The sequence below is a fragment of the Cryobacterium sp. TMS1-20-1 genome (genome assembly GCF_004402355.1).
GTDB classification, from domain to species: domain Bacteria; phylum Actinomycetota; class Actinomycetes; order Actinomycetales; family Microbacteriaceae; genus Cryobacterium; species Cryobacterium levicorallinum.
Map to the genome: position 1 here is coordinate 1 of NZ_SOGF01000033.1, position 115,343 is coordinate 115,343.

The following is a 115,343-nucleotide window of genomic DNA, read 5'->3' on the forward strand; positions in this document are numbered from 1 at the left end:
AAACGCAAGGTCTCGAAATGGCCCGCCAAACGCTTCCACCACGCCCACTGGCCACAACCCGGTCACGAGCCAGAAATCACCATTCAAGTGCTTAACTGAACGGTATTGATGCTAAGAGTGGACGCTGTGCGATACCGCTAATTTTGGCGGAACGGCCAGTGTCTGGAAGACGACGCAATAGCGTTCCGTCAAACGGATAAGGGTGGCGATCTGCTCCTCATCCGCCTCGGATGTTAACTCGAACCGCATCCTGATGTCCTGAAAGCCGACCGCCGTCTGCTTGTCGACGGCGAGCGTGCCGCGAAAATCGAGGTCTCCCTCGGCGTGCACCACACCGGTGACGTCGATGCCAAGCGAGGAAGCGACTGCAGCCAGAGTCACCCCCGCGCAGGCAACGAGTGCCTGGAGGAGCATATCGCCTGAGCACACGGAGAGACCGTCGCCTCCGGTGGCGGGGTGCAAACCAGCCTCCACCAGGGCCTGCCCGGTCTGCACCGAACAGCTGATACCCGCGCCCAATTCACCGTTCGCCCGAAGCGTCACCAGGGCGGCGTCGGGGTCGTCGCGGTACTGCTGCTTCAGAGGAGCTTGCACCGTGCGCAGGTCACTGATAGTCACTGGTCATCATCTCCAAGTAATTTCGAAGCGTGCGGTCGGCGACGCTTCCTCCTTTACAGTATCCGCCGGCAACTGGAGCTACCGCAGATTGCTCCCATTGTTACCGTGCATGTCCACGCAAAGTTGCCGGGGAGCACGTTCCGGTAGCGTGAAGGAATGGCAAACCACGACCGCACAGACAGGGAGTGGGGTTTTCGCACCCGTTCCATCCACGCAGGAAATGTTCCGGATGCGGTGACCGGCGCCCGAGCCATTCCCATCTACCAGACCACCGCCTTCGTGTTCGATGACACCGCTGATGCTGCGGCCCGGTTCGCCCTACAAAAGTACGGCAATATCTACTCCCGCCTCGCCAACCCGACGGTCGCCGCATTCGAGGAGCGTGTGGCAAGCCTTGAGGGTGGGCTGGGCGCTGTCGCCACCTCGAGCGGCCTGTCGGGGCAGTACATTACCTTCGCTTCGCTCGTGGGTTCCGGCGACCACATCGTCGCAGCTGCGAGCCTCTATGGCGGTTCCCTCACGCAGCTCGACATCACGCTGCGTCGGTTCGGAGTTGAGACCACTTTTGTACCGGGCACGGATGCGGCTGACTATGCCGCAGCGATTACTGACAAGACCAGACTGATCTTCGCCGAGTCCATCTCCAACCCGTCCGGCGAGATCGCCGACCTCGAGGGTCTGGCCGACGTCGCCCACGCCGCGGGTATTCCGCTCATCATCGACTCGACCTTTGCCACCCCCTACCTGAACCGGCCAATGGAATGGGGAGCAGACGTGGTCATCCACTCGGCGACGAAATTTCTCGGCGGCCACGGGACCACTCTGGGTGGTGTCGTGGTGGAGTCCGGTCGGTTCGACTGGAACAGCGGCAAGTTCCCCCTGTTCGATATTCCAGTGCCGGCGTACGGCGACCTCAATTGGTCGGGCAACTTCGGCGAGTATGCCTTTCTCACCCGTCTGCGTGCCGAGCAGCTGCGGGATATCGGACCTGTCCTGGCCCCACACTCCGCGTTCCTCCTCGCCCAAGGCGTCGAAACCCTGGCCTTTCGGATGGAAGCGCACGTCGCCAATGCCAGGATCGTCGCGGAGTGGCTCGAAGCCGATCCCCGAATTGAATTCGTCAATTGGGCCGGGCTCCCCTCGCACACGCACTTTGACCGCGCCAAGAAATACCTGCCGAAGGGACCGAGCTCGATCTTCAGCTTCGGCGTTAGGGGCGGCAGGGATGCCGGGCGCACTTTCATCGAGTCAGTGACCCTGGCCAGCCACCTCGCCAATGTCGGCGACGCGAAGACACTGGTTATTCATCCGGCGTCCACCACTCACGCGCAGCTCACCGAGCAGCAGCTTGTTGACGCGAAGGTGTTGCCGGGCCTTGTCCGCATTAGCGTGGGGATCGAAGATCCAGACGACATTATTTACGACCTCGACCAGGCGCTGAGCCTGGCAACCGGAGGCAAGTGATGAGCACGGAAGCAGTACCCTCCCCATTGGCCAACGGGCCCGCCTGCGAACTGCCGGTGAGCGTGGCCGGCGCGAACCGAGTGAAGTCCCCGCGAACCTGGATCGGTCCCAGCGCCAAGGAACGCCTCAAGATTCTGCAGAGTGCCAGGTCGGTCGCCATCGTGGGCGCATCGCCCAACGCGGCGCGGGCAAGCTACTTCGTGGGGACCTACCTGCTGCAGTCCAGCAGCTACCGGGTGTATTTCGTCAACCCGAACGCCGACGAAATTCTCGGCCACAAGACCTACCCCTCCCTTGCCGCACTGCCCGAGGTGCCCGACATCGTCGACGTGTTCCGCCGGGAAAGCGAAATCTCCTCGGTTGTCGATGACGCCGTCGCCATCGAAGCTCCGACCGTCTGGATGCAGCTTGGCATTTGGAACCAGGATGCGGCGACCTACGCGCAGAGCCAGGGTCTGACGGTAATCATGGACCGCTGCCTCAAGATTGAGCACGCCCGCTTCAACGGCGGCCTCTATCTCCTCGGCTTCAACACCGGCGTGATCTCGGCACGAAAGACGGCCCGCTGAGAGCCGACACTGCCCTCGTCATTTCACCGTGCGACGCCGCCCAGCGGCTCTCTGATCACTCGAGAGCCGCTAACCGACTGGCCGTGACCTAAGCGGATCGCACCCGGTAGGTCGCCCCCTTGTGCTCGTCGGGAAGACGGCCGCCCCGTCCGTGCAACTTATTGCGCAGCGTGCCCTCGACGTACTCCTTCGGGTAGGCACCACGAGCCTGCAGCTCGGGGATTACATAGGTGACGACATCCTCAAACGTTCCGGGGGTGATGGCATAGGCCAGGTTAAAACCGTCCACATCCGTCTCCTCCACCCACTCCTGCAGGGTGTCGGCAATCTCCGCGCCTGAACCAACGATGAACGGGCCGAGGCCGCCGATAGCCGCCAGTCTGGCTATATCGCGTACCTTCCATTCGCTGCCGTCTGCATTCGCCTCCTGATAGTTGGCCACTACGGACTGAATCGCGTTGCTCTTGACGTTACCGATGGGCTCGTCGAGGTCGTACTGCGAGAGGTCGATGCCCATCCAGCCGGACATGAAGACGAGCGCGCCCTCCTCGCTGGCATACGAGAGGTAGTCCTGGTACTTGTCCGTCGCCTTCTCCGACGTCTCGTCGGTGATGATCGTGAGGAGGGTGTAGATGCGCGCGGAATAGCGGCTGCGGCCTGCTTTTTCGAGGGCATCCCGAATTTTCGTGACGGTGGCCTTCAGCCCAGCCTTGGTCGATGACGCAACGAAGATCGCCTCTGCATTACCGGCAGCGAAGTCGATGCCGCGGGAGGATGCCCCCGCCTGGTAGATCACCGGTGTACGCTGCAGCGACGGCTCAGAGAGGTGGATACCCGGGACCGTGAAGTGCTTGCCGTGGTGGCCGATCTCGTGAACCTTGCTCGGGTCGGTGAACACCCCGGATTCGCGGTCACGGATGACGGCGTCGTCCTCCCATGATCCTTCCCACAACTTGTACAACACCTCGAGGTACTCGTCCGCGTGGTCATAACGCGCGTCGTGCTCGAGCTGGTCTTCTTGACCCATGTTTCGTGCGGCGGATGGTAGGTATCCGGTGACCACGTTCCAGCCAACCCGCCCATTGGTCAGATGGTCAAGGGTGGACATCCGTCGTGCAAACGGATACGGATGCTCGTACGCCGTACCAGCGGTCACCCCGAACCCCAGATGATCTGTCACGAGTGCCATCGCCGAGATCAGCAGCACGGGGTCATTCACGGGAACCTGCGCACCATGCCGGATCGCGGCCTCATTCGAGCCGCCGTACACGTCGTAGGTGCCCAGAACGTCAGCGATGAAGATTCCGTCGAATTTTCCGCGCTCCAATAGTTTTGCGAGCTCGGTCCAGTAGTGCAGGTCTTTGTACCGCCAGGACTGGTCATCCGGGTGCCGCCACATTCCAGAGGACTGGTGGGCGACACAGTTCATGTCAAAGGCGTTGAATCGAATCTGTCTGGGCATCTATCTATCGTGACTGTTGAGACTCGAACCGCGGCTTATGACGCAACATGGCGTCACACTACGACAGACATTCACGCTCAAAGCTCCCGACAGGGGACCCTTGATTCTGTCTCTGATTATTTTGCGAACGGAACCCGATGAGAACTCAAGAACAGGCCGCACTCGCCGGGCCGTGGCCGACCGACGGTAAGCAGGGTGCGAAACATCTCGGTGGGCTGCATCCGGACGAGTTCAAGCTGGCGTTTCGCAATCACGCCGCCGGCGTCGCGGTGATCACCGCCGATGCCGGCGACGGCCCGGTCGGCCTGACCGCCACCTCGGTGTTCTCGGTGAGTGCCGAGCCACCGCTGCTGGTGTTCTCCCTCTCGGATCACGCCTCCAGCGCTCCGACCATCCGCCGCGCCGACACTGTCGTCGTGCATCTCCTCGGAGCTGAGCAATTGAACATTGCAAAGCTCTGCGCCACCAGCGGCGTCAACCGTTTCGCCGATACTGAAATTTGGGCCAGGCTCGCTACCGGTGAACCGTATTTCCCCAGCGCACACGCCTGGATTCGTGGGCGCATCATCAACCGGATGGCCGCGGGCAGTTCCACGATCATTGCCGTGCACGCCCTCGAAGCCACGGTCGCCACCGATCAAGGCGGATCCGACCCGCTGGTATACCACAACCGCACGTGGCACAGCCTCGACGAGCACTCGGCGCTGCGGAGCGTACCGGGAGCGTGAGGAGCGCCTACATTACGCCGCCTTACCGGCTCGTGTGCGCCCCCCGGCGCGGCGCGGTAGCGTCAAAGCGATGACCCTTCCCCTCGAGACCGCTGCAGCCAACGACAGCCTCTACTATCCGCCTGCTGGCCTCGTCGACTCCGCCAACGTGGGAGCCGGCGCATGGCCCACCGCCGCCACTGACCCCGTCGCATTCTGGGAGCGGCAGGCCGACCGCCTCGACTGGGCGGAACGCTGGCACACCGCACACACGTGGGAGCCGGCCCTCGCCGACGCCAGCGGCGCGCTCGAATCGGACGGGCATCCGTTGCTTTCGATCCCCCGTGCCCAGTGGTTTCTCGGCGGTCGGTTGAACGTGGCAGTCAATTGCGTCGACCGCCACGTCGATGCCGGCCACGGCGATCGGGTCGCCATCAACTTCGAGGGAGAGCGCGGCGACCGTGAGGTGATCACCTATGCAGATCTCCAGCGCAGGGTTGCGCAGGCCGCGAACGCCCTCATCGCTTTGGGAATCGTGGCGGGCGACCGCGTGGTCGTCTACCTCCCGGTCATACCGGAGACCATTGTCATCACCCTCGCCATTGCCCGGCTCGGCGCGGTGCATTCCCTGGTGTTCGGGGGCTTCTCGGCCGCGGCGCTGCGATTTCGCCTTGAGGACACCGGGGCCAAACTGCTCGTCACCTCGGACGGCCAGTTTCGCCGCGGGGCCGCCGTAGCGGTGAAAGAGCAGGCGGATGTCGCTGTTGCGGGCATCGACGCGGTCGAACACGTGCTCGTCGTGCGGCGCACCGGAGACCTGACCCCCAACGTGCCCTGGACCGCCGGCCGGGATGTCTGGTGGCACGACGTCGTCGACACCGCCGAAAACACCCACGACGCCGAGTTCTTCGACGCCGAAACGCCCCTCTTCATTATCTACACCTCGGGTACCACGGGCACCCCCAAGGGGCTCGTGCACACGTCGGGAGGCTATCTCACCCAAGCGTCGTGGAGCCACTGGGCAATCTTCGATGCAAAAGACTCCGACGTGTACTGGTGCACGGCCGACCTCGCGTGGGTCACGGCCCACACCTACGTGCTCTACGGCCCGTTCTCCAACGGCGCGACCTCCGTCATTTACGAGGGAACCCCAAACATTCCGCACCCTGGGCGCCATTTCGAGATCATCGAACGCTACGCCGTGACAACCTATTACACCGCTCCGACCCTCGTGCGCACCCTCATGACCTGGTTCCCAGACGGCGTGCCCGCCACCTTTGACCTCTCCAGCATCCGCCTCCTCGGCTCGGTTGGCGAGGCGATAAATCCGCACGCCTGGCTGTGGTTTCGAGAGAATATCGGCGCCGGCACGGCCCCCATCGTCGACACCTGGTGGCAGTCCGAGACTGGAGCGGCAATCGTGGCCCCGCTACCCGGGGTCACGGCCCTGAAGCCGGGGTCAGCTACCCACGCGCTGCCGGGACTCACCGTGCGCGTGGTCGACGATCAGGGCACGGATACCGAGCCCGGGTCGAGCGGATCCCTCGTGGTCGACGGCACGTGGCCGGCTATCGCCCGCACTGTGTGGGGCAACCCCGAACGGTACCGCGACGCATATTGGAAGAAGTACGCCGAGCAAGGCTACTTTCTTGCCGGCGACAGCGCGAAGATCGACGCCGACGGCTACCTGTGGCTGCTCGGACGCATCGACGACGTCATCAACGTGTCCGGACACCGGCTGTCGACCATCGAGATCGAGTCGGCACTGGTCGCGCATCCCGCCGTCGGCGAGGCCGGGGTTGTTGGCGTTCATGACGAGACCACCGGGCAGGCCATCACCGCCTTCGTGATCCCCACTCGGTCGCTCTCCGCTGCGGAGGCCGCCGATCCCCGATTCTGGCGTGCCCTCGAAGCGGAACTCTCGCCGGCGCTCCGCTCCCAGGTCACCGTTCAGGTCGGAGCGATCGCTAAGCCGAGGGAGATCGTGGTGGTACCCGACCTGCCGAAGACTCGATCGGGCAAGATCATGCGTCGCCTACTCGGCGATCTCATGGACGGACGCGAACTGGGCGATACAACGTCGCTGCAGGATGACACGGTGCCGCTCCAGATCAGACAGATCCTAGACGCCAGGCGCTCACCGGGCTAACCGCGTCAACACCCGATACAGCGTCAACGGTGCGCTCAGCAACGTGCCTTTTCAGCGCGGGAAATATGCGCAGGAATCGATTGGTCAGGAACGGCACCAGCGCGGGATTTCTGTGCCGACTAGTTGCGATGAGGTAGCCACTGAAGGCAAAAATACGTAGCGACCACGACTATGAATCGGGATCCCGAGGACTCGGGGTGCTGCAGCGATGCCGGTCAACGTGAACGAGTGGCCCACCATCACAGCCAGAGCGGAGACGAGACGCAACCAGATTATTCGTCGGCTTGATGATCGCTCCCCACAATTCGCCCAAGAGGCGACGGTGCCTCTGAACGAAGTATTGCAATGAGAATGCGCTACCCGTAAGTAGACGGACTCACGACGCGAACCGGCAACGGTCTTCTGTAAGTTCACCCTGCGGGGCTGGGGGCCAGCTGAAGTTCACCAGGTGGCGAGGGCGAAGACGGTGAACGCGACGGCCGCGACCAGAGCGAGCAGGGTGCTCGCAATTATCACGACCAGAGTGATCTGACGTCGACGACGGATGCCCGCCGCGGCTCGCTGACGGATCTCGGCCGCCGCCTCGGCGAGGGCGATCCGGGCCGGATCGGGCGCGATCGGCGGCGACCCGGGTGTGGGTTGGGTTGGCGCGACGATGATTGGGACCGGTCGGGCCTGGTAGCGCACGCTCGCGCCGCTCTGCACCTGCGGCGGCTGGTAGCGACGCTGCAGATCGTCGACGACCGGGATGCGCGCCGGCGGGGTCGCCCGTCGACTGCTCAGGAGAGTGTCGCTCGCCGCGCTGCCACGGGGCGAGCGCACGGTTGCTTCGCCGTCGTCTTCAGGGTCGGCGGCGGGGTCGACGAGCGGGTCGACGGCTGGGTCGACCACTGCGTCGACAGCTGGCTCGACGGCTGGGTCGACAGCCTCGGGTCGGGCGTGCCGGGCGCGTGCCACGATGCGGGTGCGTTCGTCTGTGGCTCGCTGCACGATTACCGTGTCGTCGTTGTCCGTGCGCTGCACGATTACCGTGTCGTCGTCATCGTCACCGGTGTCGGTGTCGGTGTCGGCCCCATCGCGTGGATCAGCGGGCGGCATTGCGGGCCACTCGTTGAACCGGGCGGGTGTCATCGGTTTGAGTGTCGATGGTCTCGGCGTGGTCTTCCTCAATCGCGACACCGTGCCAGGAGCTGACCCCGCCGGCGACGACGTCGATGACAATCACCGAGACGTTGTCGCGCCCGCCGTGCTCGAGAGCGCCGGCGAGCAGCAGGTCCGCGGTCTGCTGGGTGCTGCCGCCGAGCGTGAGCCCGGCCTTGATGCTCTCCTCGGAGAGCTCGCCGTGGAGTCCGTCGGAGCAGACCAGCAGCCGTTCGCCGGTCACCACCGGGCGCAGCCAGTAGTCGGTCGGGCTGTTGTCGGCGCCCATGGCCCGGGTGATCACATTCTTGCGGGCGAAGGTGGCGACATCCGCTTGCAGCAGTATCCCCTCGTCGATGAGTTCCTGCGCGAGGGAATGGTCGACGGTGAGCTGGCTGAGTTCGCCGCCGTACAACCGGTAGACCCGGGAGTCGCCGACGTTCACGATGAGCCATTGCGGGGCATCATCGTGGTCGATCAGGACGAGGCCGGTGAGGGTGCTGCCGGCGCCGCGCCCGGTCGCGTCCGACACCACGCGCACCGCCGCGTGGGCGCGTTCAACGGCGGCCACGACGTCCTCGGCCAGCAGCCCGGGGCGCGCGACGCAGCTCTGGAATTCGTCGATGACGGCGGAACTGGCTCGATGGCCGGCTTCGAGGCCGCCCATGCCGTCGGCGACGATGAACACCGGGGATGCGGCCAGCAGCGAGTCTTCGTTCTGCTGACGCTTGCGACCGACATCGGAGCGAAAGCCGCACTGCAATGAGACCTGGGCACTGGTTGGCTGGAGGTGGGTCATCTTCAGGCCTCCAGGTAGATGCGGGCCGCGAGCTCCCCCAGCAAAAACCGCTCGGTCAGCGACGCGCCCGCGCCCGCATCGAGCTCGCTCTCGTCGCCGGCGCCATCGATGAGCACGATGCCGTTGGTCGATTGCAGGTCGCGAATGCCCCAGGCCCCGTCAACGAAATCGAGGCGGGCGTGGGTCTTCGACACGGTCTTGCCGGGGTCCTGCAGCAAAACCAATTGCGCATCCGGATGTGCGCTGCCACGCGCAGGGTTGCGTCCGAGCAGCACGACCGGTTTGGTGAGCGAGACTTTCAGGCCGTGCTCGGTTTCGAGGGTCCATGGTTTCATACGGCGCACGACGATCATGGTCTCGTCGAGGTCGTCGTCGTCGAGCTCGATCTCGGTCGCGGTCTCGGCGCGGTCAGCGGCGCTCACGGCGGGGAAGGGGGCTGGGACCGAGGCCGGGATTGGGGCCGGGATTGGGGCGGGCGGGGCTTCCGGTGCGGGGGCGACCGGTATCGTCGGGGCCGCCTGGACGACCGGTGCCGGCCGGGCCCACGCGTTCGTCGCGGCGGCGACGGGAGCCGGCGGGGCAGCGAGCGGCGGGGCAGCGAGGGGCGGGGCATCCGTATCGGCCGGTTGCGCGGGCGCGTTGGGGACGGCCGGCGGCGCTGAGAGAGGTGCGGACGGTGCCGGAGACGCAGCGAGTGGTGCAGCCGCTGCAAATGGAGCTGGCGGAGCAACCGGGGCCGACGGAGCCGTGGGTGCAGCGGCGACCGGGGGCTCGACCGGCGACTCGACCCGGGGCTCGACGGGGGGCTCGACGGGGGACGAAACCGGCGACCGCACGTAAAACGGCGGCGGGCCCGTGGGCAGGCCACGCACGACCGGCGGCGCGGGCGTCGTGGTCGACGGAGCAGGCAGCACGCTCGGCAGGTCCACGGCTGCGGGCGCGGCCGGCACGGAGGGTGCCGGGGGCATCGGCGGTACGGCCAGCGGCGCGGGCACCGGAACGGGAAACCCCGTCACGGCCGGGCTGGACGGTGCTGCGGGCTGGCGAACGGGTTCCGGCGCCCAAGGCGGAGCGGCCGTCACGGGCGGCACCGGTTGCACCGGCAGCACGGGTAGCACTGCGGGCACCGCGGCAGCGGGAGCCGCGGCAGACGCGGCGGGAACGGGCACCGCCGGAACCGGCATCGCATTCGGTGCGGCCGGGCCCGTCAGCGGCGGCACCGGGGTGAACGGCACATACCCGGTTGCGGCCGGTACCGGCAGCCAGCCGGTGTTGGCGGACTTGCCGAATCCGAGCACGCCGGCCCAAATGGGGAAGGCGACCAGGTAGAGCAGGGTGAATCCGCCGCCGTGGCCGAGCCGTCGGTTGACGTTGTTGACCGCCAGGATGAAGACGATCAGGGCACCGATATCGACGACCGGGATGAACAACCCCACGACCCACAGGGCCGGATACCGACCGAGCTCAAACAGGGTGATGGTGTTGACGATCGGCACCCACGCCTTCCAAGCCTGTTCGCCGAGCTTGACGAAGACCTTGCCAAGTGCGATCGACGAAAACACATACAGGCCGAGGCCGAGTAGCACGGGCACCACGACGACGGCCATGACCGCTCCAGATGAATCATCCATTTACGATTTGCGGCCGCTGGTGCGCGGTCGCTCCCCCATTCTGCTGCTGGAGCGCCGGTTTGGGCGCACTGTGGTGACGTCTAGTCGAACTGTGCCGGGGCTGTGGTGTCGAAATCTGTGGTGTTGAAAACTGCGCGATCGGCCGGCATCCGCCAGTCGAGAGAAGGAGCGCAGCGAGAGGGCGGCACGCCAGCGGTCGCGCCTGGTGCCGCTCGCGGCCAGCCCGGCGCGCTCAGCGGTGACGAGCGCCCAGAAAGCGTCACTGTCGCTGGCAACCGGGGGCACTTCGCCGAACACGGCCTGATCGGCCAGCGCCGCGAGCATCTTGCCGCCGGCCGACTGGTAGTGCCGGGCGATCTCGACCCGGGTCATGCTGCCCTGGTCGGCGAAGCCGCGGTCGACGGCGGCGTCGACGTATTCGTCCCAGCCGCCGGCGAACCGTGCCGACACGTCCGGTGCCCGCGCCCGGTCCCGGCGTCGCTTGAGCTTGGCGCCCAGAATGACCAGGAACGGTGTGCTCACCACGAGCAGGGCGGCGAGGCTGATGCCGCCGATCTTCAGGGCCGCGAACAGCCAGGCCAGGTCGGTGCGGGTGACCGGTTCTTCTTCCTGCTGGTCTTCGCCGCTGGTCGGGTTGGCCTCGGGGGCCCGCTGTTCGGTAGCTCCCTCGGGTAGCACCTCGGTGTTGTACTGCGGGTCGCGGGTGGCATCGTCGATTGGTGAGAGCGGGTTCTGAAACTGCGGGGTCGCGTCCACGGTGATCCAACTGCCGTCGACTCCCGCCACTTCGACCCAGGCCGCAAGGTTCTGGCCCGAGCAGACACCCTCGACGCAGGCCCCGGGTGCGCCAGTTACCGCGTCGGCCGCCGCGAGGCTGAATCCCAGCACCACACGGGATTCAAACCCGAGGTGCTGGGCCAGCAGCGCGGTCGCCACGGCGAACTGTTCGTCATCGCCGACGGCGGCGACCAGCTGGGAGTTCTCGGTCGAGGTGGTGTTGTTCTGCTTCTCCAGCAGGGCGGTGAACAGGGCGTCGATGCGCGCGACCGAGTGGCCGGACAGGCTCGGCGAAAACTGGTAATCACCGAGGTCAGCGGTCCAGGACTGTGCCGTTGGAGTGGTCAGTGCGTGGCTGAGATAGCCGCGCTCCCGCAGCCGGCTGACGAGTTCGGCCAGTCCGGCACCGTCACTGCTGACCTCCTGCGCGGTGACCCAATCGGCGAGGCTCGCCGGAATCAGCGACTCATCAATCAGTCTGGACGCAGCCGCCGGGCGGGCGAGACCGGCCAGATCCGTCGCATCCGCTTCGCTCGGGGCAATGATCGTGTAGCGGTCGCCGCTTTCGAGGGTATTCAGTTGAATACCGGATGCCGTCCCCGCGTTGTAGAAGAACCCGTCGCTCAGTTCCGCCGCGCGTTCGCCGGCAAAGCGGATGCTCGACAGCGCGTCGGTCCCCGGCATCCACACGCCCTGATACCCGCTGATCGCAAACGCGGTCGCCCGGCCGCCGCTGGCCGAGCCGCGGCTGTTGGGCACCCGGGCAAACGCGGTGTCCTGGTCGCTCACGCCCGATATAGGGTCGACGACCCGAAAGACCTCGCCGTCATAGTGACTGAGCACGGCCAGGCGCACCCGGCTCGCCGGGTCGCCCTCAACAGAAGTCACCGTGAATAGCTCCTCGTCATACCGCTCGGAGCTGAAGAAACTGCGGTACTGGCTCAGCGGGCTGACGTACTCGCGCAGCTCGACGGCGGGGTCGATGCTGCTGCGCAGCACCTCGCGGGCCGGAGTCGACGCCACCGCCGACAGCCCGCCGAGCGACACTGCGACGGCGAGTGCGAGCACGCCGAGGGCGAGGGCGCAGCGGCGCACCCGCCCGCCGAGGCCGCCAGGAGTGCGGCGCACCCCGGTCGTGCGGGCCGCCAAATTGAGGGCTTCGCTGCGGGCCAGGTGGGTGCGCCAGGCCAGAAAGCCGAAGCCGAGCAGCAGTGCGGCCAGTCCGATCAGGCTCTCCCGCGGTGCCGGAACGGTGACCCCGGCGACCGAAAGCGGCGCGCTCTCGGCGCCGGACCCAAACACCAGCCCGAATAGTTGCACGGCGAAGATCAGGGGAACGGCGAGGGCGGAGCGTCGGCCGCCGCGCCAGGCGAGCGTCAGGGCCGCTGTCGTGCCGCCGAGAAACAGCACGAAGGCCGGAACCAGCAGGGTCTGGTATGACCCGACCGGCAGCGAAATGGTGACGAGTTCCTTCCAGCTGAACACCGTGGCAGCGACCAGGTCGAGCAGGCCGCCGAGCACGTTCGACGCGCTCGATAAGGCCGATGGCACCGCGAGCGGAACGCCCAGCAGCAGGTAGACGCCGAGGGTGGCCAGCAGCAGGCTGAACCAGGACCAGCCGCGGGCGCGAGCAAGCCAGGCCAGCAGTATGCCCGCCGCGATCGCTCCGGCCGCCATCACCAGATAGCTGTTGTCCTGATAGATCGGCCAGGCCGCCCAGACGGCGACCAGCAGCATCAGCACCACGAACAGGGCGTTGATTACGAGGGAACGTCGCTGACTGGGTGCGCGGCGCGGCCGACGCAGGGGCAGGGAACCGGGCGCACTCATGCGGCCCGCCGGCTCAGCAGGGAACGAAAGTCGTCGAGCACGCCGATGGTCAGCACGCTCGTGCCGGCCAGGTCGCGAAAGCTCGGCTGGGCGGTCGGGTCGCACAGAACGGCAACGACCCGCACGTTGCCGTCGAATTTGAGGGTGAGCGCCTGCAGCCGCCGGGCGGTCATGGTGGAGCCGCAGACCACGAACGCAATCGACATATCGGGCACCACCTGGGCCGCGAGCAGACAGACGTCTTCAACGTTCATGGCCTGCGCGCTGGTCTCAATCGCGGTGAGGTCGTCGAGCAGGGTGCGGGTCGATACGACGCTCAAACTCCGCACCGAACGGATGCTGCTGCGCACGATATCGGGAATCTCCGTACTCGCCACGACGGCCAGGTCCCGACCGTCGCGAATCGCGCGCACGCCGAGCGAACCGGTGGCGCTGACCGCCATCTCGAACTCGTCCTCGGAAGCGTATTCCGCCTGGTTCAGGCTCAGCACGATAGCTAGGCGCGAACGCCGGCTCTCCTCGAACTGGCGCACCATGAGCTTGCCGGTCTTGGCGGTTGATTTCCAGTGGATGTGTCGCTGCCCGTCGCCCGGCGCATACTCCCGAATGGCGTGAAACGAGATATCGGAGTCGACGATGTCACTCGTCGGGTTGCCCTCGAGGTCGCGCACGAATCCGGCGCTCGTGCTCGGAATCGACACGGTCACCGGGTGCACGAACAGGCGATTCACGTCGGCCCAGGCCACTTCGCGGCCGAGCACGCCGAGCGGGTCGCTGCGCACGGTCGTGACCGGGCCCACATCGATGATGCCGCGGCGGTACGCGGGCACGCGAACGTGTTCCTCGTGCACCTGACCGGCGCGCAGCAGCGGCACGTAGACATCCGCTAGCCCCCGACCGATCGGAACGTCGACGCGACCGGGCAGTTCGAGCCGCTTGGAGATATTGGTGACGGTGAGGGTGCCGAGCACTTCGGAACCGGCCACGACCCGATCGACCGGCAGCGTGAAGTCGACGCTGTAGGCGCGGCCACCGGCCAGAAACGGCAGTGAAATGAGGATGAGGGCCACCGCCACCCAGCCGATCACGATCAATTCGGTCCAGCCGAACGCCAGACCGAGCGGCAGCAGCACGATCGCGGCCGTGACCACGACCCAGCCGGCCGGCGTGACCGTTTCGCCAACCCAGTCGACGGATGCCCGCACACCGATTCGCACAGCCCGCGCGGCCCGCATCCAGAGCACGACGGCGCCCACGAGGGTCAACGTCGTTGACCTATTCGTGCGCGTCGTGGCATACCGGGTGTGCGTTGCAGACCGGGCCTGGGTGCTGGTGCGCGCCAGATTTGATGTCTGGGAGCGCCGCGATTCGGTGTGAAAGCTCACGCCAGGTCGCTCCGACTGGGCGGCAGCACGTCGAGCAGAATCTGGCCGATAACGGCGCTCGCGGTGACGCCGTCGAACTCGGCCTCAGGGTCGAGCACCATCCGGTGGGCGAGCACCTGCTCGGCGAGCGCCTTCACGTCGTCGGGGGTGACGAAGCTGCGGCCGTGCGCGACGGCCCAGGTCTTCGCGGCCTTGGTGAGGGCGCGGGCGCCACGCACGCTGACGCCCATGCGCACCTGGCGAGCATTGCGGGTCGCCTCGACCAGGCGACCGATGTAGTCGTAGATAAGAGGGTTCACGAAGACACCGCGGGCGATGTCGCTCATGCTCACGAGCGCCTGCGGGGTGATCACCGGCGCGAGGTCGTGCCGCACATCGGCGGTGCCCTCGAGAATACGAATGGTCGCGGCGAGGTCGGGGTAGCCGAGCGAGGCCTTCATCATGAAGCGGTCGAGCTGGGCTTCGGGCAGCCGGTAGGTGCCGGCGTGCTCGATCGGGTTCTGGGTGGCGATGACGAGAAACGGCACACCGGTGGAGCGAGTGACACCGTCGATGGTGACGTTGCCCTCCTCCATCGCTTCGAGCAGCGCCGACTGGGTTTTCGGGCTGGCCCGGTTGATCTCGTCGGCGAGCACGACGTTGGCGAAGATCGGGCCGCTGTGAAACTCGAACTCGCCGGTCTTCTGGTCGTACACGGTGATGCCGGTCACGTCGCCGGGAAGCAGGTCTGGCGTGAACTGAATTCGGGTCGAGACGCCCTGCACGGTCTGTGACATGGCGCGGGCCAGCGAGGTCTTGCCGGTACCTGGGTAGTCTTCGAGCAGCAGGTGGCCCTCGCTGACCATCGCGGTGAAGGCGAGTTCGATCACGTGGCGCTTGCCGAGGACGACGCGTTCAACGTTGTCGACCATCATCGTGAAGGTCGCGGCGAACCATTCGGACTGCTCCGGGGTGATTGTCATGGGTAGCTCTTTCAGTGTCACGGTTTATTGCTGTCACGGTGTTGTGGTGGTCGCCGCGGTGCACGCGACGGCGGTGGTCGTCGTAGTACCTGAGACGATTTCCAGACCCGAGGTTTCGGGGGCGGTCCAGCTCAGGGTCCAGTTCACGTTTCTGGTCTGGGCGGCGTCCAGGGGCACATTCTGGTCGCCGTTCACCCACATTCGGCCACCGTTGGGGTTGATGACGTCGTACTGCGCAGCGGTGACCACCCCCTCGGCGAGGCCGGTGTCCGTTGCGTCGACCGCGACGGCGAGCGTACCGCCGATGACGCAGCCACTGTTGTCGAGGCCGTTCACCGCGAACCTGACCTGCCAGGCGCGCGCGGCGTCGGCTGCTTCCACCGTCGACCAATCGCTGCACAGGGTGGAATCGGCCTCGGTGCAGTACCGCACGCGAATACGCGGGTCGGCGCCGAACACCGTCGAGCCCCTGACGTCGTCGAAGTTTTCGAAGTCGACCACGAAATCGCTCGGCGCGGTCGTCGACGATGTGGGAGCGGTGATGAGGTACTGGCCGTCAACCGGCGCCGCCAGGCCGTAGGTGTATTCCCCGTTGCCCGGGGCGGGCGGCTGCTCCCAGGTGGTGATCGAATCGACAGCGGCTGTGGCGACCCCGTAGCCGTTGGAGTAGCAGACCGTCACGAAATATTCTGTGTGTTTGGTCAGACCGTCGATTTCGCGGTCTTTCGAAGTGGCTGCGGCGCCGGCCGAGGTCAGACCGGTCGCGGTGAGTCGGCAGGTCGCGCCCTCGGTGAGTGAGGCGACGTAGAGAAATTCTTCCGGCAGGGTGCTGAAGTTCTTCTCGAAGCGCGCTTGGGCCACGGTGATCGACCGGTTCTGCGAGCTCAGCACACCGGCACTGGTGATGGCGGGCGATCCGGCCACGAGCACCGTCTGCGACGTCGTCTCCTCGGTCGGGCCGGTTCCGGCGGGCTGCTCGTGGCGACTCAGCGGTGTCACGGTGATGTTCTGGTCGCCGACCTCGAGTGCGAGGGTGAGCTCGGTCGTTCCGAGACCGGGCGAAGCGACTCGTTGTTCGACCCCGTTGACGCTGTACCGATTGGTGGACCGGTCATTGTTTTCGATGGTCACGGCCACAGCGCCGGTGCCGGCGCTGGTCACATCCTCGTCGAAGACTGGCTCAGCCGTGAGCGTTCCCATGCCGGGAGTGTCATAGGACCAGGCCGTGACGCTGACCGCACTGCGAGATTCGCCGACGGCGTTCACGGCCTTGGCCTCGTAGCGGTCCTTCAGACCGTTTTCGGTCGTTCGAATCACACCGCAGTCGCCCGAAACATCACAGCGACCGACCGAAGCCCCATTGCGGTACAGGGTGAATCCCGTGAGCTTCGGGTAGGTGGAGTTCGCGCCGCCGGGGCTGACGGACAGGGTGATCGACTCGTCGCCGTAGGCGATCTGGGTGACCGCGTTCGGCGCCTTGGGGTACCCCTGCAGGTCGACCGTGATCGACCCGTTGCGGCTGCCGGCGCTGAGCTTGCCCTGCGCGTCGCGCACCACAAAACTGGCCTCGCAGACCCCGCCGGCGGTATCACCAGACCAAGAGGCCCGCACGCTGCGGGTGTTCTCCACCGCGAAGGAGACGCCGACGCAGGTGCTCGGCGCCGCGACCGACACCAGTACGAGCGGCGTGTTGCGGTACAAGTTGACCTCGCCGGCCACGCCGACGACGGCGATCGAGCAGCTCGAGCCGGAGGACTGCGAACAGGTCCGTGCCACCGTACCGCCCTTGGGCAGCTCGCTCGGCGCCGGGCCGACTTTGAGCGCGAGCAGGGCCGGCTCGGCGTCGCGGTGGCTGGCGAGGCTCACCCTCACGGCCGCCTCACGGCCGGCCACGGCGTTGTCCGCGACGGAGATCGTGAGAATGGCACCGTCCTGCGTCACGGTGAACTGGTCGGAGACGATCTCGGTCGCGAAGGTCAGCGCCGGTACCGCTCCCTTACCCTGCCAGTCGACCATGTGGCTGAGGTCGTAGCGAATGGCGTCGGCTCCCGGGCTTTGGGTCAGTGCCGCTGGGCGCAGGGTCGGCTGCGGGTCAAGCGCTTCAACGACGATCGGCACGACCAGCTGGGTGTAATCCTCCTGGCCGTCGATGCGCACCGGCACGGTGCACGAGTCGCTCCAGGGGGCATCGGATCCGGCCCGATAGGTGACGCGGGTGCCGGCGTCGAAGGTACACCGCGCGTTTGCGCGTTCGCCCGATGAACGGATGCCCGACCGCTCCAGTTGCAGCTCGGTCCCGGCCGGAATCGACACCAGGCTGGCCAGGTCGAAGCTGACGGAGGCGTCTTCCCGAACGTTCTGCTCCACGTTGCCCTTTTTGAGCGCGAGGATGATGGCATCCGCTGAAGGAATGCGCAGGAACCCGTAGGTGGTGACTTCGACACCCTGAAAATTGAGGCCGGTCAGCGAGAACGGGGCGAGGAGTCCCTCGTCGGGAACCTCGCCGCTGATCTTCCAGCCGGAGACCGAGAGGCCGGGGTGGTCGCCCCACAGTGCCAGGGTCAGGCCCCCGACGTCGCCAGAGTTCCAGGAGACTTTGCCGGTCACGACGTCGATGCCTGTCGGGAACGAGTCGCGGTCGTCGAGAGCGACGGTCGTGTCGATGACGATGGGAAAGTCAGGAACGGAGGCGCGCACCACCTTCACAACGATGAGGCCCTGGCCGACGTCTTCGTTCTCGTTGGCGACGGAGTAGACGAAGGTGAGCAGTCCGGGCTCGTCGCCGGCGGTGAAGACCACCTGGTTGTCGCTGACCTGCTCGATGCGCTGCTGCAGGGCATCGTATTCGAGCGAGCCGGCCGTGGCGTCGGGCGTGACGCCGGTCAGGGTGAGTCGTCCGCCTCCGGGTTCCACGTCGTTGGCGGCCGGGCGCACGATCACCAGGTTGTCGGCACCGACCTGCACCTCGACGTAGTCACTGAAGGTGATCGGGCTCGGGTTGGAGCGCTGGTCGAGCACACCGATGCGCACCAGGGCGATGCCGGTGGCGCCGCTGGCATCGCGCACCCGGTATTGGAATTCGATGGCGCCGTGGTAGTCGAGAGGGCTCGAATAGACAATGGCGTCGCCGGTGGCGTTGACCCCGGCGGTTCCGCGCGCCGGTTGGGTGAGCACCCGGTCGAGCACGACGGTGTCGCCGTCCGGGTCGAGGCCGAAGCTGTCGAACGGAATCTCGATGCTCTCCCCCGACAGCACGCGGCCGTAGAGGGTGTGCGGCTGTGGGGCGGTGTTGTCGCCCTCGGCGAGCACCTCGATCGAGACGACGGCCGAGTCGATCAATTCGGGGGCGCCGGCGACATAGACGCTGTAGCCGAGTTCATAGCTGCCCGGCTGGTCCGGCGCGAGGTAGCGCAGCTCGGCGCCGGCCGCGAAGGCGAGACCCCGATCGCTTCTGTTCTGCACCGATTCGGCGTTGAGCATCACGATATTGCCGTCGGGCGCGACGTCGTTGGCGAGCACGGGAATGTCAATCTGCGCGCCGACCCGCACCGACACGCTGTCGTTCCTGGCGATCGGTGCCTGCGGCACTGACGCCGGAAGCAGGTAGACGGTGGCCTCGCCGCGCACGGTGTACAGCGGGTTTTCGGTGCCGTCAGAGACGGTGTAGCGCACGATGCCGAGCTTGCCCGGCCGTTCGTCGGCGGTCGAGCCGCGCACGCGCAACACGTTCTGGCCGACCACGTCGACGCTGAGCGATGCGCCGAACACGGTGTCGGGGATAGCTTCGCCGAGCAGCAGCACCCGCCCGGCCGGGTTGGAGACGGCGGTGAAGACGTCGACGCTCGTGTCCGCCTTGGGCCGCACGAAAACGGTCACCGGGGAGGTGGCGAGTGCCTGCGCATCCGCTGACACCACCGAAATGCGCACGAAAGAGACGACTTCGCTGGCGTCGTCGGCGATGGTGAGGCTGACCGTGTAGTTGCCTGGCATAGTGGCGACGAAGTCGAAGGAGGTTCCGTTGGCGGTGACGCCGACCGTGGATCCCTCGGAGCTGGTCGGGGTGGTCGCCGAATTGATGCGGTACAGGCCGGCTGCGCCGGAGACGTACTCGGCCGGGCTGACCGTGAGGCGTTCGTTCACCGAGGCGAGCAGTGCGAACGGTAGGGCCGTGAGCTGCGGGGTCGGCGTGACCGCGATCGTGAGCACCTTCTCGGCCGTGGCGCCGTGAATGTCGGAGACGCTCACCAGAATGGTTGCCGATTGCGCGGTCTGGTCGGTCGCGTTGGGGTGCTTGTAGACGAGCACCCCGGCCGGCGTCACGCTGACCGAGCCGACGTCGGTCGTGTTCACAACGGATGCGACGAAAATCGGATCCCCGTCGGGATCGACCCAGCCGGGCAGCACCGGAACGGTGACCGTACCGCCGGGTTGCACCTCGGGGCTCGGCCAGTCTTGCAGGCAGCCCTCGGTGCCGCACCATACCGGCGCGGCATTCACGTCGTCGCCGTGCACGGTCAGGGTGACCGTCGTGGCCGGCGAGTTGAGTCCGTCTGCGCGGGAACCGTCGGTGACGGCGTAGCTGAACGTGGCCGAGCCGCGAGCGCCGGCGGCGACCTGCACTGCGATGGCCTGGTTCGAGTCGGTGACGCTGACGGTGCCCCAGGAAGGGTCAAGCCCGGTCACCGAGGCTGGCAGCACGGTGAGCACGTCGCCGTTGGCGTCGTGGTCGTTGAGCAGCACGGGAAGCAGGGCGAGTTGGTCGCTGCGCACCCCGAAGGCATCGGCAACCGCCACGGGAGCCTTGGGCTCGACAACCTCAGAGGCTTCCTCCACGTCGTCCTGGCGCTGCGGTTCTTCAGCGGCGGCGAGGGTCCAGTCCTGGGAACTCTCGACCAGGGCGCCGCCCGGAACGGTCCACACCCATCCGCTCCGGGAGTCGTTGAGAATCATGAGGGAGTCGTTGGACCGAAACGCGGGGGCTGCGTCCCCGTTCGGTGTGGCCGTGCCGTAGCTGAGCGTCGTTTCGCCGGCGCTTTCGCTGAACAGAGTGCCGCCGGCGCCGGAGGACGGCAGCCAGGCCGCGTAGCGCTCGCCATTAAAAGGGGTCGGTACGGCCGGGGCCCCGAGCACAGTCTCAAAATCGCCGACCAGTTCGGTGCGGGCACCGTCAGCCAGCGCAAAGGAAACCAGGCCGGTCTGGTCGGCCACGAGCACGCCGTCGGAGCCCCGCAGGTCGTCGGTACTGCTCGGGCGCTGCAGCACGGCCAGCTCGCTCAGATTCGTCTCGACCGGTTCGTCCTGGCCGGCCAGCCAGAGTTCGTCGCCGGCCACGCTGAGCAGCGCCCAGGTATCGCCGACGACGCTCAGCTGGGTGCCTGGCTCGGTCGGACCGTCGGTGACGGTGTCATCACCCAGAATTTCGTCGTCCACTATGTAATAGCGCAGCACGCTGTTGGCCGCGCTGGAGTAGCTGTAGAGCACGCCGTCGGGGGTGATCGCGACGGCGTCGGAGACGTAGGAGCGGGCGGTTTCGCCCTCGATGACTTCGTCGTCGGCGTAGGGGTTGACCGGGCGCGGGGATTCGGCCGCGCCGACCGCCCCGGCGAACACCGCTCCGGTGGTCGTGAGGTAGCCGACCCAGGCCCCCGATGAGACGACGGTGCGGGTACCGGCCGGGGTCACGTCGTAGTCGGCGGCGTCGTCGCCGAGGTCGATCGGCGCGGCGAGGCTCACGTCGACGACTTTTTCGTTGTTCTGCGCGTAGAGCAGCACGGTCGCGTCGGTCTGCACCAATTCGCTCGGCGCCGGCACGGTTTTCACGGTGTCCAGTTCGAGCAGGTCGGTGTTGATGCGGGCGTACCGGTTGCCGTCGCCGCTCTGCAGCGCCCAGATCGAGCTCGCGTGCACCGGAGTCTGCTTTACATCGAAACCGTCGACGACGATGGCCACCGTGGCCAGCAACGCACCGATCGCGGCCACCGCCATAATGCGAATAATGCCGCGACGCTTCTTCGATATCACCGGGAATCGGCGGCGGGTGCGCGGCCCGGCCACTAGATCAGCCCAACGAGAAGCAGGGCGCCGAACGTCGCGCCACCACCGACGACGACCGCCCCGACCAGAAGCAGGGCGAGGGCCACCGGGCGCAGGCGCGTTCGGCGGGGGCCGTCAACGTCGGTCAGCGTGCCCTCCCGCGTTTGTGAGGCCGGGCGACGGGTGCCCCGGCCGGGGCGCAGCGACGCGATGACCACGTCGGAGACGACCGGGCCGCGAGCCTCCAGGTTGTTGAAATCGACGGGCATGCCAGCGGATGCCCACGCTTCGTCCGCCACTTCGAGCGCGGTGATCGGCAGCCCCAGGTCGCGCTGCACCCGCTGCAGGTCGTGCGCGCACTCGAGCAGGCTCGCCTGGCGGCTGGCCGGGTCGCGACTCATCATACGGGCGAGGATGGTTTCGAGGGCGGGGGGAACATCCGCTCGCCCGATGCTCGTGTATTTGGCCCGGCTGATGCGTTGTTTCAGTTGTGCGCGCGATCCGGCGGATCCGGCGGGCAGGTCGAACGGGGCCCGATCGGCCAGTAGAGAGTAGAGGGTGGCGCCGAACGACCAGACTTCGGTGGCGACGGTACCGGTCGTGCGCTCGTCGACAACTTCTGGGGCGCTCCACGGCAGCGACATGGCGAACAGTTCGCCCGGGCCGCCACCGGCCAGGGAAGCGGCGATACCGAAGTCACCGAGCACCGGACCGCCGAAGGTCGTGGTGAGAATGTTGGACGGTTTGATGTCTCGGTGCAGCACCTTGGAGCGGTGTGCGGTTTCGAGGGCGCAGGCGATTTTGACTGCGACGCCCAGCACCGTCGCCAGGGGCAGCGGCGCAGCGCGCTCACGCGAGGCGTATGAGCCAGGGCAGAATTCCATCACGAGATAGGGGCGGCCGTCGGCCGAGATGCTCGCGTTGTAGACGGTGAGAATAGACGGATGCGAGCTGAGCCTGGCCATGACATCGGCTTCGGCATTGAATGAGCGCAATACGTCATCGTCGACGATGTCCCGCAGCAGCACTTTGACGGCCACGGAGCGGCGCGGCATGTTCTGTTCGAACAGAAAGACGTCGGCGAATCCGCCGGTGCCGAGCGGGCGCACGTAGCTGTAGCCCGACAAAACGGGCGGAACAGAGGGAAGTCGCCTGCCCATTGCTCCCCCCGACCTGCGTTGTTTCTGTCGTGCAACCTTGTGCTGGTCTAAGGTTCAAGCTTAACCACGGCGCCCGATCCCGACACCCACAAGGGGACATGATACACCCCCACAATGGGGGGTGCAAAATGTGAGCGCGGTGGGGGCCACAGAACGCTTGACCGGGCGCTAGCCGCGGATAGCGTTGCCGAGCTCGGTGTCCGCGTTGCCGAGTGCGTCGGCGGCGGCGGTGAGGAACTGACTCATGCCGTCGAGGCCGTTGACCGCGACGGGTCGTGCCCTGCGTGAACGAGTCATACGCGGTCTGGAAAGCACCCGAAGCCGAGTCCGTCACGAAGCGGGAACCGACCAGATTGTTCACGAGCGTCTGCAGCTCGGTCAGCTTGGTGATGAGGTCTTCCTTGCCGGAACTGAGTCGACCAGCGGCATCCGTCATGTCGGACTAGGTCACATTGCGATTGGCCACGGTGTCGCCACTGTTGGAGCCCGAAAGGCTGCGTGTGGTCCTGACCTAATGGCAATACCCCGGACGGGTCGAATAGGGGTGCACTCGCCGTCCACTGCCCGCACTGGACGCTAGCTGCACGAAGTCGGGGTACTGGTTCCCTGCGAGACCCGCCCGCTTCCGTTGGTCGAGCTTGCCGATACCGCCATGGACTGGCGCGAGCCGGCCGCGAAAACGTTCGAGTCGAACCGAATGCATATTCGCACATACATCCAAACATTTCTGAGAAACCCTCGCTTCTGGCGCATGGTTTTGGTACACTTGTTCTATGAGCCAGAGCGGCGATACCCCACAGCCGGGCCGTGTCGATCCGTTCTTCGCGGCTCACGGCTACCCGCCGTCCACACTCGAAGAGCGTGCCGAGTTCGAGGTGTTCTGGGCGCAGTGTCAGGCTGATTGGCGGCTCCAACTGGCCGAGGGGCTCGGAGACTGCGCCCCATATGAAGACCTCGACCTGGAACTGGTCAACCCGGCATCGGTGAGTCCGACACCAGTGAGCCCGGCACCGGTGAGTCTGGCGGCTGACCGCCCGGAGTTGATTGATTGCCCGACCATTCCGGTCGGCTTGGACCTGACCGAGGTGTTCGCCGCGGTGCCGCCCGAGAACGTCTTCGATGAGGACCTCCGCGAAGAGTTCCTGTATACCAATTACCTCGCGGACAATTTTCTCCCGGTCGATTTCATCCCGGACGGATGCACCACTGACGGATGCACCGCTGGCGAGCGTTGCACTGACCCGGCTGAGGCTGACCCGGCTGACGCTGACCCGGACCAACCCGGTCTGGCCCCTGGTGGTTCCGTGGACGTGCTGAGTCCGTTTCAGCGGCACCAGGCGCAGTTCGTCGACCGGGTGCTCTACCTCGAGAAGGTGATCGCGTGGGCGCAGGCGAGTAAGGCTGAGGTCTTGACTGAGGCGTGGGAGTACACCACTAACAGTGCTGAGACCGGTCGTCCGCAGGCCGGTCCGCAGCATGAGCATGACTGGGATGCGACCTTCGCCGCTCAGCAGGGCCTGGTCGCCGAAATGGCCTGTGCGCTGCGCATCCCGGCCGGCACAGCCTCTGGCCTGTTGCGGGAGAGCCGGGTGCTGGTCGAATCCCGGCCCGAGACCCTGACCGCGCTCCGCACCGGAGAGATCTCCCTGCGGCATGCCCAGCGGCTGCTCGACCAGCTCGATTCCGTCTCCGAGCCCGCCCGGGCCGAGTTGGAGGCGGTGTTGCTGCCGCACGCGAAACGCCTCACTCCGGCGCAGTTTGATGGCAAAGCCCGCAAGCTGCGGGAGCGGTTCCACCCCGACAGCATCACCGTTCGCCGCACCCGGTGCCTGGCCGACCGCAAGGTGCAGTTCTTCCCCGACAAGGACGGCACGGCCACCCTCTGGTTACGAGCGGCCGGCGACGACCTGCAAGGCGTCTACACCCGGGTCACCGATGCTGCGATCAGTCTGCAGGGCCCCGATGAGCCCCGCACCCTCAGCCAACTCCGCGCCGACGTCGCCATCGACCTGCTCCAGCAGGGCGTCACCGGCACAGGCCTCGGCGCCGGCCTCACCGCCAACGTCAACATCACCGTCCCCGTCCTCACCCTGATGGGTCTGAGTGAGGAACCCGCCGACCTCGAAGGCTACGGCCCGATCGACCCGGAGACGGCCCGCAAGCTGGCTGGGACCGCGACGAGTTTCCTCCGCGTCCTCACCCACCCGCACACCGGCATCGTCCTCGACGTCAGCTCCACCCCGTTCCGCGTGCCCGCGGCGCTGAAGAAATACCTGCGCCTACGCGATGGAACCTGCCGGTTCCCCGGCTGCAACCGCTCCGCCGGCCACGCCGACCTCGACCACACCATCGATAAACAATTCGGCGGCCCCACCACCGCCACCAACCTCCACTTCCTCTCNCGATAAACAATTCGGCGGCCCCACCACCGCCACCAACCTCCACTTCCTCTCGCCCGCCCACCACAACCTCAAGCACTTCTCCGATTGGAAAGCCGTCGCCAACCCCGACGGCACCGTCCACTGGACCAGCCCCGCCGGCAAACACTACGCCACCGACCCCGCCACCCGCATCCGTCCGCACCTGCAGCAAACCGAAACGCCAGCCCCACCACCGCCGGACCCGCCCGCACCGCTGCCGCCAGTCGAACCGATCAGCGATCCGTGGAATAGCGACTGGAACGGCAGCTGGAACACCGACGACACCAACCCTCAACCGTTCTAGCAGCCAGTCCCCGGAGGAGGAGGATGAGGAGGAGGAGGATGAGTGGCGCGGGATGATTGTCAATACTGATGGTCAATACAGCATCCAAAGACCCCGGGAAAGCAATTGCCGCTATTCCACGAGCGGAAGCTGCACCCGCAGAACCTTGCCGCCGGCCACCATCATGCCGCGGCCGGGCGGAAATTCGGCCCGGTTCAGTCGCGGCAGCGGAGTGTTGAGCAGAATGTCGCCCTGGATGGTGTCGGGCTGCAGCAGCAGGCCGCGCCTGGAATACTTCATCTCGGCGAACACTGGCCAGGACGAGTTCCACGACGCGGTTTCACCATCGGCGACCAGAAAATGGTCACTGCGCATGACCTGTTTGATGAGCTCAACCAGCGCGGCATCGGCCGGGGTCTGCAGAAAGTCCGCGAGGTTTTCGACGACGAGCGCCATGCGCGGGCTGGCCAGGTCGGCGGTAAAAGCCACGTGGACGCCCAGATGACGACCATCCGAGAGGATGCTGCGGAACACGTCGTACCAGTTCGACCGGCCACTCGCGACCTCCCAGTCTTCCCGAAAGGCCGCGAACCCGTCGATGAGCAGCAGAATGCGCGGCTCGTTGGGACGGCTCGTTGGGGCGGCTCGCCAGCGCGCGGTACTCGGCGATCGTTGACGCGGTGGCCTCGACAAAGCGGTTGCCGCGCGCTTCAAGTTCGGCCTTGAGCAGTCCGAACAGGCGATTGATGCGTTCAATGTCGCCGCCGCCGCCGATCATGCTGCCCACGTGCGGCAGCGGTTCGAGCCTGCGGAGGCTGCCGGCGGCGAAGTCGAGGCCATAAACCGCGACGGGCCCGCCGGCGCTCGTGCGGCCGGCCGCGATCGCCAGGGTGCGCAGGGTGCGCAGGGTGCGCAGGGAGACGCTCTCCAGATCATGGCCGCGCAGGGTGACCATCGACACCGAGCGCGGCAGGTCGCTCGAGTCAGCGATGAGCGCACCGGCGTCGATGACCGGGGCCAGGCGGCACGCGAAGTGCAGGGCCGTGGCGGAGTCGACCGACTCGACCGCGACATCCGTTATGGTCTCACCGGGGAAGGACCAGTGCTCGGGCCGTCGGGTCCACCTGAGCGGTCCGCGCTCGAACGACTCCGTAAGCGCTTCGACGTTCGACGGCGATTCGCCGAGGCCAGCCTGCTGCTCCAGCGTGCGTTCGGTGAGCAGCTGCGCGCTCAAGGCTGCCAGACGGGTGTCGAACCGGCCGATCGAGCGCTTGACCAGACGTTGGTCCTTCGAGCGGTTCATGAAGAAGTTGCCGATGAGCATCATCGGGCTCATCAGCACGAACAGCAGCGCCGCCGGGCGGTCGAAAATGAGCCACATGCTCACACCGAGCAGCACCGGCGCCACCATGGCCAGCCAGGGAAACGGCTGGTCGTCCTTCTCGGTCGGCACCTCGGGCGGTGCGAATTCCTGACCGGCGTAGCGCCCTTCCACCCGCGGCGAGCGGTTGAAGTAGACCGGACCGTCGCGGTGTTCGCACTCGACAGGTTCGCCGCCATGGACCCGCAAACCTTTATTTGCCCGATCGTTTTGGGTCCATTCCTGATGCTTCACCGCCATCCGGACAGCCCCGTCGGCCTGCTCACGGATCGCGGAAGCACCGAAACCCTGTTGCGCTGGGCCATCCCCTTCTTCGTCAGCGGGCCGATCGTGCTCGTGCTCGGGCAGCTGTGGGGACAGCAGGCGAACCTGTACGACATTAACGTCGGTGTTGCGCTCCTCCTTATGACCATGACGATTCTCGGCTGCGGAATGAGCTGGGCCGCGGCAGTGCGGCTGCGCGACCTTGATCGACTCCGCGATTGTTCCGCTGACGACCTAACGCAATCAAACGCGACAGAGCGAACCGGCGAATTGGCTAACACCGCCACGCAGCTCTACGCGCTCGTGTGACTCGCCCCCGTTGGCATCGTCGAGCTCGACGCCAGCGGCGGTCTGCTGACGGCGAACGACCAATGGCACGCGCTCAGTGGCCTGCGACTTGACCAGTCCCTGGGTTCGGGCTGGGCGGTCACCATCCATCCCGACGACGTGGAGCGGTTGACGGCCGAGCGGGCCGTGCGCGTAGCCGAGCAGGAAGCATCCGCTACCCATGCCCGGTTTGAGGCGGCTTTCGAGTCGTCTCCCCTGGGAACGGCCATTGCGACCCTCAACGGTTACGTCGTGGAGGGTCACAATGGCTGTTCGAGCTGGCCGGGCCGGCCCACGGAGTGCTCGACCGGCCCATCGAGAATATTTTCAAGCCGGGCAAGTCAGCGGATCACGGTGCAAACGTCAGCCCGTCGGCTGACCAGTACACGCACCAGCGCTCAGAGCGGGCGCTGCGTGGCATCGGCTAGAACTGTGTCAACGTCAGCGTCGCCGAGATCCACGAGGATACCCGGTTCACCGGCCTGTTCTACCAGGCCTCCCTCGCGGCAACGACCCTCAACCAGGTGACCGTCAACGTCAACGTGTCGGCCCGTCAGTTCGCCCGCGACGATTTTGGTGCCGCGGTGCGGCAAGCCCTGCAGGTATGGGGGCTTTCGCCAGCGCAACGCTGCCTGGAACTGACCGAAAGCGCACTGCTCGATGCCATTGGCCCGGCCGCCGCGACGTTTGCCGAGCTACGACAGCTCGGGGTGCGCCTCGCCGACGTGGTGCACCTCGACGTTATCGCCGAGGGGATCGAGACGGCCGGTCAACGCGACCTGCTCCGCGAGATGGGCTGCCACTACGGCCAGGGCTACTACCTCTCGCGGCCCAGCCCGCCCTGGTTTCGCCCGACTGAGAGCGGCGAATTGGGGTTGGGGTAGGGAAATCCCATTATTGGGCTGTCTGCGTCTCCGTGTTCGGATCGAGGAGAACGTAGACAAGGGCGGTAATCGTGCCCGTGACCGTGCCGCTCACTACCGCGACGTCGACGGTCGGCACCGTGGAGAGGGCGTTGATCAGGACGAGCCTCCGGCCGTGCTGAATGCCCGAAACGAAATCGAGCACACTGTCGTATCGACCGGTAACGGTGATGCTGAGCGGGATGGCAATGAAATTTGCCGGAGTGAGGCGGGGGTCAACCCCTGCGGCTGGAACCGCGCCGGCAGCAGTCGCCGCCTCGGTGGCAGCGTCGGCAGCTTCGCTCGGCGCCGGACTCGGTGTTGCCTCCGAGGTAGGCGCCGACGGGGGCGCCGCTGCTGTGGGTGCCGCCACGACGAGCAACGCCGGGTCAAATGCCTGCGCGTCGTTCTGCCTGAACGCGGAGATCACGACCTGGCTGCCCGCGGCGATCGCATTGAACTCGTCAATCAGCGCTGGAATCTCGGCGGAGCTGGGAACGGCCAGTTGAATTGCGGACAGGTCATCCGTGAGCTCGTCGATGTTCTCGAACTGCTTCTTGAGGGCAAGCACCTGTAGCTCAGAAGCGGCATTTTGCGCCAGCGTCGTGTCACGATCGGCCTCCGCCAACCGAACCTCGCTCAGTTTGGGCGAAATCCCGAGAAGCCACCCGAGGCCCACGATAGCGCCGATCACCAGCAGGGCGCCGATCACCCAGAGCCTGTTCTTGTCCATGATCACTTCCCCTCCGCAGTGGCGAAGCGTCCCGAAAACGCGCCCTCATTGACGTGCAGCACGAAGTCAACGGTGTAGAGACCGGTATCCGTCCGGGTGATCGCGGCCGGCAGGGAATCCGCATAGCCGGGCAGCGTCGACATGCGCTCCAGCCACGCCGGCACGCTCGTGGCATCGGGGCTCGTGAAAAGTATCCTGATCGTCGCCACCCGGGCGTTCAGCAGGGGAGACGCCGCCTGCTCGTAGGGAACCAGGGGCGATGCTGAGTCGATCGAGAGCGTGTCAACGGTCACGGTGCTCGGCACGAGTGCCAGCACCTGGGCGAGGTAGGCCTTCCAATCAATTTCAGTGGATGCTCCGAATTGCCGCGCGACCAGTGTTGTGTCGAGAGCGGCCTGCACCTTCTGAACCTCGGAATACTTCGATTGGCTGGCCAGCAGCTCCGTGGTGCGTTCCCGCGCAGCGGCAAGTTCGGCCTGGCTCTGCAGGGCGTACCAGCTGGATGCTCCGACCCCCGCCCCAACGAGTACCAGCACCGCCAGCAAGACGCCTCCGAGGCGTCGCCGGGTAGCCTTGACCTTCTTGAGCAGACGAACTTCGGGCGGAAGCAGGTCCATGCGGGGTTCCGCCCCGAGAACGAGTTCATCCGTCGGCTTCTTGCTGGTCATGCTGTGCTCCCCAGTGCGAGGCCGAGTGCCACGGTGAAGGCACCATTCGTGAGCTGCAGGGCTGCGGGATCTATGCCTCTGGCGAGCGCAACCGACGCGAACGGATCTGCCGGCAGGATGGGCAATCGCGTCAGCGCACTGAGCGCCTGCGCGAATCCGTCCAGCTGGCAGCCACCTCCCAAGAGCACAATTCCAGTCACGGGGATGTGCGGCCTGGTGTGTGAAAAGTAGTTGACGGTATTGCGGAGGCTGTTGAGCAGGTCGCTCGTCGCCTCGGCAATGATGGTCGCCTCGACAGCGTGGTTCGTCGTGGATGCCTCGGCAAGTCCGTGCTCGCGTTTCACTAATTCTGCTGTGGGCGCGTCGACGGACAAGCCCAGCACCAGTGCCTGGGTGAGGTCTCCCCCGCCCGCTGGGATGAGCCGCACAAACTGCGGAACTCCGGCGAGCGTGATCACAATGCTCGTGGTTGCCTGACCGACATCGATGAGGGCAACCGCGCCGTCGAACGTTGTCCCCCGACACACGGCTCGGCTGACCGCGAAGGGGATGAGGTCGACTTCGACTGCGGTCAGGCCGGCCAGTTGCACGGCGGCGATATTGCCCTGCACCCCCTCCTTGACCGCAACGATCAACAGGCCGTTGATCTCGGGGCCGTTCTCACCCGCACTCTCGTTGATCGGGTAGAAATCGAGCAGGGCCTCCGCTACGGGTACGGGCAACATGTCTGCAACGAGGAAGGGCAGGGTTTCGCGGATGCGTTTCATACTCGTCTTGGGCACCGCGAGGTCTCGCGCGAGCGCGCGATGATTACCGATTCCGAGCACCACATTCTTGCTCTTAAAACCGCCCGCCGACCACAGGGTCTTCAGCGCGGCCGCTACGGTATTTGGCTCAGCGACCTCTCCGCGGTTCACTGCTCCCGCCGGCAGTGCAATCTGGTGGTAGCGCATGAGCACGGGACGGGCCTTGTCGGCGTCGCGCACCTCCACGCCGCGCAAGCCGGACGTGCCGATATCGATTCCGACGACGCTGTCCGTCATGGCTGGGCTCCTGTGCCTATCGCTGCCGTGCCTATCGCTGCCGCGTGTATCGCTGCCGTGTTCATCAGTCGGCCACTTCCCTGTTCGACACGACCGATCCCGGTTGCGGGTTTGTGATGGTGGGTGTCGCGCTGCCGGTTTCGAGGTCCACTCCCGGCAGACCGAGCGGCACAAAGGTGAAGGTGGGGTTGTTCTTGGCCGAGCTGTAGTTTCCCGCGATCACTTGCCCGCGCCAGCTGAAGCTATTGGCACCGTCGAAGGCGCACGGCGTGTAGAGCAGCGCCTCGACCGGACTGTTGATCGAGAAACCGTTCTTCACGGTGAAGTTTCCCTGTGTCGGCGCCGTGCAGGTGGGTTGTTCGTTGGACAGCTGATCCGGCGTGATGAACCAGATCTTGTGCACGGCACTCGTCGACGAGGAAAACTGCAGCGCGTTGACTCCGGAGAAATCAAACTTGTTCGCGAAAATCACCACATCGCTGGTGAGCGTGACGGTGGTGTTGTGGGACGCCGTCGGTCCCAGCGCACAGTCGAGCGCGTTGATGATAACCGGCTTGCCCGCACTGGTTCCGCCGAGGTTTCCGTTGGGCAGGGCGCAGGCGCCCAGGGTTCTCACCTCATAGGGTGTGCCGGTGGAATCCACCCAGGCGGCGGGGGCGTACGCCACCTCTGTCCACGGCGGCACCTCGGGAATGATCGCGGAGTGAGTGTACGTGCCGCCGACGCGAGTCCCGGGCGGGTTGGGACTCACGGTGCCAGCCGTCAGGTTGTCGCTGATCCTTCCCGAGCCGAGAGTCGCCGCGCCCGACACCCAGGCAGTCCCGTTAACCGTGCATGATCCCGTGAACGTCAGGTTTCCCGTCACGAGAACACTCCCGTTGATCACGGTGTTGTTCTTCGCGCAATCAAAGTTGCCGTTTTTGACCATGAGACCGGCCCCAGGTGATTCCGTCAAATCGAAGCTCGAGTTGGACTCCACGGTGCCGCCCCGATACAGGTAGAGCGCAACGCCGCTCGGCTCAATCCCGGGCACGAGGTACTTCAGGATCGCCTCGACCTTCGTCACGTTGCCTTCCGTGGCACCGTTGACGCCCGCAGTTTGGGCCGTTCCGAGCGAGGTGATCCGCACCTCGGTTGCCGTCACGGGCGGACACCCCGCAATCCAGGTGCTGCCCCCGAAATACTCGATTTTCGCGCTGTACCGGGGAGCCACCGCAGAAGCGTAAGTTCCCGGAACGGCTTGCCCGGCGCAGTTGCCGACGACGTAGAGACCCTGGCGTGCCGCCGCAACGCCAGCATCCGCTGCCGCACCGGACTGAACCCCGGACCGAGTAGACGAACTCACTCCATAGGCGCCCACAACAGCGGCCGTGATGAGCGAGGCGAACAGCAAACCAACCGCCATCACACCCAGCACGGAGGCCAGCGCAGCCCCGCGCTCCGGACAGCCGCGCAGCGAGGCGACGCCGCGATTTAGAAACATGTCAGGCCCCCCGATGCTCCGGCCCGACTGGTTGCGGAGCTTGAGATCACGACCGACGGGTGGTCACCGGCGAGGCTCGCGAAATTCACGGTGAGCTGCTGTCCGCTTGCAGAAAAAATATTCGTCCCAGCTACGGGTGCGATCCCTTCCTGCACGAGCGTCCAATCCTGGAGTTCAATCGGCGTGGGCAGGAGAATGGCAACACTGGATCGCTTGGAATAGATGCTGCCATTGCCGGCCGCCGAGTAATACCAAGCGACGCAATGCCACGACAAGGTTGAGTCTCGATTCACGGTGCGGGCGACGAGGAATTGGTCGGTACCCGCCGGGGTCGTCAAGAGAAAATCGGTGGAATTGCGCACGTTGGTCTCGATTGAATCCGCCACCACTTGCCCCGATGTGGTCGCAGCCGTCACGGTTTGCACGCGCTCGGTTGCGGTCAGACCGCTGACGAACAGTCCAGCGACGACGGCGACGACGATGATCAGCAGGCTGCTGTAGACGATCAGTTCGACGAGCGTGTAGCCCCGCTCCGGATCGTCGTCTTGTTCGAGGAACATGTCATTTCACCGCCACAAAAATCAAGGTCTTGGCCGACGCCAGCACGACACCGGTATCGGTTCGCACGACCGTGACAGCCATGGGAACCGTTATCGGGTACGAAGACGCCGAGGCAGGACAGGCACCGCCGACCGTCCGAGCTACCTGAAGAGTCACGCCACGCGGATCGACCACGGAGAAGGTGGCTGCGGTCAGGGCGGTGCAGGTGGTTTGGGCCCGCGCGTTCTCCATCTCCTTGTTCAGGAGTTGGGTGGCCGCCGCGAGCGTTCCGTTAGCCGCTGACTGAGTGACGCCCTGCACCAGGAACGGCAACAGGGCCACGGCCAGTAGCCCGAGCAGGAACATGGAGACTGCAATCTCGATGAGGCCGAAACCCGCTTCCGTTGCCCGGGGAGTCTCCCGCTGGCGGTCGTTCATGGCCCCTCCTTTGGAACGACGTTTCAGAGATCGGAGAATGAAACGGTGGGGCGTCGCGTTCGCGATGCCCCACCGTTCTTGGCGCCCCCACCGTACTCAACTTCGGCCGGGGCAACAGCTCGGCGGCACTCCGTTGCACCCTAGGGGGCGCAAGCACCTGCGACGACACCACCGGCATTGGTGATGCTGAAGATCTTGGTTGAGGCGCTCGTAGCCTGGATACAGAAGTTCGTGCCGCCGACCGGGATGGAGACGCTCGCGGGAATTGTCGGGGTAAAGCCATAAGGGGTGAGCGCGCCAATGGTCGTAGTTCCGGCGGGAGTGTCGATCAACAAACTCACGTAGGCAACTTTGGCATTGCCAAGGTCTGATTTGGCAGCGGAATCCTTGGCCTGGTTCTGCTGGCTCAGAAAGATCGGAATGGCGATTGCGGCCAGAATTCCGATGATGATGACTACCACGAGGAGTTCGATGAGGGTGAACCCGTGGTCTTCTTTGTTCAGGGCTGCTCGCTTGCGGGCAAGTGGTCCGGTAAGGCTGTTGATCATGATGGGTCCTTCTCTGAGCACTGGCGAGGAAGGCCTTCGCAAGCTTGATTTGAGCCTACGTGGATTGCGCAAAAAAAAGTAAAAAATCTGAATTATCAATCCCCAGTTCAGGGGCGAAATGTCACTTGATATATTCAAAAATTGAAAACATGGGCATGTACAGCGCCACGATCATGCCGCCGATCACAATTCCGATGAACGCGATCATCAGCGGCTCGATCAGTGCCGTCAACTGTTCGGCCGTGGACTGCACTTCCTGGTCGTAAAAGTCCGCGATCTTTCCGAGCATGGTCTGCAGGGCTCCGGCGTCTTCGCCTACCGCGATCATCTGCACGACCATAGGGGGAAAAACCGGTTCCAGCGAGAGCGGCCCCGCGATCGACATGCCCTGCCGCACGGACTCCTGAACCTTACGGAGCGCCGATTCCACCACCCAGTTGCCGGAGGTTTCCCCCACGATATTCAGCGACTGCAGAATGGGCACGCCGGCGCCGATCATGGTCGAGAAGTTGCGACTGAAGCGTGCGATCGCGAGCTTGGTCATGAGCGGCCCGAAAACAGGCACCTTGAGCTTGATCGGGTCAATAATTTTGCGCACGGTCTCGGTGTTTTTGTTCTTGCGCCACCACACCGAAAAGACGATTCCCCCCACGACGAGTAGCGGCAGCAGCCACACCATGACTTGGGAGAGCACGACGAGAATCTGGGTCGGGAGGGGAAGCTGGCCACCGAACCCGGCGAACATCTTCTCGAACACCGGCACGATGAAGGTGAGCATGCCGACAACGGCCACGACCGCCATAACGAGCACGATCGTGGGGTAGGCCATCGCCGACTTAATCGTGTCGCGCAGCTTGCCCTCCGATTCAAAGTTTTCTGCGACCGAGTTGAGGGAATTTTCAAGGAATCCACCGGTCTCTCCCGCCCTGATCAGATTGATCATGATGGGCGGGAACACGTTCGCGTGTTTGATCATGGCTTCCGACAGGGAGACGCCCGTTTCCACATCGTTACGAACGCTCGTGAGGATCTTTGCGAGTTCCTTGTTCTCGGTCTGCATCGACAAGATATTGAGCGTGCGCAACAGGGAAAGCCCGGCGGAGGTCATGGTGGCCATCTGGCGGCTCATCACGGCAAGGTCTTTGAGCCCCGGATGCTTGGCGAACCCGGGAATACTGATCTCTCGACTCAGTCCGGTGCCAACCACGACCTCGGCGACGGAGATCGGGGAGACTCCCATGTTGCGCAAGCGAGTCATGGCGACGCTCTCCGAAGCGGCATCGATTCGCCCCTTCACGACCTTTCCGGCAGCGTTACGCCCCTTGTAGGCATACGCGAGGGTGGTGGGCATGGCGCTACTTCTTTCGGGGTGAGAACGAGTCGCCGAAGTCGATTCCCCCGGCCGACATGGTCGTATCGAGCGAACTGCTGCCGCCACCGGAATGCGCGATGAGCTGAGCCAGGCCCTCGAAGTCCTGGGCTTTTTCTTCCGCGGACTGCCGGGTAATGCTGCCGGCATTGACGAGGGCGGCCAGGTGCTGGTCCATCGTGTGCATACCGAGCGCCCGCCCCGCCTGCATGGCAGAGGAGATCTGGTAGGTCTTGCCCTCTCGAATGAGGTTTGCGATGGCTGAGGTCGCCACGAGCACCTCCGTGGCCACCACGCGACCACCACCGACCTTTTTTACGAGGGTCTGGCAGATGACTCCCTGCAGGGTGGCCGCGAGCTGGGCCCGCACCTGTCCTTGCTGATAGGGCGGGAAGACGTCGATCACCCGGTCGATGGTCTGCGCGGCGTCCTGTGTGTGCAGCGTTGCAAACACGAGGTGTCCCGTCTCGGCCGCCGTCAGGGCGACCGACACGGTTTCCAGGTCACGCAGTTCTCCGATCAGGATCACGTCTGGGTCCTGCCTCAGTACATGCTTGAGCGCGGCGGCGAAGCTGTGCGTGTCGTGACCGACTTCGCGCTGATTCACGAGCGACTTTTGGTGCCGGTGCAGAAACTCGATCGGGTCTTCGACCGTGACGATGTGGTCGGCACGCGTTCGATTGACGAGGTCGATCAGGGCGGCGAGCGTCGTGGATTTGCCGGATCCAGTCGGTCCGGTCACGAGCACGAGTCCGCGCGGCAACTGAGCGAATTTCGCGACGGACTCGGGCACCCCAAGTTCGGACAGCTGCTTGATTTCCCGCGGAATGAGGCGGAAGGCCCCTCCCACCGAATTGCGCTGCTGGTAGTAATTCACCCGAAATCTCGCGCCGCCCGCCGTGAAGGCGAAGTCGAGTTCAAGCTCCCGTTCGAACTCTTCGCGCTGCGTTGGCGTCAGCAGGCTGAAGAGCGCGGACGTCACCTTGTCCCGCAACCACTTTGTAGAGCCTGCGACCGGGCGTAGCCCGCCGTCGACGCGAATGCACGGCTGCGCCCCCACCGTGATGTGAAGGTCGGAGGCATCGAGGTCGAGCACGGTCATGAGCGCGTTCAGGAGATCCGGATCGGGTTCCTGCCCTGCTACCCCGCGCGTGAGCGCGGCGGAATCACCGGCGTCAACAAAGACTCCCTCGGTGGACACGATCGGAGCGGTCAGGTAGTCCGGCTCGGCCAAGCCAGCGGGACCAGGGGTGCCAGCGGGCTGATCGGCATCCGCTCGGCTCATTGCCGTTGGACCAAAGCCGGGAGCCGCCACCGGAATCTCATAGATCGGATTATTCATGCTGCCAGTCCTTTACGTTCTAAGCCACCACTCGGAGAATTTCCTCAATCGACGTGAGGCCCAGCAACACCTTGGCCCAACCGTCTTCTCGCAGGGTGATCATGCCCTGCTCTTTCGCCTCTCTTAAGATCTCCGCGCTCGATGCACGGCCCACCGTGAGTCGTTCGATCTCTTCGGACACCGTCATGACCTCGTGAACGGCAATGCGCCCCCGGTACCCCGTCTTGGAACAACTGGCACAGCCGACGGGCCGGAAGATCACCGGTGCCGGCAAATCAGGATCGACGGCGAAGTTCAGCAACACCAGCTCTTCCACCTCGCGGTTGTCGGGCAGCTTGCAGCGGTCACACAGCCTGCGCGCGAGCCGCTGGGCGACGACACAATCCAGTGCGGAACCGACAAGGAACGGCTCAATGCCCATCTCGGTGAGCCGCGTGATCGCACTCGGCGCACTATTGGTATGCAGGGTCGATAACACGAGGTGGCCGGTGAGAGCCGCCTCGATCGCGATAAGCGCGGTCTCGTGGTCCCGGATCTCACCGATCAGAACGACGTCGGGGTCGGAGCGCAGGATGGACCGCAGCGCACTGGCGAAGGTGAGCCCGGCTTTTGGGTTCACCTGCACCTGGTTGATGCCCTCCATCCGGTATTCGACCGGGTCTTCGACGGTGATCACGTTGATCTCGGTGCGGGCGACAGAATTCAGGGTCGTGTACAGCGTGGTGGACTTGCCTGAACCGGTCGGCCCGGTCACGAGGATCATGCCGTAGGGCTTGGAGTATGCCGTCTTATAGGCGTTGAAGTTTCCCTCGAGCAAGTTAAGGTCGCGCAGGCTCAGCTTGGTGCTGGAGTTGTCGAGAATTCGCATGACGATCTTCTCGCCCCAGACCGTGGGGAGCGTGGCAACCCGCAGGTCGATCTTGCGGCCGCCGTGGCTCACGGACATGCGTCCGTCCTGCGGTTTGCGGCGCTCCGAGATATCAATGTCGCTCATGATCTTGAGCCGGGAGATAACACCGTTCTGAATGCTTTTGGGTGCACGCTGCATCGCGTGCAGCACTCCGTCGATGCGGTACCGCACGCCGAGGCTGTGCTCTGCGGGTTCGATGTGGATATCCGATGCCCGGTCCTGGATGGCCTGGCTGACGAGCAGGTTGACGAAACGAACAATTGGGGCGTCATCATCGAGGGAATCCGAGACACCGAACGCGGCGGACTCCGTGGGCGCGTTCTCCTCCTCGAGGGTCGTCGTCAGATTGGTGAGCTCGTCGTCGGCCCGGTGGTAACGGCCAATGGCGGCAAGCAAATCCGCACGTTCCGCGACGACCTGCTTGACCTGCATCCGTGAAGCATCACGCACATCGTCGAGGGCAAAGACGTTACCGGGGTCGACCATCGCGAGTAGGAGACGGCCCTCGATAATCGCGATCGGCAGCACGTCATGGCGTCGGCAGATCGACGGCGTGACGAGCGCAACCGCCAAGCGATCAACGGGGTAATCAAGAAGTTCAACGAACGGCAGGTTGGCCTGCTCGGCCCGCGCCTTGGCGAACTGCAGCTCGGTGATGACGCCGCGCTCGACCAGCGCCCGGACCGCGCTCTCATCTGCCGGGTCCCCGGCCATGAGCGTGTCAAGCACTTCGATAGGGAGCAGCCCGTGGAGAATCAGAATTTCGGTCAAGGTTGCCACACGGACCTCCCCCGAAGTGGTTACTTCTAGTCTAGAACCCGAGTATACGTCCCCGCCCCGGAATCCCGTTACGTTGCAGGTAGCCTCCTTCTTCCTGTTCGGCGCCCGGGCCCGGAGTCACACGGTGGACTTGGTGGCGCTGCGGCCAGCCCACTGCATCCACTTGTCTGGTCTTGCACCTTAACGACGGATGGCCCCTGCCGAAGCAGGGGCCATCCGTTGAGAGCTACCGGATACTAGTTGTACGTACCAGGAGTGAGGTCATCCGACGAGAAGCTGTCGAAGTCGACGAAGCTCAGGTCACCCTCGCTGAACGTGGCATCTTCGGTGAAGATGCGGTTCGGATAACGCTCAGCCTTGGCTTCTTCCGTTGCCTCGACGGTGACGTCGCGGTAACGAGGAAGGCCGGTGCCGGCGGGGATCAACTTACCGATGATGACGTTCTCCTTGAGACCCATCAGCGGGTCGCTCTTGCCTTCCATGGCCGCCTGGGTCAGAACCCGGGTGGTCTCCTGGAAGGAAGCGGCCGACAGCCAGGACTCCGTCGCGAGGGAAGCCTTGGTGATACCCATGACCTCCTGGCGAGCGGATGCCGTCTTCTTGCCCTCGGTCAGCGCGGTGCGGTTGAGGTCGTTGTACTTCAACCGGTCAACGAGCTCGCCCGGGAGCAGTCCGGTGTCGCCGTGTTCGACGACGGTCACCTTACGAAGCATCTGACGAACGATGACCTCGATGTGCTTGTCGTGAATCGGTACACCCTGCGAACGGTAGACCTCCTGCACACCGGAGACGAGGTGCTTCTGCACCGCGCGAACACCCTTGACACGAAGAACTTCCTTCGGGTCGACGGCACCGATGATGATCTGCTGCCCCAGCTCAACGTGCTGGCCGTCCTCAACGAGGAGAGTTGAACGCTTGAGCACCGGGTAGGCGATTGCTTCGTCGCCACTGTCGGGGGTCAGGATGACCTTGCGGCCCTTGTCCGAATCCTCGATCGTGATGCGTCCGGCGGAGTCGACGATGGGCGACGCACCCTTGGGGGTACGCGCTTCGAACAGCTCCTGAACACGCGGCAGACCCTGGGTGATGTCGTCAGCGGATGCCGACCCACCCGTGTGGAAGGTGCGCATGGTCAGCTGGGTGCCGGGCTCACCGATGGACTGTGCGGCGATGATACCGACGGCCTCACCGATGTCGACGAGCTGGCCCGTGGCGAGCGACCGGCCGTAGCAGACAGCACAGACACCGACGGCCGACTCACAGGTCAGCACGGAACGCACCTTGATGGTTTCGACACCACCAGCGATGAGCTTCGCGATGAGCACGTCTCCGACGTCGTCTCCGGCGTCGGCGATGACCTCACCGGCAGCGTTGACCGCGGCTGCGGCCAGGCTGCGAGCGTAGACCGCGTTCTCGACGTTGAAGTCGACCAGGAGGCCGCCGTCGTCGCCCCGCAGGAGCGCACCGGTCGTGGCATCGGTTCCGGCGATGGGCAGTTCAAGACCCTTCGTCGTTCCACAGTTGTCTTCACGGATGATGACATCCTGCGAGACGTCCACCAGACGACGGGTGAGGTACCCCGAGTCGGCGGTACGCAGAGCCGTGTCGGCCAGACCCTTACGAGCACCGTGAGTAGCAATAAAGTACTCGGCGACGGACAGGCCTTCGCGGTAGCTCGAGATGATCGGGCGAGGGATGATCTCACCCTTCGGGTTGTTCACGAGGCCTCGCATGCCGGCGATGTTACGCACCTGCAGCCAGTTACCACGAGCACCAGAGGTCACCATGCGGTTGATGGTGTTGTCGGCCGGGAAGTTCGCCTGCATCGCTGCGGCGACGTCTTCCGTGGCACGAGTCCAGATCTGGATGAGCTCCTGGCGACGCTCGAGGTCGGTCGTCAGACCCTTGTCGAACTGGCCCTGAACCTTGGCAGCCTGCTTCTCGTAGCCAGCGACGATCTCCTTCTTGTTCGGAGGCGTCAGAATGTCGCTGAGCGCTACGGTCACACCGCTTCGGGTTGCCCAGTAGAAACCGGCATCCTTGATCCGGTCGAGGGTTGCAGCAACCTCAACCTTGACGTACCGCTCCGCGAGGTCGTTGACAATGGTCGACATGGTGACCTTGTTGGCAACGTCTTCGAAGTACGGGTAGTCCGCCGGAAGCGCCTCGTTGAAGATGGCGCGACCGAGGCTCGTGGTGACGAGAACGGTGCCGACAGCCTGACCGTTGACGAGCTCGACGCCTTCGGGCTGGGTGCCCTCGGTGAAGTACTTGTCGGTCAAGCGGATGCGCACCTTGGCGTTCAGGTCGAGCGTCTTCTGGTCGAACGCGAGAATCGCCTCTGACACGGTGGAGAACGCGCGGCCTTCTCCGACCACACCTTCCTTCATCGTGGTGAGGTGGTGCAGACCGATGATCATGTCCTGGGTGGGCAGGGTCACCGGGCGACCGTCGGACGGCTTGAGGATGTTGTTCGAGGCGAGCATCAGAATGCGAGCCTCGGCCTGGGCCTCAACCGACAGCGGCAGGTGCACGGCCATCTGGTCACCGTCGAAGTCGGCGTTGAACGCCGCGCAAACGAGCGGGTGCAGCTGGATTGCCTTACCCTCAACGAGCTGAGGCTCGAAGGCCTGGATGCCGAGGCGGTGCAGGGTGGGTGCACGGTTGAGCATGACGGGGCGCTCGCGGATGATCTCCTCGAGCACGTCCCAGACCTGCGGACGCGAACGCTCGACCATGCGCTTGGCAGCCTTGATGTTCTGAGCGTGGCTCAGGTCGATCAGGCGCTTGATCACGAACGGCTTGAACAGCTCGAGTGCCATCTGCTTGGGCAGACCACACTGGTGCAGCTTGAGCTGCGGGCCGACCACGATGACCGAACGGCCGGAGTAGTCCACGCGCTTGCCGAGCAGGTTCTGGCGGAAACGACCCTGCTTTCCCTTGAGCATGTCGCTCAGGGACTTCAGGGCACGGTTACCGGTTCCGGTGACCGGGCGACCACGGCGACCGTTGTCGAACAGTGCGTCGACGGCCTCCTGCAGCATCCGCTTCTCGTTGTTGACAATGATCTCGGGAGCACCGAGGTCAAGCAGACGACGCAGGCGGTTGTTGCGGTTGATCACACGACGGTAGAGGTCGTTGAGGTCGCTGGTCGCGAAGCGCCCACCGTCGAGCTGCACCATCGGGCGGAGTTCCGGCGGGAGCACCGGAACGACGTCGAGCACCATTCCGGCCGGCGAGTTGCCGGTCATGATGAACGCGTTGACCACGCGCAGACGCTTAATGGCGCGGATCTTCTTCTGACCCTTGCCCTCAGCGATCTGCAGGTGCAGGTTTTCGCTCTCGGTGACCAGGTCGAAGGCCTCAAGGCGCTTCTTGATGGCTTCGGCGCCCATGTAGGCCTCGAAGTACATGCCGAAACGGTCCTGGAGCTCGTGGAAGACGGAGTCTTCCGGCTTCAGGTCGCCGACCTTGAGGGTGCGGAAGTCTTCCCACACGCGCTCGAGGTGAGCAACCTGCTCGTCCAGAGACTTGCGAATCTGGCCCATTTCCTTTTCGGCGGCGTCCTTGGTGCGCTTCTTCTGGTCGCTCTTGGCGCCTTCGGCCTCCAGTGCTGCGAGGTCGGTTTCAAGGCGCTGCAGGCGATCGGCGATGCGCGAGTCGCGGCTGGACTCAATGGTCTTCAGTTCGAGACGCAGCTCGTTCTCGAGTCCGGGCATGTCCTGGTGGCGACCGTCTTCGTCCACCGTGATGACCATGTAGGCGGCGAAGTAGATGACCTTTTCGAGGTCCTTCGGAGCCATGTCCAGCAGGTAACCGAGGCGCGAGGGCACACCCTTGAAGTACCAGATGTGCGTGACCGGGGCAGCGAGTTCGATGTGGCCCATGCGCTCACGGCGCACCGACGACTTCGTGACCTCTACACCGCAACGCTCGCAGACGATGCCTTTGAAGCGAACACGCTTGTACTTGCCACATGAGCATTCCCAGTCCCGTGAGGGTCCGAAGATCTGCTCGCCGAACAGGCCGTCTTTTTCCGGCTTGAGCGTGCGGTAGTTGATAGTTTCGGGCTTCTTGACCTCACCGTGCGACCAACGACGGATGTCGTCTGCGGTAGCCAGGCCAATACGAAGCTCGTCAAATGTTGTTACGTCGAGCAATTTCTCTCCTTGGAAAGTTTTCGAAGTTTCTTTGGACCGGGCTTAGATGTCGTCGATGGACGACGACTCAAACCGGGTGGAAATGTTGATGCCGAGTTCTTCCGCAGCACGGAACACCTCGTCATCCGTGTCGCGCAGGCTGACTGCGGTGCCATCGGCCGAAAGTACTTCGACGTTCAAGCAGAGCGACTGCATTTCCTTGATAAGAACCTTGAAGCTCTCGGGAATGCCGGGTTCCTGGATGTTCTCACCCTTGACGATGGCCTCGTACACCTTGACGCGGCCGAGGATATCGTCGCTCTTGATGGTCAGGAGTTCCTGCAGGGCGTAAGCGGCTCCATATGCTTCGAGCGCCCACACCTCCATCTCACCGAAACGCTGTCCACCGAACTGCGCCTTACCACCCAGCGGCTGCTGCGTGATCATGGAGTACGGGCCGGTCGAGCGAGCGTGGATCTTGTCGTCGACGAGGTGGTGGAGCTTCAGGATGTACATGTATCCAACGGACACCGGCATCGGGAACGGTTCGCCGGAGCGGCCGTCGAAGAGCTGGGTCTTGCCCGAGGAACCGATGAGGCGTTCGCCGTCGCGGGTCAGGGTCGTGGAGTCCAGAAGACCCTCGATCTCGATCTCGAGCGCACCGTCGAATACCGGGGTGGCGACCTTCGTGCCGGGTGCGGCGCTGAAGGCGTGCTCCGGAAGACGAGCAGCCCACTTCGGCTTGCCCTCGACGTTCCAGCCCTGCTTCGCAATCCAGCCGAGGTGGGTTTCGAGCACCTGGCCGAAGTTCATGCGACCGGGGATACCGAGCGGGTTGAGGATGATGTCAACCGGGGTTCCGTCGGCGAGGAACGGCATGTCCTCGATCGGCAGAATGCGGGAGATAACACCCTTGTTGCCGTGACGGCCGGCGAGCTTGTCACCCTCGGTGATCTTGCGCTTCTGGGCGATGAACACGACCACGCGCTGGTTGACGCCGCTGCCAAGCTCGTCGTCGCCGTCCTGCGAGTCGAATACCTTGACACCGATGATGGTGCCGCGCTCACCGTGGGGAACCTTCAAGCTCGTGTCGCGAACTTCGCGGCTCTTCTCATTGAAGATGGCGCGCAGCAGGCGCTCCTCGGCAGACAGCTCGGTCTCGCCCTTGGGCGTGACCTTGCCGACGAGGATATCGCCGGGGCGAACCTCGGCTCCGATGCGAATGATGCCACGCTCGTCGAGGTCGGCGAGGAAGTCCGGCGACACGTTGGGAAGGTCGCGAGTGATCTCTTCCTTACCCAGCTTGGTGTCGCGGGCATCCACTTCGTACTCTTCGATGTGAATCGAGGAGAGGGTGTCGTCCTTGACCAGGTTCTGGCTCAGGATGATCGCGTCCTCGAAGTTGTAGCCTTCCCACGGCATGAATGCCACGAGCAGGTTCTTTCCGAGGGCGAGTTCTCCCTGGTCGGTGGCGGGTCCGTCGGCGATAACCTCGCCGGCTTCGATCCGCTCACCGGCGTTGACGATCACGCGGTGGTTAAAGCTCGTGCCCTGGTTGGAGCGGCTGAACTTGCGCAGGTAGTAGTCCTGCGTGCCGCCCTCATCGAGCTGGATGGTGACGACATCAGCCGACACCTCGGAGACCACACCGGGCTTCAGCGCGGTGAGCACGTCACCGGCGTCGATGGCCGTGTAGACCTCCATGCCGGTTCCGACGAGCGGGCTGTCGCTGAGCAGCAGCGGCACCGCCTGACGCTGCATGTTGGCACCCATGAGTGCGCGGTTTGCATCGTCGTGCTCGAGGAACGGGATGAGGCTGGTCGCGACCGACACCATCTGGCGCGGCGAGACATCCATGTAGCCGATGTCTTCAGCGGGAACGAGGTCGACCTCGCCACCCTTCTTACGGGCGAGCACGCGGGCCTCGGCGAAGTGCGAGTCCTTGGTGAGCGGCGCGTTGGCCTGGGCGACGATGAAGTCGTCCTCTTCGCTCGCGGTGAGGTAGTCGATCGTCTCGGTGACCTTGTTGTTCAGCACCCGACGGTACGGCGTCTCAATGAAACCGAACGCATTGATCTGCGCGAACGAGGCGAGCGAACCGATCAGGCCGATGTTCGGGCCCTCAGGGGTCTCAATGGGGCACATGCGGCCGTAGTGCGAGGGGTGAACGTCTCGCACCTCGACGCCGGCGCGGTCACGGGACAGACCACCCGGGCCCAGCGCGGACAGGCGACGCTTGTGCGTCAGGCCTGCGAGCGGGTTGTTCTGGTCCATGAACTGCGACAACTGCGACGTACCGAAGAACTCCTTGATCGCGGCGACGACAGGGCGCACGTTGATCAGGGTCTGCGGGGTGATCGCTTCGATGTCCTGCGTGGTCATGCGCTCGCGAACAACGCGCTCCATGCGGGACAGGCCGGTGCGCACCTGGTTCTGAATGAGCTCGCCGACCGCACGGATACGACGGTTACCGAAGTGGTCGATGTCGTCGATGTCGATGTTGATGTCGGTCATCTTGCCGTCGCGCAGACCCGGAAGGGTGGTCTGGTTGTCGTGCAGGGCGACGAGGTACTTGATGGTGGCCAGGATGTCCGCCAGCGTCAGTACGGAGTCACTCAGCGAAGCTTCGAGGCCGAGCTTGCGGTTGATCTTGTAACGACCAACCTTGGCCAGGTCGTAGCGCTTGGAGTTAAAGAAGAAGTTGTCGAGGAGCGCACGCGCAGCCTCGGCGGCAACCTGCTCGCCGGGGCGAAGCTTGCGGTAGATGTCCTTGAGGGCTTCTTCCTTGGTGAGGATGTTGTCCTTCTCGAGGGTGAGCTCGATGGACGCGTAGCCCTTGAACTCTTCGAGGATCTGCTCGCTGGTGAGGCCGAGGGCCTTCAGGAACACGGTCACGGACTGCTTGCGCTTGCGGTCGATGCGCACGCCAACCTGGTCGCGCTTGTCGATCTCGAATTCAAGCCATGCACCACGGCTCGGGATGACACGGGCGGAGTAGATGTCCTTGTCAGACGTTTTCTCCTGCTCGCGGTTAAAATACACGCCCGGGGAGCGCACCAGCTGCGACACGACGACACGCTCGGTGCCGTTGATCACGAAGGTGCCCTTGGGGGTCATCAACGGGAAGTCACCCATGAACACGGTCTGAGTCTTGATCTCACCGGTGAGGTGGTTCATGAACTCAGCGTTCACGTAGAGGGGTGCGGAGTAGGTCTTACCCTTTTCCTTGCACTCGTCAATGGTGTACTTCTCCGGCTCGAGCTCCGGGTTGGTGAAGGACAGCTGCATCGTTTCGCCGAGGTCCTCGATGGGAGAGATCTCCTCGAAGATCTCATCGAGCCCGGTGCGATTCGGCAGGTCCTGGCGTCCGGCAGCCTGGGCTTCGGCGACGCGAGCCTTCCAGATGTCGTTGCCGACGAGCCAGTCGAAGCTCTCGGTCTGCAAAGCAAGCAGATCCGGAACGTTCAAGTGGTCGCTGATCTTTGCGAACGACAGACGCTCGTGCGAGCGGCCGTTCTTGGGTGAGTTGGTGGTTGCGTTGCGCGCAGCAGCCAAGGAAATAACCTCCGTGGACCCCGTCAGGTCTAGTTACTGTTATTGGTGATGACTCCGCAGACCCTCATAAGAGGTGTGCCTCAAGGTGGCTTGAACACGCAAAGCCGACCGCAATATGAAGGCATAGTTTGTCTGGGAGCGCAAGGATCAAGCATATGCCCCCATTCGCGTCATGTCCACCTAATTGTTGCAAATCTGCAAACTCTCAGGTATAACACCCTCCGTCTTCTCGCGAGAGCGCAAAAAGTGCCCGTTTGACACCCTCAATCGGGCACTTTTTGCGCTTTCGCGAAGCGGATGCTGCGGCGCGGGCACGTGGAGAGGGCGCAGACTAGGACGATGAGTACTGGGCGTAAGGGTGAGGTGACGGAGGGGCATCCGTCTGTCGTGTTGAAGTTGAGCGGACACACCGCGGTGATCGAACCCGACCGTTTCACCCCCGGCAGCTTTCAGCTCGTGGTCGACGGTACCCCGCAGTCGCACGTGAACATCGATCACCCGGATGAGCTGTTCTTCGAGTACATCCAGCGCATCGGGCACGTCATCGACCTGCTCGGCGACCCCCACGAGCCGATCACCGCCGTGCACCTCGGGGCCGGCGCGCTCACCCTGCCACGCTACGTCGAGGCGACCCGGCCGGGCTCGCGCCAGCAGGTGGTCGAAATCGAGAGCGATTTGATCGACCTGGTGCGGGAGGTGCTGCCGTGGGACAAACGCGCCCAGCTGCGCGTGCGCCATGGCGATGCCCGCGAGGTGCTCGGCAAGCTTCCCGCCGGGCTGCAAGGCGCCGTCGACCTCGTCGTGGTCGACATCTTCTCCGGGGCGCGCACCCCGAAGCACGTCACGAGCCGCGAGTTCTTCGCGCTCGCCGCCCCGCTGCTGTCGTCACGCGGCGTACTCGCCGTCAACGTAGCGGATGGCCCCGGCCTCGCGTTCGCGCGCGGCCAGGCCGCAACCCTCTCGGCGGTGTTTCCGCACGTGATCGGATTCGCCGAGACGCAAGTGCTCAAGGGGCGCCGGTTCGGCAACATCGTGTTCATCGCAGCGCACACGCCGATCGACCTCAACTGGATTCCGCGGCTGCTGGCCAACGGTCCGCACCCGGCAAAGGTGATCGAGGGAACCGAACTCAAGCAGTTCATGGCCGGTTCGCTCGTGGCGACCGACGAGACGTCGACGCAGTCGCCGCTGCCCGGCCGCACGGTCTTCCAGATCGGACACTAGCCGGCGACCGGATGCCCGCGGGCGGCGGTACTCTGGGGGCACCCGTCATTTCTCCGCGCGGCCGCGTCCGCCTTCGTCATTACAGGAACACACCCTGAGTTTCATCATCGGTTACGACCCCATCACCCTGCGCGAAAAAGTAGACCTTCAGGCCGCCGGTGAGCGGCTTGAAGAACTCGGCACCCTGCGCAGCCTGGCCGCGCTGAACGAAAAGGTCGCCCTGCTGCGCCTCGTCGGCCGGCTCGATGAAGCCTGGGAAGTGGCCAACGAGGCCGTGCGCCAGTCGCGCTTCACCGGCAACCGGGAACAGGCGGTGGCCAGTCGCATCCGTCGGGCGCAGGTCCTGCAATTTCAGGGCAAGCTCGTCGAGGCCGCGAGCGAGTTGACGCATTGTATACTCGTCTCCGAGGTGCACGAGTGGAGCCGCCTCGCCGCCTATGCCCGCCAGCACCGCGGCAAGGTGTACTTCGACCAGGACAACCTCGAAGGCGCCCTCGCCGACTTCACCGCCGCCGTGTTTCTGCGCGAAAAAGACGGCGCCGACGCCGACGAACTCGACAGCTCGCTGCTGGCCGTTGCCGTCGTCGAGCAGCACATTGCTGCTCGCAGCGCCCAGGCCTGACCCAACCTGCAGTCCCGCCGCGAGTGAACGGGCCCTGAGCCAGCTACTGGCCGCCGCACGCGTTAAGCGGCATGCTGTGTTCACGACGAAGGAGAGGTGACCGGTGACCGATCCGACCGAGCGGCGGCGGCGTGCGGTGGGCACGGCCGTGCTCGTGATTCTCACCCTGACCGCGTGCAGCGCTGCGGACCCGCGCGCCACTCCGACCACCACGACACCGGCCCAACCGACGCCGAGCGCAACGGATGCCGGTGCTGACCCGCTCGCACCGGTGCATCCGGTCGGCGAACCGGTCGTGATCGCGTCGGGGCTTCAGGCTCCGTGGTCGATTCTGCGACTGCCCGACGGCGCCACGCTCATCAGCGAACGCGACACCACCCGGCTTCGCGAGCTGCTCGCCGACGGCAGTCTGCGCGACGCCGGCACCGTCGCGGCGGCGCGCCCGAGCGGTGAGGGCGGGCTGCTCGGCCTCGCCTTTCTCGCCGACCGGGCGGCCCCGGGCGGCACTGGCTGGGTGTACGCCTACTACTCAACGGCGGCCGACAACCGCATCGAACGGATGCCATTGGCCGGCTCCCCCGGCAGCCACACCCTCGGGGCACCCACCCTCGTGCTCGACTCCATCCCCCGAGCCGGCAATCACAACGGTGGCCGCCTCGCGTTCGGCCCCGACGGACTGCTCTACGCCACGGTCGGGGACGCCGGAGACACCGTCAATTCCCAGGACCTGGACTCGCTCGGCGGCAAGATTTTGCGAATGACACCGACCGGTGCTGTGCCAGCGGACAACCCGTTCGGCACGCTGGTGTACTCATTCGGGCATCGGAATCCACAGGGTCTGGCCTGGGATTCGCGCGGCCAGCTGTGGGCGAGCGAGTTCGGGCAGAACACCTGGGACGAACTCAACCGCATCGTTCCCGGCGGCAACTACGGCTGGCCGCTGGTCGAGGGCCAGGCCGGCGACCCGGCATATCTCGACCCGGAACGTCAGTGGTCGACGGACGTAGCGAGCCCGAGCGGCATCGCCATCGTGAACGACACCATCTTCATGGCGAGCCTGCGCGGGCAACGGTTGTGGAGCATCCCGATTCTGAGCACATCCTCCACCGACACCCCCACCGAGTGGTTTGTCAACGGATACGGCCGGTTGCGCGACGTGGTGTCAGGGCCAGCTGGCACACTGTGGTTTGTGAGTAATAACACGGATGGCCGGGGTTCCCCGGCGGCTGAAGACGACCGGCTCCTGCAAGTGGCGGTGGCGCCCTGATGTCTTTCCCGACGTCTGATCTCGCTCAGACCCCCGCTTGCCTCGTGGAAACGGCGGCGCCCTGATGGCCGATCTCGCCCAGGTACGACGCTGGGCCGACGCGCTCATCGTGCTGCACCTCGACCCCAGCTGGACCTTCGGCTTCGACAACGCGAAAAAACGTGCCGGCCTGTGCAATTTCAGCGCGAAGCACATCACGGTGTCGCGCTACCTCGCCTCCCGCTATGCCGACGACGACGTGCACCAGATCCTGCTGCACGAATTCGCGCACGCCCTGGCCGGGCCGCGTGCCGGGCATGGTCCGCGCTGGAAGAAGGTGGCCTTCGACCTTGGCTACGACGGCAAGCGCACCCACGACGGCGAGATCGCCGACGAACTCGCCCCCTGGGTGGGCACCTGCCCCGCCGGACACACCCATTTTCGGTATCGGCAGCCCACCCGGCCGCTGGCCTGTGGGCTCTGCGCCCGCCGATTCGATCAGGCCCACGCCATCAGCTGGTTACGCCGCGAAATCACGCCGGCGATCCGGCGTCGGGCCGCGGCCTCGGCCGGCCCTCGGCTCCCGCCGGTCGACTGAGTTCAGCGCCCAGGGTCAGCGCCCAGACGTTCAGGGCGCACCAGGTCGGCGCGCACGCGTTCAGTGCACGTCGTAGCGGGCGAGGGCGTCGGCATCCGTGGCGTGCATCATCGCTCGACGAGCGGTATCCAGCGCGGTCACCGGGTCGGCCTCGGCCACGGCGAGCGCGAGCTGCCGTTCAGCCTCGGCCAAACGGGTGCGCGCGGCGGCCTGCACCCGACCGCGATGGGCGGACACGAAGTCGCGGGTGATCGTAATCTGGCTGCGGGCGGTGAGCAGCGCGCCGGCCAGGGCGGTGCGGGCGTTCTCGAGCCGCAACTGCCGATTGCGTGCCTCCGAACGGATGCTGTCCAGCCCGTTCATCGCCGCCTCCAACTTCACGACATCCGAGGATGGGTCGCTGAGCCTCCCGGGCTCCCGCAATTGCGCCTGCACGGCTGCCGCCGCGGTGATGACGAGGTTCAGGGACGCGCTCGTATCGGATTCTTCGTGACCGTCGCGCAGGGCTCGCGCCTGCGCGAGTTCCGAGCCGGCAGCATCCAGTGCCTGCTGCAAGTTCGCGAAACCGCGGTGCAGCAAGTCCTCGCCGGTTTCAATCGCGTCGAGCAGTTGTGTCGCCTGAAACAGGGAGTGCTCGGCGGACTGCAGCTGCTCCCCCACCGGTTCGGACGACGCGGCCTCGAGGCGCGCAGCGGCAGCATGGGCGGCGGCCGCGGCCAGGTCGAGTGCGGTTTGCGCCCGCAAAACGTTGCCGCTGATTGCAGCGAGCGCCGGCGGCGAATAACTCAAACCGAGCCGGGCGAGCGTGTTCGCTCCGCCGGCGACCCGGTCGGACACGCGATCGAGGCGTCGGCGCAGTTCGTCGAGTTGCTGCGGGGCGTTGCGTTCCACGCCGCGCCTGGCGGTGAAATTACGCGCCTGACCGGTCAGTCGGCCGGTGGCCTCGTCGGCGAGCTGGATGATCTGCTGGTTCCAGCGGGTGCGTTCGGCAGCGGTGTCCGGCACGGCGTCGTCGAGCTTTTGCTGCAGCGCGAAAGCATCACTGAGCTGGCGTTTCGACGTGCTGAGCGCCGTGGCGAATTCCCGCGTCGAAGACTCGCCGAACTGGGCGATGGCGAAGCCGAGCTCGTCGGTCGCGTCTTGCACCAGATCGTCGGCGCGAACCAGGCTGATCGCCGCGCTGCGGGCGAGAAGAGCCGCCTCAGCGTTCACCTGCCCGGTCCGAGCCCGGGTGCGCCGCCGCGAGGCTGCCACCAGCGCCCAGACTCCGGCCAACACGAGGCCGATAACGATGACCGAGGGTACCCACCAGAGATCGCCATTCATAGCCGTGAGTCTAATGAGGGTTACTGGGCGCTACCGGTCGTCGGCAGAGGGCCGCCGCATCTGCTGCCGAATCATCTCGAAGTCGTGCCGCGAAATCTCGAGCACGCCGCGGCGCAGCTGGAAGCCCCAGTCCGGGTTTCCGCGGGTGAGCTGTAGCACGGGCAACAGCGGGCGGATGCTGGTCGGCCAGGCATCCAGATCGTAGTCGGCCCGGCGTCGCCAGGGCCGAAACTCGTTCGCGGGGTCGCCCACCTGGTAGGCATAGGCATCCGCTATTCGGCCGATGGCCGTGAATTCCTTAAGCGGATCGCCCTCGATCGCAGTTTTCGGGGAGTAGTAGACGATGCCGTCGGCCTCGCCCATCTGCGCGATCAGATCCCCGGCGCCACGATTGGCGCGGGCGATGCCCAAATCGACACCGCGCAGCACGTGCTCGCGGTGCACAACGCCGAGCCAGAACCGAATTGCCACATTCCTAGTTGTACCGCATGCCACGCACACGCCAAACTAGTCAGATGCGAGTACTCCTGAAAGAGATTCTGGACTGCACACCGGATGCTGCCTGGCACGCCATCCACAGCCCCGCCGTCTTTCGCGAGGTGAGCAGCCCGTTCATGGCGGTCGAGTCTCTCGAACCCGACGGGTTTCCCACCCGGTGGGAACCGGGCGAACACCCCGCCGTGTTCTCCATGCTCGGCCTGGTGCCGATGGGAACCCAGATCATTCGCCTTGCCAACTCCACGCACCGGCCCGACGGCGTGCGCATTCTGCGCGATACCGGTCGCGGCGTCTCCGGCGCGCTGAGTGCGGTCACGCTCTGGGATCACCGCATGGCGATCGCGCCCGACCCGGCCGGCACCGGCAAAACCCTCTACCGGGACCAGCTCATTTTTCGCGGCCGCCCGGCCACGATCGCCCTCTGGCCGACGTTTTGGGCGTTCTGGCAGTGGCGGATGCTGCGCCTCAAGGCCCTCGCCCCCACCTGGCAGCACGACGTGGGCATCGACGACCCCAACTTTGTGCCGCTGTCGCAGCGGGAGCCCGACGACGGCAACTAGCGCTTCCGCAGTTTCCCCGCGCCGTCTCCTATGCACCGGGCCGACCGGCGGTAGCGTAGCCATCATGAGTTCTTCCCTGGGGGCCTTGCAGATCGCGGACTGGCGTCGGCGTGTGACCGGTTTGTACGCGGGGGTGCGCCAGCTCAGCGTGAGCAGCCCGAAAAGCGGCCACGAATTGTGGCGGTCGGGGCGGGATGAACTGTTTGCGGGGCATCCGTCGTCGCCGTTATTGCCCGACGACCGTTCGGCCTTCACCGGGCTTCCCATTGCCGCGTACGACCCGGACTGGCGGTTTGAAGTCGAGGTGCACCGCTCCGAGCAGTCCTATCGCATGAACGTTGAAACTGGCACGGACGGCACCGTGCCCTTCGACCTGGTCGGTACCGTGCGCCTGCCCTACCTTGGTTCGCTCGACGTGTGGCGGCTCGCAAGCTACGGCGGCGGCCTGTTCCTGCCGCTGAAAGATGCCCTGGCCGGCAAAAGCGGCGGAACTTACGGCGGCGGACGCTACCTGCTCGACACCATCAAGGGTGCCGACCTCGGCCCCGGTGTCGACGACGACACCCTCATTCTCGATTTCAATTTTGCCTACAATCCTTCCTGCGCGTACGACCCGATGTGGGCCTGCCCGCTGCCGCAGAGCGGCAATATCATCGACGTCGACGTGCCCGTCGGCGAGCTCTACCACGGCGACCACTCGTAGCTACCCGGGTGCCCGTTCACACCTGCGGAGAATTTCGTCGATTCGTCCGCTCCGCGCGTGGGATGCCCCGAATCTCGAAAAATTCGGTACAGCGCCCCGGATCCGAAGATCACTATCGGTGCGCGCGAGCTGCGATTTGACAGCATCCGCTAGAGTAGGAGAACTTGCGAGTGCGTAGTTGCGCTTGCTGCGTCGTAGAACGCCCTCTTCTCTATCTGGCGGCCCACCAGGGCTGACCTGATTTTTCGAATGAAACATTCTTACGGCGAACGGATGTGCCCTTCGGCACCTTCGCCATGTGAATCCTCCTGGTTTGCTTATCGCTGCGCGATAATTCGAACGGGCGAGGAGACTGATGCCCGAAAGGCACCATTTTGTCTACAGATTTGTCCACAACGTTCAGCACGCTCGGCGTGCCGGCTCCCCTGGTAAAGGTTCTCTCTTCCCAGGGAATCGACACCGCCTTCCCGATTCAGGTCGACACCCTTCCGGACACCCTGAATGGCCGCGACGTGCTCGGCCGCGGCAAGACCGGCTCGGGCAAGACCCTGGCCTTCTCCATTCCGATGGTCTCGCGCCTCGGCGGCACCCTGGCCGGCGGCAAGCGTCGCCCGGGCCGCCCGCTCGGCCTGATCCTCGCGCCGACCCGCGAGCTCGCCACGCAGATCACCAACGCCATCACCCCGCTCGCCGAGGCCTACGGCCTCAACACCACCACGATCTTCGGTGGCGTCTCGCAGGGCCGCCAGGTCACCGCGCTCAAGGCCGGCGTCGACATCATCGTGGCCTGCCCCGGTCGCCTTGAAGACCTCATGAAGCAGGGCTTCGTGAACCTCGACTCGGTTGAGATCACTGTGCTCGACGAGGCCGACCACATGGCCGACCTCGGCTTTCTGCCCGTCGTCACCCGCATCCTCGACAAGACTCCCGGCAACGGCCAGCGCATGCTGTTCTCCGCCACCCTCGATAACGGCGTGGACAAGATCGTCAAGCGCTTCCTGCACGACCCGGTGATGCACTCCGTCGACGAGGCCAACAGCCACGTTTCGGCCATGACCCACCACGTGTTCGAGGTCGCCGGCGTCGATGCCAAGAAGGACCTCGTGCAGAAGCTGGCGAGCGGCTCTGGCCGTCGCATCCTCTTCATGCGCACCAAGCACCAGGCCAAGAAGCTCGCCAAGAGCCTCACCGACGCTGGCATCCCGTCCGTCGACCTGCACGGAAACCTCTCGCAGGTGGCCCGTGACCGCAACCTCGCCGCGTTCAGCGCCGGCACGGTCAAGGTTCTCGTCGCAACGGATGTCGCCGCTCGCGGCGTGCACGTCGACGACATCGAACTCGTCATCCACGTCGACCCGCCGGCCGAGCACAAGGCGTACCTGCACCGTTCGGGCCGTACCGCCCGCGCCGGCAGCGCCGGTGACGTCGTCACCGTCGTGCTGCCCGAGCAGAAGCGCGACACCGACGCTCTGCTGCGCAAGGCCGCCATCAAGGTGACCCCGCAGCGCGTGGATGCTTCTTCCCCCGCCGTCGACGCCCTCGTCGGCGATGTTGCTGCTTATGTCAAGCCGGCTCCCCGCGTCGAAGCGCCGCAGCAGCAGCGCCAGTCGCAGGGTGGCCGTTCGCAGGGCGGACGTTCACAGGGCGGTCGTTCACAGGGTGGCCGTTCCGAAGGCGGTCGCTCACAGGGTGGCCGTTCAGAGGGCGGCCGTTCAGAGGGCGGCCGCGATGCCGGCGCCGGCCGCTCCGGCGCAAGCCAGGGCGGTGCCCGCACCGACCGTAACGACGGCGGCCGCAGCCGCGACTCGGCTCCCGCCGGTGGCGCTCGTCGCGAGCGCACCGGCCGTCCGGCCGGCGCTGCCTCCAGCGCTCCCCGCTCGGGTTCGGCCGCTGGCCGCTCGGGCGGCGCTCGCGTCGGCAGCCTCCAGGTCGGCGGACTCGTTCGCGGACCCGGCTCGGGTGGAGCAGGCCGCTCGGCTCCCCGCCGCTCGCAGGGCTAAACGGCCAGCAGCATCCGCTTGAAACAATTGGGCCGGTCTCTTCGGAGGCCGGCCCATTCGTGTGTCCGGGACCGCCCGCAAAGACGGATAGTGTCGAATCATGAACACCACAGTTGTCGTTCGACCCGTAGAAGAAGCGGATGCCGAAAGCCTGGGCCGCGTACACGCCGCCTGCTGGCATGAAACCTATGATCACCTACTCAGCCAGGCCGCGTTGTCCCACCTGCGACCGGAGCGTCTCGCCACGATGTGGCACGGCATCACCAAGCTTGGTCACGAGTACCGACAGGTCGTCGCCGTCGACGGCAGCGGCGAGATCATCGGTTTCGCTGCGAGCGCCCCGGGTCAGGAAGACGACCTGCCGGCATCCACTCGCGAATTGAAGGTCATGTACCTGCTCAATGCGCACCACGGCGTCGGCGTCGGCCGACTGCTGTTCGACGCCGTCGTCGATGCCGGCTCGTCGGTGCTCTGGGTGGCCGCCGATAGCCCGCGCGCCCACGCTTTCTACGCGCGCAACGGCTATACGGCTGACGGTCGGGAGAAGACCGAAGAGGTTCTCGGCGAAATGCTGCACGAGGTGCGTCTGGTTCGCTGAGGGTCTGCGCAGAAGTGCAGAATGAGCCGATAAGGGTCACAAACCCACCTGCGGGGGTCTGGGGCACACCAGACCCAATAGGGTGATCTGATGACTAATTCCACGGCGGCAATCCCCGTCATCCTCGACGTTGATACCGGCGTTGACGACGCCCTGGCCATCCTGTTCGCGGTCAAGCACCCCGGCATCAACGTGCTCGGCATCAGTTGCGTGGCCGGAAACGCCTCACTCGACCGCGTCGTCGAGAACACCCTGCGCGTGCTCGACGTCGCCGACGCGCCGTCCATTCCGGTCGCGGCCGGCGCCCGCCGCCCCCTACTGGAACCGGCCAGATCGGCCGCGCACGTGCACGGCGAGAGCGGCCTCGGCACACTGCAGTTGCCGCCGACCGACCGCACGGCCGAGTCCATCAGCTCGATCGAGCTCATGCGCCGGCTCATTCTGGCCAGCCCGCGCCCGGTCACCCTGGTCGGGCTCGCGCCGCAAACCAACCTCGCCCTGCTGCTGCGCCAGTATCCCGAGTGTGCCGACAACATTGAGCGCATCGTCTTCATGGGCGGTTCGGCCACGGTCGGCAACGCGACCGCGGTCGCCGAATTCAACGTCTGGCACGACCCGGAAGCCGCAGCGATCGTGCTCGATTCCTGCGTGCCCACCTTCATGTACGGACTCGACGTGTTCAACCAGGTCGTGATCGGCGAGCAGATCGCTCTCGAGCTCCTGCACAGCGAGTCGAATCTGGCCCAGGTCGTCGGCCGACTGCTGAGCAACCGGATCGCTCTCGGCGCGGGCCGCAACTCCGAATACACCGGACTCATCGGCGACGCTGGGGCGCTGTGTGCCCTCGTCGACCCGGACGGCGTGACCACCGAGATGCTGCCCCTGCGCGTGCAGCTGTCCGGCTACGGTCGCGGCCAGACCCTGGTCGACCGGCGCACGCATCCCGGTGAGGACATCGTGCACGGTCTGGCCAGCGAGTGGGAGGTCGCCGAGGTCGCGCTCGACGTCGACGTCGACCGCTACGCGCGCCTGTTCCTCACCACGCTCGGCCTCGATCCGGCGCTGCCCCAGCCCGCCTAGCGGTGAGCGGATGCTGCCGCCCGGCTCAGTAGAGCAGGCCGACCGACGCCATCGCGGCGCGCAGCAGGGCGCCCCGACCGCCTTCCATCTCCGCCGACACTCCCGGTGACACGGCCTCGGTCGGCGTCATCCAGGTGAGTTCGAGGGCATCCTGTCGCGGGTCGCAGGTACCGGTGACGGGAACGACGTAGGCCAGCGAGACGGCGTGCTGGCGGTCATCCGTGTAGGCGGTAATGCCCGGCAGCGGAAAGTACTCCGCAACGGTGAACGGCACCGGGCTGACCGGAAGCTGCGGGAAGGCCATCGGGCCGAGGTCCTTCTCGAGGTGACGAAAAAGCGCATCGCGCAAGGTCTCGCCATAGAGCACCCGGCCGGAGACGAGGGTGCGGGTCATCTCGCCGGTTGAACGGGCACGGAGCAGCACACCGACCTCGACGACCTGGCCGAGACCGTCAACCCGCACGGGCACGGCCTCAATGTAGAGAATCGGCAGGCGACGACGAATCTCCGCCAGTTCAACGTCCTTCAGCCAGCCCGGATTCATGTTCGGGGCTCCCGCGGGGGGCTTCGGCGTCCAGTCCGGGTCTGGGTCAGGGGTTCGCACGCTCATGATGCCATTCTCTCCTACGTGGGCTCCGCGCGCGCACTCACGTGCCGCTCCGCCCGGACTGCCGTGGGCCGGTCCCCTCCCTCACCACGCGCATAACTCCTGCAATTCGCGCGGTGCTCGGCCGCCTCTCCAATGATTTGCTGCCATCGGGTCGCGCACGTCAATTTTCTGCAAAAGTTATGCCGAGCAACCGGCTGACATAGTTCGAGATGATCATCGACGCGGCACGTCTGGACCGCACGGCAATGGAAGTATGGGAGTGCGCGGCGTCCACGAGTCGCGAGCTATTTGGAGGAAGCTATGACCACCATCGATAACGCCGCCGTTCTCTGGTCGGCCACCGGCGCCGACCAGGCTGACCGCCCCTTGTTGCTCATCCTGCACGGCTACGGCTCGCACGAGGGTGACCTGTTCTCCCTCGCACCGCACCTGCCGCTTGAGCCGGTGATCGCGGCCCTGCGCGCGCCCCTGCAGGCACCGGCCCCGGTCACCGACGGCTGGGCCTGGTTTCCGATCGCGGAGCCGGGCAGCCCCGACCCGGCCCCCGTCGCGGCGGCCGTAACCGCGGTGCTCGACTGGCTCAACGCCCTGCCGCAGCAGCCGCCGTCGATCGGTCTGCTCGGGTTCTCGCAGGGGGGAGCAATGGCGCTCGAGCTGCTGCGCGCCGCGCCCGACCGCTTCAGCTTCGCGGTGAACCTCTCCGGATTCGTCGCCAGCGGACCGCAGCACAGCGACGCCGAGCTGGCCGAGCGGCCGGTTCCCGTGTTCTGGGGTCGCGGAACCGCCGACACCGTGATTCCGACCAGCGCGATCGAACGCACCCAGGCCTGGCTGCCCGGGCACAGCACGCTGACCGAGCGCATCTACGAGGGTCTGCCGCACTCGATCTCGCAGGTCGAACTCGGCGACGTCGTCAACTTTCTGCGCACACAGTACTCCGACGCCGCGTCCAGGCCGGCCGCCTAGAAACGCTCAGCCGAGTGGATGCCGCAGCGCGGCATCCACTCTCAGTCACGACAGCAGGCGGTCACCGCCGCGCCGCACCTGGGCTGGGCACACGCAGCCGAACGGGACGACCAGCATGGCTAGCCAGCCTCTGACCGTCGAGCTACTTTTTACGCCAGAGCGCTGGACTCACGCCAGTGCGCGGGATTTGCGCCTCCCGCGCAGCGTAAAACGGATGAGAACTATGAGCGGTCGCGCTTGGCCTGCTCCTGCGAAGCCTGGCGCTCGACGTGCGCCTTCTTAGCCGCGCGGTGGGCGTCGCGGTCTTTCACCGCGATCTGGTCGGCGCGCACGCCGGCCTGGGTGGAACGCTCCAGCACGAGCCAGGCCGGCGGCTGCTGCAGCAGGGTGGAAATCTCGGCGGTGGTCAGCGGGTCGGTGATCTCGCTGCGGGCCAGGCCGGAAATCGAGACGCCGAGCTTGGCGGCGACGACCTGGCGCGGGTGCGGACCGTTGGTGCGCAGCAGCGCCAGCCACTCCGGCGGGTTCGCCATGAGCTCGGCGAGCTCGGTGCGGCTGACAAATTCGGTCTGGAACTCGGCCGGTGCCGCGTCGAGCAGAATCCCGAGTTTCTGGGCCGCCGTGGCGGGCTTCATGGTCTGGGGCTTCTTCTCGGAACTCATTGTTCAAGCGTATAGCCTGAGAGGGCCCTCATTTGGGCAAATAGCCCCTCAACTACTACGAGAAAGGATGCCGGTGAGCTTTTCCATCGCCTTCGTCGCCGGTGTCACCCCCACCAAATGGACCCGGATCTGGGGCGACCGCCGCCCCGACGTGCCCCTCACCGTGTTTCGCACCGAAACTGACGAGCAAATTTCGGTGCTGCACGACGGTCGGGCCGAGGTCAGCCTGGTGCGCCTGCCGATCGATGAAACCAATCTGAGCGTCATCAACCTGTACAACGAGATCCCGGTCGTAGTCGCGTCGAAGGATCACGCACTCGAGCAGGCCGAGACCGTGCTGCTGGCCGATCTGGCCGGGGAGCATCTGCTGCAGAACCCCGACGACGTGCCCGAGTGGCGCGACCTCGCCGACGAGGTGCGCGACGGCACCCGCCGGCCCCTGCCGCCGATGCGCGACCTCGACGAAACCATGGAGCAGGTTGCCGCCGGCGTCGGCATCATCATTGTGCCGCACTCGATCGCCCGGCTGTACGGCCGCAAGGACGTCGTGTCCCGCCCGGTCACCGGGGTCGCCGACACGCAGATCGCCCTCGCCTGGATCACCCGCGAAACCACCGAGGACATCGAGGAATTCATCGGCATCGTGCGCGGCCGCTCAAAGGCGAGTTCACGAACGGATGCCGGTGCCGCCGACGCAGCCGCTCTCGCAGACGAAGCACAGCCCGAGCTTCGCAGCGACGGGCGCCCGGCCAAGCCGCCACGCAAGCCCAAGAAGACCGACAAAGCCAAGGCCGCCGCCAAAGCAATCCGGGTCGCCGCAGCGAAAGCCAAACCGGCCGTGCGCAAGAGAACCGAGAGCGCCCCCGGCCGCACCCGTCCGACCAAGAACCCCAACAAGGGCAAGGGTCGCGGGCACTAGAACGGATGCCCAGACCGGTTGCGTTGGGCGCGACCTCGTTGCTACGGGTTCTTCAACACCGACAAAATATTGCCGGACGGGTCGGTGAACCAGGCGATATCCGGCCCCTGCCCGCCGCCAGCGGCAATCCCCTTGTCGTTCTGCTCGAAGCCGTCGTAGCGGAGAAACTCCACGCCGCGCTCGGTGAGCTCATCGACGGTGGCATCGAGGTCGGTCACCGCGAAGTTCAGAATCGTGTACGTGGCCGGCACGAAATCGGGCTTGGGGTACACGATCACGGTGGCGCCATCGGGCAGTGAAATGCGCAGCATCCCCATCTCGCCCACCGTGACCTCGAGGCCCAGCGTCTCGGCGTAGAAGGTTCGCGCGGCGTCGAGATCTTCGACCGCGAATCCGCTGAAGCCGGCGACAATACCTACGGCATGTTCGGTCATGGGTAACTCCCTCTCGAGTGGTGCGGGTTTGGCCGGGTCAGCGGGAGCTGATCGACGCGAACTTACGGATGCACAGGGGCACGAACACGAGCAGCATCACGGTAATGCCGATCAACACGGTCAGGACCGGGTTTTGCATGGTCCAGATATCGGGAACCGGCGCCGTGCCGAGGTTGCCGAACAGCTGCCGCACGGCCTGCACGAGCGAGGACACCGGGTTCCACTCGGCGAAGACGCGCAGCGCGGTCGGCAGAGTTTCACTCGGCACGAACGCGTTCGAGACGAAGGTCAGCGGGAACAGAATCAGAAACGACGCATTGTTGATGACCTCAGGGCTCTTCACGCTCATGCCGAGCAGCGCCATCACCCAGCTGAACGCGTAGCCGAACAGCAGCAGCAGCCCGACTCCCGCCAGAAATTCGGGCGGGGAGGTGTTGACCCGCCAGCCGACCGCGAGCCCGGTGGCCATCATGATCACCATGGAGATGGTATTCAGCACCAGGTCGCCGTTGGTGCGTCCAATCAGCACAGCGGATGCGTTCATCGGCAAGCTCCGAAAGCGGTCGATAATGCCCTCTTTCAGGTCGAGCGCCATGGCAGCGCCCGAGAACGTCGCGCCGAACACGACCGTCTGCGCAAAAATACCGGCCATCAGGAACTGGGTATAGTCGCTGCCCGCAACCGCAATGGCCCCGCCATAGACCTGGCTGAACAGCAACACGAACATGATCGGCTGGATCACGGCGAACACGAGCATGTCCGGCGAGCGCTTGATCTTGATCATGTTGCGCTTGGTGACGGTCCAGCCGTCGGAGTACCACAGGGAAAAGGGGTTCCAGGTGGGGAGCGGGGGCAGGGTGGCCACCCGAGCGCTGGCCCGCTCACCGTTTGCGTCGGCCACGGCCGGTGCGACTTCTCTCGTGGCAGAGTCCGCGATCGCAAACGCGGTGGGAGGGGACGCAGACGGGGCGGGCTGAGCCGGAACGGACTCAGCCGGGGTATCGGCGTGGCGCGCATTCATTTGACGCTCTCCAAATCTGCAGCTGAGGCATCCGCTGCCCGCGCCTGGTCGCGTTTGGCCTGCGCCCGTTTGGAGAGCTTGGGCCCGCTGGAATCGTCATCGTCGGCCGTGCTGAGGTCGGCCTTGTGACCGGTGAGCTTGAGGAAAACGTCGTCCAGGGTGGGGCGGCGCATGCCGGCATCGTGCAGAGTGACCTCTGCGGCGCGCAGGTCGGCGAGCATGTTCTGCAGGGCGGTGGGGCCGTCGGTGACGGCGACTTCGACTCCCCGACCATCGGTGGAGATCGAGGGGACACCCGATCCGTGCCGGGCGAGAATGTCGCGGGCGGCCGCGCCGTCGGCGGCATCGACGAGGGCGACCACCACGCGGTGCCCGCCGATCTGAGCCTTGAGTTGATCGGAGGTGCCCTCGGCGATGACCCGGCCGTCGTCGATCACGACGATGTCATCGGCGAGTTGGTCGGCCTCTTCGAGATACTGCGTGGTCAGCAGCACTGTTGTGCCGTCGGCGACGAGGCGTTTGATCACGTCCCACAGGGCGATGCGGCTGCGCGGGTCGAGCCCGGTCGTCGGTTCGTCGAGAAAGAGCACCTTGGGGTTGATCACGAGTGCCCCCGCGAGGTCGATGCGGCGCCGCATGCCGCCGGAAAACCCCTTGACCGGCCTATTGCCGGCGGCGGTGAGCTCGAACAGGTCGATCAGCTCCTGCGCCCGTTTGCGGGCCGCCGGGCCGCCCAGGTGATACAGCCGGCCGACCATTTCCAGGTTTTCGAACCCGGTGAGGTTCTCGTCGACGGCGGCGTACTGGCCGGACACCCCGATAATGCGCCGCACCGATTTGGGGTGGCGAACGACATCGATTCCGTCGATAACGGCGGTGCCGGCATCCGGTCGAATCAATGTTGTCAGCATTTTGACGACGGTGGTCTTTCCGGCGCCGTTCGGGCCGAGGAGCGCCTTGACCGTACCGCGCGGAACCTGCAAGTCGAGCCCGGCGAGCGCGTGCACCGGACCGCTCTTGGACTGGTACGTCTTGGTCAAGCCCTGGGCCTCAATGATCACGGGAATTCCTTGCCGATCGGGTGGTGCAATCAGGTTCGATGCCATGCTAGTAACCCCCTCCGACATCGACAACCGCTCGCCCAATCTTGGGCAGGGCCCGGCCCGGAACGCGGGCCCGGCTTATAAACACGGCTCAGGTTCCCAGGTCGGTCTCACCCACATCGTTGCCATCGGTAACCGCCACCGACAGTACGCACCGGGCGGGGTCGAGAGCTTCGGGCTGCAAATTCACTGATGTGGTTTGCTTCATGCCCCGACAGGGCTATACCCGCGGTGTCTCCCGGCATTGGAAGACCCGATCGGCTCCCTGCTCTGAAAATCTCAGGAACGTGGCTGGCAGCGAACACGGAGTGTGCTGTGCACTGCCGATGAATCGCCCGTGCGCGTCACCTGCCTGTCACTATTCATGCGGGGAAACACCCCATGGAGAGGTATTTATGACTACGACCGCCACGCGATCGCCTGACGAACCGATGCAGCCCCCTGCTGCACATCCGGGCAGCACGGCCGCGCGCCTCATCGACCAGCACCTGCTCACACGCCGCATCACCGTTGCATTGTCGCTCGCCGTCATCGGGGCGATTCACATCCTCGACCTCCCCGGCAAATTCGCCGAGACTCCCTATCTGGCCTTCGCGTACATCGGCATCATCATCGCTGTGGCCGTATTGATCGAACGCGTTCTCGTCGTCGGATCGAGAATCGACTTCCTCGGCGCTGCTGCGCTGTCTGCGGCCGTCATCGTCGGCTTCGTCATCAATCGCACCGTCGGCATGCCGATGGCCATGGGCGACATCGGAAACTGGCTGGAACCGCTCGGTCTGCTGTCACTCGTCGTCGAGTTTTTCGCCATCTGGCAAGCGCTCGTCGCCGCTCTGGTTTACCACCGCCGGGCACGCTGAACGCCTCGTTTCGCAGCCGTCCAGGGCTCGTCCTCCGCCCCCGGCCCCTCCCCGAACGCGGGCCCAGTCTAAAAACCGGGCCCGCGTTCAATGGTTCCGGGTGTCCGCTCGGCTAGAGCCGGGCAAGACGCTCGATGTCTTCGAGGAACTCGGCGGCGACCTCGGCGGAGACGGTCATGCGAGTTTCCGAGATGGCCCTGACGTAGTCCGCGGTGCTCGGACCATTGATGACCGGACCATCGTCGGCCGAGTACAACGCCTTTTCCAGGGCATGCTGGGACGCCCGATGCGCGGCATACTCAACGTCAGCGGGCGAGAATCCCTCGCTCTTTTCGACCAGCACCGCGAGGTCGACCTCGTCCGTCACGCCTTGCGGAATGTATCGCTCCCAGATGGCCTGGCGAGCGGCAACATCCGGCAGCCCGATCGGCACGACGTAGTCGAAGCGGCCGTGGCGGAGAAAGGCGGAGTCGAGCGCGCGAATGAAGTTGGTCGCACAGACCAGCAGACGCCCGGGCTGGTCACGGAACGCCGGGATGATCTTGAGCAGTTCGTTGGTCACGCCCTGCATCGCCGACGGCGGTTCGCCCGATCGCTGGGACGCGATCTCTTCGACCTCGTCAATGAACACCACCGCGTGTTCCAATTCGGAAATCTTGAGGAAGGTTTCACGCAGCGCCCCGGCCAGACCTTGCGGGTCGGCAGCCAGGCGCGACGGGAACACCTCGATGAACGACCATTCCAGGCGAGAAGCGATCGCCTTGGCGAAGGTGGTCTTTCCCGTGCCGGGAGGGCCGAACAGCACGACCGCCTTGGGCGGAGAAACACCGTACTGCTCGGCCAGTTCCGGCTTGGCCAGGGGCATAACCAGGCGGCGTTCGAGCAATTCCTTTTCGCGCGCCATGCCGCCGACCTTCTGCCAGAGGTCGCGCGGCAGCACCCGGCCGCCGAGTTCGCCGAGCAGCTTGAGTTCCTCGCGCTGCACGGGAATGTGCCGTTCGAAGTAGCGCAGGTTCTTCTTGACCTCGAAGCCGCGGTTGATAAAAGCGTCGACCTTGGTCTCGGATTCGGGCATGAGCGCCGACAGCTTGGTCATGCCGTGCGGGGCCATGCGGGCCTCGAGCGCGGCGAGCATTGCCGTACCGATGCCCTGACTCTGCCACTTTTCCGCGGTCGCCAGAAAGACGATCCAGCCCTGAGCGTGAGCGGCGCGGCCGACGGCGGCACCGATCACCTCATCTCCGTGCAGGGCCACGATGGCATGGTCCTTCTGGCACGAGGTGAGCACCTCCGACAGGCCGTAAACCGGCTCAGTGTCGGCGGCCTTGATCTCGTCCCACAGGCGCAGAATGCCGTCCAGATCGTCGGAGTGAAAATCGCGCAGTCGCCAGCCAGTCATCGTGAACCTCGCATTGTTGGGTGTGCTGCCACACTATTGCACCCGCTCTCCTGACCCGTCCCGGCGAGGTGCCCGGCATCTCTCCGGAACCGTCCGCGCGTATCCCCTGCAATCTGTGTCAGCAGTTCCTCCAAAGCCCGAAAATACGCCCAACTTTTATTCACCGATTCCAAATTGCAGGAGTTATGCGCGCCAAGCACCCGGGCTGCAGCCACGACGTGGCCGAAGGAACAGGGTCAGGCGCGAAAGGCGGCGGCAAGGATGCCCGGCAGCCTGCGCACTGAGGGACGCGCGGCGAATTCGGTCAGCAGGCGAGCGGTCAGGGCGCCACTTCGGGCCGAGACGAACCACGGAGGCTTCGGCAGCAGCGCCCACTCCCCGTGCACGATCGAGCGTGGAAACGGCCGAAAGGGCCCCCGCACGACGGTGCGCTCGACGTCGTCGAGCAGCAGGGCGTTGTGCACCACGCCGATGCCGCTCTGCACGTCGCTGAGGGTGTGCCCCGGGAACGCGCCCCACGGCGCCGCCGCTGAGAGAAACCCGACGCCGGTCCAGGCGTTGATCGCGATGGTTCCATAGCGCAGGCGCGCCACTGCCTGCTCGAACCCGGCACCGAGCCGGCGGATCGTGCTCGGCACTCCGAGAATATTCGCGCCGAGCGTGCCGAGAAAATCGCGGTTTACCGTCTCGACGGCTGCGTCGAGAAACGCCAGGCCGGTGCCGGGAAGTTCGATGACGCCGAGCACCGGCGCGAAGTATTCCGTTCTGAGCATATCTTCCGGCACAGCGGATGCCCCCGCCTCGGGCGAGTCCACACCGCCCGTTTGCGGCGCTTCACGACTCGCCCCGGCTGCCACGAGCAGGCGCCCGCCGGGAATCGAACGCGCGGCCGGGTAGGCGGCGCGGGCCGCGCGCATCCGCTCATCGCTGCCGGGGTACCAGGCTGGCCGAGCCGGTGCGGACGCGAGGGCCGCCGCGACCGCGTCCAGAAACGCGCGCTTCTGCGGCCAGGTGGCGCTGAGTACGAGCACCTGTCCGGCGATGCAGTTGTAGCCGCCGTTGTGCAGCCGCATGGTGGCGACGTGTTCGGCCTGATAGCGCAGGTCGCGGGTGCTCCACCGGCCCGGCAGCACGATGATCGGTGAGACACCGCCGAGTTCGCTGGTGATCGGTTTGGTGAGGCGCGGGGCATCCGTTTTCGAGCCGGCGAACACGATGGCGTCGTGGGTGGCCGCGCTGCCGGTAATGTGTACGTGGCCGATGCCGGCGTGGTGCGCGAGATAGTCGCCCACATCGGCGCCGCCGGTGACGATGCAAAGCAGGCCGGCCTCGATGAGTGGGGCGAGCGCCGCGCGATAGACCGGCAGCAAGCCGTCGAAGGTGGGGTTGAGCTTGAGGATGGAGACCCGATTGTGTGCCACGAGTTCGTAGAGCACGTCGAGCGGCGCGATCGAACTGATGTTTCCGGCGCCGAGCACGAGGCCTATTCCACGGTCGGGCCCGGGCCCAGAGTACTCACTGGGTGCCCTGCCGGAAACGTGCTGCCCCAGTCCGGCCCGGGATCGGGCCTGCGCCGCTGTGACGCCCGGTCGCAGCCAGGCCTGGGCGGTGAATCCGTGCAGCAGGAGCCCGTCCCAGGAGTTGTGTGGAAGCACGGAAACCGTGACCCGGCCGCCCGGCGCCCTCCCCAACCGCCGGCCGGCGAGCGGGCTGTGTCCCGCGTCGAGCACCCGAAGTGTGTGCTGCAGCGCGGCCAGTGACGTTAGCACGCCGTACGGCCCGGTCAGCCATTCCTCCCCGATCAGCGGCGACGCCTGGTCGAGCCCCTTGGCGTGCGCGGCAGCGAGCACCCAGCGCTCGGCTTCGGCGCCGACGGATGCTGCGACACTCGCCAGCAGATCGGCTCGCGCCGCTAAGGTGGTCGCCGCCCACCCCTCGCTCCCCCGTGCCAGCGCTGCGATGGAGAGGTCGAGCCCAGCCTGATCCACCGTCATTGATCTCCCCTGATTGCCGACCAGCCTAGTGCTGCAGTTCAGGGTACGACGACGGGGCAGTGCAGCTGGGTACGCTCGCCGGTTCGATCGATCTCGTGCTGATCCATCGGCTGGGCGCAGACCGGGCAGCCCCGAACCGGCGCGGGAGCGGCAGGCAACAGATCCGACCCGTTCAATCCGACCGGCGGCGGTCCCAGAATGGGAAACAGACGACCGTTGAGCCAGGCCGTCATTCCGCCAGGTCCCTTGATTCGCGGCTGGGAGTCCTTACCGTGTGTCACACCTCTTAGTGTACTGACCAGCCCGCGACCGCTCAGGCGATCGCGTCGGCGACGCTCAGCAGCTCGGCCTGAAACGCCGCAGCGACGTGCGCGTTGGTGATGCGCCCGTTGTGCACATTGAGGCCCTGGGCGAGGGCGGCGTCTTCGGCAATGGCCTTCTTCCAGCCCTTCTGGGCCAGCGCGATCACGTAGGGCAGGGTCGCGTTGGTCAGCGCACGGGTCGAGGTGGCCGGAACGGCGCCGGGCATGTTGGCGACGCAGTAGTAGACGCTGTCGTGCACGGCGAAGGTGGGGTTGTCGTGCGTCGTGGCGTGCGAGCCCTCGAAGCAGCCGCCCTGATCGATCGCGATATCCACCAATACGGAACCCGGCTTCATCGACGCGACCATGGCGTCGGTGACGAGTTTGGGTGCCTGCGCTCCCGGAATCAGCACGGAGCCAATCACGAGGTCGGCTTCCCGAACCTGCTCGGCGATCTCGTACTGGGTCGACGCACGCGTCTGAATTTCGCCGTTGAACCGCGCCTCGAGCTGGCGCAGGCGGGCCAGAGACAGGTCGATGATGGTCACGTCGGCGCCCATACCGAGGGCGTTGGCCGCGGCATGCTCGCCGGCAACGCCGCCGCCGATCACGACGACCTTGGCCTTGGGGGTTCCAGGAACGCCGCCGAGCAGAATCCCGCTGCCGCCGTTGGCGCTCAGCAGGTGGTAGGCGCCAACCTGCACCGAGAGCCGGCCGGCCACCTCGCTCATCGGCGAGAGCAGCGGCAGCGTGCGGTCGCTCAGCTGCACGGTCTCGTACGCGATCGCGGTGGTGCCCGACTCGATCAGTGCTTCGGTGCAGGCAGCGGATGCCGCCAGGTGCAGATAGGTGAACAGCACCTGCCCCTGGCGCATCAGCGGGTATTCGCTCTCGATGGGCTCCTTGACCTTGAGCAGCAATTCAGCCGCCGCCCAGACGTCGGCCGCGGTGGCAACGATGGATGCCCCGGCGAGGCGAAAAGTGTCATCGGTGATGCCAGAGCCGAGCCCGGCACCCTGTTCGATGATGACCTCGTGACCGCGACGGGTGAGCTCATTCACACCGGCCGGCGTGATCGCGACGCGGTTCTCATTGTTCTTAATCTCGGTGGGAATGCCGACCAACATAGGGGCTCCGTTTCGCAGTCGCCAGTACCGAACGCATCGGCTTTGATAGGAGTAAGACTGCTATTGATTCGTTTCCGCTAGGTAAAATCCGTGGAATCTGCCAGACTTAAAGAATATTTCACGAATTATGCGGTGACGAGGAGAAGTGACATGGCCGAAGCGAAGAGGATTCGATCGCTCGAACCCCTTGACGAGGTCGATCGCATTCTGGTCGCGGCGCTGCAGGCGGATTCCCGCACCACCAACAGCCGTCTGGCTGCGGCGGCCGGAATCGCCGAGTCCACCTGTGTTTCCCGGGTGCGCTCACTGGTCAGCCGCGGAATCGTCACCGATTTCACGGCCATGGTCGATCCCAAGGCGATCGGCCTCGGCCTGCAGGCGCTGATCAGCGTCAGCATTCGCGCCGGGGCCCGCACGCACATTCCAGCATTTCGCGACTCGATCCGGGTGATGCCCCGGGTCGTCCAGCTGTTCTTTCTCGGGGGCTCCGAGGACTTCATTATTCATCTGGCGGCCCGCGACACCGACGATGTCCGCGATTTCGTGCTCGAGCATCTCTCCGCCAATCCGGCCGTGGCGTCAACCCGCACGAGCATGGTGTTCGAGCACTTCTACAACGGTGTCGCCCCCGAATAGTGCGCCCTAAACTGAGCAGGAAATGAACCTCGCCGATACGCTCCTGCCCGCCCTGTTCGGCTTCGGCACCGGACTCGCCCTGATCATCGCGATCGGCGCCCAGAATGCGTATATTCTGCGGCTCGGCATCGCGGGCAAAAACCGCACCGTACTCGCGGCCGTGCTGATCTGCTCCCTGTCCGACGCCGTGCTCATCTTCGCCGGAATCGTCGGAATCGGCGTGCTCATTCAGGCCGCCCCGGCCGCGCTCGTCGTCGTGCAGGTGCTCGGCGTCGGCTTTCTGCTGAGCTACGGCGTGTTCGCCGCCGTGCGCGCTTTTCGCCCCGGCGTGCTCGTCGCCGCGGCCACCACCCAGGTGAGCACCAGGGCCGCCGTCGCGACGACCCTCGCGCTGACCTGGCTCAACCCGCACGTCTACCTCGACACCCTCATTTTTCTCGGCTCGGTGGCCAATCAACAGGGCGCGAACGAACGCTGGTGGTGGGGCGTCGGCGCGATCACGGGAAGCTTCGTCTGGTTCTTCGCGCTCGGCTTTGGCGCCCGGATGCTGCGGCCCCTGTTTGCCAAACGCTCGTCCTGGCGAGTGCTCGACGCGTTCATCGCCGTGGTCATGATCGCCCTCGGCGTGCGGATGGCCTTCGGGGTCTGACGGAACTACGCGCGCCAGTACCCGGCCTTGCCGAGCAGCTGAACCTCGCGATTGGCGCCCGCGGGCACCGGCACCGGTCCAGGCACTCAGCCGATTCGAGCCACGACCACGGTGATCTCGGCCACCGCCGGATCGCCGGACTGCCGCAGGTGCGCGGCGATCGCATCGTGTACCCGCCCCGACACTTCGCCAGCCGACTCGTCCGCAGCGATGCCGATCCTGGCCGTGACCCGAACGCCGTCGGCACCCTGCGTCCTGACCACCGCCGCGACTGCGGGCACGCGATGCGTCAGCGCGCCGACGGTGGCCGTGACCACTGTCGCGAGGAGAGGCCCGGCAGGATACAACGAGTCCACGCCGGCAACCCGACGCACCACCTCGTCGAGTTCGTCGGTCGAGGGCAGCACCGCAGACATCATTGCTCCTGTTCGTGAGCGGATGTATCGGGCGCGGTATAGAGGTCACGCACCGTGATATCGATGGCCGCGACGACCAGCTCCGTGTATTTTCCCAAAGCGACATACATCGCCTGCCGCAGGTGCTCGGCCACCCCCGGAATATTCTCTCCCCGGAATACGGTCACGTCGACCGAAATCGTAATGGGTTCACCGGGCACTCTGACGTCTCCGACGAGCACGCAGCGACCGACCAAAATGTTCTCCAGTCGGTCCCCGGCCTCCCGCAGAATGCCCCGAACGGCACCCTCGGTCACGACGAGGCGCGCCGTCGGTGACGAGTGCGCCAGCGGGATCTCCCGGCCGGCGTGCGCCTCCAGGCTGATGTTGTCAAGGATCAACGCGACCCAGCTGTCGGTGCGGAGGGATTCCCGCTTGAGGTCGCGCTCGAGCAGCGACAGCTGCGCCCGGCGCAGGCGCTCGAGACCGCGCAGCGCAATTTCGCAGTCCGGCGAATTGTCGATGCTCGGGTCTGCGGGTTGCCGACCCTGGTCGAGATAGTCGCTGAGTTGCTCAATAGTGTGGCCGTTCAGGCTCGCTTGTTCGCGTTCGGTGTCGTTGAGATCGAAGGCGACGAAGCGCTGATCTGCCGGCGTCAGTTCGGTCATCGCCATTCCTCCATCTCGCGAAGCAGGGTTTTGCGCGCCCGGGCCAGCAAGCCGCGCACGGTCGATGTCGGCAGGTTCAACTCGGCGGCAATATCACCGTAGCTGTACTCGGCGATTTCGCGCAGGGTCCAGCAGCGCCGTTGGTCCTCGGGGAGAGCAGCGAGCACCCGGGCCAGCGCCTCGGCTTGAGACTCGACCTCGACCAGAGCGTGCGGGGCGCGGCTTTCCGGCGCCGGGGCATCCGTGTCGTCGATGTTCTCGTGTTGGCGGCGAGCGCGCAGCCGGTCGATGCTCTTGCGGCTGACGATGCGCATAAGCCAGCTCTTGACGGCGCTGCCATCCTCGAGTCGGCCGAGTTGCTGCCAGGCAGTGATGAAGGATTCCTGCACCACGTCGTCGGTCTCGTCATTGGAGCCGAGAACTCGGGTGGCGTAGACCCGCATGAGCGGTCCGTACCGGCGCACGAGCACCTCGAAGGCCCGGAGGTCGCCATCGGCGGCACGGTCGGCGAGCATCTGGTCGGCTGCCGTATCCAATGGCGAGGAGACCTGCTCACGCACTGTTCCGGGCACGTCGCCTCCTCGTACAAACGATTCGGAAATTTTCCTCATCTTCGCGTGACGAATATGCCACAGGTTTCGTCATACAGGTAACAATCCGCTTTCGGCCTGCACCGATGGCCCGATCTCAAGGAGCTACCCATGGACCTCATCGACACCAACGGCACCGGATCTGCAACCAGGTCGTCTGGCAACCGCCCGCCCGTCGGGACGACTCTGGCCGGCGAGCCACTCACCGGCACGGGAAAAACCGTGATCAATGACGGTGTCGTGGCCAAGGTCGCCGGTATTGCCGTCCGCGAGGTCAGCGGTGTGCACGCCCTCGGCGGCGGCGCGGCCCGGGCGCTCGGCGCCATCCGCGAAGCCATGAACAACACGGATGTGAGCCAGGGCATCTCGGTCGAGGTCGGTGAAACGCAGGTCGCCGTGGACGTGACCATCGTCGCCGAGTACCCGGTGCAGCTGCAGCAGGTGGCCAACGACATCCGCTCGAGTGTGATTCGGGCCATTGAAGACCTGGTCGGACTCGAAGTCACCGAGGTCAACGTGACCATCGTCGACATTCATCTGCCCAGCGACGACGCCGAGGCCGAGCCGAACAAAGCCGCACTGCGGTGACCAGCGCAACCCGTACCGGCATGCTGGTCGGCGCGATTTTAGCGCTGACCTGGGTCATTCTGGGGTTCTGGGTATTTCTGTTCGTGGCGCTGGCCATGCTGGTCGGCGCGCTCGTTGGCCGCGTGGTTGACGGCCGCCTCGATCTGGGTTCACTGATCGGAGCGTTTCAGGGAAAGCGTTCCTCGTCGTGAGCGTGGCGACCGACTGGTTTCTCGGTAAAACGACCGCCACCGCGGATGCGCCGGGCACGACAACCGCGCCGCCCGCGCCCCGCGGGCGCACCCGAATCGTGCCGAAGGCGCTGCGCCGGATCGTCGGACTGGCCACCGCGGAGTCGCTCGGCGTGGAACCAGGCCAGGTCGGTGTCGAACTCGGCGACGACCACGGCATGCTCGCGCTCACCATCAGCACCTCGATTTGCGTTGTTCCGCTTTCGCGCGTCATCCGCGAACCGGCCGTCATCGCGCGCACGGGCGGCACCATTTTGGCTCGGGCGGCCACGGCCCAGATCCAGATTCGTCGCCGCGTCGGTGAACTGACCGGCACCGATATCGGCCGGGTCACCGTGCGGCTGACGGGCATTGATGTGCAGCCGGAACGGCGAGTGCGATGAGCAGCGCGACCGAAATGCACGGTGGGATTGACCGGCCCGGCGCGACTGACCCGTCCACCGGGACGACGACCGCGCGCAGCGCCCGCATCGGTCGCCGCGAAATTCACTCGCCACGTTCGGCTGCGGCCATCACCGTGGCCGCCGTAGTCATTGTGTTGTGCGGCTGGCTGGGTACCGAAATGGTGCTACTGCTGTTCGGCCAGCCGGCCCTGCTCGCGACGCCGGCCGATCTGGCCGCTGGCGTCGCATCCGCTTCGAGCCTGCCGATTCCACTGCTGGGAACGATCGCGGCGGGCTGCGCCCTGCTCGGTCTCGTGCTGCTGGTCGTTGCGGTTGCCCCGGGTCGCCGGGCCCGGCATCTGATCGACTCGGAACGCACGGTGACCGTTGTCGATGACGAGGTGATCGCATCAGCTGTGGCCAGGTGCGCCGCTCGCGTGGGCGGGATCGACCCGGACAATACCCGGGTCAGCGTCTCGCGGCGCATCGCCACGGTGCATCTGATGCCGACCTCGGGCCAGCCGGTGCAGCGTGCCGCGGTGCAGCAGGCCGTGCGCGAACAGCTCGACGGTCTACAGCTGCGACCGGCGCTGCAGACCCGCGTCGTCGTGGCCGTCGGAGGAAGGGTCGGAGCGTGAACAACACCAACCGCGCGCTCAACCGGAGCGTCGCTTTCGTGGCCGGCCTGATATTGCTCGCCGTGGCCGCACTGCTCGGCCTGCTCGCCACGCAAACAGCGATTCAGGATGCCTGGGCCCCGGTTGCCGACACCGCCCGCACGACGGTCGCGGGCTGGCTCCGGGCCACGCCTCTCGTCGGAACCGACCCGGATGGCACGGCGCACAGCTGGCTGTGGATTGTCGCCGTCGCTGTGTTGCTCGCGGTCGTTGGCTTGCTGCTCAGCTTCATCCTGCGGCAGGGGCGCGGCCATTCCGGCCAGCTGATCAGCAAAAATACGACGGATTGGGGTGCAACCCCTGTCGATTCCGCTGTCGCTGAACAATTGCTGCAGCAGGCGCTCGGCGAGCATCCCGAATTTCTGTCGACCCGCGTCTCGACCTACCGGGTCACCCGCGATGCCGTACTCAAGATTTCGGTGACCTGCCGTCGCGGAACGTCCCCGACGGACGTTGTGCGCATCGTCGAACAGGCCCTGCGCGCCCTCGACGAGCTACTGGGCCTGCGCATCCTCGCCCTGCTGCAGATCAGCGGCGGCTTTCGGGTGCGGACCAGCAGCAGCACGCGCATCCGCTAAGCGGATGCTCCCCTACTTACGTTCGACGCGCCCGCGCCGAACATCCCCCCAGAAACACCACACGAAGGAGAGAGCACGATGAGTGCATCAGACAAGATCAAGAACGCCGCGCAGGACCTCAAGGGCAAGGCCACGGAGGCCGTCGGAAAGGCGACCAATGATGATTCCAAGGTCGCCGAAGGCCGTGCCGACCAAACCTCGGCGAGCGCCAAGAAGGTCGGCGAGGACGTCAAGGACGTTTTCAAAAAGTAGCGCCAACTGCGGGTGCGGCGGGCACTCCGGCCCGCCGCACCCGCACTCCCCTGACCATTCGGTCAACCATCACGCCATGAAAGGAAGCACTATGTCCAACCTGTACGCAACCTCACCGGCTTCGGGCGCCGACGACTCTGAGTTCGACGACGGGGCCGCGGTGACCGCCGCAAGCCACACGACGAACGTTGCCGCCGAGCAGGCCGGGAAGGTCGGCGATACCGCCATGCACGCGGCCAGTCAGGTCGCCGATGTCACCAAGGATGAAGTGGGAAAGGTCGCCGCTGAGACCAGAAGTCAGGCGAAAGACCTGCTGACGGATGCTCGCAGTCAGCTCACCGAGCAGGCCGGCGAACAGCAGGCCCGAGTCGCTGACGGCCTGCGCTCAATCAGCGACGAATTGACCCAGATGGCCACAGCATCCGACGCGGGCGGAGTCGCGACCGACCTCGTTCGGCAGGCCGCGTCGCGCGCTGGCAGCATCGCCAGCTGGCTCGATGACCGCGACCCCGGGTCACTGCTCGAGGAAGTGCGTTCCTATGCCCGGCGCAAGCCCGGCACGTTCATCGCGCTGGCCGCGGCGGCCGGCATCCTCGCCGGTCGGCTGACCCGCTCGGTTGCCGCCGAGTCGGCCGATGACTCGGCGAATGAGTCGGCGCGTTCCGATCGGTCGCCGCGCACCAGATTCGACCCGGCGAGTGAACTCACCGACGACGAGCTCGCACCGCTGCACGCCCGGGGAGCCGGCATTGTCGGGCTCACCGACACGGCCGACCGCGCCAGTGTCGCCGAGCCCACCGGCCTGCTCGGCGATGACCCCGACCTGAGGGTACGAGAGCGATGACCGACCTGCACACTCCGTCGGAGCAGAAGGCCGCGGAGACCTCGCTGGGCGACCTGCTCGGGGAAGTCACCCGTGACCTGTCCACGCTCATGCGCCAGGAGCTGGAACTGGCCAAGGCCGAACTCCGCCAATCGGCGACTCGCGCCGGAATGGGCGCCGGCCTGCTGGGCGGCGCCGGCTACGCCGCCATCATGGCTGTGCTGTTCCTGTCGATCGCCCTCTGGTGGGGGCTCGGCGATCTGGTCGGCAACGGCTGGTCCGGGCTGATCGTCGCCGGACTCTGGGCGCTCATCGGGCTCGTGCTCTACCTCATGGGCCGCAAAGAACTGAAAACGGTCAAGGGTGCGCCGCGCACCGTTGACTCCTTGAAGAAGATCCCCGACACACTCAAAAGGAATGAGGAAAACCGATGACCGACACCGACCGCACCCCCGATCAGATCCGGTCCGACATCGAGCGCACCCGGCGCGAGCTCGGCGGCGATGTCGACGCACTGGCCGACAAGGTGACACCGTCCAAGATCATGCAGCGCCAAACCGACAAGGTGAAGTCCGCAGTCATCTCTGTGTCGGAGCGCATCATGGGTGCGGCGTCCCACACCGGCGATGCTGTCTCGTCGGCCACCGACACCCTCGGCGAGCTGCCGCATCAGGCCGCCAACACGGCCAAGGGCAACCCGCTCGCCGTCGGACTCATCGCCTTCGGCGTCGGCTGGCTGGCCGCGTCCCTGGTTCCGGCCAGCGACCAGGAGAAGCAGCTGGCCGGCTCGTTGAAAGAGGCTGCTGCGCCCTTCATCTCAGAGGCAACGGATGCGGCGAAGCAACTGGCCGACAACCTGCGTGAACCGGCTCAGGAGGCTGTCGCTGCGGTGAAAGAGCGCGCCATCGACGCCGTCGACGAGGTCAAGTCGGCCGCGCAGGGGGCCGCAGACGACGTCAAGAAAGAGGCCCAGTCGGCCACGGACACGGGCGTCGACACGGCCAAGCACAAGAGCGACAGCGACCTGTACTGATTCCGAGAACGGATGCTGCGGCTCGACGAGCCGCAGCATCCGTCTATTCGCATCAATAGACCTGGCGAACCAAGCAATCGGTGCCAGATCGCCGAAGACGCAGTAGATTTCCACCGCCGGGGGTCGCGTTCGCCCTACAGAATCGCGAGCCCCGGCTCCCTTCCACTCGAGCAGGAGGCGTTCATGACAGGTAGCGGCATGGCAGACAAGGGACAGAGCCAGGACCTCGCCGATGCCCCGGCCCCCGACGACAACCGCAAGCCGGACACCCCGGCCGAGGTATCGAAGCGGTCGTGGAAGTACATCGCCAAACGCACCCTGAGCGAATTCGGCACGGACCAGTGCACCGACATTGCCGCATCGCTCACCTACTACGCCGTGCTGTCGCTGTTTCCAGCCCTCATCGCCCTGGTTTCGCTGCTCGGTGTGTTCGGCCAGGGACGACAATCCGCCGACACCCTGCTGACCATCCTCGCCTCGGTCGCCCCGGCCGATGCCCTCGACGTCATTCGCGGGCCTATCGAGCAGTTCAGCACCTCACCGTCGGCCGGGTTCGCCCTGGTGGCGGGGATCGCGGTCGCGATCTGGTCGGCATCCGGTTATGTCGGTGCTTTCAGCCGGGCCATGAACCGTATCTACGAGATCGACGAGGGCCGCACGTTTTTCAAGCTCAAGCCGACGCAACTGCTCGTCACCGTCATCGGTATTGCCCTGCTGCTCGTCTCCGTGCTGATCCTGGCGATCAGCGGCCCCATAACGGATGCCGTCGGCGCGGCCCTCGGGCTTGGCCAGACCGTGCAGCTGGTCTGGTCCATTGTCAAGTGGCCGTTGCTCGCGGCCGCCGTGGCACTGCTCATCGCGGTGCTGTATTACTTCACGCCGAACGTGCGGCAGCCGAAGTTTCGCTGGCTCAGCCTCGGAGCGCTGGTCGCGCTCGTGGCGATCGTCGTCGCCTCCCTGGGCTTCGGGTTCTACGTCACGACGTTTTCGAATTACGCCAAAACCTACGGTTCGCTGGCTGGCATCGTGATCTTTCTGCTCTGGCTGTGGCTGACTAACCTGGCCCTATTGTTCGGTGCCGAGTTCGACGCCGAACTCGAACGCGGCCGCCAGCTACAGGCAGGCATCGCCGCCGAAGCGAACATTCAGCTGCCGCCCCGCGGAACCAAAAAGAGCCAGAAGGCCGCCCTGAAGGAGATGCAAACCGTCACCGACGGCCGCCGCATCCGCAAGTCGCACGCCGCTCCGCGTCCCTGACCAGCCCTCTAATTGGTCCGGGGCCGGCTAGGCCAGGGCAAACAGGTGTGCACCCTCGTTCGCGCGGCGAACGAGGGTGCACGGTCAGGCAGACTAGACGGCTACTTCAACCGGCTCGTCGCTGACGACGTAGTTCTGAATTTCGATGAGCAGCAGGTCGCCGGCTTCCTGGTCGGTCAGGCCCTGGGCCAGAGCGAGCTCGGAAACGAGGATCTGACGAGCCTTTTCGAGCATCCGCTTTTCGCCGGCCGAAACGCCCTTGTCCTGGTCGCGACGCCACAGGTCGCGCACGACCTCGCTGACCCGGTAGACACTGCCGCTGGCCATCTTCTCCTGGTTGGCCTTGTATCGGCGTGACCAGTTGCCCGGCTCCTCGGTGAAGGCGTTCTGCAGAATTTCGTAGACGGCGCTCACCCCGGCGGCGTCGATGACGTCGCGCACCCCAACGAGCTCGACGTTGTCGACCGGCAGCTGAATGGTCAGCGCGCTGGTGTGCACGTTGAGGGTCATGAACTGCTTTTCGACGCCCTTGATGGTGCGGGTTGCCAGGGCTGTGATGGTGACCGCTCCGTGGTGCGGGTAGACCAGAGTTTCGCCGATTTCAATCTTCATGGAATGCGCCTTCAGTGTTGTGTGGGTGATGCAACGCGTAAGGGCGTTGCGCTTGAGGTCTGGGGGTCCTGCAGCCAACCGGGCAGCAGCGCCACGAGCTGGTCGACAAGTTCGTCGTCGGATACGTCGAGGTGGCCGCGCATCCAGGAGCCGATCAGGGTGAGCGCACCGCCAGCCACATAGGTCGTCACCAGTTCGGCGTTCACGGTCTCGTCGAAGACGAGCACCGACTCGAGCATGCGCGTGGCGTAGGCCTCGATGATCTGGTCGTGCGCGCTGCGGGTCAACGGCAGCTCGAGCACGCTCGCGTAGAGGGGAAAATTCTCGACCATATGCGCGACGAGCCGGCCGTACCCGAATCGGGCAGCGCTCTCGCCCGCTCTTAATGGGCGCAGATCCAGGCCGGCCGAGCCGATGTCGGCGAACTGGGCCTGCAGCAGCTCGGCGGCGAGAACGTCGAGGCTCGCGAAATGCGCGTAGAAGGAGCTGCGGCTGATTCCGGCCAGGCGCACGATTTCGGCCACTGAAACGGATGCCGCCGGCTGAGCAATCAGCGTACGGATCGCCGTGAGAATGAGCCCTCGGGTGCGCTCGGCCCGCGGATCGTGCGTGAGCTTGAACTCTGGGATAACGTCGACCGGCACCTCGGCCACGAGGCCGGGGTCCGTCAACGAAGTCATCCCTCTACTATAGCACTTTTCGGACACGTGTCCGAGACCCGGGCGCGTCCTCACGGCGGACTCGCGGAAACCGGCCGAAGCTACCGCCCGCGGTGCTCGTCGAGGAGCTGCGCGCAGCGGATGAAGCCGAGGTGCGAGTACGCCTGCGGGTGATTGCCGAGGTGTTTCTCGGTGGCCGGGTCAAATTCCTCCGACAGCAGCCCGGTCGGGCCCACGAGGATGACCAGCTGGTTGAACAGCGCCTCGGCCTCGTCGAGACGCCCAGCCAGGACGTAGGCCTCGATCAGCCAGGTCGTGCAAATGTGAAAGCCACCCTCGAGCCCGGGCAGCCCGTCGTCATAGCGGTAGCGGAACACGGTCGGACCAACGCGCAGCTCGCGCTCGACGGCGCTGACCGTCTTCTGAAAGCGCTCGTCGTTGACGTCGAGCAGGCCGGACAGCCCGATGTGCAGCACGGCGGCGTCCAGATCCGGGCTGTCGTAGGCGACGGTATAGGACTGGGCTTCCTCGCTCCAGCCCTCAACCAGAACTTCGTCGCGAATCGTGGTGGCGAGCTCTTGCCACCCGGCACCGACCTCGCGACCGTGCCGTTCCGCGGTACGAATGGCACGATCCACCGTCACCCAGCACATCGTCTTCGTGTAAGTGTGGTGCCGCGGCGAGCGCCGGGCCTCCCAGATGCCGTGGTCGGGTTCCTGCCAGCGACTCGTAACGGCCTCGACCATCTCAGTGAGCAGGTGCCACTGAAAGTCCGAGAGCGTTCCCTGCCGGGCGCTGAGCGTGTCAATGAGTTCGGCGACCGGTCCGAACACGTCGATCTGCACCTGGTTGTCGGCAGCGTTTCCGATGCGCACCGGGCGAGATCCGGCATAGCCGGGCAGAGATTCGAGGCTCGCCTCCGTCGACAACGACGAGCCGGTGACCGAATAGAGCGGGTGGAGCCACTGCGCGCCGGGACTGTCCGCCACGACTCCGGCCAGCCAGTGCAAAAAACCGTCGGCTTCGTCGGTCGATCCGAGGTCGACGAGCGCCTTGACCGTCATCGATCCGTCGCGCAGCCAGCAGTAGCGGTAGTCCCAGTTGCGGGTTCCGCCGATGCCCTCGGGCAGGGACGTCGTCGATGCGGCGAGCACCGCACCGGTTGGTTCGTAGCAGAGGGCTCGCAGCACGAGCGCGGAGCGGCTCACGAGCGACGGCTTGACGCTCGGCAGGGTGAGTGTGTTCACCCAGGCACGGGAGTCATTCATGACCGCACCGCGTCTGGCTGCTTCGCCGGCAGCATCCGGAATATAGGGCTCGGTGTCGCCGCAGCGCAGGTTGAGCATGACGGCGCCGGCAGACAGGTCGACGATGGCCGTGGCCGTTTCGTTGCGGCCGTCGGAGGTCACCTCGAACTCGACGCCCGGCGCCGACAGCGCGATGGGGTCCGGGGTTCCGGTGATGGTGACGACCCCGTCGGCCGCGTGCATGTTGAAGTGGGCGACGGCGTAGTCGGGTCGGGGCGCGAACACGATGCGGGCCAGACCGGTACCGGTGAGTTTGCGCACGAGGTTGGTGATCCCGAGCGGTGAGGGCTCGATGTAGTCGGTCACGGTGACGTCGGCCCAGCGGGTTTCGACGATCATGGTGTTGTCCACATAACGCTGGCCGAGAACGCGGCTTTTCTTGACCGGTTCGATCGAGAAGTGACCGGCCTCTTCGCTGCCCAAAATGCTCGCGAACAGCGAGCCAGAATCGGGCAGCGGATGCGTCATCCAGCAAATGCGCGCTTCCGGCGTCACGAGGGCGGTCGACGTGCCATCGCCGATCATGGAGTGGCGTTCGATGGCAACGACGTGCTGGCCGAACAGCCAGTCCTTGCGCAGTTCAAAGAGCAGGGCCAGCAGTTGCGCGAGCATTTCCGGACCACTGACCCGGTGGGCGGCGACGGATTCTCCGTCGCCGATGCGAATCCCCAGGTCGGGGCCGTGCAGGGTGTTCATCGCCATCTCATCGCTCGCACCGTCGCCGGCGAAGAAGGCGGCACTGACGCCCAGTCGGGAGCGCAAGCGGTCGAGGGCCGCGCCGGAATCCTGCCTGGTCGCGTCACCGTCGTCGGTGTCGAAGAACTCTGAGTCGAACTCGGCGCCGTTCGAGCCGACCAGGTGCACCTCGCGGGGCAGTCGGGAGTCAGCGGCGAGGTCGCGCAGGGTGCGCCCGCTCATCACGGCCGTGTGGGTGTTGGGCAACGCGGCGAGCGCCCGCAGTGCGAGCGCCGACTCGACGAGCAGCTTCGAGGGCACATCCGACGCGCCGTGATACGACAGGGTGCCACCGTAGTTACATGCCACGAGGAGGGAGGGCGTGCGCGCCAACTGCTGCAAGTCCTGCAGGATCTCGCGCGACAACCCGGCCAGGCTGCGCGGTAGGTTCTTGGACAAGTTCAGGCGTTGGGGCATGAGGGAGTTCCTAGCAGAGGAGCAAACAGAGGGGCACCGCTGCCAATCGCTGGGCAGACCTAGGCGACGTTACCATCGGCGCCGGGCTGCACGAACTTCTGGCACGAGGTTGCCAGCGTCGGCCGGCCATCGCGCGCTAGCTCGCGGCACTCCTAAACGCTCGCGGCCCTCCCCCCACGGGGTGCCCCGAGTTTGAAAGGGTGCCGCGGCAGCTTCACATCCTGGTCCGCGGGCCCGGGCGGCACGTGCGTGAGAGGTTCGTCTCGGTTGGAACACGGGACAACTTCTCAAACACGTGCCACGAAACGCTTAGGCGCGCGGATGCCTCGCACAGTGCCGACGAACGAGCCGTCAGTTCGTCCAAGTCAGGCCCAGTGTCGCGAAGGCCGCAACGAGCTCGGGAGTCTCCGGGGCGAGATCGATCGCGGTGACAGCACTCAGCAGTGGCGAGGAATTTGATTCGGCCGACGGACGTTCAAAGATTGCCCAGAGTTTGAGGTCGTCGCCGTGCCTGGAGGCGAACTCGATGCCGTCGACCGAGGGCTCGGTCTGCTGGTACAGCCAGCTGGCGATTGTGCGAGTCAGATCTCGTGGCAATGAGTTTTTCATCGCTGACGCATCGAAATCGACGGCTCCGTAACGATGGGCGATGTCGATGAACCGTGGCCAGAGCGATGCGATGGTGCCAGCGGCAGCGACCGCACAGAATGTGCCTTGCAGTGTCGCCCTTGATGCGCAGCGATCCTCCAGCCAGCGGTAGCTGACGGCGGCCGGCGCTCGAGCGGGGAACTCGATCGCGTCGGCTGGGTCCTCCACAATGTCTTCGAGGGTGACGCCCAGATGCGGATCACAACGGTATTTGGCGAACACCTCGATTAAACAGGCGAGGAGCGATTGACCTGCATACACGGTCCTGAATTGACCGTTGATGTCATCCCACCGCCCGTTGAAACGGCCGGCGTCGGTTGCGTGCTTCCAATCGCTCCAAGACCACGGGTCGGGGCGAAAGCCCACCCGCCAGACCGTCCCTGGGTTGACGCTCAGAACGAGCTCCAGCTCAGGCACGCCGACGATCACCCAAACGCCACAAACGAACGAGCGGCAGCCAGAACTGCAAGGCCCCCGGTAGCAAGGTCCTGCTCGAGCAGCACCCGGGCCGGCGCCGTATCGCCCAGCTCAGGGTTCATGCCTTGAAACCAGCTCGATACCGTCGAAGCCGCCTCGCGCTCACGCAGCAACGCCATCACATAAAAAGCCGTACGCAGCCGCTGCATAGTCTCAGCCGACGGCGTCCGTGTACCTTCGGCCCACTCTCTTACTGCGCGCGTCTCACGCACGCCACCGAGATAGGCGACCAGTTTCGCTCCGAGCGTCTCGCGGAGACCCGCCACGATCTCCGCCGGCGGCAGGCGAAGAGAATCTTCATACGCGCGCAGACCGGGCCGTGCAGTCGTAGTGCTCATAAGTCCATTTCACACCGTCGCCGAACAAATCGCAAGCAAAACACTGAAATCCGACGCCAGCATTTACACCCGAGATCACACCCAAAATCCCAAGGCTGCGGTTCTCCGCAGCCCTCTGGGCGCTCGCGGCACGTGTTTGAGAGGTTCGCCCCGGTTTAAACACGTGACAACTTCTCAAACACCAGCTGAGCGGATGCCGCAGCGCGGCATCCGCTCAGCGCAGTTAGACGACCTCGCCCATCGGGAGGTTGCCCTTGCGGGCATCCAGCTTGCCGAAGTGGCTCTCCAACAGGCTCTTCATCTTGTGCAGGGCACCGGTCAGGGCTTCCTCCACGGCGTTGGCGTTCTCGGTGACGACGACGGGCGTGCCGCCGGCTGGGCGGGCCTCGAGGGTGCACTTGATGTCGTCGGCGCTGCTGCGGCCGGCGCTGCCGTCGGAGAGGTGAACCTCAACCCGGGTCAGGCGTTCGCCGTAGCGCGAAAGGGACTCTTCGACAATCGTTTCGAGCGCGCCAGAAACCCGCTCGGTGCCGTCAATATTGCTGTCGGTATTCACGATGACCTGCATAATTACTCCTCCAGTTGCTTACAACTTCAGGCTACCGCTCCCGCATGTGAGCGCCGGTTGGTGACGCGTGGTATGCGCACAGCTGCGTCTGAGGCTTGAGTCGTTCGTGTTCCCAACGTGAGGTTGCACCAATGAAGATTCTCGTCGCTTTCGCGCCGCAGTCCCTGCGCTGACCCTCGCCATTTCGGTTCCGGCGCGAGTGCCTTCAACACCTCTGAGGACCTCGGATTCAGCGCCGCCGACCTCGACCGACCTGTCGGCACCGACGAACCCAGCAACAATCTCGACCGGTAGAGCGTCGACCAGCTCGTCGACGCCCTGCTCGGCTACCAGGGAGCGCTCATCGTGGTCAGCCACGACGACGCGTTCCTCGCCCGGCTGCACCTGACGACGACGCTCGCACTTGATCTGACCGGCGCGCTGGCGGAAAGCACGAACCCGACTGCGTGATGCCGTAAGAACCCGTAGCCTATTCTCATGCAGACGAGGCCTGACCGGGGCGAACGGGTCGTTGCCATCGACATCACCCGCGGGCTGGCGATCATCGGCATGTTCGTGGCCCATGCCATTCCGCGCGCGGGTGACGCCGAATTGCTCGTCGATGGGCGCTCCTCCATTCTGTTCGCGACCCTGGCCGGGGTATCGCTTGGAATCATGACCGGATCGGCGCATCCGCTCGGTCGCGGCCAACGTTCGGATCGCGTCGTCGGCATCGTGGTGCGCGCGCTGTTTTTGTTTCTGCTCGGCCTGGTGCTGTCCAGCCTGCACAGCGGCATCGCCATCATTCTGCACTTCTACGCCCTGATGTTCCTGCTGCTTCTGCCGCTGTTGTTTCTGCGTCGGTGGCTGCTCTGCCTGATCGGCGTCGCGTTTTTGCTGGGGGTGCCCATGCTCGGCGCCGCCCAGGCCGACGTGGATGTCGACCAGCCCACGCTCGCCTATTTCGTCGACTATTTCTTTCTCAACGGCACCTACCCGGTGCTGATCTGGATGCCGTTTCTCCTGGCCGGACTGATCGTCGCACGGTCCGATCTGCGGCGTGCGAAAACCCAAGTCGCCCTCGTCGGTGTCGGCGCGTCAGCGGCGGTGGCCGGTTACGGCGCGGCCCTCGTGTTCCCCGGGGTCAGCGCCGAGGCGCACTCCGGATCGATCGCCGAAGTGATCGGCTCTGGCGGGCTCGCCATCGCATTGATCGGCGCGCTGCTCTGGCTCACGGCGGTGGAACGTGGCCGGCTGGGTCGGATGCTCCGCGGCATCCTCTCGCCGGTCGGAGCGACCGGATCGATGGCGCTGACCGTCTACACCCTGCAGATTATGGTCCTGGCCATCGTGGTCGCCGGCGGCCGGGAGGTCGACTACCCCGGCTGGCCGTTGCTGATCTGGATGCTGCTGCTCACGTTCATCCTGGCCAGTCTGTGGCGCTATCTTCTGGGCCAGGGTCCGCTCGAGCGTCTGCTCGCCGCGCTGACCCGCGCGCCGCGATAGAACTGACTCAGCTGATGCCTCCCATGCGCTCGAGCGCCGCGCGCATGATCTGCGCTTCGGGCGTCGCGGCCACGTGGTGGTTGGTGTAGATGCCGACGAGCCACTGCAGCACCTCGTCTTCGCTCATCGCGACGGCGGTCCAATCCACCCCGGGCTCCGCCGCGGTGCGGGGCTCCCCGGTTTGCGGGTCGAGCCAGGCGCGGGCGATCGGCACGTCGGGGTCATCGTTGTTCATGTTCCAGAGCAGCGCGATCGGGTGGTTGTCGCCGTCGATGTGTTCGTGGTCGACCCGCCCGGACCCCAGCCACGGCAGGGTCAGCAGCTCACCGATAATGTCGACCTCGATCAGTTCGAGCTGGGTCGGGTCCGTCTCGGGAACATAGAGCGTGAAGCCCTGCTCGAACCACTCGGCGGCCTCATAGATCGAGTCGAGCAGCTCACCCCGTCCATCGATCTCCTGCACCAGAATGAGCGCCCATTCGAGCAGAATGGCGGTTTGATCCTCCGGCCACGGGCTCTCGTACGGGTCGGCGGTGCCGTGATAGTGAAAGCTGGGGCGGGCTTCATCGAGCAGCACGTGCAGTTGACCGCTGTCGTAATCGATCGACAGGTTGAGGGCCTCGCCCTCGTCGTCGCGGTCGGCGAACAGGTCGGGATGGGCCAGCTCCGGCGGCAGCGTGATCGCTGCAGCGAGCCGGGCGCCCAGATCGAGAACGACGCGAAACTGAACGGTGGGAAGGCGCAGGGTTTCATCCTGCTCGTAGTGCTGGTCTGACATATCCAAAGTTTATCGATCAGGCGCGGGCGTGGTCGCCGGTCCGGCCACGCTTGGCGCATTGATCTCGCGTTCACGGGGTCTCGCTACACTCTGGGCAACTACAGCCGAGGAAAGTAGGTCGCCATGAGTGCCGTCATATCTGATCCCCCGACGGGCACGAGCCTGGTCCTCACCCGGCTTCGAGCTTCGCTCCTCGTGCTCGGGCCCAGCGAGCGTCGGGTCGCCGAAGCAATATTGGCCGCCCCGGCCACGGTAATCGAATGGTCAACGGCCGAGCTCGCCCAGGCCGCCGGCACCTCGACGGCTACGGTCAGTCGCACCTGCCAGTCATTGGGATTTCGTGGCTTTCAACACCTGCGACTGGAGGTGGCCCGATCGGCTCCTCTCGCGGTTTCGCCGCATCACCACGCGCTCGATCAGATTTTCACGGATGCAGCGGATGCGATCAGCCTGGGTCGCCAGAGCCTCGATCTGGTCTGCGTAGAGGCGGCCGTCACCGCACTCCTGTCGGCGAATCGGCTCGTTCTGGTCGGGTCGGGGTTTTCTGCTCCGCCATTGCAGGATGCAGCCATGCGGTTCGCGACGGTGGGCCGGTCGGTTGAAGCGCCCAGCGATATCCTGGCCCAACAATTCGCGGCCACCTCGCTCGGCACCGGTGACGTTTGCCTCACAGTGAGTTATTCGGGGGCGAACACCCACACGCTGCACGCCTGCCGAGCAGCCAAGGAAGGAGGTGCCACGATTATTGCGGTCACCAGCTTCGGGCGTTCTCCGCTCACTCAACTCGCCGACATCGCGCTCGTCACGAGCCCGCTCTCCCGGGCACACGTCATCGACCCCTATTTGAGCCGCCTCAGCCATCAGCTCGTCCTCCACACCCTGCACGCCGAATTATTCGCGCGCAGCGACACGAACTCCATCACCATGCGCAACGTCGTGGTCGACGCCCTCGAGGAGGATGAGCGCTGACCGGCCGTAAATCAACGCCGGGCGTAAACATTCCGTCTACCAGCCGTGCGTGCTCCGTTTGCCTCCCGTTTAGCTGACCAACCTACTTTTGCTCTTGTAACCGCGTTTCACACTCCGTGAAATGCTGAAACGGGGGCATTCGATAATGGCAATCGTCACGCTCGAGGGCGCCTACAACGTGCGCACGTCCGGCCTGCCGGGTGTGTTTCGCGGTGCCGCGCTCGACGAGCTCACGCCGGCGGGGACCGCTACCTTCGCCGGCCTCGACATCTCGGTAGTCATCGACCTGCGCGAGGTCGCAGAGCGCGGTCCGGTCCGGCACCGCGCCGCGGTCGTCCACAACCCGATCTATCGACTTCCCGACGGCCCGCCGGTCACCGGAACGCTCGAGGCGGTGTACCAGCAAATGCTCCAGACGCGTGGTCCGGAACTCACAGCGGCCGTCGCTGTCATTGCCGAGACGACCGGTGCCGTGTTCGTACATTGCTCAGCGGGCAAAGACCGCACCGGGTTGGTGGTGGCCCTCGCGCTGCTCGCCGTCGGAACTCCCCGACCCGAAGTAATCGCTGACTACGTACTCTCGGCCGAGCAGGTCGCCCCCCATCGACACGACCACGCTCGAACCGTCCTCGGCAGTTTCCAGCTGACAGGCGCCCAACTGGCCGACGCAATGCGTCTTCATCTGGACAGCCCCGAAGACGCCCTGATGTTTGCCCTGGCGCAGATCGATGAGCTCGGCGGGAGCGTCGCCTACCTGCGCAGGCACGGTCTGACCTCTGCCCAGCTCCATCAGCTCCGCACTCGGCTGGCGGACGCACGCGTTCGGACCGACGATGAGTAACGAATCGGGAATTTTCAGCATCCTGCATCTGAGCGATATTCATGCCACTCAGGGCAACCTGTTGTATGGGCAGATCGATGGACTGGCCCGGTTACACCAAGTCGGTGACTACGTGGTTGCGGCCGGAATGACGCCGGAGGTGGTGGTGGTCACCGGCGACCTTGCCCAACGGGGGCACACCGAGGTTTACCCCGAGGTGAACCTTGCCCTCCACGACCTCGGCGAACGTGTGCAGGCACCCGTGCTCACTGTTCTCGGAAATCACGATTCACCAACGGATGCGCGCTCTCTCACCGATCATGAGACCAGCCACTATCGCAGCGTCATGATCGGCTCGCTACGCTTCGTGTTGCTTGATTCGAGTAGCGGCTCGCTCGGTGAGGAACAGCTGAGCTGGCTCGCCGCAGAACTCACGACATCGTGGGGAGTGGGAACCGTAATCGCCATGCACCATTCCCCCGTTCCGTCGCCACTGCCCACGCTCTCACGCACCGGGCTGCGCGATGCCCCGGCATTTGCGAGGGCGATCGCCGGGTCCGATGTTCGCATCATTCTCGCCGGTCACTATCACCACCCCATGTCGGCCACCTTTGCCGGAATCCCCGTCTCGGTGGGGCCGTCGCTGGCCTACCACCAGATCATGAATGCCGGCCCGGACACGGTCGGTGGCCACGACCTGGCCATGTTCTCGATCGTGCAACTCGCCGACGGGCAGATCAGCACAGCCCCCGTCAGTCTTCACCCGGACCCCCCACTTTTCACTTCTCCCGCTCCGCAGTACTCCTTCGCATCACGACCCTAAGGAAAAGACATGTCTTTGAGAAAATCTCTCGCTCCCGCAGCGGCATTAGCGCTGATCGGGATAGCTCTGACCGGATGCAGCGCCCCGGCCGACGCCTCCACTGCGGCAGGCGACGCATCCACCGTGGTTGCCGACGAGGCGACCATCACCCTGTATACCTCGGAGCCACAGGAGAAGATCGATGCCGTGGTGAGCGCATTCAATGTCAACCACCCCGAGATCACGGTCGAGGTGTTCCGCGCCGGCACCGGCGATCTCACCGCGCGCATCGAATCCGAGCGCGTGAGCGGCGACGTGCAGGCCGACGTGCTTCTCGCTGCAGATGCCGGAACCTTCGAACGCTACAAAACGGATGACCTTCTCCTCGCCTATTCCCCCGCCGACGTCGAGTCCCTCGACCAGGACGTCGTGGACCCCGAGGGCTTCTACGTGGGGACGCGCATCATTCCCACCGTGATCGCCTACAACACCAACCTCGTCGACACTCCGCCGACGTCGTGGCAGGACCTCACCGACGCCGGCTATGCCGGCCAGATCACCATGCCGAACCCCGATGTTTCCGGTGCTGCAGCGTACAACGCCGCGGTCTGGAGCGACTCTGACGAGCTCGGCGACACGTGGCTGCAGGCACTCGCGGCCAACAAGCCGATCATTGCGGAAAGCAACGGGCCTGTTTCCCAGGCCGTCGCATCCGGAACCAGCTCCGTCGGTATCGTCGTGGACTACCTGGCCCGCGAGCTGAAGGCCGCCGGATCTCCGATCGACCTCATCTACCCGAGCGAGGGCGTGCCGTACGTCTCCCAGCCGGTCGGCATCTTCGCCAGCACCGACGAGCAGGCAGCCTCCGAGGCCTTCGTCGACTTCCTGGTGAGTGAAGCCGGTCAGACCCTCGCCGTCAGCCAGTCCTACCTGCCGGTGCGCAGCGACGTCGGAACCCCCGATGGCGCGCCGTCGATGGACGATATTACGATCATCACCCCTGACCTCGCGGTCATCAGTGTGATCCAGGCTGCGGCAGTGGCCCGATTCAATGAGCTCTTCCAGTAAATTGCTCCATCAGGGCCCGGTCGAATCCGACCGGGCCCGTCGCGCTTCCCGGCCATCTCGGTTCGCGCGGGTGGATGGTGTTGACGCGGTGCGGGTGGCATTGTGGTGCGCGGTATCCGCTGTCATACTGCTCCCGCTCGGCGCACTTCTCGCCCTCGCCTTCAGTCAGAATCGACTGGAGCTGCTCCTGACCGGTGATGTCGCGCAGGCGGGTCTGAACAGTATTGTCTCGGCCTCCGTATCGGCCCTGTTCGCCGTCATTGTTGGCACCGTCATCGCCCTCTTGTTGGATCGCAGCGACCTGCCCGGCCGTCGGGTCCTTCGGTTATTCGCTCTATCACCGCTCCTGGTTCCGCCGTTTGTGGGAGCGATCGCCTGGATTGGGATCGCCGGCCCGGCAGCACCGGTCAATACCTTGTGGACGCAATGGTTCGGGTCCCCCCTGTGGAACATTCATGGCGGTGATGGAGTGGTATTTCTGCTCACCGTGCATTCCTATCCCGTTGCGTACGTCATCGTCGCGGCTGCACTACGGCGAGTGCCGTCCGACCTGGAGCAGGCCGCCCGCATTAGCGGGGCCTCGATCGGGCGCGCCGTGCGACACATCACGTTGCCGCTGTTGCGTCCGGCCTTTCTCTCAGCCTTCACCCTGATCGCAGTGTCCAACCTCGCTGACTTCGGAATTCCGTCGATCATCGGGCTGCCGGAACGCTATGTCACCCTGTCCACCCTCGTTTATCGGTACATCCAGTCCGGAACCGTCGACGATCCACTCCAAGTGGTCGCAACGGTCGGGGCGATACTGATGTTGTGCGCGGTAGTGGCCATGATTGTCGATATTCTGGCGGCACGCAGCACCTGGGAGCTGGACGCATCCGCTTCGCCAGCGCAGTTGCTTGGCCTTGGGCGCTGGCGACTGGCCACGACGGTCACCACGTGGGGCACTCTGCTGGCTCTAACAGTGCTGCCCCTGCTCGCCCTGATCAGTCAGGCCCTGTTGCCGGCACCGGGAATTCCGCTGACCTTGCAGAACATCACGCTGGATAATCTGAAGCGCGCAACGACGTCGCCCAACGCCATCGCCGGAGCGGCCAACTCCATCATGCTCTCGGTGCTGGCCGGCGTGATCTGCACGGTTCTCGGCCTCGCCATCGGCACCCTCGTGACACGAACTCGAGCCCGCTCGAACGGGATGCTGCGCGCGGTCGCGATGTTGCCGCAGGCGCTGCCGGGGCTCGTCATCGCCGTGAGCTGGCTGATTATCGCCCCGCGAATCGGACTGTTCAACACCTCGTGGTTGATCCTGTGCGCTTACGTTATGGCGTTCATCGCCCTCGTCGTGCAGTCGGTGAGCGCTCCGCTTCGGTCGACGCCTCTGACCGCGGAGGAAGCAGCGCGAGCGTCGGGGGCGAGCCGGCTGCGCGCTCTCGTGGACATCTCGTGGCGTATGGCGATACCAGCCGCGATCGCCGGCGGCACGCTGGTGGTCCTGACGGCGGTTCGTGAGCTGACCATTTCCGTGCTGCTGCTCGCGCCCGGCTCCCAGACTCTGGGCGTCACCATCTTTAGTCTGCAGCAGGCCGGTTCCTACAATGCAGCATCCGCTCTCTCCCTCGTCGTCACCGTGCTCGGCCTTGCTGGCCTGGGGCTCACCGCACGGCAATCCCGCCGCTAACCCTTAGGAGGACGCATCATGGCATCTGTAGATCTGCACTCGGTCGGCTTGACCTATCCCGATGGCACCGTTGGCCTCGACGCCATCGACCTGCGTATCGCCGACGGCGAATTCGTTGCCCTCGTCGGTCCGTCCGGTTCGGGCAAAACGACGTTGTTGCGCACAATTGCCGGTTTTCTGGCTCCGACCACCGGTCTGATCCGCATCGGTGAATTCGTGGTCGCGAACGCGACGACGAATGTAGCGCCGGAACGGCGACACCTCGGAATGGTCTTTCAGCAGCATGCTGTCTGGCCGCACTGGAACGTCGCCCGCAACATCGCCTACCCGTTGAAGCTCGCAAAAGTATCCAGAGTCGAGCGGGAGGAGCGCGTCGCGGCGGTTATGCAGCTGGTTGGGCTCGAAGGTTTCGGCACCCGAAATCCGACCACGCTTTCGGGTGGGCAACGCCAGCGGGTGGCACTCGCCCGAGCGCTGGTCGGCAACCCCCAAGTGCTGCTTCTCGATGAAGCGCTTTCGGCACTCGATGAGCCGTTGCGCGATGCTCTTCGCCTGGAGCTCCAGTCGTTGACTCGCTCCATCGGGTTGACCGTGGTGCACGTGACGCACGACCGCGACGAAGCGCTCGCTCTCGCCGACCGGGTGGTTGTGCTCGACCAGGGGAGCATTCAACAGATCGCGTCGCCACCGGAACTGGTGTCATACCCCGCAAGCGCCAGCGTGGCGCGGTTCATGGCCGACGCAACTCTTTTCGAAGGAGTGGTGCACTCCGCAGGTTTCACTGCATCGAACCACCCGTGCGCGGTTGGACCCGACGTTCTCGGTACTCGGTTTCAATTCGGCGAGGAGGGAACCCTCGCCGTTCTGCCGGAGGACGTGCGGCTCGACGCCGACATCGATGGTGCCGCCGAAGTCACCTCGTCATTGTTCGGCCGCAGCGGCAATGATGTAATCGTGGATTGGGCCGGCGTACGGGTTCGCTGCCGCGTCACCGGCCGTCGGCCGCTGGTGGGAGAACGGATGACCGTCACCATTCATCGTGCCCTGTTTTATCCCACCGCGTCCCTCGCTGTGCGGGAGGCCTCCGTGCGCTGACCTCGCGCTGAACCGGCGGGCATGGCAGACTGCGCCGTATGAATATCGAACTGTGGTGGCCCAAGCTGACGCCGTCGACGAGGCAATGGTTGATGGAGAACAACGGCGATGCCGTGCCGCCGAAGGTCGTCGCGGAGGTCACACGGGCCGGAGGTTCGGCCGTCCTCGATAGCGAGAACGAGGAATCGGACTTCTACCTGACCGACGAAGACGTCGATTGGATCGAGACGGTCACCAACGAGGAAGAGCCCACGTAGCCTCCCGCTACCAGGAGTGCGCCCGATATGGGTAGCCGCTACGCCGGTTACCGTAGCGGCTACCGGTATCGGGGGCGGTCGCGGGTGGAACGGCCGCGAGGACGCGTCGGGGATGTTCCGTCGGCATCCGCTTCGACCTCCACAGTTTCCTCGCCGCCGACGCCAAGCTGCAAGATTTGCGATTACGTCGGATCACAAGACGTGCCGGCTACTCGGGCCCAGACTCCGCCTTGATCGCAAACGGATCAGCAAGGCTCCGTGGAGCCTTGGCTCCGAAGATGGCTCTTCGCAGCGCCTGCAACTCTTCGTTCGCCACGTAGTGTCGTCCTCGACGTTCACCCACTGATTTAAGTAGTCCGGCGTCGACTAATTGTTTGAGATCGCGACCGGCAGTCTGCTCTGAGACCTCCTCGTCCTGCGCGAGTACAGCCCGATACGTGGCATTGCGAACTCGGTACCCGTATGCCGCGTCAAACAGGGCAGAAATGACTCGCTCTGGTAGCCCCTGCCTAACTCGAATGCGTTCAAGCTCTACCCAGAGCCGCTCGCTCTCTTTGACTCGTCGCTGAAGCGTCTCAGCCTGCCTGAGGTGGGCCGTCAGCATGAAACGGATCCAAGGTCGAGCGTCGCGCGTCGGGTTCCAGTGCCCTCCGCCGACGTCGGCAAGCACTTGATAGTAGGCCTGAGTGTTTTTCCCGAGGTACTCCTCAACGCTCATGAAGACTGGCGACAACACCCCTTCGGCTGCCAGTATTAGGCTCTGCAGACAGCGCGACATTCGTCCATTGCCATCGCGAAATGGATGGATCATCACCAAATTGAGGTGGGCCATGGCTGCTCGAATGACTGGCGGATCAGCCGTGTTGCTGTTGAGGTCGTTGACGAGCTCCGCCATGAGCGCGGGAACTTCATCGACGTCGGCTCCTTCATGCACAATCTCGCCCGATTCTTCATCGCGGACGTAGATCGCCCCCGGTCGCCACCGGCCCGGTGAGTTCTTGAGGTCGTAGTGCGTCATCATGAAGTGCAGGCTCTTTATCAGCGCCTCGCTGGCCTCAACGTGCGGCTCTTGCGCAATCTGGAGAACGTAGGTCATCGCATTGCGATACCCATCCAATGCCAATCGAGTTTCCGTGGAGGCGTCAAGCGGTTCTTCACCCAGCGCGACGGCCGCCGCATCGTCCAGGGTTGCATCGAATCCTTCGATGCTGTTGGAGCCTCGGATATTGCGTGCAAAAGACAGGCGCCGAAGGGAGCCAGTCCATCTCTTGGGCTCGTTCAGTTGGAATTGGAGTTTGATCTTGAGCGCTTCAATCTCGACCAGCACTTCAAGCTCTCGAGCGTCGAGCATTGGCGTTGCGAAGATCATGAGTGATACCCCTTTCCTATCTGACATTTTGACGGTTAATAACCATCATAATAGTAGTTGGAAATTATCTATCCCTCATTTGCGTGAAGGTGGGCGAGCGCTGTCGAGCGGATGACCGCGCCCGATACGGGTAGCCGCTACGCCGGTTACCGTAGCGGCTACCCGTATCGGGCGCGGTCGCGGGCACAGAGCGGCTCGGCCGGCGGCATCCGCTGTCAGAGATCCTGCGCGATCACCGCACTCATGGTGTGGGTCTCCCCCGGCGCCAGCGTGATCGTGTCACTCAACACATTGGCGGTTTCGACGCACACCATGCCGGTCCATTCATCGGCGCCGAAGTCGGGCATTGCTGCCGCCTTGGCGATCCAGGGGTTCCAGACCACCCGACTCTGAGAGCCTTCGGTGGAGATCGACAGGCTGCGCCCGGTCCCGTCCGAGATGTGCGCCGCAGCGCTGGTACCGAGGTAAATCCGATCTGTCTCGGCTAAAAACGTCACCGGGTGTCCTTCGGCGAACTGCGCCGAGGGCTCGGCCAGCCGGTCGATAAAGGCAAGATCTTCGAATCCCGAGACCTCAACATCGTGCACATCAGCAACGTTTAAGTAGGTGTGAAACGCGTCCGCGAACGTCACCGCCACGTCATCAAGGTTGCGCACTTGCAACGCGAGGCCGAGCCGGGCGCCGACCGTCACCGTGTACAGAGCCTCAAACCGGTATGGCCAGGTAGACCGAAGGTCGTTGTCGGTCAGGCCGAAGACCAGCTCGACACTGTCGCCGACCTCGCTGGCCTGCACCAGCCGCCATTCGGCGAGGCGGGCGAACCCGTGGGGCGGGGCCGTCGCATCCGTTTCATGCGGACCGAACCAGGGGAAGCAGATCGGCACGCCACCACGAATGGGCTTTCCGGGGGCGAACTCGCTGAACTCACTCATCCACAGGACCGAGGAAGCCCCAGCCGGCGACCAGCTCGTCACGTGCGCACCCTGCAGGTACACCTCGGCCGCGCCGGCCCGCCCATTCACCCGAACGACGGGCAGCCCGCCCTGACCAACACCGATCACAACGGATGCCGGCAGCTGCGGTGCGCTCAACCGGGCGACGGATTCCGTGACGACGTTCAACGCCGGCTGGTCGATGTCCACGGCAAAGCCCGGCTCGTCGCCCTGCAGTTCTTCCAATGTCGCCAGCTGCGACCGGAGCAGGGCCGGCGGCATGAAGTGTTCGCGGCGCCCCTCGAGCCGGTTGCCGAGCACGTCGAGCGTGCCGGCCAGGTGCACGAAGCGCACGTTGGGGGCGGCAGCGACGATCGCGTCGCGGTAGACGCGTTTCAGTGCGGAGCAGGCGATCACCAGTCCGGTGCCCGCAGCGCCGGCCTCGGCCAGGGCCTGGCCGACCAGTGCGAGCCACGGCCAGCGGTCAGCATCCGTCAAGGGCACGCCGCTGGCCATCTTGACGATGTTGGACGGCGGGTGCAGGCCGTCAGTATCGAGAAACGGCACGACGAGCGCGTGCGCGAGCAGTGCGCCGATGGTGCTCTTTCCCGAACCCGATACCCCCATCACCACGACCTGCTCGGCGGCCATGCTCGTTGGCGTGGCCACAACGCTGCTGACGAGCTCGTTCACCAGTCGTGCACCGTTCCGTCGGCCAGCCGGTTGTACGGCAGGTAGGCGGTGGCGTACGGGTACTTGCCCGCTTCGTCCACGTCTAGTTCAACGCCGAGCCCTGGCTTGTTGCCCGGGTGCAGCATGCCGTTGTTCCAGCTGTAGGACTGCTCGAAGACCGCGTTGGTCTTGTCGCCGTGCTTCATGTATTCCTGAATACCGAAGTTATGGATGGCCAGGCCCAGGTGCATGGCTGCGGCCATGCCGACCGGCGAGATGTCGGTCGGGCCGTGCATGCCCGACTTGATCTGGTACTGGCCTGCAAACTCGAGAATCTTCTTGAGATGCGTGATACCGCCGGTGTGAGTGACCGCGCTGCGCACGTAGTCGATGAGCTGCTCGCGGATGATCTGCTGGTAGTCCCAGATCGAGTTGAAGACCTCACCGATCGCGAGCGGCGTCGTGGTGTGCTGGCGTACCAGCCGCAAGGCTTCCTGATTCTCGGCCGGCGTGCAGTCTTCGAGCCAGAACAGGTCATACGGCTCGAGCGACTTGCCGAGCTGAGCAGCCTGGATCGGCGTCATCCGGTGATGACCGTCGTGAAGCAGCGGCAGCTCTGGGCCGAACTCGTTGCGCACGGCCTCGAAAACGGTGGGCACGTGCCGCAGGTACGCCCGGGTGTCCCAGTCTTCCTCGGCGGGCAGTGCACCGCGCTGGGCCGGCTCGTGGTCGTAACGCACACCCTCGTTGCCGGGCAGACCCTTGTTCGACGCGATTCCGTAAATGGACTCGAGTCCGGGAACACCGGTCTGCACGCGAATGGCCTTGTAGCCCTGTTCGAGGTGCGAGTTCACACTGGCGAAGACCTCGGGCAGGGATTTGCCGGAGGCGTGGCCGTAGGCGAGCAGTCCGGTCCGTGACGCGCCGCCCAGCAGCTGGTACAGCGGCATCCCGGCGGCCTTGGCTTTGATATCCCAGAGGGCGACGTCCACGGCCGAGATCGCAGCCATGGTCACCGGGCCGCGACGCCAGTACGCGCTGCGGTACAAAAACTGCCAGGTGTCCTCGATATTCTGGGCGTCCCGCCCAAGCAACAGCGGCACGACGTGCTCAGTGAGGTAGGCGACCACGGCCAGCTCGCGCCCGTTCAGGGTGGCGTCACCGAGACCGGTGAGGCCGTCATCGGTGGTGAGCTTGAGGGTGACGAAGTTGCGGTCAGGGCTAGTGACGATGACTTCAGCCTTGTCGATTTTCATGATTGCCTTTCAATGCGGTTGAGCTGTTAAAGTGCCTGTTCGCGCGGGTCAGATTGTCATGGCCGAGAAACCGCCGTCAACATGCACCAGGGAACCCGTGACGAAGCCGGACGCTCGGGAGGATGCAAGCCAGAGCAACGCACCGTCGAGTTCTTCCGGCCGCCCGAGTCGGGCGAGCGGAGTGTGGCCGGTAATGGCGTCAACCCGCTCCGGCGTCAGCAGCGCACGGTTCTGTTCGGCCGGGAAGAATCCAGGGAGGATGGCGTTGACCCGAATACCATCACCGGCCAGTTCGCGCGCGAGATATTGGGTGAGGTTGTTGACACCGGCCTTCGCCACGCCGTAGCCCCCGACCCGACTGAGCGGCGGACCAGAAGATGCTGATGAGATGTTGATGATGGACGCGCTCTGCGCCCGACCGTGCATCAGCGGCGCAAAGAGCTGACAGGTACGAAACACCGAGGTGAGATTAACATCGATCAGTCGATTCCAGGCTTCGTCGGTGATATCGGCGAACGGCACGGTGTTATTTAGTCCGGGCGCGTTCACCAAAATGTCGAGACCACCCATTGCCTCCAGCGAGGCCGCGGCCACTTCGACGGTGCTCCGGTCTGACACATCGACGGGGATGAACTCGGCCCTGCCCCCAATGCTGCTGATACTCTCCCGCACCGCCTCGCCACGTTCGATCGAGCGACCGAGGACAACGACCTCGGCGCCGGCCGCCGCTAGACACCGGGCGAAGCGACCGCCCAAGACGCCGGTGCCGCCGACGAGGGCCGCCCGCGCACCGCTCAAATCGAACAACTCCCGAGGAGAAGGAACCGCGCTCATCGGCTCGGCTCCGCGAACGGCACGAGGTGCCGCCCCAGATGCGTTTCAAGCGCCAACTCGTACTCCTCGGCACGCGTGGAGAGCAACGACCGGAGCGCGTCGGACATCCACCGGGATCCGTGGTCGTCCCGACTCGTCAGGACGGCGCCGTAACCCACATGCAGAATTTGGCGGCTATCTCGATTCGTGACGAGGGCCGGGAGCTGCTCATCGGTGAAGTCACCGGCGACCGCTGTCCGCTCCAGTTGCGCCGAGACCTGGTAGCTAGCTCTAGTGCTCCGATAGGCATCGCGGCTCACGTCGTAGATTTCCCTAAACAGAGCGGGATCGCGGCGCGCCGCAACCCCTAGGGCCTCCAGATAGCTGGTACCTGAGGTTTTCAGGTGAACAAGCCTTCCTGTCGCGGCCACTGCTAGCTCATAGATGCTGAATTTATCCGACCCAGAGTGAAGGCTGATCTTGTACGGGCCCATCGCCCTGGCAATGCTCGCGTGGGCGACGAGGCTGTTGAAGAACACGGTCGTGTCTCCGAGGTACTCGATTCCTTTTTCAAATCCGCCGACATAGCGCGGGGCGAAACTGACCCAGGTCATCCCGAGCCGTTTCATCTCCGTGGCCATGTAGACGTGCTCGGCCACGGTGGTCGGCGACTCGGTTTCATCCACCGAGACTTCGACCTCGACCGGATACCCAGCGTGCTCCAGGAGGTGTCGGTACATGGAGACCGTGTAGGCCACAGCATCTCCGTACTTAGCGGCCGCCCGCCGAATATCTTCCTCCTCGATGCGGATGACCGTGCCTTCGGCCTCGACGGCCAAACCGGTATAGCGCCGGGCCATGGACTCGGCATCGTCTTCCAGAGCTGCCCACGGCAGACCCCCCAGAACCTCGGTCGACACGACAGCCGGCACGTCTCTGACATGCTCGCCCGGGTCCAGGGTGAAGGAGGTGAATCCCGCCGCCAGACAACGGTCGATCTCAACGGTCGACTTCAAGTGGTCAGCATCGGCACCGACGGCACCGACCCAGCCGCCCTCCAGACATCCGAAGGTGGCGTCATCCAACACCTGCTGCGGGGTTCGCTCCAAGCGATCCATTTCGCGCATCGACTGCTGCGCGAAAACAGGAACGATGCCAGCACCGTACTTGCGGAATGCCCGCACGTGCCCGGGGGTAGCCAGCCCCAGTCTGTCCCCCACCCCCGCAGACGTGGCCAGGCCGACGGGTTGCGGCCGCAACGATGGAATGTTGGCCCGGAGCGCACTGGCGTTCACGGCCGAAAGGGGCCCCTCGAGAACCATTCCGTCGGCGATAGCCCCCGACGCTCCTTCAAAATCGCGGAGCCCCAGCGCGTCGGGAGCGAGCACCCGAAGCCGCCGGTTATCACCGCTGCCGAGGATCGTTAGCTCGAGTGCCCCAGATTCCGACCTCACGCGAGCTCAAGTAGTGAAGCCGAGTCCTGGTCCAGATATAGGTGCGCCTGCGGCTGAGTCTGCAGAATGGAACCAGGGCACATCGACGTGACCGGACCTTCCAGTGCCGCCTTAACGGCGGCAGCCTTGCGAGTCTCCGGCGTCAAAACAAAGACGACCTGCGGCCGGAGCAGAGCGTGCACGGTGAGAGAGAACGCCTGCTTGGGGGTCTCAGCGAGGGAGGCGAAGTGACCCTCGCCCACCTGCTGGTTGCGGCAGGCGTCATCAAGGTCGAGCAGGCGCATCATTTCGTGCGTGTCGAAATCCGCGGGCGGGTCATTGAAAGCCAGGTGGCCGTTCTCGCCAATCCCCATCACGCAGATCGCCGGGTCCAGGTCGCGCACGAGTGCCGAATAGCGCTCGATCTCTTCTTCGACGGGCACGTGGTCTCCGTTGACGCCATAGAACGCCTTCGGGTGGACATGCTGGACGAGATTCTCCTGCATCCAGAGTCGAAAACTCGCCGGGTGATCCTCAGACATGCCGAGGTACTCGTCCATGTGCAGGATGCTGATGCGCGACCAGTCGATATCGTCACGCTCTCGCACGGCGCGAGCGAAACTCAACTGCGAGTTACCCGTCGCCAGGATAACGGCGATCTCGTCCTTGGTCTCCAGCGCCGATCGCGCTGCTGCGGCGAATGCCGCGGCAGCCGTAGCGCCGAGTTCCTCATTTGAGGCGGCTATGGAGACGTCCAACTTGTTGTATTTCAGATTCTTCACGGGGGTATTTCCTTTCAATGTGCCAATGGCAGTTTGGTCAGGTGTGGTTAGGGGGCGGTTCACTCGTCTCGGCGTACGCCGACCTGGGTCACCAGCTGGGTGGGACTCACATATCGCAGGGCGACAATCAAGATCACCAGGGTCGTGAGCATATAGATGACTGCCATAGCGCTGATCGCCTGGGACGGCCGGATGCCCGAAGCAAACACGGAGTAGTACAGAGCAACGACCAGGGTGTCGTTTCCGGGACCCGCGACCAGGAACGTCAGTTCGAACAGTGCCACCGTCTGAACCAGCACCAGCAGCGCGGCTGCGAGCAGCCCCGGAACGACCAAAGGTCCCAGGATCCTCGTGAATATCTGCCAGGTGCGTGCCCCGCTCATGCGGGCAGCAGCTTCGATTTTTGGATCAATCTGTTCGATGAACGGAGTCATGACCAGGATGACGAAGGGGACTGCTGGCACGAGGTTGGCTAAGATCACGCCAGTAAGGGTCCCGCCCAACTGCATGTTGTACAGCAGTGTCGCCAGCGGAATACCAAAGGTGATCGGCGGCACCATAATCGGAAGCAAGAACGAGAGCATCACAATCTTCTTGCCAGGAAAGTCCCGGCGCGCCAATACATACGCCGCGGGCGTTCCGATCACGAGGGACACGACGACGACGGTGACAGCAACCTGCAAGGTGACTAAGAGCGTGTCGGCAAGCTGATAATCCTGCCAGGCCATCTTGTAATATTCGGTCGTCCAGCCTGAAGGCAGCCAGCTGTCGAACCATTCGGTTGCAAAAGAGTTCGCCACAACGGAAGCAATAACGCCCACCAAGTTCGCGATGAAGAAGATTGCACCGATCCAGACCAACCACCGAAAACGGGGTCGCATCAGCTGGAAACGCCTGCGCGCGGCCTTTGGCTCATGTGAATCGAGCTGCGTTGCCATGTCTAACCCTTCCCATCGGCAGAACTGCCGCGATACATGTGTGAACGCCACCACAGCACAAGCGCCACAACAATCAGTTCAACCACCGCTGTGATGACCGAGATGGTCGACGCCAGGGGAAAGTCATACTGCTGGAATGCCGTCTGAGAGGCCGCAATTGAGAGAACGTGCGAGTCTCCTGCCGGATTTCCCAGTAGCACCGCGGAGGGGAAGACCGAGAACGCGAGAACAAATGTTAGGCAGAAGGTGATCGCCAGCCCGGGGGCCAACAGCGGGAGCGTGATCCGGGTAAACCTTCGCCACGGTCCGGCGCCGAGAGTACTGGCGGCCTCTTCCATCTTGGGATTGATGCCTGTGATGTATGAGAGCGTCAGAAGGAAAGCGAAGGGAAAACCGGTGATGATGAGCGAGATGATGACACCCCAGATGTTGTGCACCAGCTGCAACGGCTCATCTATCACTCCAATGCCCATCAGGGTCCGGTTCAGCCAACCCTGTGGTCCAAGGTAGGTCAACAGCCCCTCGGCGACCAGGACGGTACCGAGACTGATGGGGATAATGAGGATCGTGTTGATGGTCCTCTTTCCACGAACCATTCCTCTCATGATCACCGCGAGAGGTATCGCCACGAGGACATTGATCACGGCTGCCGGCAGTGCGATCCGAAAGGTATTACCAATGGAGTCGAAAAGGTACGGGTCAGTGAAAAAGGTGACGTAGTTACCCAAGAAGCCGATGTCGTCATTGGGCTGAAACGACAGCGCAATTCCGTAAAGGGCAGGATAAATGAACAACACCATCACGAAGAGGAACCCTGGTACGACTAGCCAGATCATCCGGTCGAGACCGCGCTCTGCCAGTCGATGGCGCAGGGAAACTTTCCGAGTTCGTCGTAGCGAACTCGATGAGAGCGAGACCATCTATACCGCCTCTCGCTCCCGCAACGGCTGGGCGGAGGCTCCAACCGTCGAGGCCGCGTCCGCCGGATAAACCACCAAACGGTCCGGACCAATGCCGATGGCGACCGGCTCACCGATCGACAAACGCTGGGTGGTGCGCAGGAACAGCCGGATGTCCGCCTGCGTTCTGACCTGCATCTCGAAGTCGCGCCCCTGATACTCGACAGATTCCACGGTGGCGTCGATCTGATTCCCGTCGATCTGACCCACCACGAGGTCGTCGGGGCGCATGGCGACCGTGACGGGGCCAGTTAATGGCCCGTTCACGCGCGGGTCAGCTCGCAGCTGTACGCCCGCACCGCTCATGGTGAGTTGCCCCGTGGTCGGATCCACTCCGTCGATAGTCATCGGAAGCAAATTACGATAACCCACGAAGTCCGCGACAAAGCTGTTCACCGGACGCAGGTATATCTCTTCCGGCGTGCCAATCTGCTGCACACGTCCTTCGCTGAGAACGACCAGCCGGTCCGCCAGAGAGAGCGCTTCCTCCTGATCGTGCGTGACATAGATGGTGGTGAGGCCAAGTTCCTGGTGGAGCCGCCGCATTTCGCCACGCATCTCGTGCCGCAATTTCGCGTCGAGGTTCGAGAGAGGCTCATCCATCAGGACAATTGGCGGCTCAACCACGACGGCGCGAGCGATGGCGACACGCTGCTGCTGCCCACCGGAGAGCTGCCCGGGATGCTTGTCGGCGTGCGCCGAGAGCTGCACGAGCGCAAGTGCCGCCGTTACTTGCCGTTCGATTTCAGGTTTCGAAATACGGCGCATCTGCAGTCCAAATGCAACGTTGCCGCGCACCGTGAGGTGGGGAAATAGAGCGTAATTCTGAAAGACCATCCCGAACCCGCGCTGCTCAGGGGCGAGGTGATCCACTCGGCGATCGTCTAGGCTAATCGTTCCCGCGCTCAGCGGCAGCAGTCCGGCTAGGCAATTCAACGCCGTCGATTTTCCACCGCCCGACGGTCCCAACAGTGCAACGAACTCACCGCGCTTGACGGTAAGCGAGAGGTCCGTGAGGGCCGCCGACTTACCGAAATTCCGGGTAACCCCCTCCAACTTCAGCTCAGAGAAGTCCGCGGCCATCACGGGGGCGGTCATTCCTGGATCATCCCTGCGCCGATTTCGCGATCCCACTTGTCAAACATCGCGCCCAGAGCCTTGTTGTCGACGGGCGTGACAACGGGGTATGCCTCCAGGAGCGCATCATACTTCTCCCGGCCGAACTCGTTGACTACGTCCTGGCTCTCCTGAGGCGCCATGCCAAGGGTGACGCCTTCCACTGCCGGACCGGGGTACATGTATCCGGTGTCGTAGGCCTTCGCCTGCTGCTCCGGGGTGAGCATCCACTTCATGAGGTCGAGTACGACCGCCAGCTTCTCTTCGGAGATGCCCTTGGGGACTGCGATGAAGTTCGAGTCCATGACCCAGGAGGTGCCATCGAGCGCTGCAACGTCTGCCTCAGCTGGAACGGTTCCGATCGCGCGCGGATTCAAGTCCCAGCCGGCGGAGCTGGCAATGATGCTGCGCGAGCCATCTGCCAACTCGCGCATCGTGGCGCCGGTGCCGGACGGGTAATAGTCGATGTACTGGCCAAGTTCGGCCAGGTACGCCCAGGTCTTATCCCAACCATCGATCGGATCCATCGGGTCGGTGTCGCCCAAAATGTAGGGAAGGCCCTGCACGAAAGCCCGTCCAGGCCCGGAGTTGGCCGGCCTGGCATACATGAACTGGCCCGGATTGGCCTTGGCCCAGGCCATCAATTCGTCCGCAGTCGTTGGCACGTCCGATACGGTCTGCGGCAGGTACTCGAGCAGCGGTCCGTAGTTGCCGTAATCGTTCACGACCGCATATCCGTCAGCGAGTTCCAGCATCTTCTGCGCGTTGGGTTGGTAGGTCGCGACACTCTCGCCAAGCTGCTCGTCATAGTCGGGAAGCAGTTTTTGCCACAGGTCCAGTTCAATTCCAGCGCCCAGCGCGTCGTTCCCGGTGAGCACCATGTCAATCTGCGAGACCCCGGCGGCTTGTTGTGCCTGCAACTTCCCTGCGATCTCAGTGGCGTCACCGGTGTCGAAATTGACCTTGGCGAGATACTGCGGGTACTCCTCCATATAGGCCTCGATCATCGGCTGCGCGACGACAACGTCGCCCGACACGTCAACCAGGTTGAGTGTCACAGGTTCACTGGGCATTTCCAGTTCCCCGGCGGGGGCAGCAGCAGGAGCACTTCCCCCACCGCCGGCGCATCCTGCGAGGCCAAGCAGCAGAGCAACGGCGACGCTGCTGGCCAGAATCTGTTTACGGTTCATGTTCATTCTGTTCTCCGTTTTGAAGGGGAAGTTTCGAGCGATGGGTGACGCGCAGATGCGGAGGGGAAAGGAAACTGTTGCGTATCGAACGCTAGCACTATAAAGCATACCTATTCAAGTCTTTATCAGTTCAAGGCAGTTCTTTTAGGGTGAACCTCGCTGAATCACGGGAAGAGACCTGAAATTTTGCATTCGTGATTCGACTTCGTTATGTCTTCAATTGTTCAATTAAGATGCTCTTTGCATCGTTGCCTCCACTCCACAGAGTGGCTGCGGGAACCTATTGGCCGGTTTCGGTGCGCCCTGGAGGTGAAAATTGTGCCGCAGGCGCAGGCCGATGGCAAACAGCGTGGCCTCCTCCCGCGTAGCCAGAGAGGGCTCCTCCCCTAGGCACGAGACCTGTTGGTTCCAATGCGATACCGCCAGCCAAGACGACCAGCCTGTCTACCAAGGTCGTAGGTCGTCCTGCCATTGACCAGCCAGCGCAACCGAACGGAGGCGCAGGTCGGAGTTGAACAGAGCGAAATCGGCGTGGAACCCCGGCGCGATGCGACCGACATCTTGGAGGCGGGCAGCGGCCGCCGGAACGGAGGTGACCATGGCAACCGCTTCAGCCAGACCGATTCCCAAGGTTTCAATGGCGATCGGCAACATCGCGGTGACGAGCGTCGTGCTCCCCCCGAAGGAAGACCGATCCATCGTCATTCCGACGCCATCTTCGACGACGTAGTCCATCGCCCCCATACTGTAACGACTCCCATCCGGCAGGCCGGCTCCCGGAGTGGAGTCAGACACTATGCACAACCGGCCGGTCAGGCAGCGCTGGGCAATCTTCATCAGCGCCGGTGGTAGGTGCTTACCGTCGGCGATCATCTCGACGGTCAGCCCCTCGGACGCGAGCGTCGCCTCCAGCATTCCCGGGTGTCGCCACGGCCCCTTCCGGACCGTCGTGGACTGACCGCTGAAGACGTGGATAACGTGACTCAATCCTGCATTTTGGCAGGCGAGCAGATCACTCTCGCGCCCGTCACTGTGGCCGGCCGCCGCGACAATACCAAGAGCGACCAGTTTTTCGGTGAGCGCGACGGCGCCGGGCAATTCGGGCGCGAAACTGATCATCCGAATGATGTCGGCTTGATCGAGCAGCCGATCGATAGAGCCATCGACAGGGTCGCGCAACGAGTTCGGATCCTGTGCGCCGCGCTGTGCTATGGAAAAATAGGGCCCCTCAAGGTGGGCGCCCGGGACGCGCGGCAGCCCGGCACTGTTCCGCAGCGTTTCCAGCGCGGCCAGGCTCCTGGTCATATCGTCGATCGGCGCGGTCGCCAGGGTTGGCAGAACGGTCGTGATACCGGCGCTGAGCATTGTCTCCAGTGCCTGTCGGTTCTGTGCTATTTCGGCCCCGTTGTAGCCATGGCCAGCCGCACCGTGGGTGTGGATATCAACGAGGCCGGCGGTGAGTATTCCAGGACCGAGGTCCCGTATTGAAACCTCTGCGGGTAGCTGGGCGATGGGCACGATGCCTTGTATCCGTCCGTCCCGAATTAGCACGGAATGTTTAACCAGCACCGTGCCATCAACAACGATGTCGGGGCCTACAAGGGCTTCCCAAAGCTCATTCATGATGCGTCTCCTGAAACGGGCTAACGGGTAAAAACAGGTTCTCCACCGGAGACAGTCTCGGTTATGACCAGTTCTCTCAGGCCCTTTGCCTCGTCCCAGCGGTAGGTGATCAGGTCTGCCGGCCCCCCGACACGCAAGGTGCCGACTCCGGAATCAGCCAAGCCGAACAGCTCCGCTGGATGCAGGGATGCCATGTTGATGGCTTCACCGAGACCCGCGATCCCGAAGTTTGCAATATTTTGCACGCCGACCCGTAATGTGGCCGCGGAGCCCGCCAAGATGTCGGGGGTGCTGGCCACGTGAAGCAGTCCGTCCGGTTCCAAGATGACCTCAGTCGAGTGGTGAGTTGTGTATCGACCGGCTGGCATCTGGGCGAGATACGAGGCGTCACTGGTAAGGATGGCCTTTCGGCCCTTGACCTTAACCATGACCTTAAGCGTCGTCGGTGGCAGGTGAAACCCGTCCGGGATAAGCCCGGCCCAAAGCCTGTCCTCGGCCAGCTGCGCCCAGATGTAGTTGGGGTGACGCTTGATATACGGATGGGCGCCGTTGCCGAGATGGGTAGACATCGACGCGCCGGCCCGGACTGCGGCCTGGATGTCCTCCACGCTGGCCGCGCTGTGACCGATCGCGGCGACGACCCCGTTAGCACAGAGCTTTTCAATAAACTCGATGGCTCCAGGTTTCTCCGGTGCGACGGTCACCTTACGGATCCTGCCCCCAGCAGCGGCCTGCCAGCCGAGGAACTCGGCCCAGTCGGGGTCACGAACCCAGGCCGCATTGTGCGCTCCACGCGGGCCGTCTTCGTGCGAAATGAACGGACCCTCGACATGGATGCCGATGACCGAGTAATCGACGAGTGGATCGGCCGCACAAGCCTCTGCCACCGCCCGTAAATTCGCGATGATCCCATCCCGCGTGCCCGTTACGATCGTGGGGCAGAACCGGGTGACGCCCTCTCTGTGCAGTGCCAGCAGGGTGCCACGCAGGTTATCCGGTGACGGGGCTACCCCATTAAGGTTGAAACCTCCCATCCCGTTCACCTGCACGTCGATCAGCCCAGGAGCTATCCACACATCGGTGTCCTCGGCGCTCGGAACGATCCCGGAAATGGTTCCCCTTTCGGCGGTGACTGTGACGGCTTCGCCGGTCAGCCAGTTCTTGCCGGTCCACGTGTTCACCATGTGAGATTCCTTCGCTTGCCGATCAGGTTAGGGCCCAGAAATCGTCGACTTCGGCCAAATCATGAGGGCGGAAGGGCCCTGCGCCGGGCAGAGCCCTTCCACGGTTTCGCATGCTGCTGACGCAGCCGGCGCTACTCTGCGCTCTTGTTCGCGTCCTCGATCAACTTCTCGAGGTCTGTGATGAACGTGTCGAGGTCCCTACTTCCGGTGAGGTACTCCTGCAGCATCTGCTTGCCGGTCACCTGAATTTCCGGGAGATCACGATACATCGGCGCTGGCTCAGAGATCTTGACCAGGTCGTACATTGAGGTCTTCCACGGCGCCTCGATCTTGTCAAAGTGTTCCGTGATGACGGGCAGCTTGCCCCACTCTTCACCGAAGGCAACCTGAACATCGGACATCATTGCTTCCTGAATGAACTGCAGAGCGAGGTCCTGGTTCGTCGATGCGCTCGGGACGAGGACCCCGGCGGTGAATCCGTAGGAACCGTTCTCCGCGGATCCGGGCATGGCCAGGACGACCGAGTTCTCCTCGCCGATCGTGGGGATCGCTTCGGGGACGTGTGCAGCTGTTTCCAGCACCATTGGGATGTTTCCGGCGTTGAAGTTGCTCCGCCCGGCATCCTTGTTGGAAAAAGTATCGATGGAGAACACGCCCTCCGTGACGCCACGCTTCCAGATTTCGAGGACCTCGCGCATCTCCGGAGTGTCGAAGGTGAGGATGTCATCTTCATAGAAGCTGCCTCGCACAGCCTGCTCGACGGCGATCATGGTACTGACCGCATTTGGTCCCCATTGGATCGTCATTCCGGGTCGGGTCACGGTATTGCCGTCCTTGACGGTCATCGCGGCGGCCATGTCGTACAGGTCCTCCCAGGTTTCGGGAGCAGGAATCTCACCGTCAGCACCCAGCAGCCCTGCTTCTTCGAAATAGGACTTGTTGGCGCTGATGTTATAGGTCTCGAGGCCGATCGGGATGGCGAATTGCACGCCGTCCAGTTCGTTAAAGACAAGCGACTCGCCGACGAAGTTCTCCTTGGCAGTTGGCCCCTCGAAGAAATCGGTCTCATTGAAGTCGATGATGAGATCCTTGGCCAAGAACTGCACGGCAACGGAAGACCCGTCAACGACGACGACGTCCTGGCTGGACTTGCCCTGGCTCCACTGGAGCGCGAAGTTGGACAGCGACTGGTTGTCGGGATACTCCACGATGTTCACCGTGGTGCTTTCGTTGGCGGCTTCGAAGTTGTCCACCATGTCGTTCATGTGGAACTTCTCGATCATCCACGCCTGGGCTGCGACGTTGATCGATGTCGACTGCGATTCCGAATCGTCGCCAACTCCAGCGTTGGATGCACAGCCCACTGCGGTCAACGCCATAGTGGCGCCGAACGCGATCAAGGTTGCGACTTTGCGTTGCCTTTTCATATTCTTGCCTTTCATTGAAAAAGAGATATCGGTGAAGTCCAAAGGCGAACAGAAGACCGTTTGTGCGATCTGCGCCCTGAAGTGCGAAAGGCTGTGGCACCGTCAGGTGCGAATCACCCTTTCACCGCCCCCTGGGCGATTCCCGCGACGATGTGCCGCTGGAAGATGACGAAGATGATGATAGGCGGGAGGGTCGCGAGGACGATCACGGCCGCCAGTACCCCGTACTGCCACACTTCGCCCTTCAGGAGGGTAAGGCCCACAGAAAGCGGCATGGCCGGCGGGTCGATTGCCAATGTCTTGGCCAAGGTGTATTCGCCCCAGACGTTGTAACTGGTAATGATAGTGACGAGCACAACGCCGTTCCGGGCCATCGGCAACATGATCCTCCACCACCTTCCGAAGGCGCCGGCGCCATCCATGGTGGCTGATTCCTCAATCTCATTCGGGATGGAGATGAACGTCGCCCGCATGATCAGAATGGCGAAGGGAAGCGCGACAGCCACATTGGGGAGGATGAGCCCCAGGTTCGTGTTGAGCAGACCGAAGTCATTCTCCATGAGGAACATCGGTACCAGAAGGATGACCAGCGGAACGGTCAGAGTGCCGACGATAGCAAGGAGAACGATATTTGCGCCTCGAAACGGGAGCTTGGCGAACCCGTAGCCGGCGAGAGAGCTGAGGACGACAACGAGTGCCACTGCGCAAATCGTGATAATGAACGTATTGGAGAAGTAATCGATGAAGCGGCTTTCCGCCACCGCGACGTAGTTCTCTATCGTCCACTGCTGCGGCAGGATTCTTTGCGGCACCTGGAAGATTTCATCGGCCGACTTGAACGAGTTGAGCAGGATATACGCAAGGGGCGCCAGAAAGATGATCGACAGGAGAAGGAGCACCCCGTGTATCCAGAGCCTGGAAAAGATCGAACCCCTTACCACGACGAATCTGCTTTCTGTGGCATCCGTACTATTTGAGACATCCGTGTTTTATTAGACACCCGAATCGCCCTTCTTACGGAGGAACAGGAAGTTGAGCACGATCAGCACGAGGATGATGATGCCGAGGATGTAACCCATCGCCGATGCGTATCCCATGTCGAAATACGTGAATGCAGTGAGGTACACCTGCTGGTAGAGCACGAGCGTGCTGGTACCCGGTCCGCCATCGGTCATGACCATGGGCTCGACGAAAACCTTCAGGGCGTGGAGGATGCCCCAGGTCGCGGTCAGGATGTAGGTCTCACGCAGGTTCGGCAGCAGAATCAAGAACACCTTCTTGAGCCCCCGTGCGCCGTCGAGCTCTGCGGCTTCAAGGATCTCCGGGGAAATGGATTGCAGTCCGGCGAGGAAGAGAATGGTCTCGAAGCCGATGGTGGCCCAGAGGGACAAGGCGATGATCGATCCCATGGCTGTGCCGCTCTGACTCAACCACGGTTGCGCGAGGAAAGGCATATTGAAGACCTCGGCCAGCACGTGATTGAGCAGACCGTAATTCGGCTGCAGAATCCACAGGAACACGAGCCCCGCCAAAGAAAGTGGAACTACAAGAGGAACGAAAATCGCGCTGCGATAGAAGGAAATGAAGCGGATCTTCTGGAAAAGGAAAAGGGCGATGCTGAGCGACACCACCATCAGGATGATGAAGAAGATGGTAGCGAAGACAATCGTGTTCGTCAGGCTCGTGACGAACTGCGGATCTTCAAATGCCGACACGTAGTTATCAAGTCCGATGAACTTCGGCTCGTCGTCGTAGACGAAGTTGTATTCGGTCAGGCTCATATACCCCGACGACACGAGCGGGTAGAGCATAAATACGAAGATGAACAGCAAGGCGGGCAGAATAAAGAAAAACCCTGTGTACCGGCCCTTGCGGCGGCGGTTCCGCTTTTTCGCATCGACCACGTGGGCGGCGCTCTGGGTTGCTTTCACCCGAAGCGCTGGCGGTGGCACCTGGGTTGAAATCATACCCATGGAAGCGCGCCACCCACCGATAATCGTCCGGACCCTGAGTCGTCTCCGTCTGGCCCGCCGATTGCGTATGCCAATGTGAACTCCACGAAATCCCTCCTTGAACGTCAGCAGCGACGCGTGTGGATCCCTTTGAATCCGCTTCTGAACTAGACGTTAGGGCAAAAGAACATACTTATGCAAGCTTTTTTCGCACTTGGTCATATTCTTGGCCCAGGATTTAGCTCCGAATGAAATCGCCGTTGTAATGCGGAGCGGCCCAAATCGTGCTCATCTCGTCCATGGTCCGCTGCATGATTCCCAGCATCGAGCTCTGCGCAACATCCGAAGCCCCGCGCTGGATGGCAGACGCAACGTCGACATGCAGCTGCAGCGCGTCTTCGTGGGGGTGAGACGGCATCATCCCATGATGAGTTCGACCGATGAGGACCTCCGAGATCAGCGAGTCGAGCTTCGCAAACATTTCGTTGCCCGAACTCGCCAGAACAAGCTGGTGAAACCGAATATCGAGGGCCAGGAACCGCTCTTGGTCTGAGCTGCACTGGCCCGAGGGGCAGATCAGTTTCTTGTGGAAGTTACAAAATGCTCGGACGGTGTTATGCGTCTCGTGGCGTGACGACATAGGAGTGTTCCTGTGACGATGGGCTGTCAGGTGGTTTGGTTTGGTTTTTGGTGGTCGGCGGCGTCAAACTGAAGATGTCCGGACAGGCGAAATGGTCCGGCGCGGATTCTGTGAAAACGACACGTGGATCCACCAAGCAACCTGACTAATCACGAATGAGGGTGCCGCTTCGTCGCGCGCGGCGCGGACCACGGCGGCTTCCCGCTCGAGGGGTTAGAAATATGCCGTGACAACGACTGGGGCGCTAGCGATCATGTACAGGACTTCCGTCAGTACGGACTGGTATAGCGCCATCGATGATGGATTGCATTTAGAGCGATCCGGCCGGGGAGCTTGTCCCCGCGCGACCGCAACTGCTCGAGGCAGAAGCGTCTCCTCATCGAGGATGACCAGGTCGGTCACGAAGCTGGGCGCTATGCGTCTAATCTCGTGCCACCCGACTGCGGCCGCCGGGATGGACGTCACCATGGCCACCGCTTCTGGGATGCCAAGCTTCCATGAACGAATGGCCGCCGGCACCGTGCGTGTGGATGTCAACGAAACCCGGCGCCAGCAAGCCGTATTCGAGATCCTTTCGCACGATATCCGACGGCAGCTGCCCGACTGGGATTACGGCTTCGATCCTTCCGTCCTGGACCAGGATTGCCTAATCGCGGACGATTGATCCGTCCTGTACGATCGACGGGTCGACGAGAGCTTCGCGGATTGCTGCTATGTAGGTCTCTTTGGGGTGAGTGATCGGAAGGCTGTCTCAAACATCGAGCTGGCACCGCCATAAGTAAGAAGAACGATAGCGATTGTCATTCTCCCCCGCGTACAGTACGCCGTCCTCCCCCTCAACGAGCATGTGTACCTTCACCGCGCCGTCATCGCGGTCCTCATCGAAAATCTTTCCCAGGTCATCAATCCGTTCGGTCGCGCGGTCGTAGCGGAACAATCGAGCCGTGCCGCGTCCCGCCGAATCGAGGCCCGAATTGCCCGCCCCGTAGATATGCCCGTCACGCGCCTCTACTAATCCCGCCAACCGGCTTCCTTGGAAGGGCTGGCCCAGTGACACGACGTTTCCCGTTTCCGGATCCAACGTGCTTAGGGCGCCAGCGACAGTGCCGACGTAAATCAGGCCGTCGACAGAAAGCAGCATGTGGTCGACCGCTCCGGTGTCTCCCCGACCCCTGTGCGGTGGTCCGTACTCGAACCATTCGAACCGCTCGGTGCCTGGATCATAGCAGAAGTAGCGGATAGGAGTCTCTCCAATGGAGTACTCGAATGCCCGGTTCTCTCCCCAGGTTCCCCACACCCGACCGCGGGTGTCGATCACGGCGTTGTGCGGCTGGCAGATCATCCGGCTGTTGCCGAGGTATGCCAGCTTGCGGGTGGCCATCGTCGTGAGGTCGTGGACGAACATGTACTCGGCCGGGTACGTGAACCCATATACGAGGCGACGATCGCGGTCGAGTACAACTGATTGGATGTACTGGCCGGGGATCGGGACGTCGAGCAGGTCGTACAAGTCGGCTTCAGGGTCGTACCGCATGAGCTTGCCCCCGCCCGCGACGAACTGCTGGTTCATGTCGTGCAACATAGCCGTCGCTATGATGTAAGACCCATCCGTATCGCGTTCGAGGGAACGGTGGAGTTTCGCATCGAAGCGATCGGAGACACTTGGGAAGTCGAGCGAGGTGAAAGTGCTACTCCCGGTATCAAAGGTCCAGAAAATATCGGTGTTGATTAGGGTGAGGCCAAGATACATCTTTCCACTGTCGCCGTCCCACGCCAGGCAGTCGATCGACAACCAGCCATCCCTATAGCGCTCATCGGCCCTAAGCGCCTCGATCGACCACCGGCCCTCAACCCTGCGTTCCCAATCGTCGAGTTTCTGGTCCCTGATCGCGAAAGCTCGTACTTTCACCGTTCACTCCTCATTTCGTACGGCTCTTCCTTCTCCTCATCGGGTGCCGTCCTTCGGCGGGGCGTCGAACCATGCCTCGTCGCCGAAATGCCGGAACATTCCGAAGCCGCGCTCGAGACCTCTCGACTCCCAAACGATGTCCAGTTCGCTGTAGGCCGTTGCCCCGTGGCCGGGAGGGGCGAGCTCGGGTCGCGACAGGAAATCGCTGCGCGGCCATAGGGCACGATCGCGGTACACGATGCCCTTGAGGAGAATATTCTCGAACCACGTGCGTTCCGCCGGTGCCGCAAGGTGGCTTTCGATCCCGGTGCCAGCCTTCACATGCGGCTTCAGGTTACCGCCGAGCTTGCGGATCGTCCGCAGGTCGGCCGGGCCATCCGGGCCATCGATGGTGATGTCAAAGTTCGGGTCGACCATTACCCAACGGCCCCACTTCTCCATCCATACCTCGGCGACGAAATGTCCACTGAGACTGTTCATGGCCCCAGTAAGCGGAGCGCACCTCGCCGGGATTCCCAACGCTTGGCAGGCAGAGACGAAAACCACCGCGTAGTGGACACACATCACGACGGGGAGATTACCCGCGTGACCCATGTTTCGACGACCCCAATCCAGGATCGTGATCGGGTCCCACGGCGCGTACTGCAGCGCTTGGGACGTATTGCGGTAGGTCCACAAGCCCGCGACCCAGGTGCTCAGGACCTGTACGGCGTTCCAGGGGTCCCTGGCCTCCCTTGCCGCGGCGGGCAGATACGAGGTGAACTCCTCGACCGCTGGATGACCCAGCTGCTCCCACGCGTGCCGGAGCGGAACGGGATCCGAGCCTTCCGATGCACGGGCTCGCACCACGTATCGTCCCGGCGCGACGTGCATGTAGCCGATTCGTTCGCTCGACCAAGTTGCACCACGGTCGAGAGATAACTCGTCACCTCCATCGCCCGTATAGTCAACGGCGACGCTCCAGGACGTCCGTCCGTCCCCGCCCGCCGATAGCCTTACTGTGGTCGGCCCGCTGGCGATTCCAGCGGGAAGAGGCAGGTCATGCCAGGTAAGCACGGGATCCGTGCGGGGTGCGATGGATCCGACCAGCGTGTCGCCCACGCTCACATCCAGCGCGGGGCCGTCCGGGCAGTGCGCGCGCGCGAGGACGTACAACGTCGCGGGGCCCGCTCCTATGTCGAGCGTCGTGCGAGCTTGGCGCCTACCCCCGACCTCCTCACCCAGGGTGACGATGATACGACCCGAGTCGTTGGCCAACAACCTGCTCATTTTCCCGATCCCATCGTGAGGCCCGCCATGATCCGATTAGACAGGGCGACAAAAATGATGAACGACGGAATAACGACGATTACAATCCCCGCGAACATCGAAGCCCAATCGCCGCTGTATTGCAGGGACTGGCGCATTGACATGAGTCCGACAGGGAGGGTGCGGTTCTCGTCGGAGGTGATAAGCAGCGCCGTCAGCAGGTACTCCTGCCAGATGGTCACGAAGTTGAAGATCGCCGCAGTAAACAGCCCCGGTGTCGCCACCGGCATCATGATTCTGAAGAAGATCCCGAACTCGGAGGAGCCGTCGATCGCGGCGGCTTCCTCGAGTTCCGTGGGCAGCGAGCGGAAGAACCCGGTGAGCAGCAGGATCGTGAATGGGATGGACACGGCGGTGAACGCTACCACCAGCCCCGCTGTCGAGTCCACGAGCCCCAGATCGACGAAGAGCACGTACAGCGGCACGAGAATCAACTGGAACGGGAGTCCCATGCCCGCGACGAAGTAGTAGAATACGGGTCTGCTACCGAGGAACGGGATCCGCGACAGCGCGTAGGCGGCAGGCGCCGAGATGCCAACAGTGGATATTACTGCGACGACGGTGACTCCCATACTATTGAGGAAGTAGCCGCCCATGTTGGAGATGTTCCAGGCCTTGAGATAATTCTGGATGCCGGCGCCAATCGGGTCAGCTGGCAGTCCCCATGAGTTACCGAAAATCTCCTCGTTGGATTTCACGGAGTTGCTGATGATCCATAGAAATATCGCGATGGCCAGGGCGGCCCACAGGCACATCAGCACGAAATGGGGAGCGTTCCCCGCATCCCAACGGCGGGATACTGCTGTGCGGCGCGGGATTTTACTTACGGTGTCGTTCAAGTCAATACTCCAGAGCGTCGCGTCGCGAGACGGTGCGGATCACAGCGACGCTGACGACCACAAGGATCAGGAGCACGACACCCAAGGCCGTCGCGTAGCCCAGTTGGAACACTGGTGTGTACATACCGACTGCTCTCTCCCAAACAAATACGGTCAGGGTGAAGCTCCCCCGTGGCGGCGACGGATACGTGGTCGCGATGATTAAGTCGAATATCTTGAGCGCAGAGATCACCCACAGGGTGACGGCTACGATAAGTACATCCCAAACCATCGGGATGGTGACCGAGCGGAAGATTCGCCATTCCGAGGCGCCGTCGATCCGCGCGGCTTCGAAGTACGTGATCGGGATCTTCGCGATGCCCGCGAGCACGATGATCAGGTAGTAACCGACGAAGGTCCACACGATTGCCACTGTGAGGGAAGACACAATGTTCTCGGGAGCGAGCCAAGCTCTATCGAGAAACCCGAGCCCAATTGCCTTCAGCCCTTCGCTCAGGGGCCCCCAACTGTTATTGAAGATGAACTGCCAGATCAGACCGACGCCGACGCCGGGCAGGATGACCGGGAAGAAGATCACGGCACGGAAAAACTTCTTTCCTGGGATCTTGCGCTGCAGGCTCGCCGAGAAGAAGAATACGAGGACGAAAATCGATGCGCCGCCGACGACCGTGATCAGTAGGGTGTTCTGCAAGGCGCTCCAGAAGGTGGCGTCACCAACCATGCGGGTGAAATTGCCGAGTCCTATATAGACCATGTCCTGCTGGAAGCCGTTCCACTCGTGGAGGCTGATCCACAGCGCCTGGACGGCCGGGTAGACGAACACCACGGAATAGACGAGCAGTGCAGGGAGGAGGAAGGGGAGAACAACTTTCCGGCGTCCAGCACGCCCGACCGTGCCTTTGAAACGTCGCCTCGCTCTAGGCGGGCTGATCGCGCTGCGCGTTGTTAATTCGCTCACGGCGACCTTTCTATTCGGGGCGGTGAGGTCTAACGAGCCTTCGCCCGTTACCGCTCACCGCCCTAATGGCGGCTTCTTAGTGCGTGGATTAATGAGCCAGACTGAGTCCTACTGCGGGTTCGAATCCCAATAGGTCGCACCCTCGGCTGCCAAGCAGCTGATAAATTCTTCTGGCGTCGTGGTACCGACGAAGAAGGGGTCGTCGCACAGGTTGTAAACGTCGGTCGAATATGCTGCCTCGCCTTGGAGTCCGCCCCTTTGCTCCATCGTCATGTAGCTCGCGAGAATCTCATCCTGCCCCGCAAACGCCGCGGGTGTCGCAGCACCCTTCAGCGGAATCGGGAACCCCGCGTCCGTCAGCATCTTGCCGCCCTTATCCGGGGACGTCGCGAACTGAAGGAATTCGACTGCGGCATCGGACTGCTTGCCAATGTTGAGCACGGCCCAGGCATTGGACCAATACTCGACGAGATCGTTGCCCCGCCCACCATCCACGTTTGGGAACGCGAAGACGTCCATCTTGAAGTCGACGGGTGCCTGCGGGCCAACCTCGTTCGGGATCCATGCACCGTTCAAGAACAGGGCGACCTTGCTGTTGGCCCACTCGGCCTGCATTGCCGGGTACACCGATCCCTGATAGTCGTCTTGGAAATAGCCCTTGTCCTGCAAGTCGCGCAGCATCTCAGCTGCCTTCAGGAACTCAGGCTGCTTCCAGGCCTCGCCGGTCGGGTCGTGCGCGGCATTCTGGAAGGCTTCCAGCCCCGCCACGCGGATCGCCAAGTAGGAGAACCACCAGTTGTTGTAGAAGTCGATAGACGCGTCAGCGCCGAGCGGCGAGACGTCAGGGTACTTAGTTGCAAGCGTGTCCAGATCTTCCAGGAATTCGTCCCAGGTCGTCCCGGCGGCAGACG

Annotated in this window: 109 protein-coding genes (1 of these 109 running past the window's edge); 41 read left to right on the forward strand and 68 right to left on the reverse strand. The window is 64.3% G+C overall.

Annotation, left to right across the window (positions count from 1 at the left end; translation table 11 throughout):
• Positions 1–111: 111 nt before the first annotated feature.
• Positions 112–618 (reverse strand): OsmC family protein, encoded by a 507-nt coding sequence (locus E3O45_RS07335; RefSeq protein WP_134442804.1) that lies wholly within the window; start codon positions 616–618, stop codon positions 112–114.
• Between the two features lie 156 nt (positions 619–774).
• Here E3O45_RS07335 and E3O45_RS07340 point away from each other — a divergent pair, with 156 nt between their 5' ends.
• Positions 775–2,082 (forward strand): O-acetylhomoserine aminocarboxypropyltransferase/cysteine synthase family protein, encoded by a 1,308-nt coding sequence (locus E3O45_RS07340; protein ID WP_134442805.1) that lies wholly within the window; start codon positions 775–777, stop codon positions 2,080–2,082.
• A complete protein-coding gene (locus E3O45_RS07345; protein WP_134442806.1) occupies positions 2,082–2,651 on the forward strand; it encodes a CoA-binding protein in 570 nt (189 codons plus the stop codon). The genes E3O45_RS07340 and E3O45_RS07345 overlap by 1 nt, the downstream gene beginning before the upstream one ends.
• An 88-nt stretch (positions 2,652–2,739) precedes the next feature.
• On the opposite strand, the gene E3O45_RS07350 is transcribed toward E3O45_RS07345, so the two are convergent.
• Positions 2,740–4,113, reverse strand: a complete 1,374-nt coding sequence (locus E3O45_RS07350; protein WP_134442807.1) for an LLM class flavin-dependent oxidoreductase — start codon at positions 4,111–4,113, stop codon at positions 2,740–2,742.
• Between the two features lie 137 nt (positions 4,114–4,250).
• On the opposite strand from E3O45_RS07350, the gene E3O45_RS07355 reads away from it, so the two are divergent.
• Both E3O45_RS07355 and acs read left to right on the forward strand, forming a co-directional pair.
• Positions 4,251–4,841, forward strand: a complete 591-nt coding sequence (locus tag E3O45_RS07355) for a flavin reductase family protein (protein WP_134442808.1) — start codon at positions 4,251–4,253, stop codon at positions 4,839–4,841.
• A gap of 70 nt (positions 4,842–4,911) precedes the next feature.
• A complete protein-coding gene (gene acs, locus E3O45_RS07360) occupies positions 4,912–6,969 on the forward strand; it encodes an acetate--CoA ligase (RefSeq protein WP_134442809.1) in 2,058 nt (685 codons plus the stop codon).
• 441 nt (positions 6,970–7,410) lie between these two features.
• On the opposite strand, the gene E3O45_RS07365 is transcribed toward acs, so the two are convergent.
• The 9 genes from E3O45_RS07365 to E3O45_RS18210 all read right to left on the reverse strand — a co-directional run bounded on the left by E3O45_RS07365 (position 7,411) and on the right by E3O45_RS18210 (position 22,983).
• Positions 7,411–8,100 carry a hypothetical protein gene (locus E3O45_RS07365; protein WP_134442810.1) on the reverse strand — a complete coding sequence of 230 codons (690 nt, stop codon included), beginning with the start codon at positions 8,098–8,100 and terminating at the stop codon, positions 7,411–7,413.
• Positions 8,054–8,908, reverse strand: a complete 855-nt coding sequence (locus E3O45_RS07370) for a PP2C family serine/threonine-protein phosphatase (RefSeq protein WP_134442811.1) — start codon at positions 8,906–8,908, stop codon at positions 8,054–8,056. The genes E3O45_RS07365 and E3O45_RS07370 overlap by 47 nt, the downstream gene beginning before the upstream one ends.
• A 2-nt stretch (positions 8,909–8,910) precedes the next feature.
• The gene (locus E3O45_RS07375; RefSeq protein ID WP_134442812.1) at positions 8,911–10,539 is read right to left on the reverse strand and encodes a DUF5684 domain-containing protein; all 1,629 of its coding nucleotides are present in this window, start codon (positions 10,537–10,539) and stop codon (positions 8,911–8,913) included.
• A complete protein-coding gene (locus tag E3O45_RS07380; protein ID WP_134442813.1) occupies positions 10,540–13,146 on the reverse strand; it encodes a transglutaminase domain-containing protein in 2,607 nt (868 codons plus the stop codon).
• A complete protein-coding gene (locus E3O45_RS07385; protein ID WP_134442814.1) occupies positions 13,143–14,531 on the reverse strand; it encodes a DUF58 domain-containing protein in 1,389 nt (462 codons plus the stop codon). The genes E3O45_RS07380 and E3O45_RS07385 overlap by 4 nt, the downstream gene beginning before the upstream one ends.
• Entirely contained in the window at positions 14,528–15,493 is a 966-nt protein-coding gene (locus E3O45_RS07390) for a MoxR family ATPase (protein ID WP_104131522.1), read from the reverse strand. Before E3O45_RS07390 ends, E3O45_RS07385 begins: the two co-directional genes overlap by 4 nt.
• Positions 15,494–15,526: 33 nt before the next feature.
• Positions 15,527–21,547: an Ig-like domain-containing protein gene (locus E3O45_RS07395; RefSeq protein ID WP_134442815.1), complete on the reverse strand. Its 6,021-nt coding sequence runs from the start codon at positions 21,545–21,547 to the stop codon at positions 15,527–15,529.
• Complete coding sequence (locus E3O45_RS07400) at positions 21,547–22,686, reverse strand: serine/threonine-protein kinase (protein ID WP_134442816.1); 1,140 nt, start codon at positions 22,684–22,686, stop codon at positions 21,547–21,549. Before E3O45_RS07400 ends, E3O45_RS07395 begins: the two co-directional genes overlap by 1 nt.
• A 168-nt stretch (positions 22,687–22,854) precedes the next feature.
• On the reverse strand, positions 22,855–22,983 hold the full coding sequence (locus E3O45_RS18210; protein WP_255452967.1) for a hypothetical protein: 129 nt from the start codon (positions 22,981–22,983) through the stop codon (positions 22,855–22,857).
• 476 nt (positions 22,984–23,459) lie between these two features.
• Between E3O45_RS18210 and E3O45_RS07410 the strand changes: the two genes are divergently transcribed.
• Positions 23,460–25,094: an HNH endonuclease signature motif containing protein gene (locus E3O45_RS07410; protein ID WP_134442817.1), complete on the forward strand. Its 1,635-nt coding sequence runs from the start codon at positions 23,460–23,462 to the stop codon at positions 25,092–25,094.
• A 427-nt stretch (positions 25,095–25,521) separates the two neighbouring features.
• Here the strand turns inward: E3O45_RS07410 and E3O45_RS07415 are convergent, their stop codons facing one another.
• Positions 25,522–25,878, reverse strand: a complete 357-nt coding sequence (locus E3O45_RS07415) for a hypothetical protein (protein WP_134442818.1) — start codon at positions 25,876–25,878, stop codon at positions 25,522–25,524.
• On the reverse strand, positions 25,781–27,010 hold the full coding sequence (locus tag E3O45_RS07420) for an FtsK/SpoIIIE domain-containing protein (RefSeq protein WP_134442819.1): 1,230 nt from the start codon (positions 27,008–27,010) through the stop codon (positions 25,781–25,783). The genes E3O45_RS07415 and E3O45_RS07420 overlap by 98 nt, the downstream gene beginning before the upstream one ends.
• Here E3O45_RS07420 and E3O45_RS07425 point away from each other — a divergent pair.
• From E3O45_RS07425 to E3O45_RS07435, 3 genes are read left to right on the forward strand one after another with little or no spacing between them, the layout of a single operon-like run.
• A complete protein-coding gene (locus E3O45_RS07425; RefSeq protein WP_134442820.1) occupies positions 26,996–27,343 on the forward strand; it encodes a hypothetical protein in 348 nt (115 codons plus the stop codon). The two genes, E3O45_RS07420 and E3O45_RS07425, sit on opposite strands and share 15 nt — an antisense overlap.
• Before the next feature lie 15 nt (positions 27,344–27,358).
• Positions 27,359–27,889, forward strand: a complete 531-nt coding sequence (locus tag E3O45_RS18400) for a PAS domain-containing protein (protein ID WP_134442895.1) — start codon at positions 27,359–27,361, stop codon at positions 27,887–27,889.
• Positions 27,886–28,245, forward strand: coding sequence for an EAL domain-containing protein (locus E3O45_RS07435; RefSeq protein ID WP_166789422.1), 360 nt, complete (start codon positions 27,886–27,888; stop codon positions 28,243–28,245). The genes E3O45_RS18400 and E3O45_RS07435 overlap by 4 nt, the downstream gene beginning before the upstream one ends.
• A gap of 10 nt (positions 28,246–28,255) precedes the next feature.
• Here the strand turns inward: E3O45_RS07435 and E3O45_RS07440 are convergent, their stop codons facing one another.
• From E3O45_RS07440 to rpoB, 12 genes are all read right to left on the reverse strand, one after another.
• Positions 28,256–28,996, reverse strand: a complete 741-nt coding sequence (locus E3O45_RS07440) for a type 4a pilus biogenesis protein PilO (RefSeq protein ID WP_134442822.1) — start codon at positions 28,994–28,996, stop codon at positions 28,256–28,258.
• A 2-nt stretch (positions 28,997–28,998) separates the two neighbouring features.
• A complete protein-coding gene (locus E3O45_RS07445; RefSeq protein ID WP_134442823.1) occupies positions 28,999–29,664 on the reverse strand; it encodes a hypothetical protein in 666 nt (221 codons plus the stop codon).
• Positions 29,661–30,707, reverse strand: a complete 1,047-nt coding sequence (gene pilM / locus E3O45_RS07450; RefSeq protein ID WP_134442824.1) for a type IV pilus assembly protein PilM — start codon at positions 30,705–30,707, stop codon at positions 29,661–29,663. Before pilM ends, E3O45_RS07445 begins: the two co-directional genes overlap by 4 nt.
• A 64-nt stretch (positions 30,708–30,771) precedes the next feature.
• Complete coding sequence (locus tag E3O45_RS07455) at positions 30,772–32,190, reverse strand: hypothetical protein (RefSeq protein WP_134442825.1); 1,419 nt, start codon at positions 32,188–32,190, stop codon at positions 30,772–30,774.
• Positions 32,181–32,750 (reverse strand): type II secretion system protein J, encoded by a 570-nt coding sequence (locus tag E3O45_RS07460; protein ID WP_134442826.1) that lies wholly within the window; start codon positions 32,748–32,750, stop codon positions 32,181–32,183. Before E3O45_RS07460 ends, E3O45_RS07455 begins: the two co-directional genes overlap by 10 nt.
• A gap of 1 nt (position 32,751) precedes the next feature.
• Positions 32,752–33,168, reverse strand: coding sequence for a hypothetical protein (locus E3O45_RS07465; protein WP_134442827.1), 417 nt, complete (start codon positions 33,166–33,168; stop codon positions 32,752–32,754).
• A gap of 140 nt (positions 33,169–33,308) precedes the next feature.
• On the reverse strand, positions 33,309–33,716 hold the full coding sequence (locus tag E3O45_RS18275) for a type IV pilin protein (protein WP_134442828.1): 408 nt from the start codon (positions 33,714–33,716) through the stop codon (positions 33,309–33,311).
• A gap of 121 nt (positions 33,717–33,837) precedes the next feature.
• Positions 33,838–35,067 carry a type II secretion system F family protein gene (locus E3O45_RS07475; RefSeq protein ID WP_104131535.1) on the reverse strand — a complete coding sequence of 410 codons (1,230 nt, stop codon included), beginning with the start codon at positions 35,065–35,067 and terminating at the stop codon, positions 33,838–33,840.
• Between the two features lie 4 nt (positions 35,068–35,071).
• Entirely contained in the window at positions 35,072–36,427 is a 1,356-nt protein-coding gene (locus tag E3O45_RS07480) for a type IV pilus twitching motility protein PilT (protein WP_304988986.1), read from the reverse strand.
• A 19-nt stretch (positions 36,428–36,446) separates the two neighbouring features.
• Positions 36,447–38,117, reverse strand: a complete 1,671-nt coding sequence (locus tag E3O45_RS07485) for a GspE/PulE family protein (RefSeq protein ID WP_134442829.1) — start codon at positions 38,115–38,117, stop codon at positions 36,447–36,449.
• A gap of 236 nt (positions 38,118–38,353) precedes the next feature.
• Positions 38,354–42,277: a DNA-directed RNA polymerase subunit beta' gene (locus E3O45_RS07490; RefSeq protein WP_134442830.1), complete on the reverse strand. Its 3,924-nt coding sequence runs from the start codon at positions 42,275–42,277 to the stop codon at positions 38,354–38,356.
• A gap of 42 nt (positions 42,278–42,319) precedes the next feature.
• A complete protein-coding gene (rpoB, locus tag E3O45_RS07495; RefSeq protein ID WP_134442831.1) occupies positions 42,320–45,811 on the reverse strand; it encodes a DNA-directed RNA polymerase subunit beta in 3,492 nt (1,163 codons plus the stop codon).
• Positions 45,812–46,150: 339 nt separating this feature from the next.
• Here rpoB and E3O45_RS07500 point away from each other — a divergent pair, with 339 nt between their 5' ends.
• Positions 46,151–47,035, forward strand: coding sequence for a spermidine synthase (locus tag E3O45_RS07500; RefSeq protein WP_134442832.1), 885 nt, complete (start codon positions 46,151–46,153; stop codon positions 47,033–47,035).
• A gap of 79 nt (positions 47,036–47,114) precedes the next feature.
• Here E3O45_RS07500 and E3O45_RS17960 read toward each other — a convergent pair whose 3' ends face one another.
• Positions 47,115–47,426, reverse strand: a complete 312-nt coding sequence (locus E3O45_RS17960) for a hypothetical protein (protein ID WP_241985271.1) — start codon at positions 47,424–47,426, stop codon at positions 47,115–47,117.
• Positions 47,427–47,444: 18 nt separating this feature from the next.
• Between E3O45_RS17960 and E3O45_RS17965 the strand changes: the two genes are divergently transcribed.
• The 3 genes from E3O45_RS17965 (at position 47,445) to E3O45_RS07515 (ending at position 49,501) form a co-directional block, all read left to right on the forward strand.
• Complete coding sequence (locus E3O45_RS17965; RefSeq protein ID WP_241985272.1) at positions 47,445–47,657, forward strand: hypothetical protein; 213 nt, start codon at positions 47,445–47,447, stop codon at positions 47,655–47,657.
• A gap of 103 nt (positions 47,658–47,760) precedes the next feature.
• Positions 47,761–48,924 (forward strand): sorbosone dehydrogenase family protein, encoded by a 1,164-nt coding sequence (locus E3O45_RS07510; protein ID WP_134442834.1) that lies wholly within the window; start codon positions 47,761–47,763, stop codon positions 48,922–48,924.
• A 64-nt stretch (positions 48,925–48,988) separates the two neighbouring features.
• Positions 48,989–49,501: a SprT-like domain-containing protein gene (locus tag E3O45_RS07515; RefSeq protein ID WP_134442835.1), complete on the forward strand. Its 513-nt coding sequence runs from the start codon at positions 48,989–48,991 to the stop codon at positions 49,499–49,501.
• A gap of 60 nt (positions 49,502–49,561) precedes the next feature.
• On the opposite strand, the gene E3O45_RS07520 is transcribed toward E3O45_RS07515, so the two are convergent.
• Both E3O45_RS07520 and E3O45_RS07525 read right to left on the reverse strand, forming a co-directional pair.
• Positions 49,562–50,827 carry a hypothetical protein gene (locus tag E3O45_RS07520; RefSeq protein WP_134442836.1) on the reverse strand — a complete coding sequence of 422 codons (1,266 nt, stop codon included), beginning with the start codon at positions 50,825–50,827 and terminating at the stop codon, positions 49,562–49,564.
• 30 nt (positions 50,828–50,857) lie between these two features.
• Positions 50,858–51,298, reverse strand: coding sequence for an EVE domain-containing protein (locus tag E3O45_RS07525; RefSeq protein ID WP_233194879.1), 441 nt, complete (start codon positions 51,296–51,298; stop codon positions 50,858–50,860).
• A 44-nt stretch (positions 51,299–51,342) separates the two neighbouring features.
• Here E3O45_RS07525 and E3O45_RS07530 point away from each other — a divergent pair, with 44 nt between their 5' ends.
• The 5 genes from E3O45_RS07530 (at position 51,343) to E3O45_RS07550 (ending at position 56,266) form a co-directional block, all read left to right on the forward strand.
• Entirely contained in the window at positions 51,343–51,885 is a 543-nt protein-coding gene (locus E3O45_RS07530) for a hypothetical protein (RefSeq protein ID WP_174843068.1), read from the forward strand.
• A gap of 64 nt (positions 51,886–51,949) precedes the next feature.
• Positions 51,950–52,588, forward strand: coding sequence for a DUF1684 domain-containing protein (locus E3O45_RS07535; RefSeq protein ID WP_134442837.1), 639 nt, complete (start codon positions 51,950–51,952; stop codon positions 52,586–52,588).
• A gap of 374 nt (positions 52,589–52,962) precedes the next feature.
• Positions 52,963–54,588: a DEAD/DEAH box helicase gene (locus E3O45_RS07540; protein ID WP_241985273.1), complete on the forward strand. Its 1,626-nt coding sequence runs from the start codon at positions 52,963–52,965 to the stop codon at positions 54,586–54,588.
• A 100-nt stretch (positions 54,589–54,688) separates the two neighbouring features.
• Positions 54,689–55,186 (forward strand): GNAT family N-acetyltransferase, encoded by a 498-nt coding sequence (locus tag E3O45_RS07545; RefSeq protein ID WP_134442838.1) that lies wholly within the window; start codon positions 54,689–54,691, stop codon positions 55,184–55,186.
• Between the two features lie 90 nt (positions 55,187–55,276).
• Positions 55,277–56,266: a nucleoside hydrolase gene (locus E3O45_RS07550; protein ID WP_134442839.1), complete on the forward strand. Its 990-nt coding sequence runs from the start codon at positions 55,277–55,279 to the stop codon at positions 56,264–56,266.
• Positions 56,267–56,291: 25 nt separating this feature from the next.
• Here the strand turns inward: E3O45_RS07550 and E3O45_RS07555 are convergent, their stop codons facing one another.
• Entirely contained in the window at positions 56,292–56,876 is a 585-nt protein-coding gene (locus E3O45_RS07555; RefSeq protein ID WP_134442840.1) for an NUDIX hydrolase family protein, read from the reverse strand.
• 300 nt (positions 56,877–57,176) lie between these two features.
• Here E3O45_RS07555 and E3O45_RS07560 point away from each other — a divergent pair, with 300 nt between their 5' ends.
• Complete coding sequence (locus tag E3O45_RS07560; RefSeq protein WP_134442841.1) at positions 57,177–57,842, forward strand: alpha/beta hydrolase; 666 nt, start codon at positions 57,177–57,179, stop codon at positions 57,840–57,842.
• 221 nt (positions 57,843–58,063) lie between these two features.
• Here the strand turns inward: E3O45_RS07560 and E3O45_RS07565 are convergent, their stop codons facing one another.
• On the reverse strand, positions 58,064–58,504 hold the full coding sequence (locus E3O45_RS07565) for a DUF5997 family protein (RefSeq protein WP_134442842.1): 441 nt from the start codon (positions 58,502–58,504) through the stop codon (positions 58,064–58,066).
• A gap of 67 nt (positions 58,505–58,571) precedes the next feature.
• On the opposite strand from E3O45_RS07565, the gene E3O45_RS07570 reads away from it, so the two are divergent.
• Entirely contained in the window at positions 58,572–59,423 is an 852-nt protein-coding gene (locus E3O45_RS07570) for a LysR family substrate-binding domain-containing protein (protein WP_370449995.1), read from the forward strand.
• A gap of 41 nt (positions 59,424–59,464) precedes the next feature.
• On the opposite strand, the gene E3O45_RS07575 is transcribed toward E3O45_RS07570, so the two are convergent.
• Genes E3O45_RS07575 through E3O45_RS07585 form a run of 3 tightly spaced genes read right to left on the reverse strand, consistent with a single transcriptional unit; the run spans position 59,465 to position 61,984 of the window.
• Complete coding sequence (locus E3O45_RS07575) at positions 59,465–59,857, reverse strand: VOC family protein (RefSeq protein WP_134442844.1); 393 nt, start codon at positions 59,855–59,857, stop codon at positions 59,465–59,467.
• Positions 59,858–59,894: 37 nt separating this feature from the next.
• The gene (locus tag E3O45_RS07580) at positions 59,895–60,878 is read right to left on the reverse strand and encodes an ABC transporter permease (RefSeq protein ID WP_255452968.1); all 984 of its coding nucleotides are present in this window, start codon (positions 60,876–60,878) and stop codon (positions 59,895–59,897) included.
• Complete coding sequence (locus tag E3O45_RS07585; protein WP_134442845.1) at positions 60,875–61,984, reverse strand: ATP-binding cassette domain-containing protein; 1,110 nt, start codon at positions 61,982–61,984, stop codon at positions 60,875–60,877. Before E3O45_RS07585 ends, E3O45_RS07580 begins: the two co-directional genes overlap by 4 nt.
• A gap of 392 nt (positions 61,985–62,376) precedes the next feature.
• On the opposite strand from E3O45_RS07585, the gene E3O45_RS07590 reads away from it, so the two are divergent.
• Positions 62,377–62,841: a hypothetical protein gene (locus tag E3O45_RS07590; protein ID WP_134442846.1), complete on the forward strand. Its 465-nt coding sequence runs from the start codon at positions 62,377–62,379 to the stop codon at positions 62,839–62,841.
• Positions 62,842–62,953: 112 nt separating this feature from the next.
• Here the strand turns inward: E3O45_RS07590 and E3O45_RS07595 are convergent, their stop codons facing one another.
• The 4 genes from E3O45_RS07595 to ald form a co-directional block, all read right to left on the reverse strand.
• Positions 62,954–64,240: an ATP-binding protein gene (locus E3O45_RS07595; protein WP_134442847.1), complete on the reverse strand. Its 1,287-nt coding sequence runs from the start codon at positions 64,238–64,240 to the stop codon at positions 62,954–62,956.
• A 236-nt stretch (positions 64,241–64,476) separates the two neighbouring features.
• Positions 64,477–66,234 carry an aldehyde dehydrogenase family protein gene (locus tag E3O45_RS07600; RefSeq protein WP_134442848.1) on the reverse strand — a complete coding sequence of 586 codons (1,758 nt, stop codon included), beginning with the start codon at positions 66,232–66,234 and terminating at the stop codon, positions 64,477–64,479.
• 38 nt (positions 66,235–66,272) lie between these two features.
• Positions 66,273–66,515 (reverse strand): hypothetical protein, encoded by a 243-nt coding sequence (locus tag E3O45_RS07605; protein WP_134442849.1) that lies wholly within the window; start codon positions 66,513–66,515, stop codon positions 66,273–66,275.
• Between the two features lie 32 nt (positions 66,516–66,547).
• On the reverse strand, positions 66,548–67,663 hold the full coding sequence (gene ald / locus E3O45_RS07610; protein WP_134442850.1) for an alanine dehydrogenase: 1,116 nt from the start codon (positions 67,661–67,663) through the stop codon (positions 66,548–66,550).
• A gap of 150 nt (positions 67,664–67,813) precedes the next feature.
• Here ald and E3O45_RS07615 point away from each other — a divergent pair, with 150 nt between their 5' ends.
• Positions 67,814–68,299: an Lrp/AsnC family transcriptional regulator gene (locus E3O45_RS07615; protein WP_092452027.1), complete on the forward strand. Its 486-nt coding sequence runs from the start codon at positions 67,814–67,816 to the stop codon at positions 68,297–68,299.
• 22 nt (positions 68,300–68,321) lie between these two features.
• Positions 68,322–68,948, forward strand: a complete 627-nt coding sequence (locus E3O45_RS07620) for a LysE/ArgO family amino acid transporter (RefSeq protein WP_134442851.1) — start codon at positions 68,322–68,324, stop codon at positions 68,946–68,948.
• 86 nt (positions 68,949–69,034) lie between these two features.
• On the opposite strand, the gene E3O45_RS07625 is transcribed toward E3O45_RS07620, so the two are convergent.
• From E3O45_RS07625 to E3O45_RS07635, 3 genes are read right to left on the reverse strand one after another with little or no spacing between them, the layout of a single operon-like run.
• Complete coding sequence (locus tag E3O45_RS07625) at positions 69,035–69,367, reverse strand: hypothetical protein (protein ID WP_134442852.1); 333 nt, start codon at positions 69,365–69,367, stop codon at positions 69,035–69,037.
• Entirely contained in the window at positions 69,364–70,011 is a 648-nt protein-coding gene (locus E3O45_RS07630; protein WP_134442853.1) for a hypothetical protein, read from the reverse strand. The genes E3O45_RS07625 and E3O45_RS07630 overlap by 4 nt, the downstream gene beginning before the upstream one ends.
• Positions 70,008–70,526 (reverse strand): RNA polymerase sigma factor, encoded by a 519-nt coding sequence (locus tag E3O45_RS07635; RefSeq protein ID WP_241979048.1) that lies wholly within the window; start codon positions 70,524–70,526, stop codon positions 70,008–70,010. Before E3O45_RS07635 ends, E3O45_RS07630 begins: the two co-directional genes overlap by 4 nt.
• Positions 70,527–70,712: 186 nt before the next feature.
• Here E3O45_RS07635 and E3O45_RS07640 point away from each other — a divergent pair, with 186 nt between their 5' ends.
• The 10 genes from E3O45_RS07640 to E3O45_RS07685 all read left to right on the forward strand — a co-directional run bounded on the left by E3O45_RS07640 (position 70,713) and on the right by E3O45_RS07685 (position 76,422).
• Entirely contained in the window at positions 70,713–71,189 is a 477-nt protein-coding gene (locus E3O45_RS07640) for an Asp23/Gls24 family envelope stress response protein (protein WP_134442855.1), read from the forward strand.
• Entirely contained in the window at positions 71,186–71,380 is a 195-nt protein-coding gene (locus E3O45_RS07645) for a DUF2273 domain-containing protein (protein ID WP_347232619.1), read from the forward strand. The genes E3O45_RS07640 and E3O45_RS07645 overlap by 4 nt, the downstream gene beginning before the upstream one ends.
• Entirely contained in the window at positions 71,377–71,802 is a 426-nt protein-coding gene (locus E3O45_RS07650) for a hypothetical protein (protein ID WP_134442856.1), read from the forward strand. The genes E3O45_RS07645 and E3O45_RS07650 overlap by 4 nt, the downstream gene beginning before the upstream one ends.
• Positions 71,799–72,440: a DUF6286 domain-containing protein gene (locus E3O45_RS07655; protein WP_134442857.1), complete on the forward strand. Its 642-nt coding sequence runs from the start codon at positions 71,799–71,801 to the stop codon at positions 72,438–72,440. The genes E3O45_RS07650 and E3O45_RS07655 overlap by 4 nt, the downstream gene beginning before the upstream one ends.
• Positions 72,437–73,057: a hypothetical protein gene (locus E3O45_RS07660; RefSeq protein WP_134442858.1), complete on the forward strand. Its 621-nt coding sequence runs from the start codon at positions 72,437–72,439 to the stop codon at positions 73,055–73,057. The genes E3O45_RS07655 and E3O45_RS07660 overlap by 4 nt, the downstream gene beginning before the upstream one ends.
• 78 nt (positions 73,058–73,135) lie before the next feature.
• Positions 73,136–73,309, forward strand: a complete 174-nt coding sequence (locus E3O45_RS07665) for a CsbD family protein (protein WP_134442859.1) — start codon at positions 73,136–73,138, stop codon at positions 73,307–73,309.
• Positions 73,310–73,400: 91 nt separating this feature from the next.
• The gene (locus E3O45_RS07670) at positions 73,401–74,153 is read left to right on the forward strand and encodes a hypothetical protein (RefSeq protein ID WP_134442860.1); all 753 of its coding nucleotides are present in this window, start codon (positions 73,401–73,403) and stop codon (positions 74,151–74,153) included.
• The gene (locus E3O45_RS07675) at positions 74,150–74,566 is read left to right on the forward strand and encodes a phage holin family protein (protein WP_134442861.1); all 417 of its coding nucleotides are present in this window, start codon (positions 74,150–74,152) and stop codon (positions 74,564–74,566) included. Before E3O45_RS07670 ends, E3O45_RS07675 begins: the two co-directional genes overlap by 4 nt.
• Complete coding sequence (locus tag E3O45_RS07680) at positions 74,563–75,165, forward strand: DUF3618 domain-containing protein (RefSeq protein WP_134442862.1); 603 nt, start codon at positions 74,563–74,565, stop codon at positions 75,163–75,165. The genes E3O45_RS07675 and E3O45_RS07680 overlap by 4 nt, the downstream gene beginning before the upstream one ends.
• Positions 75,166–75,348: 183 nt before the next feature.
• Entirely contained in the window at positions 75,349–76,422 is a 1,074-nt protein-coding gene (locus E3O45_RS07685; RefSeq protein WP_370450338.1) for a YihY/virulence factor BrkB family protein, read from the forward strand.
• 93 nt (positions 76,423–76,515) lie between these two features.
• Here the strand turns inward: E3O45_RS07685 and E3O45_RS07690 are convergent, their stop codons facing one another.
• From E3O45_RS07690 to E3O45_RS07715, 6 genes are all read right to left on the reverse strand, one after another.
• Entirely contained in the window at positions 76,516–77,034 is a 519-nt protein-coding gene (locus E3O45_RS07690) for a CarD family transcriptional regulator (protein ID WP_092107039.1), read from the reverse strand.
• 11 nt (positions 77,035–77,045) lie between these two features.
• Entirely contained in the window at positions 77,046–77,714 is a 669-nt protein-coding gene (locus E3O45_RS07695; RefSeq protein WP_134442863.1) for a TetR/AcrR family transcriptional regulator, read from the reverse strand.
• 80 nt (positions 77,715–77,794) lie between these two features.
• Positions 77,795–80,152: a trehalase-like domain-containing protein gene (locus E3O45_RS07700; RefSeq protein WP_134442864.1), complete on the reverse strand. Its 2,358-nt coding sequence runs from the start codon at positions 80,150–80,152 to the stop codon at positions 77,795–77,797.
• Between the two features lie 351 nt (positions 80,153–80,503).
• Positions 80,504–81,217 (reverse strand): RES domain-containing protein, encoded by a 714-nt coding sequence (locus E3O45_RS07705; RefSeq protein ID WP_166789424.1) that lies wholly within the window; start codon positions 81,215–81,217, stop codon positions 80,504–80,506.
• Between the two features lie 8 nt (positions 81,218–81,225).
• A complete protein-coding gene (locus E3O45_RS07710) occupies positions 81,226–81,615 on the reverse strand; it encodes a hypothetical protein (RefSeq protein WP_134442866.1) in 390 nt (129 codons plus the stop codon).
• Between the two features lie 223 nt (positions 81,616–81,838).
• On the reverse strand, positions 81,839–82,183 hold the full coding sequence (locus E3O45_RS07715) for an HPF/RaiA family ribosome-associated protein (protein WP_104132281.1): 345 nt from the start codon (positions 82,181–82,183) through the stop codon (positions 81,839–81,841).
• A gap of 477 nt (positions 82,184–82,660) precedes the next feature.
• On the opposite strand from E3O45_RS07715, the gene E3O45_RS07725 reads away from it, so the two are divergent.
• On the forward strand, positions 82,661–83,668 hold the full coding sequence (locus E3O45_RS07725; RefSeq protein WP_134442867.1) for an acyltransferase family protein: 1,008 nt from the start codon (positions 82,661–82,663) through the stop codon (positions 83,666–83,668).
• A 7-nt stretch (positions 83,669–83,675) separates the two neighbouring features.
• On the opposite strand, the gene E3O45_RS07730 is transcribed toward E3O45_RS07725, so the two are convergent.
• Positions 83,676–84,446, reverse strand: a complete 771-nt coding sequence (locus E3O45_RS07730) for a hypothetical protein (RefSeq protein WP_134442868.1) — start codon at positions 84,444–84,446, stop codon at positions 83,676–83,678.
• 123 nt (positions 84,447–84,569) lie between these two features.
• On the opposite strand from E3O45_RS07730, the gene E3O45_RS07735 reads away from it, so the two are divergent.
• The 7 genes from E3O45_RS07735 (at position 84,570) to E3O45_RS07765 (ending at position 91,132) form a co-directional block, all read left to right on the forward strand.
• Positions 84,570–85,415 (forward strand): MurR/RpiR family transcriptional regulator, encoded by an 846-nt coding sequence (locus E3O45_RS07735; protein WP_134442869.1) that lies wholly within the window; start codon positions 84,570–84,572, stop codon positions 85,413–85,415.
• A 145-nt stretch (positions 85,416–85,560) separates the two neighbouring features.
• The gene (locus E3O45_RS07740; RefSeq protein WP_166789425.1) at positions 85,561–86,256 is read left to right on the forward strand and encodes a tyrosine-protein phosphatase; all 696 of its coding nucleotides are present in this window, start codon (positions 85,561–85,563) and stop codon (positions 86,254–86,256) included.
• Positions 86,249–87,058, forward strand: a complete 810-nt coding sequence (locus E3O45_RS07745) for a metallophosphoesterase (RefSeq protein WP_134442871.1) — start codon at positions 86,249–86,251, stop codon at positions 87,056–87,058. The genes E3O45_RS07740 and E3O45_RS07745 overlap by 8 nt, the downstream gene beginning before the upstream one ends.
• Before the next feature lie 9 nt (positions 87,059–87,067).
• Complete coding sequence (locus E3O45_RS07750) at positions 87,068–88,105, forward strand: ABC transporter substrate-binding protein (RefSeq protein ID WP_134442872.1); 1,038 nt, start codon at positions 87,068–87,070, stop codon at positions 88,103–88,105.
• 70 nt (positions 88,106–88,175) lie between these two features.
• On the forward strand, positions 88,176–89,780 hold the full coding sequence (locus E3O45_RS07755) for an iron ABC transporter permease (protein WP_134442873.1): 1,605 nt from the start codon (positions 88,176–88,178) through the stop codon (positions 89,778–89,780).
• Between the two features lie 18 nt (positions 89,781–89,798).
• The gene (locus E3O45_RS07760) at positions 89,799–90,875 is read left to right on the forward strand and encodes an ABC transporter ATP-binding protein (RefSeq protein ID WP_134442874.1); all 1,077 of its coding nucleotides are present in this window, start codon (positions 89,799–89,801) and stop codon (positions 90,873–90,875) included.
• A gap of 38 nt (positions 90,876–90,913) precedes the next feature.
• Entirely contained in the window at positions 90,914–91,132 is a 219-nt protein-coding gene (locus E3O45_RS07765; RefSeq protein WP_134442875.1) for a hypothetical protein, read from the forward strand.
• Positions 91,133–91,340: 208 nt separating this feature from the next.
• Here E3O45_RS07765 and E3O45_RS07770 read toward each other — a convergent pair whose 3' ends face one another.
• The 16 genes from E3O45_RS07770 to E3O45_RS07845 form a co-directional block, all read right to left on the reverse strand.
• Positions 91,341–92,501, reverse strand: a complete 1,161-nt coding sequence (locus E3O45_RS07770) for a Fic family protein (RefSeq protein ID WP_166789426.1) — start codon at positions 92,499–92,501, stop codon at positions 91,341–91,343.
• 215 nt (positions 92,502–92,716) lie between these two features.
• Complete coding sequence (locus E3O45_RS07775) at positions 92,717–94,126, reverse strand: gluconokinase, GntK/IdnK-type (protein WP_134442877.1); 1,410 nt, start codon at positions 94,124–94,126, stop codon at positions 92,717–92,719.
• Positions 94,123–95,361 carry a D-mannonate dehydratase ManD gene (gene manD, locus E3O45_RS07780; protein WP_134442878.1) on the reverse strand — a complete coding sequence of 413 codons (1,239 nt, stop codon included), beginning with the start codon at positions 95,359–95,361 and terminating at the stop codon, positions 94,123–94,125. Before manD ends, E3O45_RS07775 begins: the two co-directional genes overlap by 4 nt.
• A 48-nt stretch (positions 95,362–95,409) precedes the next feature.
• The gene (locus E3O45_RS07785) at positions 95,410–96,195 is read right to left on the reverse strand and encodes an SDR family oxidoreductase (RefSeq protein WP_134442879.1); all 786 of its coding nucleotides are present in this window, start codon (positions 96,193–96,195) and stop codon (positions 95,410–95,412) included.
• Entirely contained in the window at positions 96,192–97,562 is a 1,371-nt protein-coding gene (locus E3O45_RS07790) for a tagaturonate epimerase family protein (protein ID WP_166789427.1), read from the reverse strand. The genes E3O45_RS07785 and E3O45_RS07790 overlap by 4 nt, the downstream gene beginning before the upstream one ends.
• A 62-nt stretch (positions 97,563–97,624) precedes the next feature.
• Positions 97,625–98,389, reverse strand: coding sequence for a glucosamine-6-phosphate deaminase (locus tag E3O45_RS07795; protein ID WP_166789428.1), 765 nt, complete (start codon positions 98,387–98,389; stop codon positions 97,625–97,627).
• Positions 98,390–98,448: 59 nt separating this feature from the next.
• Positions 98,449–99,327, reverse strand: a complete 879-nt coding sequence (locus tag E3O45_RS07800) for an ABC transporter permease (protein ID WP_134442882.1) — start codon at positions 99,325–99,327, stop codon at positions 98,449–98,451.
• 2 nt (positions 99,328–99,329) lie between these two features.
• The gene (locus E3O45_RS07805) at positions 99,330–100,127 is read right to left on the reverse strand and encodes an ABC transporter permease (protein ID WP_241985277.1); all 798 of its coding nucleotides are present in this window, start codon (positions 100,125–100,127) and stop codon (positions 99,330–99,332) included.
• A 120-nt stretch (positions 100,128–100,247) separates the two neighbouring features.
• Complete coding sequence (locus tag E3O45_RS07810; RefSeq protein WP_241985274.1) at positions 100,248–101,384, reverse strand: ABC transporter ATP-binding protein; 1,137 nt, start codon at positions 101,382–101,384, stop codon at positions 100,248–100,250.
• The gene (locus tag E3O45_RS07815) at positions 101,381–102,598 is read right to left on the reverse strand and encodes an ABC transporter substrate-binding protein (protein WP_134442884.1); all 1,218 of its coding nucleotides are present in this window, start codon (positions 102,596–102,598) and stop codon (positions 101,381–101,383) included. The genes E3O45_RS07810 and E3O45_RS07815 overlap by 4 nt, the downstream gene beginning before the upstream one ends.
• A gap of 438 nt (positions 102,599–103,036) precedes the next feature.
• On the reverse strand, positions 103,037–104,215 hold the full coding sequence (locus tag E3O45_RS07820) for an N-acetylglucosamine-6-phosphate deacetylase (protein ID WP_134442885.1): 1,179 nt from the start codon (positions 104,213–104,215) through the stop codon (positions 103,037–103,039).
• Between the two features lie 20 nt (positions 104,216–104,235).
• Positions 104,236–105,399: an N-acetylglucosamine-6-phosphate deacetylase gene (locus tag E3O45_RS07825; protein WP_134442886.1), complete on the reverse strand. Its 1,164-nt coding sequence runs from the start codon at positions 105,397–105,399 to the stop codon at positions 104,236–104,238.
• A gap of 131 nt (positions 105,400–105,530) precedes the next feature.
• Positions 105,531–106,826 carry an ABC transporter substrate-binding protein gene (locus E3O45_RS07830; protein ID WP_166789429.1) on the reverse strand — a complete coding sequence of 432 codons (1,296 nt, stop codon included), beginning with the start codon at positions 106,824–106,826 and terminating at the stop codon, positions 105,531–105,533.
• Between the two features lie 113 nt (positions 106,827–106,939).
• Positions 106,940–107,725, reverse strand: coding sequence for a carbohydrate ABC transporter permease (locus tag E3O45_RS07835; protein WP_198418236.1), 786 nt, complete (start codon positions 107,723–107,725; stop codon positions 106,940–106,942).
• 93 nt (positions 107,726–107,818) lie between these two features.
• Positions 107,819–108,799 carry a carbohydrate ABC transporter permease gene (locus E3O45_RS07840; protein WP_198418237.1) on the reverse strand — a complete coding sequence of 327 codons (981 nt, stop codon included), beginning with the start codon at positions 108,797–108,799 and terminating at the stop codon, positions 107,819–107,821.
• 217 nt (positions 108,800–109,016) lie between these two features.
• Positions 109,017–109,418 carry a FadR/GntR family transcriptional regulator gene (locus E3O45_RS07845; RefSeq protein ID WP_134442888.1) on the reverse strand — a complete coding sequence of 134 codons (402 nt, stop codon included), beginning with the start codon at positions 109,416–109,418 and terminating at the stop codon, positions 109,017–109,019.
• Positions 109,419–109,884: 466 nt separating this feature from the next.
• On the opposite strand from E3O45_RS07845, the gene E3O45_RS07850 reads away from it, so the two are divergent.
• Positions 109,885–110,082: a hypothetical protein gene (locus E3O45_RS07850; RefSeq protein ID WP_134442889.1), complete on the forward strand. Its 198-nt coding sequence runs from the start codon at positions 109,885–109,887 to the stop codon at positions 110,080–110,082.
• A gap of 87 nt (positions 110,083–110,169) precedes the next feature.
• On the opposite strand, the gene E3O45_RS07855 is transcribed toward E3O45_RS07850, so the two are convergent.
• From E3O45_RS07855 to E3O45_RS07875, 5 genes are all read right to left on the reverse strand, one after another.
• Positions 110,170–111,327, reverse strand: a complete 1,158-nt coding sequence (locus E3O45_RS07855) for a hypothetical protein (protein ID WP_134442890.1) — start codon at positions 111,325–111,327, stop codon at positions 110,170–110,172.
• Between the two features lie 36 nt (positions 111,328–111,363).
• Positions 111,364–112,596 (reverse strand): transglutaminase family protein, encoded by a 1,233-nt coding sequence (locus E3O45_RS07860; RefSeq protein ID WP_134442891.1) that lies wholly within the window; start codon positions 112,594–112,596, stop codon positions 111,364–111,366.
• Positions 112,593–113,474 (reverse strand): carbohydrate ABC transporter permease, encoded by an 882-nt coding sequence (locus tag E3O45_RS07865; RefSeq protein ID WP_134442892.1) that lies wholly within the window; start codon positions 113,472–113,474, stop codon positions 112,593–112,595. The genes E3O45_RS07860 and E3O45_RS07865 overlap by 4 nt, the downstream gene beginning before the upstream one ends.
• Position 113,475: 1 nt before the next feature.
• A complete protein-coding gene (locus tag E3O45_RS07870) occupies positions 113,476–114,432 on the reverse strand; it encodes a carbohydrate ABC transporter permease (RefSeq protein WP_134442893.1) in 957 nt (318 codons plus the stop codon).
• A gap of 108 nt (positions 114,433–114,540) precedes the next feature.
• On the reverse strand, positions 114,541–115,343 hold the 3' portion of the coding sequence (locus E3O45_RS07875; protein ID WP_241985278.1) for an ABC transporter substrate-binding protein. The gene runs 499 nt beyond the window's last position; the window shows 803 of its 1,302 coding nt (coding positions 500–1,302); its start codon lies beyond the right edge, outside the window; it ends in the stop codon at positions 114,541–114,543.

Coding starts and splice junctions, on each gene's coding strand:
- E3O45_RS07340 (WP_134442805.1), top strand. CDS start 775: ATGGCAAACCACGACCGCACAGACAGGGAGTGGGGTTTTCGCACCCGT.
- E3O45_RS07345 (WP_134442806.1), top strand. CDS start 2,082: ATGAGCACGGAAGCAGTACCCTCCCCATTGGCCAACGGGCCCGCCTGC.
- E3O45_RS07350 (WP_134442807.1), bottom strand. CDS start 4,113: ATGCCCAGACAGATTCGATTCAACGCCTTTGACATGAACTGTGTCGCC.
- E3O45_RS07355 (WP_134442808.1), top strand. CDS start 4,251: ATGAGAACTCAAGAACAGGCCGCACTCGCCGGGCCGTGGCCGACCGAC.
- acs (WP_134442809.1), top strand. CDS start 4,912: ATGACCCTTCCCCTCGAGACCGCTGCAGCCAACGACAGCCTCTACTAT.
- E3O45_RS07365 (WP_134442810.1), bottom strand. CDS start 8,100: ATGACACCCGCCCGGTTCAACGAGTGGCCCGCAATGCCGCCCGCTGAT.
- E3O45_RS07370 (WP_134442811.1), bottom strand. CDS start 8,908: ATGACCCACCTCCAGCCAACCAGTGCCCAGGTCTCATTGCAGTGCGGC.
- E3O45_RS07375 (WP_134442812.1), bottom strand. CDS start 10,539: ATGGATGATTCATCTGGAGCGGTCATGGCCGTCGTCGTGGTGCCCGTG.
- E3O45_RS07380 (WP_134442813.1), bottom strand. CDS start 13,146: ATGAGTGCGCCCGGTTCCCTGCCCCTGCGTCGGCCGCGCCGCGCACCC.
- E3O45_RS07390 (WP_104131522.1), bottom strand. CDS start 15,493: ATGACAATCACCCCGGAGCAGTCCGAATGGTTCGCCGCGACCTTCACG.
- E3O45_RS07400 (WP_134442816.1), bottom strand. CDS start 22,686: ATGGGCAGGCGACTTCCCTCTGTTCCGCCCGTTTTGTCGGGCTACAGC.
- E3O45_RS18210 (WP_255452967.1), bottom strand. CDS start 22,983: ATGACTCGTTCACGCAGGGCACGACCCGTCGCGGTCAACGGCCTCGAC.
- E3O45_RS07425 (WP_134442820.1), top strand. CDS start 26,996: ATGCTTCACCGCCATCCGGACAGCCCCGTCGGCCTGCTCACGGATCGC.
- E3O45_RS07420 (WP_134442819.1), bottom strand. CDS start 27,010: ATGGCGGTGAAGCATCAGGAATGGACCCAAAACGATCGGGCAAATAAA.
- E3O45_RS07440 (WP_134442822.1), bottom strand. CDS start 28,996: ATGGACAAGAACAGGCTCTGGGTGATCGGCGCCCTGCTGGTGATCGGC.
- E3O45_RS07445 (WP_134442823.1), bottom strand. CDS start 29,664: ATGACCAGCAAGAAGCCGACGGATGAACTCGTTCTCGGGGCGGAACCC.
- pilM (WP_134442824.1), bottom strand. CDS start 30,707: ATGACGGACAGCGTCGTCGGAATCGATATCGGCACGTCCGGCTTGCGC.
- E3O45_RS07455 (WP_134442825.1), bottom strand. CDS start 32,190: ATGTTTCTAAATCGCGGCGTCGCCTCGCTGCGCGGCTGTCCGGAGCGC.
- E3O45_RS07460 (WP_134442826.1), bottom strand. CDS start 32,750: ATGTTCCTCGAACAAGACGACGATCCGGAGCGGGGCTACACGCTCGTC.
- E3O45_RS07465 (WP_134442827.1), bottom strand. CDS start 33,168: ATGAACGACCGCCAGCGGGAGACTCCCCGGGCAACGGAAGCGGGTTTC.
- E3O45_RS18275 (WP_134442828.1), bottom strand. CDS start 33,716: ATGATCAACAGCCTTACCGGACCACTTGCCCGCAAGCGAGCAGCCCTG.
- E3O45_RS07475 (WP_104131535.1), bottom strand. CDS start 35,067: ATGCCCACCACCCTCGCGTATGCCTACAAGGGGCGTAACGCTGCCGGA.
- E3O45_RS07480 (WP_304988986.1), bottom strand. CDS start 36,427: ATGAATAATCCGATCTATGAGATTCCGGTGGCGGCTCCCGGCTTTGGT.
- E3O45_RS07500 (WP_134442832.1), top strand. CDS start 46,151: ATGAGTACTGGGCGTAAGGGTGAGGTGACGGAGGGGCATCCGTCTGTC.
- E3O45_RS17960 (WP_241985271.1), bottom strand. CDS start 47,426: ATGCGTCAACTCGCTCGCGGCCTCGACGAGCTTGCCCTGAAATTGCAG.
- E3O45_RS07515 (WP_134442835.1), top strand. CDS start 48,989: ATGGCCGATCTCGCCCAGGTACGACGCTGGGCCGACGCGCTCATCGTG.
- E3O45_RS07520 (WP_134442836.1), bottom strand. CDS start 50,827: ATGAATGGCGATCTCTGGTGGGTACCCTCGGTCATCGTTATCGGCCTC.
- E3O45_RS07530 (WP_174843068.1), top strand. CDS start 51,343: ATGCGAGTACTCCTGAAAGAGATTCTGGACTGCACACCGGATGCTGCC.
- E3O45_RS07535 (WP_134442837.1), top strand. CDS start 51,950: ATGAGTTCTTCCCTGGGGGCCTTGCAGATCGCGGACTGGCGTCGGCGT.
- E3O45_RS07545 (WP_134442838.1), top strand. CDS start 54,689: ATGAACACCACAGTTGTCGTTCGACCCGTAGAAGAAGCGGATGCCGAA.
- E3O45_RS07550 (WP_134442839.1), top strand. CDS start 55,277: ATGACTAATTCCACGGCGGCAATCCCCGTCATCCTCGACGTTGATACC.
- E3O45_RS07555 (WP_134442840.1), bottom strand. CDS start 56,876: ATGAGCGTGCGAACCCCTGACCCAGACCCGGACTGGACGCCGAAGCCC.
- E3O45_RS07560 (WP_134442841.1), top strand. CDS start 57,177: ATGACCACCATCGATAACGCCGCCGTTCTCTGGTCGGCCACCGGCGCC.
- E3O45_RS07565 (WP_134442842.1), bottom strand. CDS start 58,504: ATGAGTTCCGAGAAGAAGCCCCAGACCATGAAGCCCGCCACGGCGGCC.
- E3O45_RS07570 (WP_370449995.1), top strand. CDS start 58,572: ATGCCGGTGAGCTTTTCCATCGCCTTCGTCGCCGGTGTCACCCCCACC.
- E3O45_RS07575 (WP_134442844.1), bottom strand. CDS start 59,857: ATGACCGAACATGCCGTAGGTATTGTCGCCGGCTTCAGCGGATTCGCG.
- E3O45_RS07580 (WP_255452968.1), bottom strand. CDS start 60,878: ATGAATGCGCGCCACGCCGATACCCCGGCTGAGTCCGTTCCGGCTCAG.
- E3O45_RS07585 (WP_134442845.1), bottom strand. CDS start 61,984: ATGGCATCGAACCTGATTGCACCACCCGATCGGCAAGGAATTCCCGTG.
- E3O45_RS07590 (WP_134442846.1), top strand. CDS start 62,377: ATGACTACGACCGCCACGCGATCGCCTGACGAACCGATGCAGCCCCCT.
- E3O45_RS07595 (WP_134442847.1), bottom strand. CDS start 64,240: ATGACTGGCTGGCGACTGCGCGATTTTCACTCCGACGATCTGGACGGC.
- E3O45_RS07600 (WP_134442848.1), bottom strand. CDS start 66,234: ATGACGGTGGATCAGGCTGGGCTCGACCTCTCCATCGCAGCGCTGGCA.
- ald (WP_134442850.1), bottom strand. CDS start 67,663: ATGTTGGTCGGCATTCCCACCGAGATTAAGAACAATGAGAACCGCGTC.
- E3O45_RS07615 (WP_092452027.1), top strand. CDS start 67,814: ATGGCCGAAGCGAAGAGGATTCGATCGCTCGAACCCCTTGACGAGGTC.
- E3O45_RS07620 (WP_134442851.1), top strand. CDS start 68,322: ATGAACCTCGCCGATACGCTCCTGCCCGCCCTGTTCGGCTTCGGCACC.
- E3O45_RS07625 (WP_134442852.1), bottom strand. CDS start 69,367: ATGATGTCTGCGGTGCTGCCCTCGACCGACGAACTCGACGAGGTGGTG.
- E3O45_RS07630 (WP_134442853.1), bottom strand. CDS start 70,011: ATGACCGAACTGACGCCGGCAGATCAGCGCTTCGTCGCCTTCGATCTC.
- E3O45_RS07635 (WP_241979048.1), bottom strand. CDS start 70,526: ATGCTCGCCGACCGTGCCGCCGATGGCGACCTCCGGGCCTTCGAGGTG.
- E3O45_RS07640 (WP_134442855.1), top strand. CDS start 70,713: ATGGACCTCATCGACACCAACGGCACCGGATCTGCAACCAGGTCGTCT.
- E3O45_RS07655 (WP_134442857.1), top strand. CDS start 71,799: ATGAGCAGCGCGACCGAAATGCACGGTGGGATTGACCGGCCCGGCGCG.
- E3O45_RS07665 (WP_134442859.1), top strand. CDS start 73,136: ATGAGTGCATCAGACAAGATCAAGAACGCCGCGCAGGACCTCAAGGGC.
- E3O45_RS07670 (WP_134442860.1), top strand. CDS start 73,401: ATGTCCAACCTGTACGCAACCTCACCGGCTTCGGGCGCCGACGACTCT.
- E3O45_RS07675 (WP_134442861.1), top strand. CDS start 74,150: ATGACCGACCTGCACACTCCGTCGGAGCAGAAGGCCGCGGAGACCTCG.
- E3O45_RS07680 (WP_134442862.1), top strand. CDS start 74,563: ATGACCGACACCGACCGCACCCCCGATCAGATCCGGTCCGACATCGAG.
- E3O45_RS07685 (WP_370450338.1), top strand. CDS start 75,349: ATGACAGGTAGCGGCATGGCAGACAAGGGACAGAGCCAGGACCTCGCC.
- E3O45_RS07690 (WP_092107039.1), bottom strand. CDS start 77,034: ATGAAGATTGAAATCGGCGAAACTCTGGTCTACCCGCACCACGGAGCG.
- E3O45_RS07695 (WP_134442863.1), bottom strand. CDS start 77,714: ATGACTTCGTTGACGGACCCCGGCCTCGTGGCCGAGGTGCCGGTCGAC.
- E3O45_RS07700 (WP_134442864.1), bottom strand. CDS start 80,152: ATGCCCCAACGCCTGAACTTGTCCAAGAACCTACCGCGCAGCCTGGCC.
- E3O45_RS07710 (WP_134442866.1), bottom strand. CDS start 81,615: ATGAGCACTACGACTGCACGGCCCGGTCTGCGCGCGTATGAAGATTCT.
- E3O45_RS07715 (WP_104132281.1), bottom strand. CDS start 82,183: ATGCAGGTCATCGTGAATACCGACAGCAATATTGACGGCACCGAGCGG.
- E3O45_RS07725 (WP_134442867.1), top strand. CDS start 82,661: ATGCAGACGAGGCCTGACCGGGGCGAACGGGTCGTTGCCATCGACATC.
- E3O45_RS07730 (WP_134442868.1), bottom strand. CDS start 84,446: ATGTCAGACCAGCACTACGAGCAGGATGAAACCCTGCGCCTTCCCACC.
- E3O45_RS07735 (WP_134442869.1), top strand. CDS start 84,570: ATGAGTGCCGTCATATCTGATCCCCCGACGGGCACGAGCCTGGTCCTC.
- E3O45_RS07740 (WP_166789425.1), top strand. CDS start 85,561: ATGGCAATCGTCACGCTCGAGGGCGCCTACAACGTGCGCACGTCCGGC.
- E3O45_RS07745 (WP_134442871.1), top strand. CDS start 86,249: ATGAGTAACGAATCGGGAATTTTCAGCATCCTGCATCTGAGCGATATT.
- E3O45_RS07750 (WP_134442872.1), top strand. CDS start 87,068: ATGTCTTTGAGAAAATCTCTCGCTCCCGCAGCGGCATTAGCGCTGATC.
- E3O45_RS07760 (WP_134442874.1), top strand. CDS start 89,799: ATGGCATCTGTAGATCTGCACTCGGTCGGCTTGACCTATCCCGATGGC.
- E3O45_RS07765 (WP_134442875.1), top strand. CDS start 90,914: ATGAATATCGAACTGTGGTGGCCCAAGCTGACGCCGTCGACGAGGCAA.
- E3O45_RS07770 (WP_166789426.1), bottom strand. CDS start 92,501: ATGATCTTCGCAACGCCAATGCTCGACGCTCGAGAGCTTGAAGTGCTG.
- manD (WP_134442878.1), bottom strand. CDS start 95,361: ATGAAAATCGACAAGGCTGAAGTCATCGTCACTAGCCCTGACCGCAAC.
- E3O45_RS07785 (WP_134442879.1), bottom strand. CDS start 96,195: ATGAGCGCGGTTCCTTCTCCTCGGGAGTTGTTCGATTTGAGCGGTGCG.
- E3O45_RS07800 (WP_134442882.1), bottom strand. CDS start 99,327: ATGGCAACGCAGCTCGATTCACATGAGCCAAAGGCCGCGCGCAGGCGT.
- E3O45_RS07805 (WP_241985277.1), bottom strand. CDS start 100,127: ATGGTGTTGTTCATTTATCCTGCCCTTTACGGAATTGCGCTGTCGTTT.
- E3O45_RS07810 (WP_241985274.1), bottom strand. CDS start 101,384: ATGACCGCCCCCGTGATGGCCGCGGACTTCTCTGAGCTGAAGTTGGAG.
- E3O45_RS07815 (WP_134442884.1), bottom strand. CDS start 102,598: ATGAACATGAACCGTAAACAGATTCTGGCCAGCAGCGTCGCCGTTGCT.
- E3O45_RS07820 (WP_134442885.1), bottom strand. CDS start 104,215: ATGAATGAGCTTTGGGAAGCCCTTGTAGGCCCCGACATCGTTGTTGAT.
- E3O45_RS07825 (WP_134442886.1), bottom strand. CDS start 105,399: ATGGTGAACACGTGGACCGGCAAGAACTGGCTGACCGGCGAAGCCGTC.
- E3O45_RS07830 (WP_166789429.1), bottom strand. CDS start 106,826: ATGAAAAGGCAACGCAAAGTCGCAACCTTGATCGCGTTCGGCGCCACT.
- E3O45_RS07840 (WP_198418237.1), bottom strand. CDS start 108,799: ATGGGTATGATTTCAACCCAGGTGCCACCGCCAGCGCTTCGGGTGAAA.
- E3O45_RS07845 (WP_134442888.1), bottom strand. CDS start 109,418: ATGTCGTCACGCCACGAGACGCATAACACCGTCCGAGCATTTTGTAAC.
- E3O45_RS07850 (WP_134442889.1), top strand. CDS start 109,885: ATGGCCACCGCTTCTGGGATGCCAAGCTTCCATGAACGAATGGCCGCC.
- E3O45_RS07860 (WP_134442891.1), bottom strand. CDS start 112,596: ATGAGCAGGTTGTTGGCCAACGACTCGGGTCGTATCATCGTCACCCTG.